General features: G+C 43.3%; 118 protein-coding genes, 2 other RNA genes, 3 pseudogenes and 1 riboswitch (2 of these 124 running past the window's edge). Of the genes and pseudogenes, 56 read left to right on the top strand and 67 right to left on the bottom strand.

Translation table 11 applies throughout. The features are described from left to right. A protein-coding gene (locus tag J5X96_RS06355; RefSeq protein WP_209362396.1) for a PHP domain-containing protein crosses the window boundary here: on the top strand, positions 1 to 568 show its 3' portion. It extends 260 nt beyond the left edge of the window; only the last 568 of its 828 coding nucleotides appear in the window; its start codon lies beyond the left edge, outside the window; the stop codon is at positions 566 to 568. A 57-nt stretch (positions 569 to 625) separates the two neighbouring features. Here J5X96_RS06355 and J5X96_RS06350 read toward each other — a convergent pair whose 3' ends face one another. Then, positions 626 to 1522 carry a LysR family transcriptional regulator gene (locus J5X96_RS06350; RefSeq protein WP_209362394.1) on the bottom strand — a complete coding sequence of 299 codons (897 nt, stop codon included), beginning with the start codon at positions 1520 to 1522 and terminating at the stop codon, positions 626 to 628. A 98-nt stretch (positions 1523 to 1620) separates the two neighbouring features. Here J5X96_RS06350 and topA point away from each other — a divergent pair, with 98 nt between their 5' ends. Continuing rightward, on the top strand, positions 1621 to 4227 hold the full coding sequence (topA, locus tag J5X96_RS06345; RefSeq protein ID WP_209362392.1) for a type I DNA topoisomerase: 2607 nt from the start codon (positions 1621 to 1623) through the stop codon (positions 4225 to 4227). Positions 4228 to 4326: 99 nt separating this feature from the next. Here topA and ftnA (J5X96_RS06340) read toward each other — a convergent pair whose 3' ends face one another. The 4 genes from ftnA (J5X96_RS06340) to J5X96_RS06325 form a co-directional block, all read right to left on the bottom strand. Then, a complete protein-coding gene (gene ftnA, locus J5X96_RS06340; RefSeq protein WP_021616226.1) occupies positions 4327 to 4827 on the bottom strand; it encodes a non-heme ferritin in 501 nt (166 codons plus the stop codon). Positions 4828 to 4845: 18 nt separating this feature from the next. Next, the gene (gene ftnA / locus J5X96_RS06335; RefSeq protein ID WP_209362391.1) at positions 4846 to 5331 is read right to left on the bottom strand and encodes a non-heme ferritin; all 486 of its coding nucleotides are present in this window, start codon (positions 5329 to 5331) and stop codon (positions 4846 to 4848) included. Between the two features lie 800 nt (positions 5332 to 6131). Continuing rightward, positions 6132 to 7559 carry an exodeoxyribonuclease I gene (gene sbcB, locus J5X96_RS06330; protein WP_245193451.1) on the bottom strand — a complete coding sequence of 476 codons (1428 nt, stop codon included), beginning with the start codon at positions 7557 to 7559 and terminating at the stop codon, positions 6132 to 6134. 11 nt (positions 7560 to 7570) lie between these two features. Continuing rightward, the gene (locus tag J5X96_RS06325; RefSeq protein WP_209362389.1) at positions 7571 to 8524 is read right to left on the bottom strand and encodes an EamA family transporter; all 954 of its coding nucleotides are present in this window, start codon (positions 8522 to 8524) and stop codon (positions 7571 to 7573) included. Positions 8525 to 8750: 226 nt separating this feature from the next. On the opposite strand from J5X96_RS06325, the gene J5X96_RS06320 reads away from it, so the two are divergent. The 6 genes from J5X96_RS06320 (at position 8751) to J5X96_RS06295 (ending at position 13589) form a co-directional block, all read left to right on the top strand. Further along, complete coding sequence (locus tag J5X96_RS06320; protein WP_209362387.1) at positions 8751 to 9161, top strand: CidA/LrgA family protein; 411 nt, start codon at positions 8751 to 8753, stop codon at positions 9159 to 9161. Then, positions 9158 to 9853 carry a CidB/LrgB family autolysis modulator gene (locus J5X96_RS06315; RefSeq protein ID WP_209362385.1) on the top strand — a complete coding sequence of 232 codons (696 nt, stop codon included), beginning with the start codon at positions 9158 to 9160 and terminating at the stop codon, positions 9851 to 9853. The genes J5X96_RS06320 and J5X96_RS06315 overlap by 4 nt, the downstream gene beginning before the upstream one ends. A gap of 1 nt (position 9854) precedes the next feature. After that, complete coding sequence (locus tag J5X96_RS06310; protein ID WP_209362383.1) at positions 9855 to 11207, top strand: anti-phage deoxyguanosine triphosphatase; 1353 nt, start codon at positions 9855 to 9857, stop codon at positions 11205 to 11207. A gap of 174 nt (positions 11208 to 11381) precedes the next feature. After that, positions 11382 to 12452: a peptide-methionine (R)-S-oxide reductase MsrB gene (gene msrB, locus J5X96_RS06305; RefSeq protein WP_209362382.1), complete on the top strand. Its 1071-nt coding sequence runs from the start codon at positions 11382 to 11384 to the stop codon at positions 12450 to 12452. 3 nt (positions 12453 to 12455) lie between these two features. After that, positions 12456 to 13097: a cytochrome c biogenesis protein CcdA gene (locus tag J5X96_RS06300; protein ID WP_209362380.1), complete on the top strand. Its 642-nt coding sequence runs from the start codon at positions 12456 to 12458 to the stop codon at positions 13095 to 13097. A 15-nt stretch (positions 13098 to 13112) separates the two neighbouring features. Beyond that, positions 13113 to 13589 carry a redoxin family protein gene (locus tag J5X96_RS06295; RefSeq protein ID WP_021616235.1) on the top strand — a complete coding sequence of 159 codons (477 nt, stop codon included), beginning with the start codon at positions 13113 to 13115 and terminating at the stop codon, positions 13587 to 13589. A gap of 64 nt (positions 13590 to 13653) precedes the next feature. Here J5X96_RS06295 and J5X96_RS06290 read toward each other — a convergent pair whose 3' ends face one another. Further along, positions 13654 to 15954: a TonB-dependent hemoglobin/transferrin/lactoferrin family receptor gene (locus J5X96_RS06290; RefSeq protein ID WP_209362378.1), complete on the bottom strand. Its 2301-nt coding sequence runs from the start codon at positions 15952 to 15954 to the stop codon at positions 13654 to 13656. Positions 15955 to 16101: 147 nt separating this feature from the next. Between J5X96_RS06290 and J5X96_RS06280 the strand changes: the two genes are divergently transcribed. After that, positions 16102 to 17421: a transferrin-binding protein-like solute binding protein gene (locus tag J5X96_RS06280; RefSeq protein ID WP_245193450.1), complete on the top strand. Its 1320-nt coding sequence runs from the start codon at positions 16102 to 16104 to the stop codon at positions 17419 to 17421. Positions 17422 to 18081: 660 nt separating this feature from the next. Here the strand turns inward: J5X96_RS06280 and mukB are convergent. The 10 genes from mukB to htpX all read right to left on the bottom strand — a co-directional run bounded on the left by mukB (position 18082) and on the right by htpX (position 32741). Further along, on the bottom strand, positions 18082 to 22575 hold the full coding sequence (mukB, locus tag J5X96_RS06275; protein WP_209362377.1) for a chromosome partition protein MukB: 4494 nt from the start codon (positions 22573 to 22575) through the stop codon (positions 18082 to 18084). Beyond that, a complete protein-coding gene (gene mukE, locus J5X96_RS06270; RefSeq protein WP_209362367.1) occupies positions 22575 to 23315 on the bottom strand; it encodes a chromosome partition protein MukE in 741 nt (246 codons plus the stop codon). Before mukE ends, mukB begins: the two co-directional genes overlap by 1 nt. 93 nt (positions 23316 to 23408) lie before the next feature. Then, entirely contained in the window at positions 23409 to 24731 is a 1323-nt protein-coding gene (gene mukF, locus J5X96_RS06265) for a chromosome partition protein MukF (protein WP_209362364.1), read from the bottom strand. A 135-nt stretch (positions 24732 to 24866) separates the two neighbouring features. Continuing rightward, positions 24867 to 25745 (bottom strand): D-alanyl-D-alanine carboxypeptidase family protein, encoded by an 879-nt coding sequence (locus J5X96_RS06260; protein WP_209364784.1) that lies wholly within the window; start codon positions 25743 to 25745, stop codon positions 24867 to 24869. Positions 25746 to 25833: 88 nt separating this feature from the next. Beyond that, on the bottom strand, positions 25834 to 27288 hold the full coding sequence (gene thiI / locus J5X96_RS06255) for a tRNA uracil 4-sulfurtransferase ThiI (protein WP_209362363.1): 1455 nt from the start codon (positions 27286 to 27288) through the stop codon (positions 25834 to 25836). A 93-nt stretch (positions 27289 to 27381) separates the two neighbouring features. Further along, a complete protein-coding gene (locus tag J5X96_RS06250; protein WP_209362361.1) occupies positions 27382 to 27867 on the bottom strand; it encodes a C40 family peptidase in 486 nt (161 codons plus the stop codon). 60 nt (positions 27868 to 27927) lie between these two features. Beyond that, positions 27928 to 28224: an integration host factor subunit alpha gene (locus J5X96_RS06245; RefSeq protein WP_021616246.1), complete on the bottom strand. Its 297-nt coding sequence runs from the start codon at positions 28222 to 28224 to the stop codon at positions 27928 to 27930. A gap of 3 nt (positions 28225 to 28227) precedes the next feature. After that, positions 28228 to 30618: a phenylalanine--tRNA ligase subunit beta gene (pheT, locus tag J5X96_RS06240; protein WP_209362359.1), complete on the bottom strand. Its 2391-nt coding sequence runs from the start codon at positions 30616 to 30618 to the stop codon at positions 28228 to 28230. A 19-nt stretch (positions 30619 to 30637) separates the two neighbouring features. Beyond that, on the bottom strand, positions 30638 to 31627 hold the full coding sequence (pheS, locus tag J5X96_RS06235; RefSeq protein WP_209362357.1) for a phenylalanine--tRNA ligase subunit alpha: 990 nt from the start codon (positions 31625 to 31627) through the stop codon (positions 30638 to 30640). Between the two features lie 244 nt (positions 31628 to 31871). Then, entirely contained in the window at positions 31872 to 32741 is an 870-nt protein-coding gene (gene htpX, locus J5X96_RS06230; protein ID WP_209362355.1) for a protease HtpX, read from the bottom strand. On the opposite strand from htpX, the gene J5X96_RS06225 reads away from it, so the two are divergent. Then, positions 32731 to 32886 (top strand): hypothetical protein, encoded by a 156-nt coding sequence (locus J5X96_RS06225; RefSeq protein WP_209362354.1) that lies wholly within the window; start codon positions 32731 to 32733, stop codon positions 32884 to 32886. The genes htpX and J5X96_RS06225 overlap by 11 nt on opposite strands. Positions 32887 to 32906: 20 nt before the next feature. Here J5X96_RS06225 and rnpB read toward each other — a convergent pair. Continuing rightward, positions 32907 to 33295, bottom strand: an RNA gene (gene rnpB, locus J5X96_RS06220) — RNase P RNA component class A. A 123-nt stretch (positions 33296 to 33418) separates the two neighbouring features. On the opposite strand from rnpB, the gene J5X96_RS06215 reads away from it, so the two are divergent. Together J5X96_RS06215 and J5X96_RS06210 are read left to right on the top strand one after the other, a co-directional pair. Beyond that, positions 33419 to 34354 (top strand): KpsF/GutQ family sugar isomerase, encoded by a 936-nt coding sequence (locus tag J5X96_RS06215; RefSeq protein ID WP_209362352.1) that lies wholly within the window; start codon positions 33419 to 33421, stop codon positions 34352 to 34354. Beyond that, a complete protein-coding gene (locus J5X96_RS06210) occupies positions 34354 to 34908 on the top strand; it encodes an HAD family hydrolase (RefSeq protein ID WP_209362350.1) in 555 nt (184 codons plus the stop codon). Before J5X96_RS06215 ends, J5X96_RS06210 begins: the two co-directional genes overlap by 1 nt. 102 nt (positions 34909 to 35010) lie before the next feature. Here the strand turns inward: J5X96_RS06210 and dapB are convergent, their stop codons facing one another. From dapB to ribE, 6 genes are read right to left on the bottom strand one after another with little or no spacing between them, the layout of a single operon-like run. After that, complete coding sequence (dapB, locus tag J5X96_RS06205; protein WP_209362348.1) at positions 35011 to 35823, bottom strand: 4-hydroxy-tetrahydrodipicolinate reductase; 813 nt, start codon at positions 35821 to 35823, stop codon at positions 35011 to 35013. An 18-nt stretch (positions 35824 to 35841) separates the two neighbouring features. Then, positions 35842 to 36453, bottom strand: coding sequence for a LysE family transporter (locus J5X96_RS06200; RefSeq protein WP_209362346.1), 612 nt, complete (start codon positions 36451 to 36453; stop codon positions 35842 to 35844). A gap of 7 nt (positions 36454 to 36460) precedes the next feature. Beyond that, the gene (locus J5X96_RS06195) at positions 36461 to 36952 is read right to left on the bottom strand and encodes a phosphatidylglycerophosphatase A (protein ID WP_209362344.1); all 492 of its coding nucleotides are present in this window, start codon (positions 36950 to 36952) and stop codon (positions 36461 to 36463) included. A 10-nt stretch (positions 36953 to 36962) separates the two neighbouring features. Then, on the bottom strand, positions 36963 to 37955 hold the full coding sequence (gene thiL / locus J5X96_RS06190; RefSeq protein WP_209362342.1) for a thiamine-phosphate kinase: 993 nt from the start codon (positions 37953 to 37955) through the stop codon (positions 36963 to 36965). 24 nt (positions 37956 to 37979) lie between these two features. Beyond that, positions 37980 to 38405 (bottom strand): transcription antitermination factor NusB, encoded by a 426-nt coding sequence (gene nusB / locus J5X96_RS06185; protein WP_209362341.1) that lies wholly within the window; start codon positions 38403 to 38405, stop codon positions 37980 to 37982. Positions 38406 to 38411: 6 nt separating this feature from the next. Beyond that, positions 38412 to 38885, bottom strand: a complete 474-nt coding sequence (ribE, locus tag J5X96_RS06180) for a 6,7-dimethyl-8-ribityllumazine synthase (RefSeq protein ID WP_209362331.1) — start codon at positions 38883 to 38885, stop codon at positions 38412 to 38414. Between the two features lie 171 nt (positions 38886 to 39056). On the opposite strand from ribE, the gene J5X96_RS06175 reads away from it, so the two are divergent. Next, positions 39057 to 39254, top strand: coding sequence for a YqaE/Pmp3 family membrane protein (locus J5X96_RS06175; RefSeq protein ID WP_209362329.1), 198 nt, complete (start codon positions 39057 to 39059; stop codon positions 39252 to 39254). 526 nt (positions 39255 to 39780) lie between these two features. Here J5X96_RS06175 and hflC read toward each other — a convergent pair. The 3 genes from hflC to bcp all read right to left on the bottom strand — a co-directional run bounded on the left by hflC (position 39781) and on the right by bcp (position 42486). After that, the gene (gene hflC, locus J5X96_RS06170; RefSeq protein WP_209362327.1) at positions 39781 to 40668 is read right to left on the bottom strand and encodes a protease modulator HflC; all 888 of its coding nucleotides are present in this window, start codon (positions 40666 to 40668) and stop codon (positions 39781 to 39783) included. After that, positions 40668 to 41933, bottom strand: a complete 1266-nt coding sequence (gene hflK / locus J5X96_RS06165; RefSeq protein ID WP_209362318.1) for an FtsH protease activity modulator HflK — start codon at positions 41931 to 41933, stop codon at positions 40668 to 40670. The genes hflC and hflK overlap by 1 nt, the downstream gene beginning before the upstream one ends. A 79-nt stretch (positions 41934 to 42012) precedes the next feature. Next, a complete protein-coding gene (gene bcp / locus J5X96_RS06160; RefSeq protein ID WP_209362316.1) occupies positions 42013 to 42486 on the bottom strand; it encodes a thioredoxin-dependent thiol peroxidase in 474 nt (157 codons plus the stop codon). A gap of 138 nt (positions 42487 to 42624) precedes the next feature. Here bcp and dapA point away from each other — a divergent pair, with 138 nt between their 5' ends. Continuing rightward, positions 42625 to 43518, top strand: a complete 894-nt coding sequence (dapA, locus tag J5X96_RS06155) for a 4-hydroxy-tetrahydrodipicolinate synthase (RefSeq protein WP_021616264.1) — start codon at positions 42625 to 42627, stop codon at positions 43516 to 43518. Between the two features lie 100 nt (positions 43519 to 43618). After that, positions 43619 to 44629, top strand: a complete 1011-nt coding sequence (gene bamC, locus J5X96_RS06150) for an outer membrane protein assembly factor BamC (RefSeq protein ID WP_021616265.1) — start codon at positions 43619 to 43621, stop codon at positions 44627 to 44629. Between the two features lie 770 nt (positions 44630 to 45399). Here bamC and J5X96_RS06145 read toward each other — a convergent pair. Next, a complete protein-coding gene (locus J5X96_RS06145) occupies positions 45400 to 46926 on the bottom strand; it encodes a catalase (RefSeq protein ID WP_209362314.1) in 1527 nt (508 codons plus the stop codon). Positions 46927 to 47164: 238 nt separating this feature from the next. Here J5X96_RS06145 and J5X96_RS06140 point away from each other — a divergent pair, with 238 nt between their 5' ends. Further along, positions 47165 to 47494, top strand: a complete 330-nt coding sequence (locus J5X96_RS06140; protein WP_209362313.1) for a multidrug efflux SMR transporter — start codon at positions 47165 to 47167, stop codon at positions 47492 to 47494. A gap of 166 nt (positions 47495 to 47660) precedes the next feature. Here J5X96_RS06140 and ygiD read toward each other — a convergent pair whose 3' ends face one another. The 6 genes from ygiD to J5X96_RS06110 all read right to left on the bottom strand — a co-directional run bounded on the left by ygiD (position 47661) and on the right by J5X96_RS06110 (position 54509). Beyond that, a complete protein-coding gene (gene ygiD, locus J5X96_RS06135; RefSeq protein ID WP_209362311.1) occupies positions 47661 to 48437 on the bottom strand; it encodes a 4,5-DOPA dioxygenase extradiol in 777 nt (258 codons plus the stop codon). 555 nt (positions 48438 to 48992) lie between these two features. Then, a complete protein-coding gene (locus tag J5X96_RS06130; RefSeq protein ID WP_209362309.1) occupies positions 48993 to 49946 on the bottom strand; it encodes a zinc-binding alcohol dehydrogenase family protein in 954 nt (317 codons plus the stop codon). Between the two features lie 47 nt (positions 49947 to 49993). Next, the gene (locus J5X96_RS06125) at positions 49994 to 51511 is read right to left on the bottom strand and encodes an ABC transporter permease/substrate-binding protein (RefSeq protein WP_209362307.1); all 1518 of its coding nucleotides are present in this window, start codon (positions 51509 to 51511) and stop codon (positions 49994 to 49996) included. Positions 51512 to 51612: 101 nt separating this feature from the next. Next, positions 51613 to 52437 carry an ABC transporter ATP-binding protein gene (locus tag J5X96_RS06120; RefSeq protein ID WP_209362305.1) on the bottom strand — a complete coding sequence of 275 codons (825 nt, stop codon included), beginning with the start codon at positions 52435 to 52437 and terminating at the stop codon, positions 51613 to 51615. Continuing rightward, a complete protein-coding gene (locus J5X96_RS06115) occupies positions 52427 to 53284 on the bottom strand; it encodes an SDR family oxidoreductase (protein WP_209362303.1) in 858 nt (285 codons plus the stop codon). The genes J5X96_RS06120 and J5X96_RS06115 overlap by 11 nt, the downstream gene beginning before the upstream one ends. A 361-nt stretch (positions 53285 to 53645) precedes the next feature. After that, entirely contained in the window at positions 53646 to 54509 is an 864-nt protein-coding gene (locus J5X96_RS06110; protein ID WP_209362301.1) for an AraC family transcriptional regulator, read from the bottom strand. 130 nt (positions 54510 to 54639) lie between these two features. On the opposite strand from J5X96_RS06110, the gene J5X96_RS06105 reads away from it, so the two are divergent. Continuing rightward, positions 54640 to 54858 carry a hypothetical protein gene (locus tag J5X96_RS06105; protein WP_070582287.1) on the top strand — a complete coding sequence of 73 codons (219 nt, stop codon included), beginning with the start codon at positions 54640 to 54642 and terminating at the stop codon, positions 54856 to 54858. Positions 54859 to 54966: 108 nt separating this feature from the next. On the opposite strand, the gene J5X96_RS06100 is transcribed toward J5X96_RS06105, so the two are convergent. The 4 genes and pseudogenes from J5X96_RS06100 to J5X96_RS06090 all read right to left on the bottom strand — a co-directional run. Continuing rightward, positions 54967 to 55581, bottom strand: a complete 615-nt coding sequence (locus J5X96_RS06100; RefSeq protein ID WP_049371213.1) for a CadD family cadmium resistance transporter — start codon at positions 55579 to 55581, stop codon at positions 54967 to 54969. After that, positions 55496 to 55795 (bottom strand): hypothetical protein, encoded by a 300-nt coding sequence (locus tag J5X96_RS09760; RefSeq protein ID WP_245193449.1) that lies wholly within the window; start codon positions 55793 to 55795, stop codon positions 55496 to 55498. The genes J5X96_RS06100 and J5X96_RS09760 overlap by 86 nt, the downstream gene beginning before the upstream one ends. Continuing rightward, a complete protein-coding gene (locus J5X96_RS09755) occupies positions 55795 to 56271 on the bottom strand; it encodes an ATP-binding cassette domain-containing protein (protein WP_245193448.1) in 477 nt (158 codons plus the stop codon). Before J5X96_RS09755 ends, J5X96_RS09760 begins: the two co-directional genes overlap by 1 nt. Continuing rightward, positions 56271 to 56869: pseudogene (locus J5X96_RS06090) on the bottom strand (ABC transporter permease); the annotation flags it as partial. The gene J5X96_RS09755 and the pseudogene J5X96_RS06090, both read right to left, overlap by 1 nt. Here J5X96_RS06090 and J5X96_RS06085 point away from each other — a divergent pair. Beyond that, entirely contained in the window at positions 56869 to 56976 is a 108-nt protein-coding gene (locus tag J5X96_RS06085) for a DUF1330 domain-containing protein (protein ID WP_209362293.1), read from the top strand. The pseudogene J5X96_RS06090 and the gene J5X96_RS06085 sit on opposite strands and share 1 nt — an antisense overlap. A 148-nt stretch (positions 56977 to 57124) precedes the next feature. Here J5X96_RS06085 and J5X96_RS06080 read toward each other — a convergent pair whose 3' ends face one another. From J5X96_RS06080 to J5X96_RS06050, 7 genes are all read right to left on the bottom strand, one after another. Next, positions 57125 to 58336, bottom strand: coding sequence for an NADH:flavin oxidoreductase/NADH oxidase family protein (locus J5X96_RS06080; protein ID WP_209362291.1), 1212 nt, complete (start codon positions 58334 to 58336; stop codon positions 57125 to 57127). Between the two features lie 73 nt (positions 58337 to 58409). Beyond that, entirely contained in the window at positions 58410 to 58721 is a 312-nt protein-coding gene (locus J5X96_RS06075; RefSeq protein ID WP_209362289.1) for a helix-turn-helix transcriptional regulator, read from the bottom strand. Positions 58722 to 58997: 276 nt separating this feature from the next. Next, the gene (locus J5X96_RS06070; protein ID WP_209362287.1) at positions 58998 to 59333 is read right to left on the bottom strand and encodes a thioredoxin family protein; all 336 of its coding nucleotides are present in this window, start codon (positions 59331 to 59333) and stop codon (positions 58998 to 59000) included. Between the two features lie 92 nt (positions 59334 to 59425). Continuing rightward, entirely contained in the window at positions 59426 to 59926 is a 501-nt protein-coding gene (locus J5X96_RS06065) for an OsmC family protein (protein ID WP_209362285.1), read from the bottom strand. A 46-nt stretch (positions 59927 to 59972) separates the two neighbouring features. Beyond that, positions 59973 to 60254: an aldo/keto reductase gene (locus tag J5X96_RS06060; RefSeq protein ID WP_209362284.1), complete on the bottom strand. Its 282-nt coding sequence runs from the start codon at positions 60252 to 60254 to the stop codon at positions 59973 to 59975. Positions 60255 to 60277: 23 nt separating this feature from the next. Next, positions 60278 to 60856, bottom strand: a complete 579-nt coding sequence (locus J5X96_RS06055; RefSeq protein WP_209362281.1) for an NAD(P)H-dependent oxidoreductase — start codon at positions 60854 to 60856, stop codon at positions 60278 to 60280. 246 nt (positions 60857 to 61102) lie between these two features. Beyond that, complete coding sequence (locus tag J5X96_RS06050; protein ID WP_245193447.1) at positions 61103 to 61333, bottom strand: hypothetical protein; 231 nt, start codon at positions 61331 to 61333, stop codon at positions 61103 to 61105. A 248-nt stretch (positions 61334 to 61581) separates the two neighbouring features. On the opposite strand from J5X96_RS06050, the gene J5X96_RS06045 reads away from it, so the two are divergent. The 3 genes from J5X96_RS06045 to J5X96_RS09750 all read left to right on the top strand — a co-directional run bounded on the left by J5X96_RS06045 (position 61582) and on the right by J5X96_RS09750 (position 63668). Then, a complete protein-coding gene (locus J5X96_RS06045) occupies positions 61582 to 62586 on the top strand; it encodes an NADP-dependent oxidoreductase (RefSeq protein ID WP_209362279.1) in 1005 nt (334 codons plus the stop codon). A gap of 16 nt (positions 62587 to 62602) precedes the next feature. Next, positions 62603 to 63247 (top strand): TetR/AcrR family transcriptional regulator, encoded by a 645-nt coding sequence (locus J5X96_RS06040; RefSeq protein ID WP_209362277.1) that lies wholly within the window; start codon positions 62603 to 62605, stop codon positions 63245 to 63247. Positions 63248 to 63431: 184 nt separating this feature from the next. Further along, on the top strand, positions 63432 to 63668 hold the full coding sequence (locus J5X96_RS09750; protein ID WP_245193446.1) for a cadmium resistance transporter: 237 nt from the start codon (positions 63432 to 63434) through the stop codon (positions 63666 to 63668). Between the two features lie 235 nt (positions 63669 to 63903). Here J5X96_RS09750 and J5X96_RS09850 read toward each other — a convergent pair whose 3' ends face one another. The 5 genes and pseudogenes from J5X96_RS09850 to J5X96_RS06015 form a co-directional block, all read right to left on the bottom strand. Continuing rightward, complete coding sequence (locus J5X96_RS09850) at positions 63904 to 64098, bottom strand: helix-turn-helix domain-containing protein (protein WP_209362275.1); 195 nt, start codon at positions 64096 to 64098, stop codon at positions 63904 to 63906. A gap of 100 nt (positions 64099 to 64198) precedes the next feature. Continuing rightward, complete coding sequence (locus tag J5X96_RS06025; protein ID WP_245193445.1) at positions 64199 to 64729, bottom strand: DUF302 domain-containing protein; 531 nt, start codon at positions 64727 to 64729, stop codon at positions 64199 to 64201. 125 nt (positions 64730 to 64854) lie between these two features. Further along, a complete protein-coding gene (locus J5X96_RS09845) occupies positions 64855 to 65079 on the bottom strand; it encodes a carboxymuconolactone decarboxylase family protein (protein ID WP_371812561.1) in 225 nt (74 codons plus the stop codon). Next, a pseudogene (locus J5X96_RS09840) lies at positions 65053 to 65202 on the bottom strand (RNA methyltransferase substrate-binding domain-containing protein); the annotation flags it as partial. The gene J5X96_RS09845 and the pseudogene J5X96_RS09840, both read right to left, overlap by 27 nt. Positions 65203 to 65329: 127 nt before the next feature. After that, entirely contained in the window at positions 65330 to 65587 is a 258-nt protein-coding gene (locus J5X96_RS06015) for an AzlD family protein (RefSeq protein WP_256436934.1), read from the bottom strand. Positions 65588 to 66137: 550 nt separating this feature from the next. On the opposite strand from J5X96_RS06015, the gene aphA reads away from it, so the two are divergent. Beyond that, on the top strand, positions 66138 to 66845 hold the full coding sequence (aphA, locus tag J5X96_RS06010; RefSeq protein ID WP_209362272.1) for an acid phosphatase AphA: 708 nt from the start codon (positions 66138 to 66140) through the stop codon (positions 66843 to 66845). Between the two features lie 65 nt (positions 66846 to 66910). On the opposite strand, the gene J5X96_RS06005 is transcribed toward aphA, so the two are convergent. After that, positions 66911 to 67237, bottom strand: coding sequence for an IS3 family transposase (locus tag J5X96_RS06005; RefSeq protein ID WP_209362270.1), 327 nt, complete (start codon positions 67235 to 67237; stop codon positions 66911 to 66913). 330 nt (positions 67238 to 67567) lie between these two features. Further along, the gene (locus J5X96_RS06000) at positions 67568 to 68440 is read right to left on the bottom strand and encodes an MBL fold metallo-hydrolase (protein WP_209362269.1); all 873 of its coding nucleotides are present in this window, start codon (positions 68438 to 68440) and stop codon (positions 67568 to 67570) included. Positions 68441 to 68581: 141 nt separating this feature from the next. Between J5X96_RS06000 and J5X96_RS05995 the strand changes: the two genes are divergently transcribed. From J5X96_RS05995 to cydC, 5 genes are all read left to right on the top strand, one after another. Next, a complete protein-coding gene (locus J5X96_RS05995) occupies positions 68582 to 69535 on the top strand; it encodes a GlxA family transcriptional regulator (protein ID WP_134080112.1) in 954 nt (317 codons plus the stop codon). 187 nt (positions 69536 to 69722) lie between these two features. Beyond that, on the top strand, positions 69723 to 70580 hold the full coding sequence (locus J5X96_RS05990) for a co-chaperone YbbN (protein ID WP_209362268.1): 858 nt from the start codon (positions 69723 to 69725) through the stop codon (positions 70578 to 70580). 53 nt (positions 70581 to 70633) lie between these two features. Next, entirely contained in the window at positions 70634 to 71590 is a 957-nt protein-coding gene (trxB, locus tag J5X96_RS05985; protein WP_209362267.1) for a thioredoxin-disulfide reductase, read from the top strand. A gap of 95 nt (positions 71591 to 71685) precedes the next feature. Then, positions 71686 to 73449: a cysteine/glutathione ABC transporter permease/ATP-binding protein CydD gene (gene cydD, locus J5X96_RS05980; RefSeq protein ID WP_209362265.1), complete on the top strand. Its 1764-nt coding sequence runs from the start codon at positions 71686 to 71688 to the stop codon at positions 73447 to 73449. Then, complete coding sequence (gene cydC / locus J5X96_RS05975) at positions 73449 to 75182, top strand: cysteine/glutathione ABC transporter ATP-binding protein/permease CydC (protein WP_209362263.1); 1734 nt, start codon at positions 73449 to 73451, stop codon at positions 75180 to 75182. The genes cydD and cydC overlap by 1 nt, the downstream gene beginning before the upstream one ends. Positions 75183 to 75206: 24 nt before the next feature. Here cydC and ffs read toward each other — a convergent pair. Further along, positions 75207 to 75305, bottom strand: an RNA gene (gene ffs, locus J5X96_RS05970) — signal recognition particle sRNA small type. Between the two features lie 135 nt (positions 75306 to 75440). On the opposite strand from ffs, the gene tesB reads away from it, so the two are divergent. Together tesB and J5X96_RS05960 are read left to right on the top strand one after the other, a co-directional pair. Continuing rightward, entirely contained in the window at positions 75441 to 76307 is an 867-nt protein-coding gene (tesB, locus tag J5X96_RS05965; protein ID WP_032997833.1) for an acyl-CoA thioesterase II, read from the top strand. A gap of 16 nt (positions 76308 to 76323) precedes the next feature. Continuing rightward, the gene (locus tag J5X96_RS05960; protein WP_209362261.1) at positions 76324 to 77196 is read left to right on the top strand and encodes a ferritin-like domain-containing protein; all 873 of its coding nucleotides are present in this window, start codon (positions 76324 to 76326) and stop codon (positions 77194 to 77196) included. 170 nt (positions 77197 to 77366) lie between these two features. Here the strand turns inward: J5X96_RS05960 and J5X96_RS05955 are convergent, their stop codons facing one another. From J5X96_RS05955 to pntA, 3 genes are all read right to left on the bottom strand, one after another. Further along, a complete protein-coding gene (locus tag J5X96_RS05955) occupies positions 77367 to 78104 on the bottom strand; it encodes a lipopolysaccharide kinase InaA family protein (protein ID WP_245193444.1) in 738 nt (245 codons plus the stop codon). A 77-nt stretch (positions 78105 to 78181) separates the two neighbouring features. Then, positions 78182 to 79606, bottom strand: a complete 1425-nt coding sequence (gene pntB, locus J5X96_RS05950; RefSeq protein ID WP_209362257.1) for a Re/Si-specific NAD(P)(+) transhydrogenase subunit beta — start codon at positions 79604 to 79606, stop codon at positions 78182 to 78184. A gap of 10 nt (positions 79607 to 79616) precedes the next feature. Further along, a complete protein-coding gene (gene pntA / locus J5X96_RS05945) occupies positions 79617 to 81152 on the bottom strand; it encodes a Re/Si-specific NAD(P)(+) transhydrogenase subunit alpha (protein ID WP_209362256.1) in 1536 nt (511 codons plus the stop codon). 297 nt (positions 81153 to 81449) lie between these two features. Between pntA and sfsA the strand changes: the two genes are divergently transcribed. The 6 genes from sfsA (at position 81450) to J5X96_RS05915 (ending at position 86691) form a co-directional block, all read left to right on the top strand. Next, the gene (sfsA, locus tag J5X96_RS05940) at positions 81450 to 82181 is read left to right on the top strand and encodes a DNA/RNA nuclease SfsA (protein ID WP_209362254.1); all 732 of its coding nucleotides are present in this window, start codon (positions 81450 to 81452) and stop codon (positions 82179 to 82181) included. Positions 82182 to 82414: 233 nt separating this feature from the next. Then, entirely contained in the window at positions 82415 to 83602 is a 1188-nt protein-coding gene (gene tyrS / locus J5X96_RS05935; RefSeq protein ID WP_209362252.1) for a tyrosine--tRNA ligase, read from the top strand. A gap of 89 nt (positions 83603 to 83691) precedes the next feature. Next, a complete protein-coding gene (locus tag J5X96_RS05930) occupies positions 83692 to 84627 on the top strand; it encodes an aminoimidazole riboside kinase (RefSeq protein WP_209362250.1) in 936 nt (311 codons plus the stop codon). A gap of 14 nt (positions 84628 to 84641) precedes the next feature. After that, complete coding sequence (locus J5X96_RS05925) at positions 84642 to 85112, top strand: thermonuclease family protein (protein WP_209362249.1); 471 nt, start codon at positions 84642 to 84644, stop codon at positions 85110 to 85112. A 2-nt stretch (positions 85113 to 85114) separates the two neighbouring features. Beyond that, a complete protein-coding gene (locus tag J5X96_RS05920; protein ID WP_209364781.1) occupies positions 85115 to 86314 on the top strand; it encodes an aminotransferase class V-fold PLP-dependent enzyme in 1200 nt (399 codons plus the stop codon). Beyond that, a complete protein-coding gene (locus J5X96_RS05915; protein ID WP_209362247.1) occupies positions 86311 to 86691 on the top strand; it encodes a SufE family protein in 381 nt (126 codons plus the stop codon). The genes J5X96_RS05920 and J5X96_RS05915 overlap by 4 nt, the downstream gene beginning before the upstream one ends. A gap of 61 nt (positions 86692 to 86752) precedes the next feature. On the opposite strand, the gene pgsA is transcribed toward J5X96_RS05915, so the two are convergent. After that, positions 86753 to 87310, bottom strand: coding sequence for a CDP-diacylglycerol--glycerol-3-phosphate 3-phosphatidyltransferase (gene pgsA, locus J5X96_RS05910; RefSeq protein ID WP_209362245.1), 558 nt, complete (start codon positions 87308 to 87310; stop codon positions 86753 to 86755). A gap of 185 nt (positions 87311 to 87495) precedes the next feature. Between pgsA and metC the strand changes: the two genes are divergently transcribed. From metC to J5X96_RS05885, 5 genes are all read left to right on the top strand, one after another. Then, on the top strand, positions 87496 to 88704 hold the full coding sequence (metC, locus tag J5X96_RS05905) for a cystathionine beta-lyase (RefSeq protein ID WP_209362243.1): 1209 nt from the start codon (positions 87496 to 87498) through the stop codon (positions 88702 to 88704). A 198-nt stretch (positions 88705 to 88902) separates the two neighbouring features. Beyond that, complete coding sequence (locus tag J5X96_RS05900) at positions 88903 to 89955, top strand: porin (protein ID WP_209362242.1); 1053 nt, start codon at positions 88903 to 88905, stop codon at positions 89953 to 89955. Positions 89956 to 90099: 144 nt separating this feature from the next. Further along, positions 90100 to 91128: an ABC transporter substrate-binding protein gene (locus J5X96_RS05895; protein WP_209362240.1), complete on the top strand. Its 1029-nt coding sequence runs from the start codon at positions 90100 to 90102 to the stop codon at positions 91126 to 91128. A gap of 57 nt (positions 91129 to 91185) precedes the next feature. Beyond that, positions 91186 to 93204 carry an iron ABC transporter permease gene (locus J5X96_RS05890; protein ID WP_209362238.1) on the top strand — a complete coding sequence of 673 codons (2019 nt, stop codon included), beginning with the start codon at positions 91186 to 91188 and terminating at the stop codon, positions 93202 to 93204. Between the two features lies 1 nt (position 93205). Further along, entirely contained in the window at positions 93206 to 94249 is a 1044-nt protein-coding gene (locus J5X96_RS05885) for an ATP-binding cassette domain-containing protein (RefSeq protein WP_209362236.1), read from the top strand. 111 nt (positions 94250 to 94360) lie between these two features. Here the strand turns inward: J5X96_RS05885 and J5X96_RS05880 are convergent, their stop codons facing one another. The 6 genes from J5X96_RS05880 to moaA all read right to left on the bottom strand — a co-directional run bounded on the left by J5X96_RS05880 (position 94361) and on the right by moaA (position 97904). After that, positions 94361 to 94801, bottom strand: a complete 441-nt coding sequence (locus J5X96_RS05880) for a ClpXP protease specificity-enhancing factor (RefSeq protein ID WP_209362234.1) — start codon at positions 94799 to 94801, stop codon at positions 94361 to 94363. Between the two features lie 11 nt (positions 94802 to 94812). Continuing rightward, positions 94813 to 95454: a stringent starvation protein SspA gene (gene sspA, locus J5X96_RS05875; protein ID WP_033002374.1), complete on the bottom strand. Its 642-nt coding sequence runs from the start codon at positions 95452 to 95454 to the stop codon at positions 94813 to 94815. 200 nt (positions 95455 to 95654) lie between these two features. Beyond that, positions 95655 to 96110: a molybdopterin synthase catalytic subunit MoaE gene (moaE, locus tag J5X96_RS05870; protein ID WP_209362232.1), complete on the bottom strand. Its 456-nt coding sequence runs from the start codon at positions 96108 to 96110 to the stop codon at positions 95655 to 95657. Next, complete coding sequence (gene moaD, locus J5X96_RS05865) at positions 96111 to 96356, bottom strand: molybdopterin synthase sulfur carrier subunit (protein WP_209362230.1); 246 nt, start codon at positions 96354 to 96356, stop codon at positions 96111 to 96113. Further along, a complete protein-coding gene (moaC, locus tag J5X96_RS05860) occupies positions 96356 to 96838 on the bottom strand; it encodes a cyclic pyranopterin monophosphate synthase MoaC (protein ID WP_209362228.1) in 483 nt (160 codons plus the stop codon). The genes moaD and moaC overlap by 1 nt, the downstream gene beginning before the upstream one ends. Before the next feature lie 52 nt (positions 96839 to 96890). Beyond that, positions 96891 to 97904, bottom strand: coding sequence for a GTP 3',8-cyclase MoaA (moaA, locus tag J5X96_RS05855; protein WP_209362226.1), 1014 nt, complete (start codon positions 97902 to 97904; stop codon positions 96891 to 96893). Further along, a riboswitch (molybdenum cofactor riboswitch) is annotated at positions 97893 to 98052 on the bottom strand. Its footprint overlaps the gene before it by 12 nt. 223 nt (positions 98053 to 98275) lie before the next feature. Between moaA and yvcK the strand changes: the two genes are divergently transcribed. From yvcK to J5X96_RS05775, 16 genes and pseudogenes are all read left to right on the top strand, one after another. Then, positions 98276 to 99244 carry a uridine diphosphate-N-acetylglucosamine-binding protein YvcK gene (gene yvcK / locus J5X96_RS05850; RefSeq protein ID WP_209362224.1) on the top strand — a complete coding sequence of 323 codons (969 nt, stop codon included), beginning with the start codon at positions 98276 to 98278 and terminating at the stop codon, positions 99242 to 99244. Positions 99245 to 99259: 15 nt separating this feature from the next. After that, entirely contained in the window at positions 99260 to 99508 is a 249-nt protein-coding gene (yfaE, locus tag J5X96_RS05845) for a class I ribonucleotide reductase maintenance protein YfaE (protein ID WP_021615332.1), read from the top strand. A 171-nt stretch (positions 99509 to 99679) separates the two neighbouring features. Continuing rightward, positions 99680 to 101227: an anthranilate synthase component I gene (gene trpE, locus J5X96_RS05840; protein ID WP_209362222.1), complete on the top strand. Its 1548-nt coding sequence runs from the start codon at positions 99680 to 99682 to the stop codon at positions 101225 to 101227. A gap of 10 nt (positions 101228 to 101237) precedes the next feature. Continuing rightward, entirely contained in the window at positions 101238 to 101822 is a 585-nt protein-coding gene (locus J5X96_RS05835) for an aminodeoxychorismate/anthranilate synthase component II (RefSeq protein ID WP_209362221.1), read from the top strand. Between the two features lie 170 nt (positions 101823 to 101992). Beyond that, positions 101993 to 102385, top strand: a complete 393-nt coding sequence (locus J5X96_RS05830; RefSeq protein WP_209362219.1) for a tautomerase family protein — start codon at positions 101993 to 101995, stop codon at positions 102383 to 102385. Positions 102386 to 102396: 11 nt separating this feature from the next. After that, entirely contained in the window at positions 102397 to 103398 is a 1002-nt protein-coding gene (gene trpD, locus J5X96_RS05825) for an anthranilate phosphoribosyltransferase (protein WP_209362217.1), read from the top strand. 34 nt (positions 103399 to 103432) lie between these two features. Then, entirely contained in the window at positions 103433 to 104863 is a 1431-nt protein-coding gene (gene trpCF / locus J5X96_RS05820) for a bifunctional indole-3-glycerol-phosphate synthase TrpC/phosphoribosylanthranilate isomerase TrpF (protein WP_209362215.1), read from the top strand. Between the two features lie 116 nt (positions 104864 to 104979). Continuing rightward, positions 104980 to 105660 carry a hypothetical protein gene (locus J5X96_RS05815; RefSeq protein ID WP_209362213.1) on the top strand — a complete coding sequence of 227 codons (681 nt, stop codon included), beginning with the start codon at positions 104980 to 104982 and terminating at the stop codon, positions 105658 to 105660. A 287-nt stretch (positions 105661 to 105947) separates the two neighbouring features. Beyond that, entirely contained in the window at positions 105948 to 107096 is a 1149-nt protein-coding gene (gene hybO, locus J5X96_RS05810; protein ID WP_209362211.1) for a hydrogenase 2 small subunit, read from the top strand. 1 nt (position 107097) lies between these two features. After that, the gene (hybA, locus tag J5X96_RS05805) at positions 107098 to 108138 is read left to right on the top strand and encodes a hydrogenase 2 operon protein HybA (RefSeq protein WP_209362209.1); all 1041 of its coding nucleotides are present in this window, start codon (positions 107098 to 107100) and stop codon (positions 108136 to 108138) included. After that, the gene (gene hybB, locus J5X96_RS05800) at positions 108131 to 109357 is read left to right on the top strand and encodes a Ni/Fe-hydrogenase cytochrome b subunit (protein ID WP_049372990.1); all 1227 of its coding nucleotides are present in this window, start codon (positions 108131 to 108133) and stop codon (positions 109355 to 109357) included. The genes hybA and hybB overlap by 8 nt, the downstream gene beginning before the upstream one ends. Beyond that, the gene (gene hybC / locus J5X96_RS05795) at positions 109357 to 111066 is read left to right on the top strand and encodes a hydrogenase 2 large subunit (protein ID WP_209362207.1); all 1710 of its coding nucleotides are present in this window, start codon (positions 109357 to 109359) and stop codon (positions 111064 to 111066) included. Before hybB ends, hybC begins: the two co-directional genes overlap by 1 nt. Beyond that, positions 111066 to 111545, top strand: coding sequence for a HyaD/HybD family hydrogenase maturation endopeptidase (locus tag J5X96_RS05790; protein WP_209362205.1), 480 nt, complete (start codon positions 111066 to 111068; stop codon positions 111543 to 111545). Before hybC ends, J5X96_RS05790 begins: the two co-directional genes overlap by 1 nt. A gap of 143 nt (positions 111546 to 111688) precedes the next feature. Then, on the top strand, positions 111689 to 112198 hold the full coding sequence (gene hybE / locus J5X96_RS05785; RefSeq protein WP_209362203.1) for a hydrogenase-2 assembly chaperone: 510 nt from the start codon (positions 111689 to 111691) through the stop codon (positions 112196 to 112198). 30 nt (positions 112199 to 112228) lie between these two features. Next, a complete protein-coding gene (hybG, locus tag J5X96_RS05780) occupies positions 112229 to 112504 on the top strand; it encodes a hydrogenase maturation factor HybG (RefSeq protein ID WP_209362202.1) in 276 nt (91 codons plus the stop codon). A 182-nt stretch (positions 112505 to 112686) separates the two neighbouring features. Continuing rightward, positions 112687 to 112773 (top strand): annotated as a pseudogene (locus J5X96_RS05775) (hydrogenase); the annotation flags it as partial. A 272-nt stretch (positions 112774 to 113045) separates the two neighbouring features. Here the strand turns inward: J5X96_RS05775 and J5X96_RS05770 are convergent. The 5 genes from J5X96_RS05770 to J5X96_RS05750 form a co-directional block, all read right to left on the bottom strand. Next, positions 113046 to 113390 carry a type II toxin-antitoxin system PemK/MazF family toxin gene (locus J5X96_RS05770; protein ID WP_209364780.1) on the bottom strand — a complete coding sequence of 115 codons (345 nt, stop codon included), beginning with the start codon at positions 113388 to 113390 and terminating at the stop codon, positions 113046 to 113048. A 2-nt stretch (positions 113391 to 113392) separates the two neighbouring features. Beyond that, entirely contained in the window at positions 113393 to 113647 is a 255-nt protein-coding gene (locus J5X96_RS05765) for a transcriptional regulator (protein WP_209362200.1), read from the bottom strand. Between the two features lie 301 nt (positions 113648 to 113948). After that, positions 113949 to 114542 carry an FMN-dependent NADH-azoreductase gene (locus J5X96_RS05760; protein WP_209362198.1) on the bottom strand — a complete coding sequence of 198 codons (594 nt, stop codon included), beginning with the start codon at positions 114540 to 114542 and terminating at the stop codon, positions 113949 to 113951. A gap of 226 nt (positions 114543 to 114768) precedes the next feature. Beyond that, on the bottom strand, positions 114769 to 115092 hold the full coding sequence (locus J5X96_RS05755) for a zinc ribbon domain-containing protein YjdM (RefSeq protein WP_209362196.1): 324 nt from the start codon (positions 115090 to 115092) through the stop codon (positions 114769 to 114771). 93 nt (positions 115093 to 115185) lie between these two features. Further along, positions 115186 to 115343: the end of a DMT family transporter gene (locus tag J5X96_RS05750; RefSeq protein WP_209362194.1), read on the bottom strand. 706 nt of this gene lie beyond the right edge of the window; the window shows 158 of its 864 coding nt (coding positions 707–864); its start codon lies off the right edge, out of view; it ends in the stop codon at positions 115186 to 115188.

The raw sequence follows: 115343 nt of genomic DNA, 5'->3' as shown, positions 1-115343 counted from the left end.
AATGACCGCACTTTTGGCTGAACAAGCAAATTTGCGGGATAGTCGAGCGCAGGAAATCGGGGCAAAATTAGCCAAAGCCGGTGTGGCGAATGCCTATGAGGAAGCGAAAAAATTAGCCGGTGAGGGGGAGGTAACGCGAGCCCATTATGCCCGTCATTTAGTACAAATCGGTAAAGTTTCTAATGATGGTCAAGCCTTTAAACGTTATTTGGGGCAGGGGAAGTCGGCGTATGTCAAACCGCAGTGGGTTGATATTCCAACAACCATCGACGTCATTCATCAAGCCGGTGGGGTTGCCGTGTTTGCCCACCCGTTGCGTTATACGATGACTATGAAGTGGGTACGAAAACTGACGGAAAGTTTTAAAGCATGGGGCGGTGATGCCATTGAAATTTCCGGTTGTGGACAAAGTCGCGACCAGTATCAATTATTGGTAAAACTCGCGGAAGAACATCAACTTGCCGGCTCTATGGGGTCTGATTTCCATTTTCCTTGTGCGTGGGTGGAGTTAGGCAAACTTGCACCGTTGCCAGAGCATATTCCTTTTGTGTTAGACATAAAAAAATGACCTTGCTTAATTGTAAGGTCACGTAAAACGAAAATCCACTTAAAAACGACCGCTCTTTTACGGTTTTGTCTTACATAAATCCAGCCGAGTAATAAAATCAATGAAGGCTTTGACTTTCGCTGACAAATGACGGCGGTGTGGATAAACAATATGTAAATCCAACTCTTGTTGTCGGTAATCCGCTAAAATTTCCACCAATTTTCCTGAAGCCAATTCTTCCTCCACAAAGAAGCGCGGTGTGTTAATAATGCCAACACCATCAACACACAATGAAGCAAGGGTTAAGCCATTATTACACACCAGTTTGGAACGCATTTTAATACGCTGAATTTTATTGTGTTTGTTAAATTCCCAATAAATTTGGTTGCCTGTGGCTTTGTATAAAAGACAGTCGTGATGTTCTAATTCTTCCGGCGTTTGTGGTGTGCCATGTGTGGCTAAATATTCCGGCGAAGCGACAAAGTGCATTGAGGAGGTCGCAATTTTCTTTGCCACCAAGGAACTGTCTTGCAGATAACCAATACGCAAAGCTAAATCAAATCCTTCGCTGACCAAATCAATCATGCGATCGTTAAACTCAATTTCCATGTGTAAATTCGGATGGGTTTTAACAAAACTCGCTAAATTCGGCGTAATAAATCGCAAACCAAAATCCCGTGGGATAGAAACGGTTAAATTGCCTTGCAGAGAGGTGGAAAGATTACTGATGCTGGATTCAGCCTCCTCCAATTCCAATAGAATGGGTTGACAATGTTGATAATAGAGGCTGCCGGCCTCCGTTGGCACAATCTTACGGGTGGTTCGTTGTAACAAACGTGTTTTTAACTGTTCTTCTAATTGAGAAACCAATTTGCTTGCCATAGCAACGGAGATATTTTGCAATGCGGCCGCTTTGGTAAAACTTTGAGTTTCAATCACTTTGCAAAAAATTGAAATTGCGTTGAGTTTATCCATTTCTGATGCCTTTTGGAAAAAAGTAGTTGACCTACTTGAAGATAGTTAGCAATATAGCGGGCAATTTTATACAAGTTAATCGAAATTAGGTAATAATAATGACAAAATCCTTGGTTATTGTGGAGTCGCCGGCGAAGGCGAAAACCATTAATAAATATTTAGGAAACAATTATGTAGTGAAATCCAGCGTGGGCCATATTCGTGATTTGCCGACGGTGGGTTCCGCGACCGGAGAGAAAGCCAAACCTATTTCCACCAAAGGTCTTAGTGCGGAAGAAAAGCAAGCGATAAAACAACAAAAAGAACAAGATGCTTTAGTCAAACGCATGGGGATCGACCCATATCACAGTTGGAAAGCCAACTATCAGATTTTACCCGGTAAAGAAAAAGTCGTTGCTGAATTGAAATCCCTCGCCAAAAAAGCCGATCATATTTATCTCGCCACCGACTTGGATAGAGAAGGAGAGGCCATTGCTTGGCATTTACGCGAGGTGATTGGTGGCGATGATGAACGCTATAGCCGTGTCGTCTTTAACGAAATTACCAAAAACGCCATTAAACAAGCCTTTGAACATCCTGAAAATTTAAACATGGATAGGGTGAATGCGCAGCAAACGCGCCGTTTCTTAGATCGTGTTGTCGGTTTTATGGTGTCGCCGTTGCTGTGGAAAAAAGTGGCGCGTGGGTTATCTGCCGGCCGTGTGCAATCGGTGGCGGTGAAATTAATTGTAGAACGTGAGCGTGAGATTAAGGCGTTTGTGCCACAAGAATATTGGGAAGTTTCCGTTCTTACTAACACACCGAAAGGTGATGAAATTCAGTTAGATGTTGCGCAATTTAAAGGTAAAAAATTTGAGCCGAAAAATGCGGAACAGGCACAAAGTGCGGTGGATTTTTTAGCTAAATCTAATTATGTCATTTCTGATTTAGAAACGAAACCGACCAGTTCTAAAGCGCGCGCACCGTTTATTACCTCAACATTACAACAAACAGCCAGCACCCGTTTGGGTTTTAGTGTGAAGAAAACCATGATGTTGGCACAGCGTTTATATGAAGCCGGTTATATTACTTATATGCGTACGGACTCGACTAATTTGAGTCAAGATGCGTTAAATATGGTGCGCAGTTATATTGAAAAACACTATGGCGCACCTTATTTGCCGACCAAGCCGAATTTCTATTCCAGCAAAGAAAATGCACAAGAAGCCCACGAAGCGATTCGTCCATCAGATATTCAAATTGGTTCGAGTGATTTAGTGGGGATGGAAAAAGATGCTGTGCGTTTATATGATTTAATTTGGCGCCAGTTTGTAGCCTGCCAAATGCCGCCGGCTCAATATGACAGTACTACTTTAACGGTCAGAGCAGGGGATTACACCTTAACGGCCAAAGGGCGTATTTTACGCTTTGATGGTTGGACAAAAGTATTGCCACAATCCGGAAAATCAGCGGAAGATCAGGCCTTGCCTGATGTGGCCGTAAATACCACACTGAATTTGTTAAGTGTGGAACCTCAACAGTATTTCACAAAACCACCGGCTCGTTTTTCTGAAGCAGCATTAGTAAAAGAGCTGGAAAAACGGGGGATTGGCCGACCTTCAACTTATGCGGCCATTATTTCTACGATTCAAGAACGCGGTTACGTGCGTACAGAAAATCGCCGTTTTTATGCAGAAAAAATGGGGGAAATTGTGACCGATCGCTTAAATCAGTCGTTTGCTGATTTAATGAGTTACGATTTCACTGCCAATATGGAAGATGTGTTAGACCAAATTGCTTCCGGTACAAAAGACTGGAAAACGGAATTAAACCAATTCTTCAAAGATTTTTCTACGCAGTTAACAAAGGCAGAATTAGATGAATTAGAAGGCGGAATGCGCCCGAATAATTTGGTCGAAACAGATATTGTTTGCCCGACTTGTGGCCGTAATATGGCAATTCGAACCGCTAGTACCGGTGTGTTTTTAGGTTGTACCGGATATGCCTTACCGCCAAAGGAACGTTGCAAAACCACCATTAACTTGATTCCGGAAGCCGAATTATTAAACGTGTTAGATGAAGCGTCTGAAACCAAAGCATTAATGGAGCGTAAGCGTTGCCCGAAATGTGGTACAGCAATGGATAGCTATATTCTTGATCCACATCGTAAATTGCATATTTGTGGTAACAATCCGAATTGTGACGGTTATTTAATTGAAGAAGGTAAATTCAAAATCAAAGGTTATGACGGCCCAGTTGTTGAATGTGATAAATGCGGCAGCGATATGCATCTAAAACTTGGTCGTTTTGGTAAATATATGGCTTGTACGCAATGTGATAACACCCGTAAAATTTTAAAAAATGGTGAAGTTGCACCACCAAAAGAAGACCCGATTCATTTCCCCGAATTGAAATGCGAAAAATCCGATGCGTATTTTGTACTCCGTGATGGTGCCAGCGGTGTATTTATGTCTGCGCATAATTTTCCGAAATCTCGCGAAACTCGTGCCCCGAAAGTGGCAGAATTGGCGTTGTATCGTGAGCGTTTACCGGAGAAATTGCGCTACTTAGCCGATGCACCACAAGTCGATCCGGAAGGCAACGTGGCCATTATTCGTTTTAGTCGCAAAGAAAAACGCCAATATGTTACCTCCGAAAAAAATGGCAAAGCCACCAAATGGATTGTTGATTTTGTGGATGGCAAGTGGGTAGAGCGGAAGAAATAATTGCGTGGAGTAAATTTCATCTGAAATTTAGCATTTATCGGATGAGATATGATAAAAAAGGCTAAGTTGTAAAACCTAGCCTTTTTTGTTTTAGAAAGATTAGTTGCTTGCTGTTGCTAATGCCGCTAAATCTTTATCAACAAGGAACAAGCCTTTACCATCTTCACCAAGAAGATTTAATTTATCCAAAATACGACTGAATAATTTTTCTTCTTCGTGTTGTTCTGCAACATACCATTGTAAGAAGTTGAATGCAGAGTAGTCTTTCTCTTCAAAAGTTCTACCAACCAACTCATTGATCTTACTGGTAATTAATTTTTCATGTTGATACGTTAATTCAAGAACTTCTTTTAATGATTTAAATTGATGTGGTGGCTCATCAATTTGAGTAATCACTGCCAACGCACCTGTTTCATTTAAATAGGTAAATAATTTACGCATATGTTGCATTTCTTCGGCTGCATGCGCAGATAAAAATTTAGCCGCGCCTTCAAAACCTTGTTGTTCACACCATGCACTCATTTGTAAATATAAATTTGAAGAATAAAATTCCAAATTCATTTGGTCGTTTAATAGCTTAATTACATTATTTGATAACATTTTATTTCTCCTAAATTCTTATAACGTTTTTAATTCACGATCAATGTAGTAAAGTGCGGTACCGCTTTCACCAAGAAGTTTGAATTTATCAACAATAGTGCTAAATAATTTTTCTTCTTCATGCTGTTCAGCCACATACCATTGTAAGAAGTTAAAAGTAGAGTAATCCTTTTCTGCAAAAGTAATCTCAACTAACTCATTAATTTTTGAGGTCACAAGTTTTTCGTGCTCAAGCGTTGTCTCAAAAACTTCTTTTAATGAAGTATAATCGTGTTTAGGTGCATCAATTTTACCTAATAAAGGCATTCCGCTGGTTTCACTGACATAAGTAAATAGCTTTTGCATATGTTCTAATTCTTCATCAGCATGACGAAGTAAGAACGCTGCCGCACCTTCATAACCATGGTTATCGCACCATGCACTCATTTGTAAATAAACATTTGATGAATAAAACTCAAGGTTAATTTGTTCATTTAATTTGGTCGTAATTGCTTTGCTAAGCATAACTAACTCCTTTCCTTAATGATTTATAAGACAATCACAATACAACTTAATTTGCTGGGCGCATTCTATACACCTAATTGATAATCGTCAAACTATTTTTTCATTTATACGTGATAACTTATTAATTTTAAATGTATTTATAACAACAACTATTCTCATTTAGATATTTTTCTTGAAATGAATTCTCAATTGCAATCAGGTTGACTGATTATGTGTTTCGATAAAAAGAAGACGATAGCAATCTATATGATTGTATGCATATTCCATTCAATTCTTCCTTCCTGAAAATAGATTTTAACGTCTAACGATGTTTAACGATTCAAAATCTCAAAAATCTCAAAAATCTCGACGTGATAATGTTACACGGTAATAAGAGTAGTGAAGTTAAATTGTGACTTTGATAATATATTATTTAACATAATATACATTATGCGAAATTAGTTATCGGGTAAGCAAAAGCTACGGATTAAGAAGATCACAGACTTATGCACAAGTCACACGTGCTAGTTAAACTAGACAGAATCTTGTTTTAATAAGGTATGTCACAAATAAAAAATGAAGTTATAGACTTTCATTTTGAAATGTCAATTTTCTTTCAAGAGAAAATGAATTTGAAAATAACATGAGATAGAGATTGCGCTACGTAAAATCTGAGTCGGTTGGTAGATTGATTATGTGAGATTTTTAAAATACATAAAAAACACGCTGAATGTTATCCAGCGTGTTTTCTGATTACGGGCTGTTTAGTGACGTTGTCTCTTTTATACTGTTAAAAACATTAAAAAATTTAACCGCACTTTCTAACTAATGAGTTTACTGCCATATTCATAAACTTTTTGTAATAAAATCAGCTTCTCTTCATTGTTTGCATGTTGTGCGGCTAACGCTTGAAGACTTTGCTCAAATTGTAAAATTTCAGAGTCTAGTTTTTTCCGACAATATTTTTGCCATTTAATTTGTTCAGAACGGTTTAAGGTGCGGTAAAAATGTCTGGCACGATAATGAAATAACAATTGAGGGATTCTTGGGTCTTGAAAACTCAGATTATGTTCAGCAAGCTTTTCGGGCTCCAAAGTGCGTAAAATCGCCATATTGTTTTTATCTGCATCACTAAAAAAGCCACTATAAAGTTCAGTTTCAACATTATCAGATGCCTCAAATTCACGTTCTTGTTGAAAAATATCCATGACTTTTTGACGAATATCCTGAGATGCCAACAAACGTTGCTGATTTTGCATACATAATGCTCTATCAATCCCTAAACGTTCGGCATTTTGAGGCAATAAGGTTTTCTCCGGTGCCACAATAGGACATTTATTAATATGAATGAGCTTTAATGGAACAGGAAGCACGCCAGTCTCTAACAACGTTTCTTTCTTCGTATAAAGATTTTCACGCAATTTCTCTACCGATTTTGTCAGTAGGTCATCAATATTTGCCGTTAAATCACACACAATCACCGCATTTTTATTCGTTGGGTGCCAAGCTAAAGGGGCAATTAATGTCGTATTTCCGCGGTAATTTCCTAACATTCCCGATACATGCACTAACTGCGTCATTTCTGCGGTATTAATGAGCTTTTCAATCTCTTTTTTTCCACGATTTTCAAAGAAATAGTGAAATAACTTTGGCTGTTTTTGCTTAATTAATTTTGCCATTTCGATAGTAGCATATACATCAGACATGGCATCATGCGCATTGGTATGCTCTACTCCATTGGCTTTTGTCAATTTTTCTAAACGAAAACTCGGCATGCCTTCATCATCTAAAGGCCATTCAATGCCATCGGGACGCAAGGCATAACACGCACGCACTAAATCCAATAGATCCCAACGGGAATTACCGTTTTTCCAGCTATATTCATAAGGATCAATAAAATTACGATAAAAGGTATAGCGTGTCATTTCATCGTCATAACGAATGTTATTAAAGCCCATGACACAGGTATTTGGTTGGCTGAATTCCTGTAAAATTCGAGCGGCAAAATCAGGTTCCGGCAGGCCTTTTTCATTACACTCCTGTGGGGTAATGCCTGTCACTAACACCGCTTCCGGAGCGGGTAAATAATCGTTGGTTTGCTTGCAATACAACACAACGGGCTCGCCGATAATATTAAAATCCGCATCTGTACGAATGCCGCCAAATTGCGCCGGGCGATCGGTTGCCGGATTGACACCAAAACTTTCATAGTCGTAAATGAAAAAGCTGAAATCGTTTTTTGCCATCATTTTTCTCAAATTTAAGCCAAGATTTTATCGAGATAATACAAACAGAAAATTGCACACAAGCTGAATACAATGCCTAACCAGTTAACTTTACTGATTTTTTCTTTAAAAATTAATGCGCCGGTAATCGTACCTAAACAAATCACCCCAATGTTCATGCCGGCAAAAACTAATGTTGGATTCGAACCAAAACTCTGGTGAGCTTTAATATAAAATAGAATATTGAAGAAATTCAGCACACCTAAAATAATGCCGCCCACAAAACTGGCGACATTCCATTGAGTTCGTTTGAATAACAAGTAAATAAACATAATGCAGGCAGCCAAGGAAAACGCAATGAATAGCGTCGTTGGGAATGCTCCCCCGCTTTTCGCTACTTGTTTAAACAAAATATCGATGATGCCATAACCAAACCACACACCGACTAAGCCTAAAACACCTCGAAAATTATTCGTAAGCTCACTTGTTCGCTTACTCACCCCTTCGGGGCCGTTGGTATAACCAACGTTCAAAAAACGTTGTTTTTTGTCGACCGCACTTTGTTGATTCGGTTTGCTTAAAAGGCAAAACAACCCGACAAATGCCAACACAATACCAACGACTTTTGATTGACTTAGGGTTTCGTGAAAAATTAAAAACGCAGCGAGAATAGGTAAAAATAAGGATAAGCGTTGTGCCGCATCAGAACGTACAATACCGGCGAATTCCACGGCTTTGGACATAATAATAAATACGCTTGGTAACAAAATACCTAATGCTAAGAAAATCGGCGTATTTTCGCTTTGTGCGATAAAGTCAGTAAATTCAAGCCCTTTGAAATCCGGTTTCAATAAAAACCAACTCAGTGACAACGCCACAATATAGTTAAAGGCAATGGCTTGTTGAATCTCGATATGACGTTTGCGCGCGACTTTTAGTAAGACAGACACCGCAACGCTGCAAAGAACAGCAATAATAAGGTTAAACATTTTTTATCCTAAATTTTACGATATAAAACAGGTGGGTAAAGTTTGCCAATTATCGTTATAGTGAGACAATTTATCAACGATAAAATGAGGCTTTTAGGATCCTATCTAACAAATGCAGAAAATTTGTCATAAAAAATTCCCCCCGAAGTACTAACCTAAGTACTAAAATAGGCGTAGAATGACCTTACATCTTTATTTTAAAGTTTAAAAAAAGTTGAGTTTGTTTATGTATCGGAAAGCGTTTGAATTAGCAAGATCGTTGCTCATTCTTTATCTTATGCTCTATCTTGGCGGTTTAGTCGCCCATTACGTACCTATTGGTATTCCATCGAGTATTTGGGGGTTATTACTGCTGTTTACCTGCTTAATTTTGCGTATCGTCAAAGTGGAGTGGGTGATGTTTTCTTCCCGTCTTTTAATTCGTTATATGGCGTTATTATTTGTGCCGGTCAGTGTGGGAATCGTCAAATATTCCGGCTTGCTCATGGATCAAATGAAAGAATTGTTGTTGCCGAATATTATCAGTACTTGCGTCACCTTGGTTGTAATCGGTTTACTTTCTGATTATTTGTTTTCCCTCAAATCCTTTACGCACCTCAAACATAAAATCATGAAAAAACGGGCGAAGGAGGAATGATGTCTTATCTTATTTATGCATATACGTTATTGACAATTTTAGCTTTCACGTTGGCAGTGAAAATCAATCAACGCTGGAAATCGGTGGTATTAAACAGTTTTGTGTTAACCGTGCTAATGTTAGTGGCTGTCTTGCTGGTCTTTCATTTGCCTTATGATAGTTATATGGCTGGTAATGCGCCGCTCAATAATTTGTTAGGCGTCAGTATTGTGGCATTGGCAGTGCCGTTATATGAGCAACTTCGACAAATTAGTCGTCACTGGCAGATTATTTTAATTACCACTGTGTCCGCATCTCTCTTGGCCATGTTTAGTGGAGCGGCATTGGCGTTACTTCTTGGCGCAAAACCGGATATTGTAGCGACCATTTTACCGAAATCTATTACTACACCGATTGCTATGGCAGTATCTGAAAATTTGGGCGGGATTCCTTCTGTCGCTGCGGTGGGTGTCGTTGTTGCCGGTCTGCAAGGATCGATTTTCGGCTATTTACTCTTAAAAAAAATTGGCTTAAAAAATCAAGAAGCGATCGGCTTATCCGTTGGGGCGATTTCTCATGCGCTAGGCACGGTAAGTTGTATGGAAAATAATGCAAAAGCAGGGAGTTACAGTTCCATTTCTTTAGTATTGTGCGGTATCATTAGCTCAATTTTGGCACCTCTTGTCTTCAAATTGATCTACGCATTGGTATAGCATGAAAAATCAAATTAATCCCCGTTGGCAGCAACGTTTTATTGACGATAAACCACGGGAAAAAGACCATCGTCCGCCGTTTCGTCGGGATCGCGGACGTATTCTCCATTCCGCCGCTTTTCGTTGTTTACAGGCAAAAACGCAAATTCATGCTGTGGGCGAAAATGATTTTTACCGCACGCGATTAACCCACTCTTTGGAAGTGGCACAAATCGGCAGCAGCCTTGTGGCGCAACTCAAATTTGCTGAAGCCTTTGCCACCTTGGCACAACAACTGTCTCAGGATAAAAGCGAGTTGCAAAAGCAACTTAGCCCTTTGTTGCCCACCAATGATTTAATCGAAAGTTTGTGTTTTGCTCACGACATCGGCCATCCGCCTTTTGGACATGGTGGCGAGGTCGCACTCAATTATATGATGAGAAACAACGGTGGTTTTGAGGGAAATGCACAGACTTTTCGGTTGCTCACCAAGCTTGAACCTTACACGCCCAATGCGGGGATGAATTTAACCCGCCGTACCATTCTTGGCATTGTGAAATACCCGACTATTTTGGATGTATCTTCTGCACAATATGATCAATTCGCTGAAAGCCAACACAGTGATCCTCGCTATGTCAAAATCGCTGACTGGCGACCGGGGAAAGGATTATTCCGTGATGATCTTGATATGTTTAGCTGGTTGCTCGAACCGCTTTCTGAAAGTGATCGAGCGTTATTCGGTTCACTCCAAAAAGTGCGGTCAAATCCGCAAGAGATTTTAAAGACCCGTTTCAAATCCCTTGACTGTAGTATTATGGAGTTGGCGGATGACATCGCTTATGGTGTGCATGATTTGGAAGATGCCATCGTCGTTGGTGTGGTCAATGTGCAGCAATGGCAAGAGGCCTTGAATGCATTGAAAGACTGTCAATCAGATTGGATGCAACAACATATTGACGACATCAGTGCAAAACTATTTTCCGATCAACATTACTTACGCAAAAATGCTATCGGTGCGTTAGTGAATTATTTTATCACCAATGTGCGTTGGAAAACTCAATCTGAATTTTGCGATCCGCTGTTGCGTTATAACGCCGAATTACCAGCGGAAGTGGTGGGTGTATTGAAAGTGTTCAAAAATTTTGTCCAGAAATACGTGATTAATAACGTGGAAACGCAACGTGTAGAATATAAAGGTCAGCGTATTTTGACAGAGCTATTCCAAATTTTTGATTCGGATCCGCAACGATTACTCCCAACCAACACCGCCAACCGCTGGCGGAATGCAGAAGAAAACGGTAAAAAACGCGTGATTTGCGATTACATTGCCGGCATGTCAGATGCATATGCATTGAAGGTGTATCACCAGCTTTAAGCTCTTTTTCGGGCGTGTATGACATGAGATCATCCTCGCCCTCCTCCCCTCCCCTCGCCTCATTCCTCTTTCTGTCTTTTTTGAAAAAAATATGTAAGTAATTTGTAGTCACACCGTCTAACATAAATGAAAGGGTACCATTTTCATTATTTCATCTGTAATAAAGGAATTATTATGAAAAAATCAAAATTAGTCCTGATATTGACCGCACTTTTATCCTGTGCAGCAATCCCGACAAGTGTTATGGCAGAAAATCACGTTCAATCAACTATGGAGAAAAGCAATATGTCTGAAGCAACAAAAGATCTTCACGAGATTTATTTAGCCGGTGGCTGTTTTTGGGGCATTGAAGCTTATATGGAGCGAATTTATGGCGTGGAAGATGCCGTGTCCGGCTATGCTAACGGCAAAGGCGATAAAACCAGTTATCAAATGATCGGTATTACGGATCACGCAGAAACGGTAAAAGTAACCTATGATCGCAATAAAATTTCGTTAGATAAATTACTGAAATATTATTTTCAAGTGATTGATCCGACCAGTGTCAACAAACAAGGCAACGACCGCGGCAGACAATATCGCACCGGTATTTATTATCAAGATGTCGCGGATAAAGCTGTGATTGAAAAAGAACTTGCCACACTGCAAGAAAAATACAAAAACAAAATTCAAATTGAAGTGGAACCGTTACGCAATTACGTATTAGCGGAAGACTACCATCAGGATTATTTAAAGAAAAATCCGAATGGCTATTGCCACATCGATTTGGAACAAGCCAATAACGTCATCATTGACGAAAAAGATTACCCAAAACCAAGCGATGCGGAACTCAAAGCAAAATTAACTCCGCTACAATATAGCGTGACACAAAACAAAAATACCGAACATTCTTTCAGTAATGAATATTGGGATAACTTCAAACCGGGCATCTATGTAGATGTCACTACCGGCGAACCGTTGTTCTCCTCGAAAGATAAATTTGAGTCCGGTTGCGGTTGGCCGAGTTTCACCAAACCGATTGCCAAAGAGGTGGTGACTTATCAAGACGATCACAGCTTTAATATGCTCAGAACGGAAGTCATCAGCCGTAGCGGAAAAGCCCATTTAGGTCATGTGTTTGACGATGGTCCGAAAGATAAAGGTGGTTTGCGCTATTGCATTAACAGCGCTTCCATCAAATTTATTCCATTGGAAGATATGGCAAAAGAAAACTATGGCTACCTGATTAATGCGGTGAAGGAGTAAAAAATGTTTGATCAGCAATTATTAATCGGCACGGTTTTCCTTGCCGGTTTAGCCTCCTTTTTGTCGCCTTGTATCTTCCCCATTATTCCCATTTATTTTGGGGTTTTGGCAAAAGGCGGCAGAAAGATTCTGAACACCTTTTTGTTCATTGCAGGCTTATCCTTAACCTTTGTGAGCCTTGGATTTAGCTTCGGTTTTCTAGGCAATTTGTTCTTTAATGATAACGTCAGAATCATTGCCGGTATTATCGTCATTATTTTAGGGATTCACCAATTAGGTATTATCAAGTTGAATTTCTTAGAAAGAACCAAAGTGGTGGAAGTAAAAACCGAAGGGAAAAGTGCCTCCTTTGAAGCCTTCTTCTTAGGGCTAACATTTAGTCTTGGTTGGACACCTTGTATCGGTCCGATTTTGGCTTCCGTGTTGGCACTTTCCGGTGACGAAGGATCTGCATTATATGGCGCAGGAATGATGTTGGTTTATGTACTCGGCTTGGCTACCCCGTTTGTTCTGTTCTCTTTGTTTTCCCAAGAACTGCTCAAACGCAGCAAAGCACTGAATAAACACTTAGGTAAATTCAAAATTGTCGGCGGATTATTAATTATCGTCATGGGCGTTTTACTTATTACCAATAACTTACAATAAAAGGAAATATTAACTATGAAAAAAATTATTGCATTATTATTCATGGCATTCAGCGTAAATAGCTTTGCCGAAGGAGAAAACACATTGAAAGACGTTCAATTTAAGGACTTAAATAATAACGTGGTCACACTCGATCAAGTGACCACCAAAGGCAAACCGGTTTATGTCAAAACATGGGCGTCTTGGTGCCCGATTTGTCTTGCCGGCTTAGCGGAAATTAACGAACTGAGTGCCGATCAAAGCAAAAACTTTGACGTTATCACCATCGTTTCTCCGGGAGCCAAAGGCGAAAAGGAAACCCAAGATTTCATTGAGTGGTACAAAGGCTTGGATTACAAAAACATCATTGTATTATTAGATGAAAAGGGAGAAACCATTAAACGAGGAAAAGTGCGCGGTTATCCGTCCAGTTTAGTATTGGATGCCAATTTCACACTGCAAAAAACATTGCCGGGACATTTAGGCACCGCACAAATTAAACAATTATTTTAAGAAAAAAAGCCCTGAGATATCAGGGCTTTCTTGTTTAGAATGAATTAAAGCAATTCAAGGCAAATTAGAAACGAATTTCAATAGAACCGGCAACATTGCGTCCCGGTGCATAAAAACGCTCTAGCCCTTTTCTGTCTTTATCCACAGAGTCGGTTGTACTCACCTTGTTAATCCCGCGTAAAGTATCCCATGTGTGATATTTACGATTCAATATGTTATACACCCCGGCTCGTAAGGTGACATGACGATTGACTTTATAAAAGCCATATAAATCGAATAACACGGCGGAACCATTAAGATAAGGATAGGTTTTAACCTCTCTCACAAAATTTGAGGTATATTGGACAACTTGCGCATCTTTGGCTTTTTTCGCCCCGAGATAGCTCGCTTTGGCATTAATGCCCCAACGTGCATTCGGATCTTCATAACCAACGCCTAAAATGACTTTAATCGGCTGAATAGACAGCAAACTCGCTTCCGTGCCACTCAATTTTCCTTTGGCATAACCAAGATTAGCAAGGAATTTCCAGCCTTGTGGAATTGTCGAAATCACCTGATCTAAGTTAACTTTACTATTGAACTCCAAACCGGAAATCCGTGCGCGATCAATATTGACCGCTTGTTGTGCGATAGTGGTGTAATAAGGCTGCTGACCATAGCTGGCACTATGCGAATTATAAAATTTATTCCATTTTTTATAGGTTGATTCCTGTTCAGTGAGGAAGTTTTTATAGCGGGTATGATAAACATTTAGCCCAAAGAGACCTAATTGATGCGCCGCTTGAATGTGAATAGACTGATTTAATGCCTGTTCAGCTTTTAAATCCGGATTCGGAATCCAGTTACCGGCAGGATGTTCATAAGAAAAATACATTTCAGATGCTGTTGGAATACGGAAACCGCTGGAAATGTTATAACCGACTTTCCAAATATCATTAAGTTGTGCGTCTAGCCCTAATGATCCACTTAGACTTTGAAAGGTATTTGAAGCCGGTTTACGACTACAAGCACGGCAAGTGGCTTTTAAATCCTGTGGTACTAATTCGTCCCAGTCATAACGAACGCCTAATTGACTAGAGAACATATCATTCCATGTAACGCTATCTTGTAATTGAGCAAAAAACGAACGTGTTCTTACCGGATGCTGAATAGATTCGCTATCTTTTGCACTACTGCCCTTATCGTTGGGATATTCATGGTTGTTACGGTTATCAAAATCTTTTTGCGAAATCCCACTTCTTAATGTGAATTGATGACTTCCCCAAGGGCTTTCCCATGGCATAAGCTCAGCACGTAATGAGGCACGCATAAAACGTGTATTCATATGCGTATCTTGAATTTCATATAAATGCTTTTGCGGTAAAAGTTTTGTAAAATCAGAATTATAGCGTCGTCCGCCTTTATAGTTTTTTGAGCCAATATCTGTTTTTTGCCAATCTAAATCGGTTCTTAAATAACTTAACCAACGATTATTTTCCGGAAAATATTCATAGGCTAAATTGGCGTTATAGCGTTTTCCAATATCTTTAGACTCACGCCAAGAACTGAGATTGAGCGTATAAGATTTTTCATCAATAAAATTATCCGCACTTTGACCGTTAAATGACGCACTCACACGATGTGACGGCGTAATAAAATACCCCATCTTTGCTAAATAACTGTGATTTTTATGATGTGACGGATCAGGAATTCCTCGCGCATTGCCGGAGATGTCCTCGCCATTGCCACGACTTTTCATCTCATGGCCATTGCGATAAGAATAAAGTAATGTTGCATCAAATTTATCATCTTTATAGGCAACACCTAATGTGTTGGTCCATTCGCGATTTTTACTGGCATAACCATTTTTAAGCAAGACACCCCACTTTTGTTCCGGCAGAATAATATCATCTGCCCCTAAAGTGCGGTAATTTACCGAACCGCCTAATGAACCACTTCCGGCATTGAAAGAATCCGCACCACGCATAATATCAATGCCTTGCACCAATTCAGGATCAATACTCAAACGTGAACTATTAAAATTACCATAACGCGCGTAAAGTGAATTTTCTTCTGAATCAGGTAAATTCACCCCATCAATACTAATACCAACGCGATTGCCTTCAACGCCACGCATCGCAAAGCCTTTATTGCGCCGACCATTATCACTAATGCCGACATCGGTGGCATAACGCACCAAGTCATAATTATCCGCGATCAGCTCTTCTTGAATCACTTTACGTGTCTTTTTGATTTGATTCGCTTTGACTTCAGTCGCATTTCCATCAACGGTAATAGTATCTAATGCGGTTTGTTCTTCTGCATATGCTTGCAAACCTACTAGCACGCATAATGCACCTAAGGAAAGAGGATATTTAAGAGGCATATATTCACCTGAGAGTTAATTAAGTAATACTGCGAGAAAGTTTACAAAAATTAGATAAATTTTACAATGCTATTGCAAATTATTCTCATTTTTTATAGATTATATAGCTGTCTATTTAATCTATAAACTCATTTAAAGGACTTTCCTATGAATAAACTTCAACCCTCAATCATTGCACTCTCTTGTATTATGGCATTAAGTGCGTGTTCTTCCAGTTCAAAAGGCGGTACAGACAATTCTGAACAAATTCGCCAAACCGAAATTGAACTCAACCAAAAAATTGCAGAAGCCAATAAAAAAGCGGAAGAGGCCGTGAAAAAGGCGGAAGAAGCAGCAAAAGTTGCACAAGCCAGCAGTCAAAAGACTGACGCAGAGAAAAATGCTGCACAAGAGGCATTAAAAAAAGCCGAAGAGGCCGCTAAAGCTGCACTAGCCAATAATCAAAAGACTGAAGCAGAGAAAAATGCCGCTCAAGAAGCACTGAAAAAAGCGGAAGAGGCCGCTAAAGCTGCACAAGCAAGCAGCCAAAAAACTGAAGCTGAGAAAAAAGCCGCTCAAGAGGCATTGAAAAAAGCGGAAGAGGCCGCTCAAGCTGCACTAGCCAATAATCAAAAGACTGAAGCTGAGAAAAATGCTGCTCAAGAAGCACTGAAAAAAGCCGAAGAGGCAGCCAAAGCGGCACAAGCTAACAGCCAAAAAACTGAATCAGAGAAAAATGCTGCTCAAGAACGTTTAAAACAATTAGAAACGTTACAAGCTAATGAAAAATCACGTATTCCGCTCAGTGATAAAATTTTTGGTGGTATTAGTGGAGAAATGAAAAAAGATATTATTTCTGGCGGGACAATAGATCTTACAAAGAATGAGTTAAATTATCCATTGACTCATTCAATTAATATGCTAGCGATTTATGATGAAAAAGAGGGTAAGGTAAAAGAGATAAATATTTTCCAAGATGCTAATGCTGTTGATCCATGGTCTGGAGAGAAGGTAGATGATGATCCATATAATCTTCGTAAAGACAGACAGAGTATTTTAAGTAATAGTAATTTTCAGGCTATCGCATTTGGAACCTATGTTGACAATCTAACCGGCAATCAATACTTCTTTGCCCAAGGCCTGCCGACCGCTGTTGCGCAAATTCCGACTGCAGGTAGCGCTGAATATAAAGGAGGGGCTGTTTATAAGAAAGATGGCGATAGAAATTTCAGTGAGAGAACTGAAATGAAAGCGACCGCTGATTTTGCCAAAAAAGTCATTGACATTAACATTAATACCATGAAGAAAACCAATGCCGTGCCGGAAATGCATTTTGGTGGTAAAATTACCGCGAATAGCTTTGCCGGTGAAGTAAATGGTATCAAAACCCAAGGTGGATTCTTCGGTGAAAATGCTCAAGAAATGGGGGGATTATTCACCAATGAGGCGGATCAATCTCGCGGTGCGTTTGGTGGTATAAAACAATAATATTGCCATAACGCGATCAAAAAAACCTGTGACTGAGAAACACTCAGCACAGGTTTTTTATTATACCTATTACACGAATGATTAACCTCGAATGCATAATTCACGATTTCATTCGTAGCGTGCATCTTGATGCACGACCAAATCACGCACGGAACGTTATTTAACCCTTTCGGACATTCCCGATTTCGTGCGTAGCGTGCATCTGATGCACGACCAAATCACTCACTAGGCGTTATTTAACCCTTCCGGACATTCCCGATTTCGCGCGTAGCGTGCATCTTGATGCACGACCAAACCACGCACGGAACGTTATTTAACCCTTTCGGGCATTCATGATTTCGTGCGTAGCGTGCATCTTGATGCACGACCAAATCACGCACGGCACGTTATTTAACCCTTTCGGATATTCACGATTTCGTACGTAACGTGCATCTTGATGTACGACAAAATCATGCACTGGGTGTTATTTAACCCTTCCGGACATTCCCGATTTCGCGCGTAGCGTGCATCTTGATGCACGACCAAATCACGCACGGAACGTTATTTAACCCTTTCGGACATTCACGATTTCGTGCAACAAGTTGCACGCTACGATTCTAGATTTTTGGAGGCAGATCAAAAAACACTTCATTTTTTAACCGCACTTTTTTATTTATTAAACTACTCTGTTGCGCCGAATCCGCGTAATCCGACCACATGGACGTGTTCGTGATTACCGGAGATTTTACGCACCAGTTTATAGGTGGTACCTTTTTCCGGGCTGATGTTTTCCGGTGCAGCAATCAATAGTTGCATATCCAGGCGTTCGCATAGCTCAAATAAAGTAGAAATGGATTTCGCATCAAGACGAGCCGCTTCATCTAGGAATAATAAACGGCACGGCACGATGTCTTTGCCGCGAATACGACGGCTTTCTTCTTCCCAGCTTTGTACCACCATTAAGAGGATGGACATACCGGTACCGATAGCTTCCCCGGTGGATAATGCGCCGCTTTCTGCGCGTAACCAACCATCTGCGCCACGGTAAACTTCCACTTCTAAGTCAAGGTAATTACGGTAATCCAATAATTCTTCACCGATAGTTTGCGCAGTGCGTTGCCCTACATCAATATGCGGGTTAAGGCGTTGATACAGCTTCGCAATGGCCTCAGAGAAAGTCATGCGGTTGTCACTGAACAGATCTTGATAATCTGACTGATTGCCGGATAACGCATCTAACAACATAGCATGCGTATCCCGAATGTTCACCACTAAACGTACCGATTTCACCTGACCAAAGGCGATATTTTGTAGGCCTTGGTTTAGCATACGAATGCGATTTTGTTCGCGTTGAATGGTTTTACGCATGATATTCGCCACACTTTCAGAACTGATCGCCAATTTTTGTTCACGACCGGTCAATTCTTCCGTTAAGCGGGAAAGCTCGATTTCCATTTGTTCAATTGCATCAATCGGGTCATCGGTTTTCAGAATATCCTGACGAATACGTTCGCGCAGATGTTGATATACGGCGATAAAGAACCGCACTTTATTTTCCGGTTTACGGCTATCTTCCGACAAACGTAAGGCATCACGCAGATATTCGTTATCAGCAACTGCCGTACGCAATGCACCTAGCGCTTTATCCGACATGGAACGTAATTCATCTGCGGATAAATAGGCTAATTCACGACGATTTAAACGTTTTTCTACATCAGAATTACGGGATAAACGAAGCACCACACACCAACTCATTTTCGCCGCCGTCACCAACTCACGCTGGGTTTTATAATCACGTTCTGCTTTACGAATACGGCGAGTCAGATTTTCCGCTTCACTTTCGATAAGGGTGAGTTGTTTTTCAATGTAAGAACGACGTTGACGATTGGTGGAAAGTTGTTGATATAACTCGTCGCGACGAATTTTGGCACGTTCTTCTGCGCCTTCATCAGCACGCACACCCAATTCACCAATTTCTTGCATCAATTCCTGCAACATTTGATTTTTACTGTTGAAAGAACTTTGCAATTGAATCAACACTTGATTGTACTGCGCATATTGCGCTTGAACCTGACGTAATTGTTCGCGCTGAATTTCACGTTGTTGCTGCATTTGTTCTAAACGCGCGCGTAACTGTTCGTTTAATTCAGAGGTTTCCGTTTGTACGCTTTCCGCATAATTGAAATGCGCTTTGCGTTGCACCACATCCGCCAAGGCAAAGACTTTTTGTTGCACTTGTTTTTGTAGCTGAATGGCTTGTTCATAATCAGCTTTTAAGTGCTCGTAATTTTCCGGGTCGCTTTGCAACGTGTTAGCAATCGGCTCTAATTGTGACAACGTGACGCCGTGCTGACGGATAAATAATTCATCCTGCTCTGCCAAATCTAATTGCTCACGGCATTCTTCAATGCGATCAGTTAAGCTATCATCAGCCAATAATGGCAATTGCGGAATTAATTTATTCAACAACTGCATTCTTTCTTTCGCCTCATCTAAACGAAGACGAATTTGCTGCTCGCCGATCACCAATTGATTAAGCTCGCGTTCAATTTCATTACGTTGTTGATTGGTTTGCGCCATCAGTTTTTCCGGATTGGCTTGGAATGCCAAGGCTAAATGCAGACCAACAAACTGGCTAAAATGTTCATGCAAACGCTGACATTTTTGCACGTCAAAAGCACGCTGTGCATACTGCTCCGCCACTTCCTCACGTTTAGCCTGTAATTCTTCCAAATGTTTTTCACGGGCAGCACGACCGAACAACGGAATTTCAGGGAATTTGGAATAACGTAATTCACGATCGGACACCTGAACAACTACACCAAGCTCTAACTCTTGCGCGGAAAGTACGCTGTCGTCAAATGCCGCCGGATCGCCCTCGATTAAATACAAATCTTCCGGGCAATCTTCTAAATTAGCGAGTTGCTCTTTCACCGCATTCAAATCACGCACCACAATGGCGTGGCGTGCCGGGCCGTATAAGGCAGAGAAATAAGGCGCGTCTTCGATCGGCACATCATCGTATAATTCAGACAGCAACACGCCACCAAAACGTTCTGCCAGCACATTCAAACGGGCATCTTCCGAACCATCCGGCTGACTTAAACGGCTAATTTGTTCGTCTAATTGCTGACGTTGAAGTTCTAGCTGGTCGCGTGCCATGGTCAATTCGCGCTCTTTGGTCAGCTGTGATTGCATGAAATTCATCACATCCTGACTGTCTGCGAATTGTTTTCCACTTTGCTCCTGCAAGCGTTCCAATGCGGCTTGCGCGGTTAACCAAGCCGGCGCTTTACGCGCATTTTCTTCATAACGTGCGGTCAAATTTTCACGTTTTTGACGTAGCGTTGAACGTTCTTCAACTAAATCGGAAAGTTCGGCGGATAAATCTTCAATTAAGGCCTCTTGTTCGCCGTAGAAATCTTCTAATTCATCCGCGGTTTCTAAGCGTTGATTCGCACGTTGATTAAAATCGTTTAATAATCTGACCGCACTTTGTTGTTGATTTAAGCGTTGCTCTAACTCATGTAACTTAGCACGCAATTGCGGTGTTTGTTGCGCTTGAAGCTTTTGTGTCGGATATTCGCGTAACAATTCTTTGGCACTTTCCCACGCGGCAGAACGTGGCACCTCACCTGCAATTTTGCAAACCAATTGATAAGCTTTATCAAATTGCGTTTTTGCTGCTTCGGAAATAGACATCTTTTGCTCTAGTTCAAGCACGTTATCCGTCAATGCTTCCGCTTGCGCTTCAAATTCTTCGTGATATGCCTCCACGTTTTTTACCGATAAATCGGCTAATCCGCACAACGTCTTGGCTTTTTCTAAGGCTTGAATGGCTTGTTGATATTGCAATGCACGGGTTTGTTGTGCATCAAGCGCTTGCTGATAATCTGCTAATTGGGAACGCAAGTTGTCAACTTCTTGTTCTGTTTGTTCAAATTGCGCCTGGCTTTCTTCCAGTTGCTTGTTAGCGGTTTCAACCACCATTTTTTGCTCTTCCAAGCGCTCGGTCAGTTCGTTGACATCTTCTTGATAACGAGAAATTTTTTCCTGATGACGTAACGCATTTAACACCAAATTCAGGTGATCAAGCGCACTTTGGTGATCCACTTCGAGGACTCTTTCACTTTCGGCTAACTCGGCGGCTTCACGACTTAATTCAACCAAACGATGTTGTGATAAATTCTGTTCAGACTTGGCTTTATACCACTCCTGACGGAAATTTAATGCGGTTTCAATATTGCCACGGCGCTCATTGGCATTTCGCATATAATCCGCTGCCACATAATTAGTCGATTCGGTAATTAAATGTTTAAACAAATCGCGGTCCGCTTGGGTAACTTTAATGGCTTCTAACGTCATACGGTTTTCACGTAAAGCACTTTCCATGTCTTGGAAGGCTTTTTTCACGCCTAAGTTTTCCGGCAATAAATAATCCCGCAAGGAACGGGTAATGGCACTAGAGATACCACCGTATAAAGAGGCTTCGATGAGTTTATAGAATTTGCTACGGTCTGAAGAAGAACGTAAGCGTTTTGGAATAATCCCCAAATCAAACATCATGCCGTGGTAATCGGTGATGGAATGATATTGTTTAAATTGGGCGCCACCCTGCTCAACCTTGTCTTTTAGTTCATTTAACGTCAGTACGCGCGCTTGACGTTCGTTAATGGTTTCGGTGAAAAGTGCGGTCGGATTGACAGATAATTCTACGCCTTGAATAGAAAAGGTTTTTAAATCCACTTTTTTATCACGCCCTGCCACTTGTTGCAGACGGACACCCACAATAATCCGTTGATGACGAGAGTTGATGGTATCCAACGCCGCGTAACACACGCCCGGACGCAATTTACCGTGCAAACCTTTATCACGAGAACCGCTTGTGGCACCGGCTTCCGTGGTGTTACGGAAGTGCAATAAGGTTAAATCCGGAATCAATGCTGTCACAAATCCAGCCATGGTCGTAGATTTACCGGCACCGTTACCACCGGAAAGTGTGGTCACCAATTCGTCTAAATCGAAGGTACGGGCAAAGAAACCGTTCCAGTTGATGAGCGTTAGAGAACGGAACTTACCGCGTTCTACCCCATTATTCTGGTTAAAGATAACCGGCGCTACGTCAGGAATCGCCGTATCCATTACTTCATTTTCCAGGGATAATTCTTCAGTCATTATTCTTGTTCCTCTTCTACGAATTCGTCTTCAACGTCAGTCTCGTTTTCACTACTTTCTGTATCACGTTGTAATGCTGCTTTTTCAGCTTGTAAAGATTGTGGCGTTGCCGCTTCACCATCACGAATTAAGCGTAATTGTGCTTCAAGCGGATCATCTCCTGCACGCACTTCTGCGCCAAAACGGAATACCGATTCAGAAATGGTAAACTTGCCGCTGTTCGGTTCACCGACGGTATAAATCATACCTAAACGGCGCAATCGACCGATTGCCGCACGCACTTTTTCAGCCAGTTTTTGTTTATCTAAATCAGAACCGCTGGAACGTTGATTCACGGCTTTCAGCAATTTACCCTCATCCGCTAAATTTAGTAGCTCATCATACACTTCCTGCGTGTTAAAAATCCCCTGTTGCGCTAAGCGCTCCGGGCTTAAATACAAATAACACAACACCTTGCCCACTAACATTTCCAATTCCGTTAACACAGAACGGGCAATGAGTGTTGTCGCTTTCGGACGTAAATAGAAAAAACCTTCCGGCGCACGAATCAATTCCACGTTATAACGACGGTAGAACAGATCCAGTTCCGTTTGAAAATCAAGTAAAAAGGCATGGTTGTCTAACTGTTCTGTACTGATATGTTTACCGGAACGCAACTGGCTGTCCACAGCCGGAAATAACGGATTGGCAATCGCGGCTGCCAATTTTGGGGAAATTATATCTTGAAGGTTGTCTGTCATTATTTTTTTCTCTAACTGAATTGCTCTGTTATTGTCTTATTTATGCGGTAGCGAAATACGACTCAAAAAACGCGTGGATTTTCGACCGCACTTTTAGTATTTATCAATAATATGCGCCTGAACTTCGGCACCATCCTCATTAATACCTGCCCAATGCGGATAGATTCCGGCTAGGTCATCGCTTGCCATACCTAAACGCACCGCCTGATCCACAATAATACGCGCCACATCAAAATGTTGTGACAACGGATAATGTTCGAGCTGTTGTTTTAAGACAATGCTTAAATTAATAGGACGATTTTGCTCACGGTAATTAACAAGCAACGTTTGCATATGTTCTACAATTTGCTCGCGAATATCGGCTAAAGATTCGTATTGCAATTCTTCCGGCAATTCACCTAGCGCGTCTTCTTCACGTAAGGCTAATTCTTCATCGCGCAAGTCCACCAAACGTTCTGCTTGCGCTGTCCATAAGAACCAAGGGTTGTCGAAATAATGATGAATAGAATGGCGTAAACGTTGGGAAAAGACACGGTTCTTGTCCATATCAATGGCAGTACGGATAAATTTATGCACATGGCGGTCGTAGCCGATCCACAAGTCGATAGCTTGCTGTCCCCAGCTGATGATGCGGTCTAATTTCGTTTGTAAATTGGTGATTAATTCATCAACAAAATACAATTCTTGGCGACCGATCACACAATCTTGAATGCGTAATAACTGCGCCTGTAATTTGTCGCCTGCCGCATTTAGTGTGTCTTGGAGTTCCCGTAAATTCCCGGAAGTTTCATCTAATAATTGTTCACAGCTGGAAATGGCTGCCTGCCAATTTTTTGTTAACAACGCGGCAATTTCCTCTTTAATGCTTTGTTGATTTTCATCCATAATGCGCTGTGACAAGTCAATGCTGTCAAAAATTTCAGCAACAGAATATTTTAATGGAGCAAACACATGACGACGCCAATAATGCTCATCGCCATCTTCTTCGGCAGCCTCAGACGCACGCTGGATTTCATCGGCCACAATGGAGAGCTGAACCGAAAGGCGTAAAGCAGAAAATTCGCGTTGACGAATGTAATAATCAGAGACCCCTACTCCCAACGGCGTTAAGCGATAAATCGCCAATCCTTCAGTAAACTCACTACTAAAGCGATTAAGAAAACGCTGTTTTACTAATTCGTTAATGGCATTATTGGCACGTGTGGCGACCATGTCTTTCGATAAATCAAATGCGGTGGAAATATGGCGAAAAATATCAATTAAATCGCTTTCCAAGATTTCACCGTCAAAACGTTCATCGTTATAAATTGCAATCGCCAATAGAAATGCCAATCGTTCTGTCGGTAAATTTAAAGAAAATTCACGTTCTTTCGCCCAAGAGACCAGTTCAGGAATGGTTTGTGATGTGTCAAGCATTAGGGATCTCACAGCAGTGTTATATCAACAAAAAATTGCGGGAATTATACAGGAATTTGTGCTTTCTAACAGCTTGAAAGTAGGAAGTGCGGTCAAAAAAAGCCACGTTTCCACCACTCAGCAGATCAATGCCGATTATTCTGTCACCTTTTTGATCAAGGCGTCCATCCCTTCTTCATCATAGCCTTCTTCGTATTGCACATCCTCAACAAAATCACTGAGCACTTTATTATTTAATGCGGTGCAGCCGTATTTTTCCAGTTTATTCTTGGTGAAATTAGAACGCGAAGCGGAAGAGGCGTTATTCAGGCTTATCACGCCGATGATGGCTTGATTGCAAGGCACTTTATTGACGAATACCAAATTGTATCCTGATTCGCGGATGTAACCGGTTTTATTCACTGCCGCACTGAATATTTCATCCCGCACCAATTTGTTGGTATTTTTCACAAAAACACGGCGCTTTCCCGTGTTGATGTGGGTTGAGGAAAGGTTGGAAAGGGAGTTAATTTCGGCTTTATTCAGCGAATATTTAGCCAATTTGACTAAATCCAACGCGCTGGACACATTGCCGGTAGATAACCCGGAACTGTCGCTAAAATGAGTGGATGTCATGCCCAATGTTCGTGCCTTTTCATTCATCTTTTGAATAAATTGCGCACGGCTCATACCTGCCGAACGGGACAATGCATGGGCGGCGTAATTATCGGAATGCACCAACATAGCTTTTAATAATTCATGGCAGGCAATGGGTGTGCCTTTGGGTAAGGTCGTGTGCGTGCCTTTGATATGGTCGATATCCTCACCGGTAATGGACGTTGTGCAACGCGCATTTCGATTATGTTCTAGAAAGACAATCGCCGTCATCAACTTTGTCACAGAGGCGATAGGTTGCACGCTGTTTGGTTGGTGGGTTTCCAGCATTCGGTTATTGGTAAAATCATAGACAATATAAGACTGCGCCATGACCAAAGTCGGAAAGAAAAGCGCAGTGAAGAAAAGCGGTTTTAACATAATTCTCAAGCATTTTTTGTATTTATCGACGGGATAGGCATGATAATCTCTCATCACTATCCCGCCATCCTTTAAAGTGCGGTCGATTTTAACGTGATTTTTTAAACACACTCACGTTATTAAATCCACTTTCTTTCAAATACAGCGCCTGCAATTTGCTCATCACGCCACGTTCGCAATACAGCACATAATGCTTACTTTGATCCAACTCGGCGAATTGACCGGAAAGTTTATAGAACGGCAGCTGAATCATCGCTTGATTTTCAATGTGCAACGGGGTTTCGTCGATTTCTTCCGGGCTACGAATATCAATAATCACATCATTTGCCCCCAACACAGACACGGCATCCACGGAAACGACGTCTTTCTCCGTTTGCTCGGCAATTTGGCGAATATCTAAATATTGCGCATTTTCCACCGCACTTTCTAGCACGGCAAAATTGAAATTGCCTTCTTCCTGTTCAATTTTCGCTTTGATCGCTTTCACTGTCGGATTTTTGGAAATCACGCCGCAAAATTCCGGCATAGATTTGGCGATATCATCGGTGCCGATGTGTTTTGCCATGGCGATGATTTTTTCTTTGTCGTGTGTAATTAATGGGCGTAACACCAACACCTCAGCGGCTTCATCAATTAAACGCAAATTGGTTAAGGTTTGACTGGAAACCTGTCCTAGCGCCTCTCCTGTCACAATCGCCTGAATGTCGAAACGTTGCGCGATTTTAGACGCTGCGCGCACCATCATACGTTTAAGCACCACGCCCATTTGCCCGTTATCCACGTTCTCCAGGATCTCGCCTACCACGCCTTCAAAATTGATCGCCACGAAACGCACTTTGTGGGAGCTACCGTAACGTTGCCAAATGTGATATGCCATTTGTTTTACGCCAATTTCGTGTGCCGCACCGCCTAAATTAAAGAAGCAATAATGCACGCGTGAACCGCGACGTAACAACATATAACTAGACACGCCGGAGTCAAACCCGCCGGAAATCAGCGACAATACATCTTCCTGTGTGCCGATCGGATAACCGCCGATACCTTCATAACGGGCACGCACCAGCATCATTTTGTCGTCTTCAATTTCAATACGCACCGTCACATCCGGATTTTTCAGTTGTACTTTGGCGCTGGCAATATGTTGATTCAATCCGCCACCGATGTAACGCTCAGCTTCCAGTGAATTAAATTCATGTTTGCCTTTACGTTTCACACGCACGCAAAAAGTCTTATTTTCTAATTGGGATGCCACATCTGACAGTGTTTGCTCAAAAATCTCATGCAAGTTCGCGAAGGGCTTCTCTTCCACTTGCAGAAAATGGTGAATGCCTGGAATGCGTTGTAACTGCTCGATAAGCATCGGTAAATTTGCGTCGATTTTCGACCGCACTTCGATGTAATCCCAATGCTTTATTACCGCGACTGTATCATCATATTTTGTTAATACATTACGAATATTGCTGGTCAGAATTTTCACGAACCGTTTCCGCACGGATTCGCTTTTAATCATAATTTCAGGAAATAATTTGATAATAAATTTCATGTTGTACTACTTTCTTGTGATATAAACATGGCGAGTCTTACGACGAAGATCTGTTCGCCCTGATCTGTTTGCAGTGGTGAGAAAAGCGGTATTTTAGATTCGTCTCGCTTGCCAATAGGTTTTTCGCCAGTAATCACTGTTTAAGGAAGAATAAACCACTCCGCCTTTTGTTGAGGCGTGCAAGAATTTGTCTTCTTTGACATAAATGCCGACATGATAGCCATTTGGCCCACGCCCAGTTTTAAAGAAAACCAAATCCCCGGTTTGAATATCTTCTTTTTCGATATATTGCCCATAATTGGCTTGATCTTTAGTTTGACGAGGCAATTTTATGCCAAAGCGATCAAAAAACGTGGTCTGTACAAAACCGGAACAATCCACGCCCTTACGCCCCCGTCCACCAAGCACATAAGGCGTTCCCGCCCATTCATGTTGTTGTTCGCTTAATAAAGCAATCGCCATGATGGGATCATTAATTTGCCCTTTGTAATTAAGCTTTGAAGACTGATACCCGCTGCCGGAACAGGCACTTAACGCCAGTACGCAACCGCAAAACACTAAAGATTTTAAAATACGCATTGATGAGTGATCTCAAACTAAAAAGCTATCAACAAGAGGATTATTGATAGCTTATATTGATTAGGCTTTCGGTTTAACTTTTTCGACCCGATTGCGCAATTTTTGTCCCGGTTTAAATACCACAACACGGCGGGCAGAAACCGGCACGCTTTCACCGGTTTTTGGATTCCGTCCCGGGCGAGAGGCTTTATCGCGCAACTCAAAATTACCAAATCCGGATAATTTTACGTCATTCCCTGTTTCTAACGCAACGCGAATTTCTTCAAAGAAACTTTCAACCAAATCCTTGGCTTCGCGCTTGCTGAAATGAAATTTCTCAATCAGATTCTCGGCGAGTTCTACTTTAGTTAATGTCATAGTTTAATCTCTCAAGTAAGCATTAAAACGTTGTTTTAACTCAGATAATACCGCTGAAATTACTGCGTTAATTTCATCTTCTTCAAGGGTTTTTTCATTGTCTTGAATCACGAGGCTTATCGCTAAGCTCTTATGACCTTCTGCGACGCCACTACCTTGGTAAACGTCAAATAAATTCACTTGCGTTAATTTATCACCGCCGGCAACACGACAAGCGTCTAATACATCGTCTGCCGCCACACTCTCCGCAACCACAAGGGCTAAATCACGACGGTTAGCCGGGAAACGAGAAATTTCTTTGGCTTTCACAATATCACGACGAGAAATATGAGCAATAGAAATTTCACATACAAACGCCTTGCCGTTGATACCGATTTTTTGTGCAATCGTCGGATGAAGTTGACCGATAAAACCAATTTCTTCACCGTCTAGCATAATCGCAGCAGATTGGCCCGGATGTAACGCTGTGTATGATTTTGCTACAAATTTTGCGCGATTTCCAGCAGAACTTAATGAAAGTAAGTTTTCAATATAACCTTTTAAATCATAGAAATCGGCAGGTGCTGATTTTTCGCTCCATTGTTCATTCGCTTTAGAACCGGTCATCACTGCCGCAAAAACTTGCTCTTGGCGTACGCCAAATTCGGCTTTTTCATCCGGCATAAAACGTAAACCAAATTCAAATAAACGCACGCGATTTTGTTGACGATTTTGGTTATAAATCACTGCGCCAAGTAAACCGGTTAACAAAGAAACCCGCATTGCGGACATTTCAACAGAAATCGGGTTCGGTAGAATAAACGGTTTAATTTCCGGATGTAACAAACTTTGAATTTTCGGATCAACAAAGCTATAAGTAATAGCTTCATAAAAATCGCAACTCACTAATGCCGCTTTGATTCGCGATAATTCAATATCCGCTTCGCTATGTTCACGCATACGCAAATGCGCTAACGGTGCATTATTTGGAATACTGTTATAACCATAAATACGCGCCACTTCTTCAATTAAATCTTCTTCAATTTCAATATCAAAACGCCAAGATGGCGCAACCGCAGTCCAACTGTTGTTAGCGTAAGAAACCTGTAAACCAAGGCGTTGTAAAATATCCGTTACCGTTTCTGTTTCAATATGATGCCCAAGTAACGCATCCAATTTGTGACGTTGTAATGTGACTTGTTGACGTTTTGGTAAATGCGCTTCATTTGTTACTTCACAAATTTCACCGGCTTCACCTCCACAAATATCCAATAAAAGTGCGGTCGCTCTTTCCATTGCTTTGCGTGGCAGCTCAAAATCCACACCACGTTCAAAACGATGAGATGAATCTGTATGCAAGCCATATTGACGAGCACGTCCGGTAATCGCTAATGGCGCAAAAAATGCCGCTTCTAAAATCACATCTTTTGTGTTTTCTACATTCACACCACTGGCTTCACCACCAAAAATCCCGGCCATTGCCAATGCACCATTTTGGTCGGCAATCACTAAAGTATTCGGTTGAAGTTTCGCTGTGGTGCCATCTAACAATACAAGCTCTTCATTTTCTTTCGCCATACGAACTTGTACCGGCTGCGCCACTTTTGCCATATCAAAAGCATGCATTGGTTGACCGAGTTCAAGCAAAATGTAGTTCGTAACATCCACAATGGGATCGATAGAACGAATACCACAGCGACGCAATTTTTCTTGCATCCACATTGGCGACTGCGCTTTAACATTGACATTCTTAATCACACGCAATAAATAACGCGGGCACGCTTCGGCTGCTTGAACATCAATTTGAACTTTATCGCTAATGGTCGGTTTAACCACCTCAAAGTGCGGTGGATTTTCGTGAAGTTTATTCACCACGGCCAATTCACGTGCCACGCCGGCAATGCTTAAGCAATCCGCACGGTTTGGCGTTAAGCTAATTTCAATAGCGCTGTCGTCTAATGTTAAATAATCGCGTAGATTGGTACCGATTGGCGCATCTTGTGGCAATTCGATAATCCCATTGGCATCAGATTCAATACCCAGTTCGCTGAATGAGCAAAGCATGCCTTCGGAAGGTTGGCCGCGTAATTTGGTTTTCTTGATTTTGAAATCGCCCGGTAATTTAGCACCCTCTACCGCACAAGCGACTTTCAAGCCTTGACGGCAATTCGGTGCACCACACACGATGTCTAACAAACGCTCACCGCCCACATTCACTTTGGTTACGCGTAATTTATCAGCGTCAGGATGTTGTGCACATTCCACAACTTCGCCTACGACAACACCGGTGAAATCGCCGGCAACTTTTTCTACTCCGTCAACTTCCAAGCCTAACATGGTAATTTGTTCGCAAAGTTGTTCCGTAGAAATCGCCGGATTAACCCATTCGCGTACCCATTGTTCACTAAATTTCATACTTATCTCTCACTCAAAATTATTTAAACTGTTTCAAAAAGCGTAAATCATTCTCGAAGAATGAACGCAAATCTGTGACGTTGTAGCGTAACATGGTTAAACGCTCTACCCCCATACCCACTGCGAAACCGGAGTATTCGTTCGGGTCAATACCGACATTGCGTAAAACATTTGGGTGTACCATACCGCAGCCCAACACTTCTAACCATTTACCGTTTTTCCCCATGACATCCACTTCGGCAGAAGGCTCTGTGAATGGGAAGTAAGACGGACGGAAACGCACTTGCAAGTCTTCTTCGAAAAAAGCGCGTAAAAAATCATGCAATAGGCCTTTTAATTCAGTGAAATTGGCGTGTTTGTCCACATACAACAATTCGATTTGATGGAACATCGGTGTGTGGGTTTGGTCGTAATCGTTACGATACACGCGTCCCGGCGCCATAATGCGAATTGGCGGCTGTTGTTTTTGCATGGTACGAATTTGTACCCCGGAAGTTTGCGTTCTTAACAATAATTCAGGATTAAACCAGAATGTGTCGTGATCGGCACGTGCCGGGTGATGTTTAGGAATATTTAAGGCATCAAAATTGTAATAATCGCTTTCGATTTCAGGACCGGACTCCACAGAAAAACCCAGTTCAGAGAAGAATTTGGTCACGCGCTCAATGGTAATCGAAACCGGATGTAAACAGCCTATTTCCACTTTACGTCCCGGTAAACTCACATCAATACGTTCATTTTCTAATTGTGCATTTAACAGGGCTTGTTCCCATTCTGCTTTTTTTGCGTTTAAGAAATCTAATGCGGCTTGTTTGGCTTCATTAATTTTCGCGCCCATTGCCGGACGTTCTTCCGCCGCCACATTGCGCAACTCTTGCATTAATTGGGTAAAATGCCCTTTCTTACCAAAATACTCCACGCGAATTTCATCAAGCGCGGCAAGGCTTTTATCTTCAATGTTGTCTATGGCATTTCTTGCTTTATCCACAAGATCTTTAAGATGCTGCATAAATATCCTCTGTGATGATTAATTTATCTAAAATTTTGTCAATAATAATACTAACTGTTTAGAAAATCACGCAATTTATCCATACCTGCAGAAATTATTCTGTCATAAAACGAAGATTTATTGGGAAAAATGACCACACTTTATTCTTCCGTTTACACTTCGACTGAAACTTTTCAGCCATTTTCTTTGGATAAAAAAATAGAGGCTTAAAAAAGCCTCTATTGATTAAAAATACATTTTATTATTAAGGTAACTGCTGCAACGCTTCAATCCGTTTTTCCAACGGTGGGTGGCTTAAGAATAATTCTTTTAAGCCGCCACCACGTTTACCGTTAATGGCAAATGCCGCCAAGGTGGAACCTTCAAGCTCTTCCGGCTCATGCAAGTTTTGTAAGCGTTTTAGCGCATCAATCATTTTTTGCTTACCCACTAAATTCGCCGAACCTGCATCGGCTCTGAATTCGCGTTGGCGAGAGAACCACATGGCGATCATGCTTGCCAAGAAACCAAATACGACTTCAAGCACCATCGAAACTAAGAAATAGATCCCGGAATTGCTTGAGCTTTCATTGCCTTGATTGCGGGAGTTCGCCACCACGTTGGCAATGATGCGTGATAAGAAAATCACGAAGGTATTGAGAACACCTTGTAGTAACGCCATAGTCACCATATCACCATTTTTAATGTGGCTAACTTCGTGCGCTAAAACTGCCTCTGCTTCGCCACGGGTCATTTTATTTAACAATCCGGTACTCACCGCCACTAACGAATTGTTTTTGCTTGCGCCGGTGGCAAACGCGTTCACATCAGCAGAATGATAAATAGCGACTTCCGGGCGCGGCAAACCGGCACGATCTGCTTGTGAATACAGGGTATCCAACAACCAACGTTCTGTTTCATTGCGTGGTTGTTGAATCACTTCAGCACCCACAGAACGAATTGCCATGGTTTTGGACATAAATAACGAAATAATCGAACCCGCAAAACCAAATAATGCGGCAAACAGCATTAAACCGCTCGCATCACGAGATTGAATGCCGGTTAACGATAAAATGATGTTAAAAACCAACAATACTGCCATGTTGGTCGCAAGGAAAAGTAAAATGCGCATCATCGATGAAAAACTCCTCAATAAAACAGTAATAAAAACACGCTTGGCTATAATGGCGGCAAAAAGAGAAAAATCAAGTATGCCAATGAATTCAATGAGAAAAAATGTTTGTTTTCTTGGAAAAAGAGAAAAGTGCGGTGGATTTTGACGATGTTTTTTTGAAAAGAAAAAGAGAGTTGGTCGATAAGCCGGGTTCTGTCGTGGACAATCATTCATCTAGGCGCATATTTACACATACGCTCAAGCAACCTACCCGAATCCTGAACGGGCCATTCATTGGATTCCTATTTGGTCTTGCTACGAGTGGAGTTTACCCTGCTGCCAACCGTTACCGGCGGCACGGTGCGCTCTTACCGCACCCTTTCACCCTTACCTGATCCCTTGCGGGCCATCGGCGGTTTGCTCTCTGCTGCACTTGTCGTAGGCTCTCGCCTCCCGGACGTTATCCGGCACTCTGCCCTGTGTAGCCCGGACTTTCCTCCCGCCTACTTGTCCCCTAGGTTACACTTGCGCGAATTTGAGGGCTTCAATAGACCGGCGATTGCCTGACCAACTCAGGCGCGAAGTATAGCGTAAATTCAAAGTGAAATATAGTGTTACATAAAAAGTTGGGCTAGAATGAACGCCACAAAAACAGGCCTAAAAAACACCGCACTTTTGTGCCACATAAGGAAACTTCCATGGATTATTTACAGATCGCTCGGGAAACGCTGGGCGTTGAAGAAAAAGCCCTCGGGCAACTCAGAGAAAAATTAGACGGTACCTTCACTGAGGTTGTTGATTTAATTCTAAATTGCAAAGGACGTTTGGTGATCGGTGGTATCGGCAAATCCGGCTTGGTAGGGAAAAAAATGGTCGCTACCTTTGCTTCCACCGGCACACCGAGTTTTTTCCTACATCCTACGGAAGCCTTTCACGGCGATTTAGGCATGCTGAAACCCATTGATGTGGTGATGCTCATTTCCTACAGCGGCGAAACCGATGATGTCAACAAACTCATTCCAAGCCTAAAAAACTTCGGCAACAAAATCATTGCGCTCACGTCCAACAAAAACTCGACGTTAGCGCGTCATGCGGATTATGTGTTGGACATTCGCGTAGAACGGGAAGTCTGCCCGAACAATCTTGCCCCGACCACCTCCGTGGTTGTGACCATGGCATTGGGCGATGCGTTAGCGGTTTGTTTAATGCGCGCCCGCGATTTCCAACCGGAAGATTTTGCGAAATTCCATCCGGGCGGCAGCTTAGGCCGCCGTTTGTTATGCCGCGTGAAAGATCAAATGCAAACCCGTTTACCGATTGCCGCCTTAACGACCTCCTTCACCGATTGCTTAACCATTATGAACGAAGGGCGTATGGGCGTGGCGTTGGTCATGGAGCAACAGCAATTACGCGGCATCATCACCGATGGCGATATTCGTCGTGCATTAACGGCCAACGGTGCCAATACGCTTAGCAAAACCGCACAAGAATTGATGACCTCTCATCCGAAAACCATTCATCAGGATACCTATTTATCCGAAGCGGAAAATTATATGAAAGCACATAAAATTCACTCTTTGGTTGTGGTGGATGATGCGCAAAATGTCGTGGGTTTAGTGGAGTTCTCAAGCTAATGACAACAGAATTACAAGAAAAATTAAAACAGGTGAAATTTGTTATCACCGATGTGGACGGCGTATTAACAGACGGTTTACTGCACTACGATGCTAACGGCGAAGCGCTCAAAAGTTTTCATGTGCGCGATGGTTTAGGCATTCGGATGTTGATGGAAGCCGGCATTCAAGTCGCCGTGTTATCCGGGCGTGATTCGGCCATTTTGCGCAAACGCATTGCCGATTTAGGCATTAAACTCGCTTTTTTAGGCAAGCTGGAAAAAGAAAGCGCCTGTTTTGAATTATGCAGCCAAGCCGGTGTTGAGCCGGAGCAAACAGCTTACATTGGCGATGACAGCGTTGATCTCCCCGCTTTCGCTGTTTGTGGACTTTCCTTCGCGGTTGCCGATGCGCCGGAATATGTCAAAAACTGCGCCGATTACACCTTAGGGTTAGGCGGTGGCAAAGGCGCCTTCCGTGAAATGTCCGATATGATTCTAAACGCCCAAGGCAAAGCGGAAATTTACAATTCAGCGCAAGGATTTTTGAAGACGGCGAAAAAGATGGCGCAGTAAAAACGCCTTTGAAAACGACCGCACTTTAAGCCCTTCTTTCAAGTGAAGCCATTCTCTCAAAATTCTCAAAGTGCGGTTCAATTATGCGTTTTTTTTCTTAGCTTATAAATTATTTAAGTCCAACACATCCGTCATATCAAACAAGCCTTGGTCTTTTCCTTCAAGCCATTTCGCCGCACGCACGGCGCCGTTAGCAAAGGTCATACGGCTGGAAGCTTTGTGGGTAATTTCAACGCGTTCGCCGATGTCGGCAAACCAAACGCTATGTTCGCCAACCACATCAGAAGCGCGAATGGTAGAAAAACCGATTTCATCTCGTTTGCGTTCACCGATAATGCCATCACGGCAAAATACGCCGTGGGTTTTCAAATCACGCCCCAAGGTTTTCGCGATGTGTTCGCCCATGGAAAGTGCGGTGCCGGACGGCGCATCCACTTTGTGGCGATGATGCGCTTCAATGATTTCAATGTCGCAATAATCGCCCATGACTTTGGCGGTTTTTTCCAATAATTTAAACACCAGATTCACGCCTACGCTGAAGTTAGAGGCAAACACAACACCAATCTGTTCTGCTGCGGCTTTAATTGCCGCTTTGCCTGCATCATCAAAGCCAGTCGTGCCAATAATGATCTTTTTTTGATTCGCCACACAAAACGCCAAATGTTCTAAGGTGCCTTCCGGACGGGTGAAATCAATCAGCACATCAAATTGTTCTTTGGCGGCGTTTAAATCATCGCCCACTTGAATGCCTAAGTGACCAATGCCCGCCAACTCACCGGCATCCGCGCCGACCAAGGAAGAGCCTTTACGCTCAAATGCCGCGCCTAATGCCACGCCTTCTGCGTTCTGTACTGCTTGAATTAACTGACGCCCCATGCGTCCGCCGGTGCCTACGATGGCAATTCTTAACGCCATAATCTTCTCCGATTTAAACTAATCTATGATTTTCAACGCACCACTGTAAATGAGGTACGCGCCAAATAAAATAAAAATCACGCCTGACGCGTTATCCATATAGCGACTATATCGGCTATAAAAACGTTTTGCAAAGGGACGTGAAAATAAGAGGGAAATCACATAGAAATAAACAAAGGTTTCTATCGTGATAAGAAAAAGTGCGGTCAATATTTGCCGCGTTTCAGTAATGTTGACGAGGACAAAAGACATCACGCTGCTGAAATAAATCACCACTTTGGCATTGGATAAATTCACCAACAAACCTTTGAGGATTTCATTTTTAGACGCTGTGTTTTGTACCAAATTGCTTTCATCAAATACCGCATTGGTTGTGATACGAGCCACGAGATAAAACAAATAGCTACCGCCCAATGCCATGACAATGCCTTGCAACGCCGGCATCGTTTTAAACACAATCGCCAAACCTAACACCGCAGCCGTCGCCCAAATGGTGACACCAATCGTGATGCCAATCACACCATAAATTGCGGTTCGCCGAGAATGCATTGCCGCAGCACGGCTGACATAAAAGAAATCGGGCCCTGGCGAAAGCAATCCCATCAAATGAACGAACATTAAATGTAACATGATGTCGCTAGATAAAATGCGCTAAGGCAAGAATGACGAGAATGCTATAACCTGCCGCCAAAATATCATCCACCATAATGCCGAAGCCATTGGTGAGTTTCTCATCAAAATAGCGAATCGGATAAGGCTTTAAGATATCAAACAAACGGAAGGTCACAAACGCAATGGTGCACCAAAATAAGGACACGTGCGGCACGGCTAACAACACCAAGAAAACGGCGACAATTTCATCCCAGACAATGCTACCGTGATCATGTACGCCCATGTCGTGGCTGGTGCGTTCGCATAACCAAATGCCAAGAAAGAAACAAAGTGCGGTCAATATAAAAAATGTTTTTGCACCCAGCCAAGGCAATAATAATGCGCCAACGATAACGCCCACCAAACTTCCCCAAGTACCGGGCGCTGGGTGCAATAAACCGGAACCGAAACCCAATGCGAGAAAATGAATAGGATTGCGCAACGTCACCCGTTCAATGGGATTTTGTGGTGCAGTCATAATAAAAGACCTATTTAAAATGATCGAAACCGCCAACGAATTCGACTTCTACCCGTTGACCATGGCGTTGGAATTGAATGCGATTTTTATTTTTAGGGTGAATCGCACGAATTTGTCCAATGCAAGTATAGTTCACACCAATATGCGCCAATGCCTTAGCTAATTTGGCTTTGTTGCTATCCGACACAGTAAAACAAAGTTCGTAATCTTCGCCGCCACTCAAAGCATATTGCTCCGCCTGTGCCAAACCAAATTCACTGACTAATTCAGCCGATAGCGGCAATTTATCTAACTCAATTACCGCACCACATTGGCTACGTTCTAAAATGTGCGTCAAATCCGCCACACAACCATCAGAAATATCAATCGCTGAACTGGCTAAGCGTGTTAAAGAAAGCGCCATGCCCAGCAACACTCTCGGCGTTGGACGCAGATGACGATGAATCAGAAATTCTTGTGCCGAATTCACCGCACTTTTACCTTGCAATAAATAAGACAATCCGCCTGCACTATCGCCCAAGGTGCCGGATACATAGATCCAATCGCCAACATTGGCATTGTGGCGACACAGTGCTTTATCTTTCGCAATAATGCCTTGCGCGGTAATGGTAATGCTTAACGGGCCTTTGGTCGTATCTCCGCCAATGAGATCCACGTTATAGTGATCGAGAATCGAAAAAAAACTCTCACTAAATTCCGTCAACCACACATGATCAATGTTGGGTATCGTCAAGGCTAAGGACATCCAAGCCGGTTCTGCACCCATCGCCGCAAGATCACTCAAATTACTCGCCACAGCTTTATAAGCCAAATCCGCAGGTCGAATACCCGGTAAAAAATGCACGCCTTCAACCATCGTGTCTGTTGTAATGGCAAGGTGTTGATTGCGATTCAGTTCGGTAACGGCACAATCATCACCGACCGAAAGGAGGACATCTTTGCGAGGCGCACGCTTAGAGGCAGTAAAATAACGTTGAATAATATCAAACTCCCCTTCTCTCATTGCGCCTCCCTGTCTCAATGAAAATTAACGTCGTACGAGTGGTGCAATTTTATCCAATACACCATTAATGTATTTATGACTTTCGTCTGCGCCGAACACTTTGGCAACTTCAATCGCCTCGTTGATTACCACTTTATACGGCACATCTACCTCAAATTGCAGCTCATACACCGCTAAACGCAAAACGGCTTTCTCAACCGGATCTAATTCCGCTAAACTGCGATCCAAATAGCCTTGCATGGTACGTTCCACCGCCTCTACGTTCTCTACGGTCTGGCGAAATAATTTACGGAAATACGGGGTATCTACGCCCTTCATGTCTTGTTCGGTCATGAAGTTAAGTTCGATGATTTCCGGTGAGTTCTGCGAAATTGCCCAAGAATATAGGGCTTGTACGGCACATTCACGGGCACGGCGACGAGGAGAAATTTTTTTCACTTGTTCGGTCATCGTAAGTTACACCGCCTGAATTTGATTTAAAAGATTCACCATTTCTAACGCAACCAGTGCGGCCTCTGCGCCTTTATTACCGGCTTTTGTACCGGCACGTTCAATGGCTTGCTCAATGTTTTCAGTGGTTAATACGCCGAATGCCACAGGAATGTCAGATTCCATCGCCACTTTGCCTAAACCGCTGCTAGCCTCACCTGCCACATATTCAAAATGCGCTGTACCACCACGAATCACCGTGCCTAATGCAACGATTGCATCAAATTTTTTGCTTTCCGCTAATCGACGGGCAACTAATGGCAATTCATACGCACCCGGCACACGAACCAATGTAATATTTTCATCTTTTACTTGACCGATGCGTTTCAACGCATCCAATGCACCTTCCAAAAGGCTTTCATTAATAAAGCTGTTAAAACGCCCGATAACCACGGCGATTTTTGCATTTGGTGCAGCAATCTGCCCCTCTAAAATGTTCATATACTTTCCTACATTGTCGTAATAAAAAATTGCGTGCGGATTCTAGCATAGAATTCCGCTATCAGCAGTAAGAAAAGTCAACGTGCGGTTAAAAACACTGCAAATCTAGAATCAAATTACAGCTTCCTTCCGATAATTTTCAAACCCACATGGAATAAATAGGAGAACACCATGAGACTCATTATTGCCTTACTTTTACCTTGGCTAACCTTTTTCACTATCGGACGTCCCTTTGCCGGTATTATCTGCCTTATCCTACAAATTACGCTTATCGGCTGGATTCCAGCAACACTTTGGGCGGTTTATGCGTTATCTCAATACAAAACAGATAAAAAAATTGAAAAAGCGCTAAATCAACAAGCGAAGTAATTTCAGCGCAAAATAACAATCTGCACGTAAAACGTGCGGTTTTTTAAGCTCCCCTATAAGGGCTCTTATACTTCATAAGTCTCTCAAAGGGCTTGTGAAAGCTGGTAACCGTGTTTATTTTTTAGTGAATCGTAGCGTGCAACTTATTGCACGAAATCGGGAATGTCCGAAAGGGTTAAATAACGTTCCGTGCATAATTTAGTCGTGCAACAAGTTGCACGCTACGCACAAAATCGTGAATTACGCATCGAGGTTAATTATTCGTGCAACAAGTTGCACGTTACGCATGAAATCGTGAATTACGCATTGAGGTTAATCATTCGTGCAACAAGTTACACGTTACGAGGGAGGACTCCATACGCATCGCGTATGGTTTTTATAGTCAGACTTTGGGTGGCTATAATAAAAGTGCGGTGAGATTCTGAAAAATTTTCAAAAATCTCACCGCACTTTTTTATTATTTACGTAAGCCGCCCTTTATTTTTGGAGGTATCTGCACAATGTTGAGCGGCGATTTTATGTTTGATTATTTACTTGGCGATTGCATAAAACGGAAGAAATCACTGTCCGGTTTTAGAATAAGCAAGTTATCGGAATTGGCAAAGCTGCTTTCATAGGCTTTAAGGCTACGAATAAATCCATAAAATTCCGGTTCTTTACCAAATGCTTCTGCAAAAATCTTCGCCGCTGTAGCGTCCCCTTCCCCGCGTAATTCTTGGGCAGTTTTTTCTGCATTGGCGATAATCAATGTCACTTTACGATCCACGTCTGCTTGAATAAATGCAGCTTTTTCTTTACCTTGCGAACGGTGTTCACGAGCAACGGCATCACGTTCTGCACGCATCCGCTGATAAATGGAAGAAGACACCTCATCCGGCAAGTTAATTTGCTTAATTCGCACATCAAGCACTTCAATGCCTAGCTCGGCTGTGCTGTCTTGTCCGCTATTTAACGCCTTTTTCGCCCCTTCCATGAGTTCGCCTCGTGTACCGGAGACAATGTCTTTGATCGTGCGTGAACCAATTTCGGAACGCAACCGGTCATTGACTTTACGACGCAGTAAATTCGCGGCTTGTGCATAGTCGCCACCACCGGTAGAGGTGAAAAAACGACCGAAGTCATTAATACGCCATTTTACATAGGAATCCACCAACAGGTCTTTTTTCTCTACGGTCACAAAGCGATCCGCTTGACCGTCTAGGGTTTGTAGGCGCGCATCAAGCACTTTGATGTTATCAATGAATGGGATTTTAAAATGCAATCCCGGCGCATAAATAGCCACTTTATTATCGGCATCGCGTTGTACTTTGCCAAAGCGTAACATGATGCCTCGCGTGCCTTCGGTGACAACCACAATGCTGGAATACACCACAGCAATCATAATAAAAATGATCGGTAATACAAATTTACGCATTAGTAAGTTCTCCCTTGACGGCCATTATCTCCTCTTGATTCCACCGGTCTGAGCGTTGTTGCTTGTTCGTGTGGACGAGAAACATTGCCGGAATTGACCGCACTTTGTTGTGTCTCATGTGTTTCATTCACACTCTGACTATTTGAAGGAACGTTAGAGACTTTTCCTTTCAATAATTGCTCCAACGGTAGTACGGTTAAATTATTGCCGCTACCGCTATCTAGCATCACTTTCGGCGTATTCGCCATCACTTTTTCCATGGATTGAATATACAAGCGCTCGCGGAAAACTTCCGGTGCCGCTTTAAATTCCGCTAAAAGCGGTTGGAAGCGCTCAACTTCCCCTTTAGCATCCAACACGACGCGATCTTTATACGCAGTCGCCTCTTCCAAAATACGCTGAGCATTACCACGCGCAATCGGCTCTTTCTCACGAGCATAGGCTTCTGCTTCACGAATGTAACGCTGTTCGTCTTCTTGGGCTTTAATCGCATCGTCAAAGGCATCTTTCACCTCTTCCGGTGGACGGGCAGACTGGAAGTTCACATCAATCACTTCTAATCCCATGTTATATGGCTCAATGATCTGATTTAATGCCTTCCAAGTATTTTCACGCACCACTGAACGACCGGTCGTTAAAATATCGTTCATCGTCATGTGCCCAATTACGTAACGCAATGCGCTGTCTGTCGCTTGATTCAAGCTGTCATTGGCGTTGACGGCACTAAATAAATATTTCGCCGGATCCTGAATGCGATACTGCACGGTCATTTCGACTTTGACCATATTTTCGTCTTGCGTCAGCATCGCGCCTTGAGTTTTTAACTCCAATACGCGTTCTACGTTCACCGGAATGACGCGATCGATAAAGGTCGGTTTCCAGTTTAAGCCGGGTTGTTCAATGGAATGAAAATGCCCTAAACGCAAGACAACTCCACGTTCGGCTTCTTTGACCGTATAAAAACCGCTAGCGCCCCATAAAATGACACCTGCTGCAATGGCAATCGGCAACAGCTTACCAACGCCCCCGGAAAAGGCGTTTGACGAATTCGTATTATTTGCACCGCTCTTGCCGCTTAATTTTTTCAATAAATTATTGAAAATATCCTCTAAATCCGGTGGGGATTGTTGATTGTCTTTTTGTGAATTGGAAGAACGATCCCAATTCGAGCGGCCTTCATTTTGGTCGGACGTGTTATTCTCCGATGATTGCCCGTTTTGCTTTGGTTTGCTCCAAGGATCTTGATCCGAACCATTTAACGACATTGTTTTCTCCGTTTGTCAAAAAAATGTTACAAGTCTAAACAAAATCTCATATTAAGTCTAATGATGTCATTTGATTTTATTATGAATTTGAGCTCAGGTAGTTCAATATGACTTCATGATGCTGGGTTGTTTTGAATTTATCAAAAACCTGTTCAATTTTTCCCTGCTCATTAATTAAAAAACTGACGCGATGAATGCCATCAAATGTGCGCCCCATAAATTTCTTTTCTCCCCACACACCGAATTGTTCGGCGACTTCGTGGGTTTCATCCGATAATAGCATGAAATTTAACGCTTTTTTATCGGCAAATTGTGCTAATTTCTGTGGCTTATCCGGACTGATGCCTAAAATAATAAGATTAAATTTATCCAATTCGGCTTTGCTATCACGTAAGCCGCAAGCTTGTGTTGTACATCCGGGCGTTAAGGCTTTCGGATAAAAATAAACTAGCACTTTCTTTCCACGAAATTGCGCCAAAGAAACAGGCTCACCATTTTGATTTAATAATGTAAATAATGGTGCATCATCACCTCTATTTAATTGCTTTAACACCTAGGTTAACTCCTCTAAAAAATAAAAAAATTGCTTGCAAATTATGGCTATTTTAGCGATCTTAAGCGAACCTTAGCAAGCAACCCTCATCTTTCATACTTAATTAGCATAATAGAATAACAATAATCGGAGGCTTTTATGTCAAATGCGCCTTTACTGCAAGGCAGTATCGTTGCCTTGGTCACACCAATGAATAATCATGGCGAAGTGGATTTTGAAAACTTAAAACAACTGGTTGAATATCACGTTCAAGCCGGTACGGATGCTATCGTTTCTGTGGGAACCACCGGTGAATCAGCGACATTAAGCATTGAAGAAAATGTTAAAGTGATCTTAAAAACAGTTGAATTTGCTGCCGGCCGAATTCCGGTTATTGCAGGCACCGGTGCCAACGCCACCAGCGAAGCTGTGACCATGACGAAATTATTAAATAACAGTGGCATCGTAGGGTGTTTATCCGTCGTGCCTTACTACAACAAACCGACGCAAGAAGGAATGTATCAACACTTCAAAGCCATTGCGGAATGCACAGATATTCCTCAAATTCTTTATAACGTTCCCGGCAGAACCGGCAGCGACTTGCTCCCTGAAACCGTGGGGCGATTGTCCGCCATTCCGAATATCATTGGCATCAAAGAAGCAACCGGCGACATTAGCCGCGTGCAAAAGATTAAACAACTTGCCGGAAAAGATTTCTTCGTCTTTAGTGGCGATGACGCTTCCTGTTTAGAAGCCATGAAATTAGGGGCAGAAGGGGTGATTTCCGTTACCTCTAACGTTGCGCCAAAAGCCATGGCTGAAATGTGTCGCTTAGCCCGCCAAGGTCAATTTAGCGAAGCAGAAACCATTAACCAACGTTTAATGCCGTTACACAAAAACTTATTTATTGAATCCAACCCAATTCCGGTGAAATGGGCATGCTATAAACTGGGTCTGATTGCCGATCCAACATTGCGTTTGCCACTTACCCTACTCAGTGAATCCGCCCAACCTGTTGTGTTAGATGCATTAAACTTTGCCGGATTACGCTAAAATATACGCTCAAGGCCGTCATCAGGCCTTGAACGCCTTTATGATTTATCTGTCCAAAACAGACGTTTAACTTTTCAGTTGTCATAATCAAGGATAATTTATGAAAAAATGGCTATTAACGGTTGCCGTGATTTCTACGCTAACCGCCTGCTCTGCAAGCAATGAAAGCAAACAACAAGCTGGAGATACCTACCAAAAATCCAATGTGGACTTGCCTCGCCTTAATCCGCTTGCCAGCGGCGGTGTCAAGTTACCGACTGCCAGCACAGAATATCAATTGCCACAGATTAAAGTGAACAAAGATGATAAGGTCGATATTCGCCCACCTTCTATTCCTTTAGCCATCATTCATGACTCCATTACACGATTTGATGGCGAACGCGCGCTTATTGCCTATACGTCAGATCAGCAAAAAATTTACAATTTAAAACAAATTGAACGCCTACTCAAAGAGCAAAATATCCAATACACACGAGAGAATGGAAAACTGCTCACTGATTGGGCTGCCACCGGGCGAAGCGATGATTTGAAAAACACGCAAATTCGCTATCAAATTGAAGAAGTCGATACGGAACAAGCCGCAGCATTGATGGTTTCTGTTTTGCAAATGAAACGCAATGAGACCATTTACACGCCTTCCATTACGGATAAACAACGGTATGCCTCTGATCGCCTAAATCAACTTATCGGCGAATTAAATGCCGCCTACCAAAAACAACAACAGGATCTGAGTGCATCCACCACTGCGCCTATCGCCTCGCATATCGCAACGGATACCAATGGCAGAACCGCACTCATTCTGTCTGCACCGTTTGATGCTGCGTGGGAAAAATTAGGCGAAACACTCCCAAAACTTGGGTTTGAAATCAAAAAAGACATGAGCGCCCGCGGGATTCGAGAGCTTTATTACAAACCATTATCGCAAAAAGCCTGGCAGCAAATTAGTTCGCAAGCATTACCGAATCTAGGCAAAGGCAGCTATCAAATGCAACTTGCCGCGTTGAATAAACAACAAAGTGCGGTCGTGATTTCAGAAGAAAAAAAATCAGCACTGGCAAATGAGCAAGCGCAAATTATTTATCAATCACTCCAACGTTTACTCAATCAATAACAATCCGCACGTAAAACGTGCGGTTTTTAAATTCCCCTATTAAGCTAAGCCCCTCTACTTCACAAGCTCCTCAAGGGGCTTGTGAAAACTGGCAACTGTGTCTATTTTTTAGTGAATCGTAACGTGCAACTTGTTGCACGAAATCATGAATGCACAAAAGAGTTAAATAACGTTCCCTGCGTGATTTGGTCGTGCATCAAGATGCACGCTACGACATCATAAATTACTCATTTAGGTTAATCATTCGTGCTAAAGGAGCTTGTGAAAACTGACAACCGTGTCTATTTTTTAGTGAATCGTAGCGTGCAACTTGTTGCACGAAATCGTGAATGCCCAAAAGAGTTAAATAACGTTTCCTGCGTGATTTGGTCGTGCATCAAGATGCACGCTACGACATCGTGAATTACGCATTGAGGTTAATCATTCGTGCTAAAGGAGCTTGTGAAAACTGGCAGTCTTGTCTATTTTTTATTGAATTGTAGCGTGCAACTTGTTGCACGAAATCGTGAAGACCTAAAAGGGTTTAAATAACGTTCCCTGCGTGATTTAGTCGTGCATCAAGATGCACGCTACGACATCATAAATTTACGCATTGAGGTTAATTCATTCGTGCAACAAGTTGCACGCTACGAAATCGTGAATTACGCATTGAGGTTAATAAACGTCCGCGAAAAGCTGACGATCATATAACAATGACCGCACTTTTTTGCATTACAGTCAAAAGTGCGGTCAGATTTTCAGATGTTTTTTATTGTGTACGGTATCGCAGATTACAATAGCCCCGGTTGACCTAATGCCGGATCCACTTCACGCGCGTTTAACGCATCTTCCACGGTTAAGCCCAAGGCTTTCGCAACTCCTTCACCATAGGCCGGATCACACCAATGACAGTTACGAATATGACGATATTTGATGAAATCAGGTGCATCCCCCATCGCGGCAGCCGTATTGTTGAATAACGCTTGCTTTTGCGCCGAATTCATGAGGTTAAATAATGCACGCGGTTGGCTAAAGTAGTCGTCATCATCATGACGGAAATCCCAGTGCGCCGCATCGCCATTAATACGAAGTGGTGGTTCGGCGAAATCCGGTTGTTGTTGCCACTGTTGAAAACTATTCGGTTCATAGTGCGGTAAACTACCGTAGTTACCGTCCACACGACCGAAACCATCACGTTGGTTGCTATGCACCGGACAACGTGGACGATTGACCGGAATTTGACGGTAGTTCACCCCTAAACGATAACGTTGTGCATCCGCATAGTTGAATAGACGCGCTTGCAACATTTTATCCGGGCTTGCACCGATCCCCGGCACTAAGTTACTCGGTGCAAAGGCAGATTGTTCCACATCAGCAAAGAAGTTTTCCGGATTGCGGTTAAGTTCAAACTCCCCTACTTCAATTAATGGATAGTCTTTTTTCGGCCATACTTTGGTTAAATCGAATGGGTGGTAAGGCACTTTTTCCGCATCGGCTTCCGGCATGATTTGTACGTATAACGTCCATTTCGGGAAATCACCCCGTTCAATCGCTTCATACAGATCGCGTTGATGACTTTCACGGTCATTTGCGATAACGGCAGCCGCTTCTGCATCGGTTAAGTTTTTAATGCCTTGTTGCGTACGGAAGTGGAATTTCACCCAAAAACGTTCGCCTGCTTCGTTCCAGAAACTGTAAGTATGTGAACCGAAACCGTGCATATGGCGATAGCTTGCCGGAATCCCGCGATCACTCATAACAATGGTGACTTGGTGCAATGCCTCAGGCAATAATGTCCAAAAGTCCCAGTTGTTGGTGGCAGAACGCATATTCGTGCGAGGATCGCGTTTTACCGCTTTATTTAAATCAGGAAATTTACGCGGATCGCGCAAGAAAAATACTGGCGTATTATTCCCCACTAAATCCCAGTTCCCTTCTTCGGTATAGAATTTTAAAGCAAAACCACGAATATCACGTTCTGCATCCGCAGCACCACGTTCACCGGCAACGGTCGTAAAGCGTGCAAACATTTCCGTTTTTTTGCCGACTTCGCTGAAAATTTTTGCGCGGGTGTATTGAGTAATATCGTGCGTCACAGTAAACGTCCCGAATGCACCGGAACCTTTCGCATGCATACGACGCTCCGGAATCACTTCACGCACAAAATCCGCTAATTTTTCATTTAGCCATAAATCCTGCGCAAGTAACGGACCACGTGGGCCGGCAGTTAAACTGTTTTGGTTATCGGCAACAGGCGCGCCGTTACCCATTGTTAAAGGCGTGCTGGTTAGATGAGAAAAAGGGCATTTAGCACTCATAGAAAACTCCTTAATAAATAGTATTAGCTTGAAGTAAATATCGCCAAGCATAATACAGAAAGGTTTTACCGATTAAAAACTATCAAATCAATTTAAAAACCCTATCTAAAAAAGAATTGCGACGGCGTAATGCAAATTTGCTATATTCCGCTCAAAATTGTCGTTTTTTCATGAATGGTTCAATCGCATTCTAAAGTGCGGTCATTTTTTAGAAAGATTTTACAAACGGAGAGAAAATATGAATCCTTGGCTTTTACTGGGTGGATCGATCGGCTTAGAAGTCATCGCCACCAATTTGCTGAAATTAAGCGATGGTTTTACCAAACCACTTCCTACCATAAGTGCGTTATTGATTTATGCCTTATCGTTTTATTTGGTCTCCATCGTCTTCCGCAGCCTGCCTGTCGGCTTGGTCTATGCCGTTTGGTGCGGCGTGGGGATCATTTTGACAGCGATGGTTGCCTATTTTGCCTTTGGACAAAAACTCGATATGCCCGCTATGTTAGGAATTGCCCTAATTATTTCCGGCGTGCTGGTGATTAATCTATTTTCAACAACGAATCACTAATTTTCAGAACATAACGTAATTGTTGTCACCTTTCTTATTATTTTACCGGGCGGATCCATGCGTGAACGGTGCCTCAAACTCGGCAACTGAAAGCGAAATGCTCGCCACCACCCCGCCCCATTACAACACCAATTTATAGATTTCAACATAAAGTGTTGCGTTCATTTTAACCCACCAACACAGAGGTCATACTCAATGAACCGGCAATCAAATTGTCATTGAAGAATGCCACTTTTTCATCCGGCTCTCGTAGTGCCGCCACATACAAGAGGGGCAAATAGTGATCAGGTGTGGGTACGGAAAGTGCCGGACCTTCGCCAAATTGCTCATAATGCACCAATTCATCGTTATTTTGCGTGGTCATGGCGTGATTAATGCGATCACGGAACGCATACGCCCAGTCGTATCCCGCACCGATTTGATCTATATGTTCCCAGCTTATGGCTCTCAGATTATGCACAATGTTGCCGCTGCCGATAATCAACACGCCTTGTTCGCGTAAAACAGACAACTTTTTCGCTAAATTGAAATGCCACTGTGCCGGTTGTAAGCGGTTAAGACTGAGTTGTACCACAGGGATATCAGCATCGGGATAGAGAAACTTCAACACCGCCCATGCGCCATGATCAAAACCGCGCGTCGGGTTCAGCTCCACATTTTCCGGCTGCAATAACGACCGCACTTGTTCCGCCAACTCAGGCGAACCGGGCGCGGGATATTGCACCTGGCTGAGTTCTTCAGGAAAGCCGTAAAAATCATAAATCATTTCAGGGCGTTCACCCGATGTCACTTGCAAACTACTGCTGTACCAATGCGCCGAAATCATCAAAATAGCTTTTGGTTTGGCAAACTTTTGCGTAATCAGGCTGAAATTTTGATTGAAGGGATTTTCCTTATCCAACACATTCATCGGACTGCCATGCCCGACAAACAATACAGGCATTTTTTCATCGTTGCCTCCTTAATATCTGATGAGGCAGATTGTACGGATAAATGATTAAGCAATAAACCGCACTTTATGAACAACATTTTTTACTGATAGAAAATAATGAATATTTTTTGGCTTTACGACAAAATAACAATCCGCACGTAAAACGTGCAGTTTTTAGGCTCTCCTATAAGGACTTATACTTCACAAGCTCCTCAAGGGGATTATGAAAACTGGTAACCCTGTTTATTTTCATATCACCATTTTAGTAAATCGTAGCGTGCAACTTGTTGCACGAAATCGTGAATACCCGAAAGGGTGAAATAACGTTCCGTGTGTAATTTGGTCGTGCATCAAGATGCACGCTACGCATGAAATCATGAATTACACATCGAGGTTAATTATTCGTGCAACAAGTTGCACGCTACGCACGAAATCGTGAAAGAGTGATCAAATTTCAAAGAATTTTTGTAAATCTTCTTCAAAACTTTACCGCTTGGCTATCCCTAATAGCAAACAGCTGTATAAATCTATGCCTAAAAATTTGATTTGATGGAATTTTAGATAGGCCTATTCATTGACCACCACTACTTTCCCAAATCCGGCCGCGCTTTGCAAAAAGCTGTGGGCTTCGGGAACTTGTTCCAATGAAAACACGCGTTCAATTAAGATTTTCACATCAAACCGCCGGATATAGTCAAACATCGCATCCAGCTTGGCTTGCGACACATTGCCCGAATAAAAGGCGGTGAGATAGCTGTTGTTTTTGAGTTCGATAATCGGATCGAAATCATTCACGTACCACAAATTGCCGAGTTGCCCCGTATTGCAGACGATGCCATGCTCGTTGATGTGGGAGAAGGAATCGCGCAGGGTTGCCGGCCCTACCAATTCCAGAATTTTGTCGTAGCTTTGGTCAGTTTTCAGTTTGCCGCCCGCTTCGGTAATCACTTCGTCAAATCCGACCGCCTGCAAACGGGCCGCTTTGGCAGGATTACGCGTTGAACCATTCAGCACAATGTGCGGAAACTGCGCTTTAAGCAACTGGGCAAACGCCACGCCCACGCCGCTGCCTGCACCACGCACCAGCACACGATCTTGCGGCGCGATACGAAGCTGCTGCAATGAGCCGAATGCGGTGTAGTAGGTTTCGGGAATTGCGGCAAGGGTTGTCCAATCCAAGTCGGTATGAACGGGGTAAATTTGCTCGTTGGGCAGCAACACATATTCGGCGTAGCTGCCGTCAAAGGCGCGCCCCATTTCGCCCATAATAGAGACGACCTTTTGTCCGACCGCCAGCGCGGGCGTGGAACTTTGCGCCACTTCGCCTACACATTCAATGCCCAAAATGCGCGGAAATTGGACAGACGGCGATTTACCTTCGCGCGTGAAAATCTCGGAATGGTTGATGCCGAAGCCTTTGATTTTTACCAGTGACCAACCCTCTTTGATATCAGGTGTTGGCACGTCTTGATAAATCAGTTGCTCCGGACCGCCGGCTTGGTAAATTTTTACAGCTTTCATAATATCTCCCTAAGAATCTGATGCTTTCAGGTAACCTGCTGCCAATTTTACTTTCCTAACAACCCATTTTTCTCCAAATAATCCCGCGCTACATTTTCCGCACTTTCGCCTTGCACTTTCACGCGGTAGTTCATCTCGCTCATTTCCTCTTCGCTGATTTTTCCCGCCAGTCGGTTAAGTGCGGTCACAATTTGAGGATTTTTCTCGGCAAATTCTGCTTTCATCAATGGTGCACCCTGATAAGCAGGAAACAGGGAAATATCATCTTTCAGCAGGCGCAATTGATATTGTTTCAATTCTGCATCGGTGGAAAAGGCTTCCACTAGGTCGATTTTGTCATTCAACAATGCCGTATAGCGTAAGGCTGGTTCCAAGCTAACAATATGTTTTAGCGTGATACCGGCTGCCTGCATGCCTTTGTAGCCGTCTGCTCGGTCGATAAATTCCAGTGAGAAACCTGCTCGGATATCGGGCGCTACCTGCTTCAAGTCGCTGATTGTTTTCAGTTGGTGCGATGCACCGTAGCTTTCTTTGACTGCCAACGCGTAAGTGTTCTGATAAGACATCGGTGGTAGAAACTCTAGCTGATATTGTTCCGCCAATAATTGTTTGCCCCGTTGATAGGTTTCATCTGGCGACAGATGGCGGTTCTTCTGTTCAGTTGGCACTTGTACTAAGGCTTCCAACACTGTACCGGTGAATTCAGGATAAATGTCGATTTCGCCACTATTCAGTGCGTTAAACAGGAAAGTGGTTTTGCCAAAATTAGGTTTGACTGTGACTTTCACGTTCGAATTCTCACGTTCAATCAATAATTTATACATGTTAATCAGAATATCCGGCTCACTCCCCATTTTGCCGGCAACCACCACGTTTTTTGTAGCAGGTGTAAATGAAATCTGCGACATACCGAGTGCGCCGAAGCCCACCGCCAATGCAAGAATAATCGCCAACTTGCGTCGCGATTTCTGCAACAGCCCGATAATGCCGCTTACGCCGACAGCCAGTAATGCGGAGAGCAATGCGCCGGTAAACGTCATTGTCATGTTGTTGCGGTCAATGCCGAGCAGAATCAGGTTACCCAAGCCGCCTGCGCCAATTAGCGCCGCCAGAGTTGCCGTGCCGACAATCAGCACCGCCGCCGTGCGAATGCCTGAAATCATGGCAGGCAAAGCCATCGGCAGCTCAATCCGCCACAATGATTGCCAGCGCGACAGGCCGAATGCGGTGTACGCATCTTGAATCGATTGGTCGATTTGGGTCAGCCCCAAATAGGTATTTTGAAAAATCGGCAACAGTGCGTATAGCGTGAGTGCAATCAAGACGGGCGGCGAACCGATACCGACAAACGGAATCAGCAAACCCAGCAGTGCCAAAGACGGGATGGTTTGCAATATATTGGTGAACTGCAATACCGCTTCCGCTGCCCGCTGTCTGCGCGCAAACAATACGGCGGCGGGCACGGCAATCGCCACGGCCGCAAGCAAAGCCAGTCCGGAAAGCCATAAATGCGTAAGCAGCATTTGCCAGAGTTCTGCTGGGGTAACGTTTAGGGATGAGAACATAGTTTTAAATTTTATAGTTAGTATGTTGAATAATAGATGTTTATGTTCGCTTTACAGCAAGGTGTTAGCGCCTTGAAAGAGGTTTCAGACGGCCTTCACCATCATAACACCGCCCTTCTCACCGCTTCCTGTCCTTGTTTATCCAACCGTAAGAATTGGTGGATGATGCGTTCGGCATCGGGTGTGTCGGCGGTGGAAAACAGCGATTGCACATAATCATTTGCCGGCTGCTTTTTGATTTCTTCAGGTGTGCCGATTTGTACCAGTTTGCCATTATGCATTACACCGATACGGCAAGCGAGTTTGGCGGCTTCCTGCATATCATGGGTAACGAAAACGATAGTGGTGCCAAATTTTTGGTGAATCATAGCAATTTGGTCTTGCAGCACGGTGCGTACCAGCGGGTCAAGTGCTGAAAACGGTTCGTCCATCAGCAGCACTTGGGGCTTGGCGGCAATGGCGCGCAAAATGCCGATGCGCTGCTGTTCACCGCCGGAAAGTTCGTGCGGATAGCGGTCGCGGTAGTGCGCAGGGTCAAGTTCCACCAGCTCCAATAATTCATTCACACGCGTTTTGCGTTCGGCTTTCGGCCAGCCCAGTACGTCAGGCATGAGTTCGATATTTTCCGCTACGGTCATCGTGGGAAAAAGCGCGATTTGCTGCAATACGTAACCAATTTGGTGGCGAAGTTGGCGGATGTCGTAGTCTTTAATCCGTTTGCCGTGCAGATAAACGTTGCCATCGGTAGGTTCAATTAGCGCGTTAATCATGCGTAAAGTAGTGGATTTTCCGCTGCCCGAACCGCCCACTAACACGAAAAATTCCCCCTGATAAATGGTTAAATCCAAATCGCGCACGGCATATTTGCCGTCATACTGCTTGCCTGCGCCACGAAATTCGATAAACGAGACAAGATTATTTTGCATATTGTGCCCTTACTACGTCTTCAAAATTAAGCGGTGCGCGTCCCAACAACTGTGGCAGGTCGTCTGAAACGGCGGCAAGTTCGCCTTTGGCAATGGCGGTATAGGTAGAAACCCACGCTTCAATCTGCCAATCGGGCGTGTCAGAATACTCAGCTTTACGGCTGGCGAAGGCTTCTTCTAGGGTTTCATTGTGATAGCGGTGCAGTTTGCCGGTGATTTCGGTTAGGACGGCGGCTATTTCAGTGAAGCTTAATGATTGGGAACCTGTCAACGTGTAGGTCTGATTATCGTGGCGGTGGTTGCCGCATGCGATGTCGGCGATGACGTTTGCCGCCGCTTTGGCGACATCACGCTGTGAAACGCAGGCAACGCGCCCATCGTCGGGAGGGCCTGCGATGATGGGCGCGTTGGCAATCGTTGCCATCATCTCACTGTAAAAATTGTCGCGCAGAAAGGTGTAGCGCATATTTGTTTGTCGGATCGCATTTTCGGCCACCGCATGGGTACGCACCAACGTGAAGGTGCTGTCCAACGCCGCCTGCGCAAAAGAGAGATAGACCATGTGTTGCACGCCCGCTTCCGAAGCAGCCTGCACAAAAGTCAAATGCTCCTGCTCGCGTGTTGGGCTTTCGGCAGTAGACACCATAAACAGCACGTCCACCCCGTTTAACGCCTGCTTGGCAAGCTCCAAATCACCATAGGCAAACCGCCGCGCCTCGCAGTTCGACAGGTCGGGCGCTTTGGCGGGGTTGCGCAGCGGCAGAATTAGCGACAGGCCGCATGTGTTCAGATGACGGGCGACCATGCCGCCAATGTTGCCGATGGAACCGGTGATGGCGATGTTCATGAGGAACTCCTTGGAGAACTGTGTAGATATAGGATAAGGGTAGCTGAAAAAGTAGCTTTAGGGTAGTAGGAAGTTTGCATTCAGGCAAAACAACACGCAATTGGTCATATTTTCTATCAATGGTGTAGCATCACCGGAAAGTAACACCTCCAATCCCGTGTCGGTACAGGTCTATTCTCGTGCCTCCAAAGAGGAATCATGACCACATTGAGCATTTCCTGCCATTGATTAAAATAAAAAAATATTCGGTATTTATCTGAATTTCATCCCTAGATAGATCGTGGTAGAACGATTTTTGAATAACAAATACAAAAGTGCGGTCAAATTTTTAGGTGTTTTTAAACCTATCTTTAAGCCCCATCTATTTAATATCCCCCTTGGGCGCATGCCCGAAATACCGTTTGTATTCACGGCTGAATTGGCTAGGTGACTCGTAGCCAACTTGGTAAGCAGTTTCGGTAATGCCTCGCCCTTCTTGTGCGATCAGTCGTCTGGCTTCCATCAAACGTAAGGATTTTTGATATTGCAGCGGTGAAAGGCTGGTTATCTTCTTAAAATGACTATGAAAGCCAGATATCGACATACCACATAGATTTGCCAAGGTTTCCACGGTGATGGTTACACTAAAATGTTGTTGCAGATAGTAGGTGGCTTGGGCGATTTTTTTGGTATTCGATCCATTGCTTACCATGGCTTTAAATTTGCCACCTTGTTCGCCTGTAAGGAGTCGATAATATATTTCTTGTTGGATAAGCGGTGCAAGAAACTCAATATCTTTTGGATTTTCGTGCAAGAGCAATAGACGTTCAACAGCATTTTTGAGAGATTCATCTAGATGCCATTGTGCAAAACCTTCGTCGCCCTGTTGGACATCATCTACAAGGTTTGGATTTGCTAATAAAATCTTGCTAACGATTTCAATATCAATTTTCATCGACATCACTAAAAACGGCTTTTGCGGCTCTGCATATTTAATCTCGCCACGCATCGGTATGTTTACTGGGCAAAACATAAAATGTTGATTATCAAATCGGTAGCATTGTTCGCCTAGCTGCACTTCACGTTCTCCGCTTAACACGATGCAAATGCTCGGCTCTTGAATAATACCTTCGTAACAAAATGGTTGATCTGAATGGCGAAGAAATAAGCCTTTAATCGATGATGAATAGAGTTCGTTATGTGGAATAACCTTTAATAATCGTTCTATCATTTCAGTTGAGAACATAATTTTGTAGGAATAGGCAAGTAATTTGGATAAATCATATAACACTTAATATTGCCGTTCAATATAATGAACTCACTTTTAACGGCGGTACGCCAAACCATATTAACCAACATTAAATGAGGAAAACATTATGAAAATTTTCTACAAAACATCAGCAACAGCAACCGGCGGACGTGATGGTCGTACCCAAGTGGACGATGGTTCAATCGGCTTTGATTTGGTTTCATTTCAAAATGACGGCACCGGAGCTGATGAAAAACACCAACGCGCCGAGTATGGCAAGCACCGCCGCACCGACGAAAAACGGCCGCATGGGATGGGTGAAAAACTTATTCATGGTTTGGCTTAATTCTGCATGAAGATGCTTTCGGATATGGATTTATTGGGCGGACAGGGTTGTATCTTGTATTGAAGAAGCAAGCCGAAGGTTTGTCAGATACTCACATGCCCGTATCATTCATATTATTGATATTATTGTTTGAATTGTATTATTTTCAATAATAATAAATAACCCTAAACCAATATAAATAACAGCCATTATCCAACGACTAAACTTCTCTACAATTTCACCAATACCTGAAATATTAGCCAATCTTTGTGCTGTATATACTAAAACAAAAATCAATATTAAAAATACAAGAAGAGTAACTAATAAGTCGACAAGATCTAAAGTCACAAAGTAAGGAACAAAAAGTCCAATATTATCTGCACCACAACTAGCAACTGTAACCAAAGCAACAATACCGACTAATTTTGACAACCCTTTTTCATCCAATTCTTTTTTAGCTCTTTTTTCGCCCTCACAATCGTCGTAAATAGCAACTTTAATACCTAAGTAAATCGGTATTAAACCTAATAAACCCAACACCCATTTTTCCGGAACATAATTCAAAACAAAAGCTAGAAATAAACTAACTAATATTAAAATTACAGAACCTAAATATTGTCCGATATAAATATCTCGATATTCTTTTCTAGTATTTGCTCTAGCAAAAAATATTAATAGTATTACCAACAAATCTACTGCTGTAGCAATATATAAAACAGCAGCAGTAATCACAGTCGAAAACATAAAGTACCTCATAATGAATCCCCTGCCCCCTTGGCACCACGGCTTTTTCAAAAGCCGAATCGCGTTCGGACAGCGGCGTAGGCAGGGTAATCACGTTTTGCACGTTCATGCCCTTAGTGGAAAGCAGCATGATTTCATGGCTCAGGCGTGCGGCTTCGAAGCGGTCGTGCGTTACCAGCATACACGCCATGCCCTGCCGCTCGATTTTTTCCATCAGCAGGCGACCAAAATATCGCGCAAATCGCGGTCCAAACCGACGAACGGCTCGTCCAGCAAGGCAAGGTCGCAGCCGCACAGCAGCAGGCGCAAAAATGCTACCCGTTTCGCCATGCCGCCGGACAATTCGGTCGGATATTTGTTCAAATCGCCCGCAGTCAGCCCGACTTTCGCCGCCAGCGCGATGATTTCGCCTTCATCGGGTTTGTCCATAAAAATAGCGATATTCTGCATCGCGGTCAAGTTTCCCGGCAGGCGGTTTTCCTGAAACAGAAAACCCGTTTTGCGGAAAGTATTGCGTATCGTGCCCGATTTCGGCGTTTCCAAGCCCGCAATCAAACGCAAAACCGTCGTCTTGCCACAGCCGCTCGGCCCGAACAAAGCTTTCACTTCGCCATGTTGCAGGTTCAAACTGAAATCGCGCACGATGGGGTCGCGGAGAATTTCAAAACGCATGTTTTCAAGACAGAGCATCACCTTCTCCACGGCATAAACAAAATTTCCAAAGGCTTGGTAATCAGGTATTCAAACAGTGACACAAACACGATAACCAACACAACATAAGCCATCACCATCGAAGTCTCCAGCATCGCCCTCGCGTCCGCAATCCGCGCGCCCACGCCTTCGCTCGCGCCCAAGAGTTCCGCCATAATCACCACTTTCACCCCCATCGCCACCGCCACGCCGATGCTGGAAATCACATAGCCCGTCAGATGCGGGATATACAGATAACGGATTTTTTCAGACGGCCTAACTTATAAGCGTCAAACAATTCCTCATGCTGCCTGTTCACGCTCGCCATCCCAACCGCCGCACTCGCAAACGTCAGCGGCGCAACCAACACAATGATGGTAAACAACACGCTCGGATTGCCGAAACCAAACCAAAACAACGCCATCACCACCCAAATAATCGGCGACATCGCCAACAAAATCGTAATCACAGGCTTGAGCAACGCCATCGCCGTCTTAAAACTGCCCACCACCAGCCCCGCAGCCAATCCCGCTACCAGCGCAACCGAAATCCCCACCACCGACCTCCACAGCGAAATCCCGATTTCGTTTTCCTGATATGGCATCCGCACGATCATGGTACCACAGCCCGGAATATAAACAATTCAAATCTATCCGCTTGGGCGCAACAACCGGCCGTGCCGTTTTGGTGCAAGGGATTGATTAAAACAGTTTCTTAGTACAAGAGGTCGTCTGAAAATGGTTTCAGACGACCTCTTGGTTCTAAACGGCAAGGGCGCATTGGATACACAAAAGAGCGGTCAGATTTTCAAGAGTTTTTGCAAATCCTCTTTCAAACCCAACCACTTTCATCATCAAGCCCTGCCCGTACTCAAACTTGCCTTGCCGTTTTCCCACAAGGTTTTCAGCAATACTTTCCACGCCGACAATTTGGGATTGGGCTGCTTGCCTTGTCCGATCAGGTCCATTTGCGTCATATACCAGTTCATTTCCAACATTGCGCCCGCTTTTTTATCAACAAATGCTACGCCAGTTTTGATGCGGTCGGTTTGCACGGTTTGGTAGGTGCCGTTTTGCATTTTGTTTGCTAAATCAGGCACTAAGGCAAACGGACGGGCGACGCCGACCAAATCCAAATGGCCGCTGGATAAGGCGTCTTCCATTGCTCTTTGTGAACGAAAACCGCCGGTGATAATCAGCGGAACTTGGCTGACTGCACGGGCTTTTTCGGCGTAATCGATGAAGAAGGCTTCGCGTTTGCGGGTGCTGTCTTTGGCGGCTAGCATTTGCGGGCTTTCGTAGTTGCCACCGAAAACTTCAATAAAATCAATGCCCATTTCTGACAGTTTTTGCACCACCTGCACCGATTCGCTTTCGTCAAAACCGCCTTTTTGGAAATCCGCCGAATTGAGTTTTACGCCTACCAAGAAATCTTTGCTCACGGCGGCGCGGATGGCGGTGTAGGTTTCCAAAAGGAAGCGCATACGGTTTTCCAAGCTGCCGCCCCATTGGTCTTGGCGGCGGTTGTGGTGTGGCGAGAGGAATTGGCTGATGAGATAGCCGTGCGCGGCGTGAATTTGTACGCCTGAAAAGCCTGCTTGTTCGGCAATTTTCGCGGTTTGTACGAATTGCTGAATCAGCCCATTGATTTCATCGGCAGTCAATTCGCGCGGCGGATTGATGAAGCCGTCCATGCCCACCAACGGCACGGCGCTTGGCGCAAGCGGTGTTTTATTGACCACCGCAGGCGACTGTTTGCCCGCATGGTTGATTTGCATGATGAGCAGCGTGTCGTTTTGCGTGCCGGCTTTCGCCCATTTTTTCAGCATCTCAAGCCCGCGGTCGTCTGAAATCACCACATCATTTATCGAACCTTTGCCGCTTTCGGCAACCATCACATTGCCCGTAACCAACACGCCTGCGCCGCCTTGCGCCCAAGTGCCGTACAGGCGGACGAGTTTTTCAGACGGCTGGTCATTTTGGGCAAGTTGCTCTTCCATGGCGGATTTGAAGATACGGTTTTTGGCGGTTTTGCCGTTTTGAAAAGTGAATGGCGTGAATAACATAATCGTTCCTTTAAGTTGATAAGTTTAAAAATGTAAACGTATTTAGGTAAAAATAAAGAGTTAATGGATAACCCTATTTTGAAAGCGGGCAATTTTGAGCCATCAAATCGGCAAGCTGTTTCAACCTCGCCACCGCATCCGCCATGGCAATACTGTAAAACCGCTCTTTGCCGACCTGCTCTACCGCCACCGCACCAGCTTGCAGCATGATTTTCAAATGATGCGACACAGCAGGGCGCGACAGATGCAGATGCTCGGCCAGCTCATTCACATTCATCCTGCCATGTTCCCACAGCACGCGCAGGATTTGATGGCGATTTTCATCGCTCAACACGGTAAAGATGGGAATGCACTCGCGCATTAGATTCATCGTTTGTTGCGGCATATTCGGATTCTTGAGTTTATATGTTTAAAAACTTGAACGCATTTTAGGGGGAATGAGGGGGAATGAGGGGGAATGTCAAAGGGAATTTTCAGAAGATGGTTTTAGCGTACAAATCACAGCGTTTCATCAATAATCATCTCAGTCTGCAAGCCGTTTCAGACGACCTTTTCGTAATAAAGAGCGGTCAAATTTTTAAGTGTTTTGCAAATCATCTTAAAAACTTGACCACTTGCATCATTATCAAGACCGCAGCCGTCTGAAACATTGATAGACCGGTTACTGATGCCCGCTTTCTGCTACTTTTGTCCATTTTGCTAATGTCTGCTTCATCTGTGTCTGAGGGATGAAGCGGGCCATTCGTTCTACTTCCTTGCCTTGATAAAACAGCAGCCATGCAGGTGCGGTCAGCACGTGGAAACGTCCAGCCATTTCGGGTATTTCAGCAATATCGGCTTTTACGGCATACACATTTCCTTCCACCGCCAAAGCTGAGTCAAGCTGGGCGGCCACGACCGTACAAACACCGCAGATTGGGGCTTTGATGTACAGTGATACTAAAGGGTGTGTGGCGATGGCCTGTTCGATGTCTTTCAGAGTGTGTAGTTGTTGCATGTCATGTACTCCTTTGAGCGATTAAGCCCTTTTCTAGTTGTCCAGAAAAGGGGCTTTTAACGAAATGAAAACAAGAAAACGGTTTGAGTCGTCTAGATTTTTTCCACAACCACTTTTGCCCGCGCTTTCAGGCTATTCAACACTGGCGAGTTGGCGGCGGAGCGGTCGGCGAAATTTTGCAGAGTAGGAAGGTCGGCGTCGGCTTTTACTTTTACGGTTAGCACCAGATTATCCAGTCCGCCGTAGCCATCTTCCATGCCGAACAGTTTGGCCATGTCGATACCGCCCCTTGCGGATATTTCAAACTGTTCCAGTTTCACGCCTGCCTGTGCTGCTTGCAACTCGAAACCTATGGAGCAGCAGCCTGCAGCAGCGCCGATCAGGTATTCCATCGGACTTGGGGCGGCGTTTTCACCGCCCATGTTTTTCGGTTCGTCTGTGGTAAAGGCAGGGAAGCGGCGCACGGAGATTTCGTTCTTCGTGCCGGATACCCAGCGCGAATCGGCGCGTAATGCTGCCTTGCCTTTTGTATGGTCGTTTTCAACCGCTGCCATGGTAGTTCGAAAACGTTCGATATCTAACCCGTTAATCATGTTTTGTCCTTTCATATGATGAATTGCAGATGGTTTTTCGCTACACTTACACGCCCATTTTCCACGCAGAGATGCGCTTCAAATTATCCACCGTGTCGTGATTGACGATGGTGGCAAACGTGCCGTCCAGTTTGGTAATTTCTGCTTTGTCTTCATCGCTAAGTGCAAAGTCAAAGATGTTCAAGTTTTCCGCCATGCGTTCGGGTTTGGTGGATTTTGCCACCACGATGATGTCGCGTTCCACCAGCCAGCGGGTAATCACTTGCGCCACGGATTTGCCATATTTCGTACCAATTAGCGACTGACAAAATGGTGGGCAAAAGCCCACCGCTTAAAGTTGATGTTTTATCATTAACCGAACACTTTTTCCAAATGTGCTTGGTAGTCTGCGAAGTATTGTTCTACTTGTGGATTTTTAACTACATCGTTACATGTAAATGTCGGTAGACGGGTCAAACCGATGAACTCGTTGAGTTTGTGGAAAGGCATGTACACAGCATCCACATCTTTGCCTTCAAAGAAGTCGCCTTCACGGGTGAACGCTTCAATCGGCGCATTCCAAGTAAGCGAAAGCATGTGTTTTTTGCCTTGCAACAAACCACCTGTACCGAAGCCTTCAGTTGGACTAACACGATGACGGCCATCACTGTGGTAAAGCTTGCCGTGTCCAGCGATAAATACTTCATCTATGTATTTCTTCACTGTCCAAGGCTCGTGCATCCACCAAACAGGCATCTGCCAAATCACGGCATCCATCCACAAGAATTTTTCGATTTCTGCCTCAACATCATAGCCAGCATCAATCACAGTTTCTTTTACATTGTGTCCAAGTGCGGTCAAAACTTCTTTTGCTTTTTTGTGAAGCGTGTTGTTTAACTCACCATGCGAATGGCCGAATTCTTTTCCACCGTTTAATAATAAAATGTTCATTTTTACTCCTAGAATAAATAATTCTGAAAAATGAGGGCTTCAATTATGCCTTTTTACTTTAATTTTTAAAAGTGCGTTTTAGGTAGCGGTAATTTATGATTACTAACAAGACTAATGCATTATCTTTCAGATGACGGTTTTACCAGTCAAATTGAATACGAATTGAAAGTAGAAGATGAAGAAATAGACGTGAAGAAGGTTAAGAAATAAATAAAAATGCCTGTTGTAAAACAGGCATTAAAAGGATTATGCTTTTGGGCGAGTTAATAAAACGAATAAACCAAGAATCACATCACCAATTACCCAAAGTGTAAGGATTATACTTGCGCCTAATCCTGTGCCAAGCAGCGTACCTGCTCTTTCAGTATTACTTATAGTATTATTAATCACATAAGCACTTGAAGCAACACCGCCAATCAGCCAAATTGCCATTAATACATTAAATAAAATAAATAAGCATTTAAAAACCTTGCCCATAAATGTACGTTTTGGTTTGCGGAGTTGTTTACCGCATGACGGACATTTTAAAGCCTGGTTGGAAACATTTTTATTTTCCTCGTTGTTTTTAAAGATATTTCTCTATATTTGAATTCATATTTTCTTTATGAATATCAGCTGCCACAGAGAGTGGGAGCAGTATAGTTGACATCTTTGAAGAATAAGCGTACAATCAAGGAAATGATTGAGCGCTCACCCAATACGTGAGGGGCAAAGGAGTTCATAAAATGGTTATTCAAGCAATACAATATAGTCGTTTCGGTAATGAAGAAGTGTTAGATTTAGTGAATATTAAATCTGATTCTTTAAAAGTGAATCAAGTCAGGGTAGAAGTTCATGCCGTTGGTTTAAATCCTATTGATTACAAGACTTTTGAGGGTGCAAAACCACTTAGATTTTTATCTTTTATGACGAAATTAAGGAATCCAAGTAGTTGGTTTGAGTCGAAATCATCTCTTTTCCCAAGAGGTGTTGGTAGGGATTTTGCTGGAGTCATCACAGAAATTGGTGAAGGAGTAAATACGTTTGCAGTAGGGGATAAGGTTTTTGGAACAATAATCAGTGACCCTGGATTGGGGACCAAAAGGGGTGCTTTGGCAACAGAAATTTGTGTCAATGAATCGGAAATTGTATTGAAACCAAAGACGATTGATATGAACCACGCAGCTACTATGGGAGTAGCCTCTCTAACTGTGGGTGGTGCTTTTAGAAAAATTGAGTTAAGTTCTAACGATGTTGTAGTTATTTCAGCAGCGACAGGTGGTATTGGAAGTATTGCAGTACAGTATGCGGTTGCTAAAGGTGCAACGGTTATCGGAATTGCAAGTAAGAAGAATTCAGAATATCTGAAGTCCTTAGGTGCCATACCAGTAGCTTACGAAGAGAACATCCATAATGCTCTTCTATCAGCAACTCCAAAGCCGATTACAAAATTCTTGGATTGCTATGGAAGTGATTACGTTAAGTTAGCTTTTAGTCTAGGTTTGAAGGGGAGTGAGATCGGAACTCTAGTACCTTCTCCATATGTTATAATAAGAGGAGCTCAGTTCACGGGTCCGAGACACTCTACATATGATGATTTTAAGGCTCTAGCGGAGATGGTCTCGGATGGGAAGGTTCAGCTAAATATTGATCAAGTGTATGACTTCTCTCTAAAGTCAGTTAGAGAAGCATATCGTAGTCTGAAACTGGGACACACTCGAGGTAAGAAAGTTGTAAAAGTAAGAGAGTAGCAAGGAGTTGCTAGTGATGGAAAGTTTAGAACAAAAATATGCCCAGATACTAGAAAACAACAATTTGAGTTTAAAACAACGTCAAGTACTGTTATCAAGTCTAAAATTATTTTCAGAAATTGGTTTTGAAAACACAACAGCCAGTCTTATTGCCAAGGAAGCTGGGGTTTCAGAAGGGACGGTTTTTAGTTACTTTAAGACCAAGGAAGGCATCTTAGAAGCAATTTTATCGACTTTTCTTGAGCAAGTTATTCCAGATGTGATTGCTGATTTTTCTAAGAAGAAATTTACAGAAAACCAAGAGACCTTTTCAGTGTTTTTGAGAAGTATTGTTCGTGATAGACTAGTTTTTATTCGAGAGAATCAAATGCAAGTTAAAATTCTCTTGAGTCGTTCTTTTATTGATAATACTATTTCTAACCAGTTAGGTAATGTTATTGTTGACTCTATCATTAAGCCAATTAGTCCAATCCTGAATCAGTTTAAAGAAATGGGCCTCATTAGAAATTGGTCAAATGAAAGAATAGTTCGCTATATTTTAGCCTTGAGTCTTTCTTATGTTCTTCCAATGATGTTGAATGATAACGAGGATCTAGATATAGATGAGGCAGTAAAAGAAATAGTTGAATGCCTGTCTTTTGCATTAGTAGAAGTCAAGTAAGCATTCAATACGAATCAATACATAAGAAAAACGCTGATTTCAAGCGTTTTTTCTTTTTTCAATTTCAATACATTTCACTATATTTCAGTCCAAACTCTACCTTTTTCTCTACCTTTTTTAGATAAATATATCATCTGGATATTGAAGTTAAGCCCTGCTATCATTTCGATGGCAGGGCTTTTTAATGTTTGGTACACTACCTTCTTATCTATATTTTGATGGAGAAGCTATTGCAAAAGATGGTTTGCGAAAAGACAATAAAAACCTGATTTTTCTAGTCGCTATGATTACTTTTGCAAGTTGTGGTGCTGACAATATTGGTGTTTTTGTCCCCCCTGATAGCGCAAGCGTCCTCGCTTGTGCCATTACAATCTATTGTGGTTTCGGAGTTAGCAAAATCCCGAGGCAAGCTCACGAATAAAGTTTACCGGAAAAGTGATATTTGGCGATAAAGTGATTACCTGTTTAAGTTCTTCAATTTTCTTCTAATGACAAAAAAGTGCGGTTATAAAATCAAAAGGATTCTAAACGTTGGCTTTGCCAACGGCTCCCCAGATAGCCCCTCCTTCTGACGCGTAGTTTTATCTATCTAAAAAATAAGCAAATTGAAGTTATTCATCAAAATAGTAAAAATCTGAATCAAACGAAATTGATTTTCAGGCACGCGTTAGGAAACGCGCGCTATCGTGGGGATGTTCGAGTGCGCCGATGCCGCCTTCTTGATAGGCGCGTATCCATCGTCGCAGGTGGGTTCGGGAGATGCTGTAATGATCTGCGGTACGCTGTTGGCTGCGTATATGCAGGTAGTGTAGTACGGCTTGGTATTTGAAGTGTAATGTATATTTGCTCATAAAAAAACTGCACCTTGTGAGTTGGAGGGGATGTCCAACTTTTGGGGTGCAGTTCAGGGTTTGCTCAGGTTTTCAGACGACCTTCGGATTTTGGCTAACTTTATTCCGTTACCGTTTTACGGATGAGCTTTTCCGCATTGGCGAGTGTGTTTTCCACTTCGGCGAACTCTATTTTGCTGCCCGACACCAGCGCGCGCGTATCGTTGAATACGACTTGGACTGCGCCGTCGACTTCGGTAACGAGGACGCGCAACGGCAGTTGCAGGGCGAAGGCGGGGTCTTTTTGCATCAGCGGCGTGCCGGCTTTGGGCGTGCCGAAAACGATGACTTTCGCGGGCTGCATGTCCAAACCACTTTGTCGCGCTGCGGCTTGGTGGTCGATGACGGCGAACACGGTCATGCCTTTTTCTTTAACGGCGGTTTCCAAACGGCGGACGGTATCGTCGAAGCTGTATTTGCTGACGGCGGTATGGGTTTGATTCATGTCTGAACTTTGTCGGGAATCGGTTTGTCGGGCGGCATCGCCGCTATGTGAAGCGCTGGCGGCTTTAGCAGCGGGCGCGGCATAGGATACGGCTGCAGGAAGGACGAGTGCGGCGGCAGTCAGCGCAGCAGTCAGTAATTTTTTCATGGTTGTTTCTCCAAACGGTTGAATAAAGACATAAATCTAAACGGTTCGGCGGCAAAAAGCAATGCCCGTCAGCAAAAGGGTCGTCTGAAACGGGAGTGGTTTTCAGACGACCCTTTGAGACAAAATCAACGCTGCGCGTCAACCGCTTCCAAAGCGCGCAGGGAGTAAGTGTAGGCTGCGCCTGCGTTCAGGGCGATAGCGGTTACCAGCGCGCCGGCGATTTCGCTTTCAGTCGCGCCCGCTTTGGCGGCTGCGGCGGCATGTACGCTGATGCAGCTTTCGCAACAGGTAGTGATGGCGACGGCGATGGCAAAGTGTACGCGCACGTTTTCGTTTGCCGCTTTCTCCAACACATCGCGCGTGCGGGCATCGTTTTTGCCTTCTTGGACGTAGAGTTCGGTAATCGATTTCGGGTTTTGCCACAGGCGGGCGTTGACGGCGTGGAAGCCGTAGATGAGTCTTTGGTTTGCCATGATTTTGCTTTATAAAAAATTTCAGACGACATTATAACAAGATAAGGTCGTCTGAAAGGGAAAGGTCGTCTGAAAACAAGTGTAACCGGTATCACGAAAACGCAGCCGCCTACCGCATCAAATACCCCTACAGCCCAGAACTGCCGACGCCGATCAACACGGTAACCAACATGGAAAACCTGCTTCCGGCAAGCTCGGTCAGTGCAATGGCAATCAATTCGTGCGGTTTGTTGGACACGAAATAAGGCGCGATGACGTAAATCAACATGCAACCCGGCGCAGCTTCCATCACGATTTGTGCGCGGCGGCTTAAGGTACGGTTGCGCAAGGCGAAAAAACCAATAAGGCGGGTGGAATACGTTACCGCCAGCATGCCGGCAAACAGCAGGAACGACTACCAAGAGAGCAAATCCTTCATTCTTTCCCCCCTGATAGCGCAAGCGTCCTCGCTTGTGCCATTACAATCTATTGTGGTTTCAGAGTTAGCAAAATCCCGAGGCAAGCTCACGAATAAAGTTTACCGGAAAAGTGATATTTGGCGATAAAGTGATTACCTGTTTAAGTTCTTCATTTTCTTCTAATGACAAAAAAGTGCGGTCATAAAATCAAAAGGATTCTGAACGTTGGCTTTGCCAACGGCTCCCCAGATAGCCCCCCTTCTGACGCGTAGTTTTATCTATCTAAAAAATAAGCAAATTGAAGTTATTCATGAAAATAGTAAAAATCTGAATCAAACGAAATTGATTTTCAGGCACGCGTTAGGAAACGCGCGCTATCGTGGAGAAAAACAATATTGGTTATTTATTCACCAATTACATAATAAAAATGTGATCACGATCATAATTTTGTATAGCAAACGATTGCTTGAAATTGCGTAATAGAACAAAAAAGGTAGGATTGCCGCCGATATATTCACAATCTCATCGGGAGTCACTATGAAAAATCTTGTTAAACTTTCTCTTGTCGCCCTTTTAACCGTGGCAGCAATTCCCGCCATGGCGGCCAAAACCGAACCTTATACCAATCAAGGTACCAATGCCCGTGAAATGCTCGTGGAACAACCAATCCACTGGATTTCCGTTGAGCAACTGAAAAAAGAGTTGGAAGGCAAAGCACCGATTAATGTAAGTTTTGATATTGACGATACCGTTCTATTCAGTAGCCCTTGTTTTTACCATGGGCAACAAAAATATTCTCCGGGTAAGCATGATTACTTAAAAAATCAGGATTTCTGGAATGAAGTGAATGCCGGTTGTGACCAATATTCCATTCCAAAACAAATTGCCATAGATTTAATTAATATGCACCAAGCCCGTGGCGACCAAATTTATTTCATCACCGGACGCACTGCCGGCGATAAAGATGGCGTTACCCCAGTATTACAAAAAGCCTTCAATATTAAAGACATGCACCCGGTTGAATTCATGGGCGGACGTGAGCTTAGCACCAAATACAACAAAACCCCTGGCATTATTGAACACAAAGTTACTATTCACTACGGCGACAGTGACGACGATATTCTTGCCGCCAAAGAAGCCGGCGTTCGCGGCATCCGCCTCATGCGCGCTGCTAACTCCACTTACCAACCAATGCCAACCCTTGGCGGATATGGTGAAGAAGTGTTAATTAACTCAAGCTATTAATTTTTAAAAAACACATAAAAAATTGACCGCACTTTGATCTGCCCCCCAAAAGTTGGACAGGTTAGTTAACTTAAATATTGAGCTCGGTATTGCACCGGGCTCAATCCTTTTAAATCGAGTTTAATTCGTTTTTGGTTGTAATACACTAAATATTCTTCAATTTCAGCCTGTAATTCAGTGATTGAATGATAGCTCCGTGAGTAAAAACACTCTGATTTTAGTATCGCAAAAAAACTTTCAATCACCGCATTATCGTAGCAATTTCCTCGGCGGCTCATACTTTGAACCGCTTTACCCTCCAACATTTTCACCCATTCCGCCGAACCATGCAATACGCCTTGGTCGCTATGAATAATCGGGCATTCTGTCGGTTTAAGAATTGTAGCGTGCAACTTGTTGCACGAAATCGTGAATGCCCGAAAGGGTTAAATAACGTTCCGTGCGTGATTCGGTCGTGCATCAAGATGCACGCTACGAGGGGTAAATAATCCTCCTATATGTTGAATTTTGGTTGTCAGCCTTGTTCATTATATAGCGAGGATTTTTTTCTGTTCATCGCTTAAGCTATTTGTCTCCATACGCATAGCGTATGGTTTTTATAGCCTGACTTTGCCTGGCTATAATCAAAGGCCATCTGAAATTTCAGACGGCTTTTTTATAACAAAGTGCGGTCAAATTTTTAGGTGTTTTGCAAATCTCCATCAAAACTTGACCGCTTGTTTTTAAAACTTCACTGTTTCACCATCTTCTGGAATTGCTACATTTTCAAGCTTATTTGCTTGGACAAATTGGCGTAAATCCTTACGGTACACAGACATATGGTTTACCGCATCCATGTGCACCGTGATAAGTTTTGTATTCGGTAGCATTTGGCGAGCATGAGCAACATCTTGTAACCCCATAATAATGCCGTCATTCGGAAAAGCTAAGGTACGCGCATCACCTGTGTTCATAATCATTACATCTGGTTTATAACGATTAATGGCTTTGTTTACTTCGGCAGTCCAAATTGTGTCACCAACCAAGTACACCGTTGGATGACCTTTCGCTTGGAATGTTACTCCCATCGCCTCATCTAAAATCTCAGCTAATTGTGGTACAGCGTACATTTCCGTTGTGCCGTGAGAACCGCCGGTTTTATTTAAAATAATACCTTCGAACTCCACCGGTTTTTCTAGCGATAAACTGGTTATGTTAGTAAAACCTTGCGCTTTGAGTAGGTCGCCATCCCGTTCATGCTGCACAAAAATTTTGATGGATTTAGGTAAAATTTTTTGTGCAACCTCATCCCAATGATCTTCATGTGTATGAGTCAAAATAATGGCATCAACATCTTTGAAAGTATCTTCTGCTTTCATCGGTAATTCCACAAGTGGATTACGCAAATGGCTATTTAATGTCCCTTCAAAGCCTGCATAACGTCCTTTTTCAGCAAGCATCGGATCAATTAAAAAAGTTTTCCCTGCGTAGTTCAGGCGACCCGTGGCATTGCGGATATGTTGGTAGCTATCAGTGTTTTTAGAGGCAAGATCTACGGCGAAAGTATTTGCGCTAATAGCCAATGCTGTAGTGCTAATCAAGGTTTTTAAGTTCATTGTTTTTCCTTTTCTATACGTTATTGAATGAATAAACATATTATAGTGAGAACAAAATTGCGCAAAAATAGATAAAAAATCAATAAACGTAATAATCGGGTCATTTCTGTGTTATGCTCATATCAAAGTAGGAGAAATAAAATGAATAAACCCACTGTTGCTTTGATTGTGTATGAACAAATGATGCCCATTCATTTTGCGATGGCATATTCCGTTTTTTCTATGTCGGATTTAAACGGCAAGCCGTTATTTGACTGTAAAATCGTTAGCGATTCGGACAACCTGACAAACTCGCTATTTCACATACATTTAGATGGTGGTTTAGAATGGTTAGAGAATGCCGATATTGTTGTGATGACTGGATGGCATGATACTCAAGTGATGCCTAGTGAGGCTTTATTAACGGCGTTACGGCAAGCATATCAACGTGGTGCGACAGTGGTGGGTTTATGTTATGGTGCCTATGTGTTAGCGTGCAGTGGTTTACTTAACGGCAAAAAAGCAACCACACATTGGCTAGGAGATAGTGATTTTACTAGTCGCTTTCCGCAGGTGAAATGGGATTTAAATCCTATTTATTTGGAACAAGATCGACTGATTACCTCCGCAGGAACGGCAGCTTCCATGGATTGTTGCCTTTCTATTGTCCGTAAATTATATGGTGTGAAAATTGCCAATCATATTGCCCGAATACTGGTTATCCCCCCTCATCGTGAAGGCGGACAAGCACAATTTATCGAACGCCCTATTTCTCGTTCCACACCTAATCATAATATCAATGCGTTGCTTGCTTATTTAAATGAAAATCTGACCGCACTTCATTCGACTGATAGTCTTGCAGAACGTTTGTCAATGAGCCGTAGCACTTTCACCCGACATTTTCGCAAAGCAACCGGAATGTCATTAAATCAATGGTTAATTGAAGCAAGGCTACAGCGAGCAAGAGAGCTTTTGGAAAGCACAGATTTATCTATTACTGATATTGCAGAACAAAGTGGATTTCATAGTGATACCGCCTTGCGTCAGCACTTCTTGAAAAAACATAAGATTTCACCGAATCGCTGGCGTAAGCAGTTTCAAATTGAGGATGTTTAGATCTTTTTATTTTAAAGTCCGGTCAATTTTTCGGATGTTTTGCGTATTTAAACCCTATCCGGATCGACTTTATGCGAGTCGCCAATCTTGCAAGCCTTTAAGACGCTATTCCCGAAAAACACTAAAAAATCCCACCGCACTTTGCTATAATGCGCAGCATTCATTTCATTAAAAATAAGAGAAGAATATGACGGATTTTCCTGCCATTCGTGACCTCAACGAACAAAATCTCAACGAAATTTTACAGCTTTCACAACATCATCCTTTGGTGATCACGTTTTATGCGCCAAGCCATGCAGATTCTGTAGCGTTTGTGAAAACCTTGGAAAATTATGCCAACCAATACCAAGGGCAATTTGTGTTAGCCAAAGTGAATTGTGAGAAAGAACAAATGGTGGCGGCGCAGTTTCGTATTCAAGCGTTGCCGACCACTTATTTATTTAGAGACGGGCAAGCGTTGGATGCCTTTCAAGGTGCGTTGGATAACACCACCTTGCAACAGCGTTTGAGTGCGATTTTGCCGAAAGAGGAAGAAATCAAATTTAATCAGGCGTTGGATCTGCTTGCGGTGGAAAATTATGAGCAGGCATTGCCGTTGCTGAAAGAAGCATGGGAGTTGTCTGATCAGAAAAACAGCGACATCGCGCTACTCTATGCGGAAACCTATATCGCCATGAAAAAAACCGAGCCGGCACAGCAGATTTTGAACAAAATCCCCTTGCAAGATCGCGACAGTCGCTGGCAAGGTTTACAGGCACAAATTGATTTGTTGATTAAAGCTGCAGATACGCCGGAAATTCAACAATTACAGGAAGAATTTGCAAAACAGCCAACCCATGATCTTGCGTTGAAATTAGCGTTGCAATTACACCAAGCCAATCGCAATGAAGAAGCGTTGAATTTATTGTTTACTATTTTACGTCAAGATTTAGGCGCCGAAGACGGCAAAATCAAGCAGGAATTTTTATCCATTTTAGCCGCCATCGGCAACAACGATCCGGTAACCAATAAATACCGCCGATTGCTCTATTCGTTGTTGTACTGATGGGAAATCTTCTATAATAGCGGTCGCAAATATTAAGTTGATAAGGATTGATTATGTCAGATATTAAACACGCGCAATTACTCATTTTAGGCTCAGGCCCTGCCGGTTACACTGCGGCTATTTATGCGGCACGCGCTAATTTAAAACCGGTACTCGTCACCGGTTTACAACAAGGTGGACAACTCACTACCACCAGTGAAATTGAAAATTGGCCGGGTGATTTCGGTGAAACGACCGGTCCGGAATTAATGCAAAGAATGTTGCAACACGCAGAAAAATTTGAGACCGAGATCGTTTTCGATCACATTAACCGTGTAGATTTATCTTCTCGCCCATTCAAATTATACGGTGATGCACAAACCTTTAGCTGCGATGCGTTAATCATCGCCACCGGTGCTTCCGCCCGTTATTTAGGCTTGCCTTCCGAAGAAAACTTCAAAGGGCGTGGCGTTTCTGCCTGTGCCACTTGCGACGGTTTCTTCTATCGCAACAAACCGGTTGCCGTCATCGGTGGTGGTAATACAGCCGTGGAAGAAGCACTCTATTTAGCCAACATTGCTTCTGAGGTGCATTTGATCCACCGTCGCGATAGCTTCCGCGCAGAAAAAATTCTCATCGACCGCTTATACAAAAAAGTGGAAGAAGGCAAAATCGTGCTGCATACCAACCGCACTTTAGATGAAGTGTTGGGCGACAACATGGGCGTAACCGGCGTACGTTTGAAAGACGTGCAATCCCAAGCCACGGAAGAGGTTGCATTAGACGGCGTCTTCGTGGCCATCGGCCATGCACCGAATACGGAAATTTTCCAAGGTCAATTGGAATTAAATAACGGCTATATCGTGGTGAAATCCGGTTTAAACGGCAATGCAACTGCAACTTCCGTGGAAGGCGTTTTTGCCGCAGGCGATGTGATGGATCACAACTATCGTCAAGCCATTACCTCTGCCGGCACTGGCTGCATGGCGGCATTAGATGCTGAGCGTTATTTGGATGCGCAAAAAGCATAACTGTTCGGTAGGTGTACCAAGACAACACATTATGCAATATAAGGTGGGCAATAACGTCCACCTTCCGTTTTTCTGTTTCTGATAAAACATAACTTATGGATAAATCTCGTCAAAAATATTTGCAACAATGGCTTCGCACACAGCAAAAGCCGATTAAAAAATATTTGAATCTCAATATTCTGCTCGCCACGTTCTCCTCAGTGATTTTAGTGGGGCAGACTTATCTTTTGGCCTCTTTGCTGCATAAGCTCATTATTCTGGGCAAACCGGTCACCGGCTTGGCGCCTTACTTTATCGGCTTAGTCGTCGGCTTTGCACTACGTGCGCTAATTTTGTGGTTCCGAGAAAAAATCGGCTTCAAGTGCGGTCAATTATTACGGAATATTATTCGTCAGCAAATTTTGGATAAAATCCATCAAGTTGGCCCGGCAACGATTAACAATAAACCTGCCGGCAGCTGGGCAACCATCATGTTGGAACAAGTAGAGAACTTGCATAATTTCTACGCCCGCTATTTGCCACAACAAGCGCTTTCCGCCATTGTGCCGATGATTATCCTGATTGCCGTGTTCCCGTTAAACTGGGCAGCCGGTTTGATTTTAATGGGCACTGCACCGCTGATTCCTATTTTCATGATTTTAGTCGGCAAAGCGGCAGCAGACAGCAGCCAAAAGAACATGGATACCCTTGCGCGGTTAAGCGGTCAATTCCTCGATCGTCTGCGCGGTTTGGAAACCTTACGTTTATTCGACCGCACTTCCGAGCAAACCCGCCATATTGAAAACAGCACGGAAGATTTCCGCGAAACCACCATGGATGTGCTAAAAATGGCGTTCCTCTCCTCTGCCGTCCTTGAGTTTTTCACTTCGATTTCTATTGCATTAATGGCGGTGTATTTCGGTTTCAGTTATTTAGGGCAAGTAGAATTCGGCAGTTACGGCACGCCGATTACGCTCTTTATCGGTTTCTTCTGCCTCATTCTTGCACCGGAGTTTTATCAACCCTTACGCGACCTTGGCACTTATTATCATGACCGTGCAGCAGGTATTGGTGCGGCAGATGCCATCGTGGATTTCTTGGAAGAAGATTATTTAATCGCTCAAGGCAACAGCAAAGCGGCATTTGAAAGCCAAAGTGCGGTGGAAATTTCAGGTGAAAATGTAGTGGTCTTGTCGCCACAAGGCAAACCGCTGACAGAAGCGCTGAATTTCCATATTCCGGCGCAGAGCCACATCGCTATCGTAGGACAAAGCGGTGCCGGAAAAACCTCGCTGATCAATGCCATTTTGGGCTTTTTACCTTATGAAGGCAGCCTGAAAATCAACGGGCAAGAATTGCGCGATGTCGATTTAGCCCAATGGCGCAAACACATTGCGTGGGTTGGACAAAACCCGTTATTGCTACAAGGCACGATCAAAGAGAATTTATTATTAGGTGACATTCAAGCTTCAGCGCAAGAAATTGATCAGGCGTTGGCATTAGCGCAAGCGAAAGAATTTACCGACCGTCTCGGCTTAGAGGCGGAAATTAAAGAAGGTGGCATTGGCGTGTCCGTCGGGCAAGCACAACGTTTGGCCGTTGCACGTGCGCTACTGCGTAAAGGCAATTTGTTGTTATTAGATGAACCGACTGCCAGCCTTGATGCGCAATCGGAAAATCAAGTATTACAAGCCTTGCAACACATCAGTCGCCAACAAACAACCGTGATGATCACTCACCGCATTGAAGATCTGAAACAATGCGATACTATTTTGGTGATGCGCCACGGACAAATTATTCAGCAGGGGCATTTTGACCAACTGCAACATCAAGGTTTCTTCGCCGAATTATTGGCACAACGACAACAGGATATTAACTAATGCGTGCTTTATTGCCTTTTATTCGTTTATTTAAATTTGCCAAACTGCCGTTAATTTTCGGTGGTTTGTTAATGATTTTAGGACTTGCCTCCAGCATCGGGTTACTTACCCTTTCCGGTTGGTTCCTCGCGGCGACCGCCATTGCCGGCTTGGGTTCGCTGTTTAACTTTTTCTATCCGTCCGCTAGCGTACGGGGTTTAGCTATCGGGCGTACCGTGGCGCGTTATTTTGAAAAAGTTGTTACCCATGACGCCACCTTCCGCGTGTTAGCCAAATTACGCGTGCAAGTGTTTAGCAAAATTATTCCATTAAGCCCGGGCGTGCTCAATCGCTATCGTAACAGTGATTTATTAAACCGCTTGGTTGCTGACGTCGATACCTTGGACGGACTTTATCTTCGCCTGATTGCGCCGTTTATCAGTGCCATTGTGGTGATTACATTCATTACCATTGGATTAAGTTTTGTTCATGTGCCACTTGCGCTGTTCCTTGGTCTCACGTTACTGACATTATTATTGGTGATTCCAACCATTTTTTACCATTTAGGCAATAAATTCGGCGCAAAATTAACCCAATCCCGCGCCCTTTACCGCACGCAATTTGTGGAATTTATTCAGGCTCAAGCAGAATTATTGTTATTTAACGGGGAAGAAAAACTAAAAGGGAAATTAAGCCAAACCGAACAGCAATGGCAAGCCTATCAACAACAGGAAGCGAATTTATCGGGATTTTCCACCGCACTTTTGTTGTTCGCCAACGGCTTGGTGTTATGTATTGTGATGTGGTTTGCTGCGCAAGTAGATTTAGGTAGCGATGAATACCGTGCTGCATTAATTGGCTTGTTTGCTTTTGCCGCCCTCGCCTCCTTTGAAATTCTGATGCCTATCGGCGCTGCATTTTTGCACATCGGGCAAATGGTCGCGTCGGCTGAACGGGTAACGGATATTATCGAACAGCAACCACTGGTAGATTTTTCCGGCACGCAAGTTGTTGAAAACCAAACTCAAGCGCCGTTATTGCAAATTCATCAAGTTCATTTCACTTATCCGCAACGTGATAACCCGGCATTAGTGGACTTAAATCTCCATATTCAAGCCGGTGAAAAATTGGCCATTTTAGGAAAAACCGGCAGCGGCAAATCGACGCTACTTCAATTATTGGTACGCAATTATGATGCCAACCAAGGGGAAATCTTATTCGCCGGCAATCGCATTCAAGCCTATAGCGAAAGCAGTTTACGCCAACAATTTTGTTTCTTAACGCAACGCGTGCATGTGTTTAGCGATACGTTGCGTAACAACTTGCAACTGGCTACCCATGCGCCATTAAGCGATGAAAAAATGGCTGCTGTGCTACAACAAGTGGGCTTGGAAAAATTAGTGAATCAAGACAAAGGATTAGATTTATGGCTGGGAGACGGCGGCCGTCCGTTATCGGGCGGTGAACAACGTCGTTTAGGCTTAGCGCGTGTGTTATTAAATGATGCGCCTATTTTACTCTTAGATGAACCGACAGAAGGTTTGGATCGCGAAACCGAACGCAATATTCTGCAAGCGATTTTGGCTCACAGTGTCGGTAAAACCTTGATTATGGTGACGCACCGTCTAACCGCCATTGAGCAGTTTGATCAACTTGTGGTGATCGATAACAGTCGCTTAATTGAACAAGGTTCGTACAGCGAATTGATCAATAAAGAAAATGGCTTTTTCAAGCAACTGACACAACGTATTTAAAAGGAAGAGGCTGGAAAGGTGGAAACCTTTCCGGCTTAGTCTCGGCACACGAAAATTCTGACTTTGGCTGCTTTCTTCCGAACCTGACCTGGTAAACCAGACTTCATTGCGAGGGACCGAAAAGGTTTCCATTGAATTAACCGCAAAATTTGATAGCGCGATTAAGGTTTCGCATTATGCAATAAGCCCTATTGAATTGCAAATGTTATCTCCGGATCACATCAGAACAGCCTGAACTTTAAACAAACGAGGAAAATCATGACCGCACTTAACCAACTTATCGAACTGTTAAAACTGGAAAAAATCGACGATTTACTTTTTCGCGGCGCAAGCCAAGATCTCGGGTTTCGCCAAGTGTTCGGTGGTCAAGTCGTGGCGCAGGCACTTTCTGCTGCGATTCAAGTTGCCCCTCAAGATCGCTTTTTACATTCTTGCCACGCCTATTTTCTCTCGCCGGGCGACAGCCAATATCCGATTATTTATGATGTCGAAATTTTACGCGAGGGCAGAAATTTCACGGCAATGCGGGTAAAAGCCATTCAACATAAATCACCGATTTGCCACATTACTGCCTCTTTCCAAACCTTGGAACAAGGCTTTGAACACCAAAGCGAAATGCCAAAGGTAGAAGCACCTGATGCTTTAATGTCAGAAAGCTCAGTCATTCAGCAAATGGCACAAACCATTCCGGAAGCCGTGCGCGATAAATTTACGGCAGAGCGTCCATTTGATATTCGCACCAAATATTTAAATAATCCGTTCCGCGGACATAAACTGCCTCCACAACAATACTCTTGGGTACGCACTAATGGCGAAGCACCTACAGACTATCGCATTCAACAATGCCTGCTTGCCTACTTCTCCGATTTTCATTGCATTTTGACCGCACTTCATCCCCATGAAAAAGGCTTTTTACAAAAAGGCATGAAAGTTGCCACCATCGACCATTCTATTTGGTTCCATCGCCCGTTTGATATGAATGATTGGTTGCTCTATGCCATCGAAAGCAACAACGCCTATGCCGCCCGCGGCCTTGCACGTGGTCAATTTTTTGCGGCAGATGGCAGACTCATTGCCACCACACAACAAGAAGGGTTAATTCGTTACGTTCCGGAAGAACAATAAAAAAATGAGGGAAAAAATGACCGCACTTTATGCTGCTCAAGATTTTTGGCATGCCGTCACCACGGCACTACAAACCACGGATCCGTTAGAAAAATGCCGCTTAGTGAATCATCTTTATGATGAGCTATTACCGCAGATTAAATTGACGGAATTATCCGATTTTCCGGAAGTCACGCCACAAATGGATCTTGCCGGTATTCCGGAGAAGCCACGGCTCGTTGCACCGAAAGATGTGCCGAAACGTTCTTTCGCCACAGAAGAAGGTTATGCCGCAACGTTGCATGCTATTGCCCATATTGAGTTTAATGCCATTAATTTAGGCTTAGATGCCGCTTGGCGTTTTGGCCGAAATGCGCAACAAGAATTAGGCGAAGGCATGGCATTTGTAAAGGATTGGCTACGTGTCGCACGTGAAGAAAGCACCCATTTTTCCTTAGTCAACGCGCATTTGCAGACCCTTGGATATCAATACGGCGATTTTGAAGCCCATGCCGGTTTATGGGAAATGGCACAGGCAACCGCGCATGATATTTGGGAACGTATGGCATTAGTGCCGCGTGTACTGGAAGCGCGAGGGCTGGATGCCACGCCTGTATTACAAGAAAAAATTGCGCAACGGAAAGACATGGCTGCCGTCAAGATTTTAGATGTGATTTTAACGGATGAAATCGGACACGTTTATATCGGCAATCATTGGTATCACGCACTTTCCGCCAAACGAGGATTGGATGCCATGAAATGCTTTACCGAATTGCTACATAAATATCGTATTGTGATTTTTAAAGGGGTAATCAACACAGATGCCCGTTTACAAGCCGGGTTCACGCAACATGAATTAGATTGGATTTATGAAGTGGAACAGACATTAAAGTCGTACATTAAGCAGTAAAAAATAAAATGCCCGATAAGAAATATTATCGGGCATTTTTTTAGAATCGAACGCCAGTGCCAACACCCACGCCAACACCGACTTCATTAGAACCGCCACCAACACCGACACCGACGGAACAGGCGCTGAGAGTCCAAACAATAAATAATGTCATGATAATTTTTTTTCATTTAGTCCTCTTTTTTCACTTGTTCAATATTCTGGTATAGCCGATAAATCCCGATAAGATCGCGCTTGGCGATAGATTTAAAGGGCAACAATAAATAGTAAATACAACGATAATGTTCTACGGATGCCAACATATCCAGCCACTCCTGTGGCTCGCAACATTCACGGTATTTTCGCATAACATCGCAAATGATCTCATCGGACAATTCATCTTCACGACATAAATTATAGATAAACAGCAACAAATCACGCGCTTTTTGCTTACTTAAAGCCCGCTTGGTCGCATTCACTTCAAAATCAATAAACAACACTTGACCATCACGCCATAGAATATCGCGAATTGCCGGACGTCCGTGCACCACCCCTTGTTGATGCAAAGTCGCCAATGCCACCGCCGCATCTAATAAAATCGCGCGTTTTTGTTGTTTGGAAAGATGAAGCCCCATCCAATGGGCCACACTGTTTCCGCCGTCCTCCAACACTAAGAAATCCTCACCAAACATTTCAAGGTGCGGCACCGGCGCTTGATGTTCCTCAAGATATTGCAAACTTTGAATTTCGTTTTTAAAGGCTTGTTTCGGTTTTGGTTTCAAAAAATGCCACACACCGTGTAATTGTTCCGGTTGTTTCAACCAAAAATCTTTATCGTTATAAGTAAAATGATATACGCGCTCACCTTTATGCTCGGCAAGCACTTGCTGAACATATTCCTCAAAAGGCAATGCAGATAATTGCGACATATTTTCGTTCCTCACAAACATAAAGTGCGGTCAAAATTAACCGCACTTTTATTTTTTAGCTTGTCATCCAAAGCCAATTACAAGGCTTTTAAGATATCATCCACACGTTCTTTCGCATCACCAAACAACATTTGGGTATTTTCTTTAAAGAACAATGGATTTTGTACGCCGGCGTAACCGGTATTCATGGAACGTTTGAATACCACCACGTTAGCCGCTTTCCACACTTCCAATACCGGCATACCGGCGATTGGGCTGTGCGGATCGTCCATCGCCGCAGGGTTGACGGTGTCGTTCGCGCCGATAACCAATACGGTGTCGGTGTCAGCGAAATCATCGTTGATTTCATCCATTTCCAGCACGATGTCGTAAGGCACTTTGGCTTCTGCCAATAACACGTTCATGTGGCCAGGCAAACGTCCGGCAACCGGATGGATACCGAAACGCACGTTCACGCCACGCTCGCGTAATTTTTGGGTAATTTCTGCCACTGGATATTGCGCTTGTGCGACTGCCATGCCGTATCCTGGGGTGATGATCACAGAGCTGGAATTTTTCAACAATTCCGCCACTTCTTCTGCGGTTGTTTCACGGTGTTCGCCTTGTTCGGTATCGGAAGACACTTGAATGTCATTACCAAAACCACCTGCAATAACGCTGATGAAAGAGCGGTTCATGGCTTTACACATGATGTAAGACAAGATCGCACCGGAAGAACCCACCAACGCACCGGTCACGATTAACAAGTCATTGCTAAGCATGAAACCTGCCGCAGCTGCAGCCCAACCGGAATAGGAGTTCAACATGGACACCACCACCGGCATGTCTGCACCACCGATAGAGGCCACTAAATGCCAACCGAAAGCGAGTGCTATCACAGTCATGATTAATACCGGGAAGATATTTTCCGGTTCACTTAAGAACGCCACCATTAATAACGCGGAAACAATAAGCGCTGCCAAGTTTAATTTATGACGATGTGGCAACATTAAGGCTTTGGAATTAATTTTTCCGCTTAATTTACCGAATGCCACTACAGAGCCGGTGAAGGTCACCGCACCGATGAAGATCCCCAAGAACACTTCCACGTTATGTACGCTGGCAAGTGCGGCTTGTTCTGCAAGGAATTTCGCTTGTTCTACGTCATTTAAACCGCTCGGCATAGTTGGGATATCATGCAAACCGTAGCTGTTATAACCCACCAATACGGCAGCCAAACCGACGAAACTGTGCAAGATCGCCACCAATTCCGGCATTTCCGTCATTTCAACTTTTAATGCACGCTGAATACCAATCGCCCCACCAATCACCATCGCAATGATGATCCACAATGTGCCTTCGGATTTTGGCCCGAAGATGGTGGCGATGAGTGCAATCCCCATCCCGATAATGCCATACCAGCACCCTGCTTTTGCCGTTTCGTGTTTAGAAAGACCGGCTAAGCTCATAATGAAGAGCAACGCTGCAACAATATACGCAGCTTGTACAAAACCTTCTGACATGATTTTCTCCTTAGCCTTTTCTAAACATGGAAAGCATACGTTGAGTGACGCGGAAGCCACCAAAAATGTTGATGCTTGCCACTAAAATCGCAATAAACGCCAACACACTAATGAAGAAATTACCTTGTGAGATTTGCAATAACGCTCCCACGATAATAATCCCTGAAATCGCATTCGTTACCGCCATCAATGGGGTGTGTAGCGCATGGCTCACATTCCAAACCACATAGTAACCCACGACACAAGCCAAGACGAACACGGTTAAGTGAGAAAGGAAAGCCGCCGGCGCAATAGACGTAAGCCATAAGAAAAGCACACCCACTGCCGCCATAATGCCGTATTTTTTACGCGGATCCGTTGGTTTTTCTTCCTCTTTTTTGACCGTACTTGCAGCTTTCGCTTGTTGTTGCGGTTGAGCGGAAACTTGAATCGGCGGTGCCGGCCATGTCACTTCGCCATCACGAATAACCGTTACGCCACGCAATACCACGTCGTCGAAATTGATGTCGATTTGACCGTCTTTGTTTTTGCAAAGCAATTTCAATAAGTTAACAAGGTTGGTACCGTAAAGTTGGGAAGATTGCGTTGGTAAACGGCTTGGTAAATCGGTGTAACCAATGATTTTCACTTGATTATCGGTGACCACCACTTCGCCGGCTTTACTCAATTCACAGTTACCGCCGGTCGCTGCGGCTAAATCCACAATCACGCTACCCGGCTTCATGGATTCCACCATTTCTTTGGTGATTAAGCGTGGTGCAGGTCTGCCCGGAATTAATGCAGTGGTGATGATAATATCCACTTCTTTCGCTTGTTCTGCGTAAAGGGCAAGCGCGCGACGATTGAATTCCTCAGACATAACTTTGGCATAGCCATCGCCACTGCCGCCTTCTTCTTTGAAATCGATTTCAAGGAAGCTGGCGCCCATACTTTCTACTTGTTCTTTTACTTCCGGACGGGAGTCAAAAGCACGTACAATGGCACCTAGACTGTTTGCTGCTCCAATCGCGGCAAGGCCGGCAACACCCGCACCAATCACCAACACTTTTGCCGGTGGCACTTTACCTGCTGCGGTAATTTGTCCGGTGAAGAAACTGCCAAATTCATGTGCGGCTTCCACCACGGCACGATAACCGGCAATATTTGCCATGGAACTTAATGCATCCAAGGCTTGCGCACGAGAAATTCGCGGCACGGCATCCATCGCCAACACATTGATTTTTTTCGCTGACAGTTTTTCCATGAGCTGCGGATTTTGCGCAGGCCAGATAAAACTGACTAAGGTTGCCCCTTCTTTAATTAAAGCGATTTCATCATCAGTCGGCGCGTTGACTTTAAAAATAATGTCCGCTTGCCAAACTTGTGCGGCATCACCGACTTTCGCACCGGCAGCTGCAAATGCCTGATCTTCAAAACTGGCTTTGAAACCCGCATCATGTTCAACAATCACATCGAAGCCAAGCTTCAAAATTTGCTGAACCGTTTTCGGCGTTGCCGCCACACGACTTTCATTATCAAGCAGTTCTCTAGGTACACCAATTAACATAATGATTCCCTTTGATTGATTAAGATTTAGGTAACAAATTTACCCGCCCGAAATGACGCCTCTAGGCAGTCAAATTAGCCCTCACTCTATCATTGTTCCTCTAAAAACTAAAAAAAATTTTCGGCTTTTTATTCAATATGTGATCCCTATTACACTTTGTGGTAACACATAAAAAATTAGAAATTCATCCCTCGCTTTGCTATCTTAGCGCGCAAATATTTTTACTGCCGCTTCACACTCGGTCTGTAAAAAACACGGAAAAACTTAACCGCACTTTGATATACAAGGTCAAACACCATGCAATTACCCTCTCTACAATCTGCCACTTTAATCCGCCGTTACAAACGCTTTTTAGCGGATGTGCAACTGCCGAACAGTGATATCACCACGTTGCACTGTGCCAACACCGGTGCCATGATCGGCTGTGGTGCAGAAGGCGACACCGTCTGGTATTCCACCTCCGATAGTGCCACACGGAAATACCCAAGTTCATGGGAATTAACACAATTAGCCAATGGCAATATGGTTTGCATTAACACGCACCGTTCTAATCAGCTCACCTTTGATGCCTTACAGAAAAAGCAAATTATCGAACTGGCTATGTATGATGAAATTCATCCGGAAGTGAAATACGGCGAAGAAAACAGCCGCATTGATTTTCTGCTGAAAGGTAAAGATCTGCCTGATTGTTACGTGGAAGTGAAATCCATTACTTATGTGGATAACGACAAAAAACTCGGTATGTTTCCTGATGCTGTCACGACACGCGGACAAAAACACTTACGCGAATTGATCGCCATGAAAAAGCAAGGTCATCGCGCCGTGATTTTCTTCTGTGGCTTACACGACGGCTTCGATCATTTCCAAATTGCGAAACACATTGATGCCAAATATGACGCGCTTTTCCAGCAAGCCCTCAAAGAAGGCGTAGAAGCATATGCGTATGCCGCTGAATTTGAGAAAACGCAGGGAATTCCGACCGCACTTCATCTCACAAAGGTCGTACCACTTAAGCTAAATGGGATTTAAGTAAATTATTTGAGAATTATTTTCATTAAAGTGCTTGACATTAATTTTGAGAATAATTATCATTTAATCATTCAAACAACAATAGATAATCACTCCAACTTCAACGCCTCATCCCCCACAAGAGGCGTTTTTTTTCGCCTGAAATCAGCCCTTTCCCTTAAAAATAATTCAAATTTAGTGAATAATCTCTATAATGTAGCCTTTCGGTAAATTGAATAACATTAGGAAAAGACATGACTGATATGAATACCGTTCTCGCAGAACTAAAACGCGGCGTAGATGAAATTCTTTCTGAACAGGATTTAATTGAAAAACTTAAAGAAAATCGCCCATTGCGCATAAAACTCGGCGCAGACCCAACCGCACCGGATATTCATTTAGGTCACACTGTAGTATTAAACAAATTACGTCAATTCCAACAATTAGGCCACGAAGTTTATTTCTTAATCGGTGACTTCACCGGCATGGTGGGGGATCCATCCGGTAAAAATGCGACTCGTCCGCCACTTAGCCGCGAAGATGTATTACGCAATGCGGAAACCTATAAACAACAAATTTACAAAATCCTCGATCCACAAAAAACCCGTATCGTATTCAACTCCGAATGGTTGGGTAAATTAGGCACCGAAGGCATGATTCGTTTAGCAAGTAACTACACTGTTGCCCGTATGTTAGAACGTGATGATTTCAAAAAACGTTTCTCTAACAATCAACCGATTGCGATTCATGAATTTATTTACCCGCTCTTACAAGGTCATGATTCTGTTGCGTTGGAAGCCGATGTTGAGTTAGGCGGAACCGACCAAAAATTCAATTTATTAGTGGGTCGTGAATTACAAAAATCTGCCGGTCAAAAACCACAAGTGGCAATCACGCTGCCATTATTAGTGGGCTTGGATGGCGAGAAAAAAATGTCCAAATCCCTTGGCAACTATATCGGTGTCACCGAAGCACCAAGCGAAATGTTCGGCAAAATCATGTCCATTTCTGATGACTTAATGTGGGATTGGTACAACCTGCTTTCTTTCCGTCCATTAGCAGAAATTGCCCAACTGAAAGAAGATGTGGCAAACGGCAAAAATCCACGGGATGTAAAAATCTTATTAGCCAAAGAAATTATTGCCCGTTTCCATGATGACGCAGCGGCAGAGGCGGCTGAACAAGAATTTATCAACCGCTTCCAAAAAGGCGCGATGCCGGATGACATGCCTGAATTTACCTTTGAAGGCGAAATTGGGCTTGCCAACTTATTAAAAGAAGCCGGGTTAGTGGCTTCGACTTCAGAAGCCAACCGTATGGTACAACAAGGTGGCGTGAAAATTGACGGTGAAAAAGTAGAAGACGCCAAACTTGTTATTAGTACTTCGACTGCGGTTTACCAAGTGGGTAAACGCAAATTCGCCAAGGTCACGGTGAAATAAAAACATCATAAAAACGAACCGCACTTATGGCTTCATAAAGTGCGGTTATTTTTATCTGCGTTTTTTAGGGCTAACACAAGGAGCAGAATATGCATCAAAAGATCTGGGTATTAGGTGACGCCGTGGTTGATTTAATCCCCGACGGAGAAAATCATTACTTGCGTTGTGCAGGCGGCGCACCGGCAAACGTGGCGGTAGGCATAGCCCGTTTAGGCGGTGAAAGTGCATTTATCGGTCGCGTGGGCAAAGATCCCTTGGGCGAATTTATGCAACAAACCCTACAACAGGAAAACGTACAAACCAGCCACATGATTCTTGATCCGCAACAACGCACATCAACGGTTATCGTCGGGTTAGATAACGGCGAACGGAGCTTTACCTTTATGGTGAACCCAAGTGCCGACCAATTTTTACAAGTGGCGGATTTACCGAATTTTCAAGCAAACGAATGGCTCCATTGTTGCTCCATTGCCTTAATTAACAATCCTTCTCGTGAAACCACCTTTGAAGCGATTCGCCGAATTAAAGCCGCGGGCGGATTCTTCTCTTTCGATCCCAATTTGCGCGAATCCCTTTGGTCAAGTTTTGACGACATGAAGCAAACCGTTATGCAAGCGGTGGCATTGGCAGATGTATTGAAATTCTCAGAAGAAGAATTAACGCTGCTCACCGACACACAAACCCTAGACGACGCGTTTGAAAAAATCACTGCACTTTATCCGGAAAAATTGATCATTGTGACCTTGGGCAAAGACGGTGCACGCTATCATTTAGCCGGTAAACAAGACGTGGTTGCCGGCAAAGCCTTAAAACCGGTTGACACCACAGGTGCAGGCGATGCCTTTGTTGGCGGTCTTCTTGCCGGGCTTTCACAACATTCAGATTGGAAAGAAATTTCTGTGCTTGAGCAAATTCTCCGTCAAGCCAATGCCTGTGGCGCCTTAGCGACCACTGCAAAAGGGGCGATGTCTGCCTTGCCAAATAAGGCGCAACTGTCAGCATTTTGTGACAACGTCGCATTGTAACAAATATCTTCACGATGCGATATTTTCTGTGTTTTTTCTGTTTTATTCTCCCCCTCGCCTTGCAAGCGCACATGGCAGATTGTTTTGTGGTGGGGATTAGCGATGGCGACACGTTCACCTGTTTAACGGCGAATCTCAACCCCATTAAAGTGCGATTAGCCGAAATCGATGCACCGGAAAAAGCACAGCCTTTCGGGAAAAAATCCCGCCAAATGCTGGGTTCACTAATTCACAAACGCCATGTCACCTTGGCAATTCAAGGCTACGACCGCTATCAGCGCACCTTAGCAACGGTGTATGATAGACAAGGGCAAAATATTAATTTAATCATGGTACAACAAGGCATGGCGTGGGCTTATCGGCAATATTTACAGGATGTTGCCTATTTACAGGCAGAACAAACCGCAAGAGAACATCGGCGCGGTTTATGGCGTGATCTCTCGCCTATTGAACCCCATTTATGGCGTCAACAACAAAGAAGGTAAAAATGCATTTTGATCCTCTGATATTTCGTCAAGACTTTCCCTACTTCACTCATGAAGAGGCGGTGATTTATCTTGATAATGCCGCAACCACCCTCAAACCGCAGTGCTTAATCGAGGCAACGGTAGATTTTTACCAATCCGCCGGTTCGGTGCATCGCAGTCAATATGACGAAAAACAGACCGCACTCTATGAACAGGCTCGTCGCCGAGTTAAACAGCTTATTCATGCCGAAAGCGAACAGGCAGTGATCTGGACATCCGGCACAACGCAGGCCATTAACACGGTGGCAAACGGTTTATTGCCGCATCTCAATGCCGGCGATGAAATCATAATCAGTGAAGCGGATCATCATGCCAATTTCGTCACATGGCACCAAGTGGCAAAGAAAACCGGCGCAATCATTCATGTCTTGCCGATATTGGATAATTGGCTAATCGACACCAATGCCTTATTACAAAAACTCAGCCCTCGCACCAAATTGGTGGCGTTAAATTTTGCCTCTAATGTCACAGGCACGCTGCAACCTGTTAAACGATTGATTGAATTGATTCGTGCGCACAGTGCTGCACTGATTTTAGTGGATGCAGCACAAGCCATTAGCCATATCAAAATAGACTTGGCTGAATTAGATGCTGATTTTATTGCCTTTTCCGCCCATAAAATTTACGGGCCGACCGGACTTGGCGTGTTAAGCGGAAAATTGGAGGCGTTAAATTTATTACAGCCCTTGCAGTACGGCGGCAAGATGATTAGCAAAGTGAGCCAACAACACATCACCTTTGCCGAACTGCCTTATCGCTTGGAAGCCGGTACACCAAATATTACCGCCGTGATTGGCTTTAACGCCGTGCTAGAATGGTTAAGCCAATGGGATATTGGCGAAATGGAAGAACACGCCGTACACTTGGCAGAAATGACCCGTCAACGTTTATCCTCTTATCAACAATGCAAATTATTTAATTCACCGCAACCCAGTTCGGTCGTCAGCTTTGTCTTTGAGGATGTCAACGCGTTTGATTTAGCCACGCTATTAGCCGAACAAAATATCGCGTTACGCGTTGGTGAACATTGCGCTCAGCCTTATTTGGCAAGATTAGGACAAGCGGCGACCCTGCGCTTATCTTTCGCCCCTTATAATATCGATTCGGATGTTGAGGCATTTTTTAAGGCTTTAGAGAAAAGTTTAGAATTATTACGATGAACATTGAACAACAATTAATGAACGCCAAAACATGGGAAGAACGCTACCGTTTGATTATTCAAGCCGGTAAAAATCTCCCCATACCAAATGAAAATGAATTAGCCCAGATGGACAGCATTCCGGGTTGCGAAGTACAGGTATGGTTTAAATTTACCGAAAAAAACGACCGCACTTTTCACTTTCAGGCCTATAGTGAAGCGCGGATTATGAATGGTTTACTCTGGATTTTATTGCAGTACATTGAAAACAAAAGCGCAGAACAATTACGCCATTTTGATTTAACCGCCTATTTCACGCAACTTGGCATTGCTCAACGTTTAAGCACGACCCGCCTGAACGGTTTAAAACACATTGAACAGATTTTGCATCATTTGTAAAAGCGATTTGAGGACAAGATTCTAGGCTAACTTGCGAGGTTAGCCTAACGTCATGAATACATTATTTGGGTAAGTCGTCTAAGAGGCTCTCTTTTGCCGCAGTGAGGTATTGCAGCATAGACCAAATCGTCAAAATCGCCGCAATATAAAGTAGGATAATGGCAGCGACTTCCATGTAAACGTTATAACGCCACAATAAGCCACCCAAGGCTAACATTTGTGACGTGGTTTTCACTTTGCCTAACCAAGACACCGCCACTTTGCTGCGACTGCCTAATTCCGCCATCCATTCGCGCAAAGCGGAAATAATAATTTCTCGGGAAATCACCACAATCGCCGGCAGCGTAATCCAAAAGGTATGATTGTACTCCACCACTAAAACAAGCCCGGCAACTACCATCACTTTGTCCGCCACCGGATCTAAAAATGCACCAAAACGCGTGGTTTGTTTCCATTTGCGGGCGAGATAGCCGTCCAGCCAGTCGGTGACACCGGCGATAAAGAAAATAAAGGTGGTTAAAAAAGGCGCCCAATCAAAAGGAAGATAGAAAGCAATAATAAAGAAAGGAATTAAAATAACTCGAAATATCGTTAAAAAAATGGGGACGTTTAATTTCATGATTTGCGTTCTACCAAGGGTGAATTATGAAGTTATTCTAAATCAGATTTGGTGATTTTTAAATGCCTTATGCGTAAATTTGCGTAAAAAGGAACTAGTTCCAAAACAAATTTAGCGTTAATATTTTTACCCGAAAAAACAACCGCACTTTTCATCCATTTTCCCCTTTTTTGTAGGATATTATCATGTCAAAAAAATCATTAGCCACCGCCTTAGTCCACGCCGGAAGAAAAAAACGCTACACCCAAGGCTCAGTTAACCCGGTTGTGCAACGGGCATCCTCTCTTGTCTTTGATTGCTTAGAAGATAAAAAGCACGCCACCCTTCATCGCGCAAAAGGTGAGCTTTTTTATGGCCGTCGCGGCACCTTAACCCATTTTGCCTTGCAAGATGCGATGACCGAATTAGAGGGCGGCGCAGGTTGCTATTTATACCCTTGTGGTGCGGCAGCAGTCACGAATAGCATTCTTTCTTTTGTGAAAAACGGGGATCATGTGTTAATGACCGGTGCAGCTTATGAACCGACACAGGATTTTTGTAATGTCGTATTAAAAAAATTAGGTGTAAACACAACATTTTATGATCCGATGCTAGGCGACAAAATTGCCGACCTCGTCCAACCGAATACGAAAGTATTATTTCTCGAAGCGCCAAGCTCTCTCACCATGGAAGTCGCGGATATTCCGGCAATCGTTTCTGCCGTGCGTAGTATCAACCCAGAGATTGTTATTATGATCGATAACACGTGGGCGGCCGGTGTGTTGTTCAAGGCTTTGGAACATGATATTGATATTTCGATTCAGGCGGGCACGAAATATTTAGTGGGTCATTCCGATGTCATGATTGGCACGGCAGTCGCCAACGCCCGTTGTTGGGATCAATTACGCGAACATTCTTATTTAATGGGGCAAATGGTGGATGCCGACAGCGCCTATACCACAGCACGCGGACTGCGTACACTCAATATTCGCTTAAAACAACACGAAGAAAGTAGCATAAAAGTGGCACAATGGTTAGCACAACAACCGGAAGTGAAAGCAGTGTATCATCCTGCCTTGCCAAGTTGCCCCGGCAATGCCTTTTTTAAACGGGATTTTACCGGTTCAAGCGGATTATTCTCTTTTGAGTTAAAACAAAAATTAACACAACAACAGCTTGAAGCCTTTATGAATCATTTTGAGTTATTCACCATGGCGTATTCCTGGGGTGGTTTTGAGTCTTTGATTCTCTATAATCAACCGGAAGACATTGCTAAAATCCGTCCGAATATTCTGCGAAAATTAGAAGGCACCTTAATTCGTATCCATATTGGCTTAGAAGATGTGGATGATTTAATTGAAGATTTACGCGCAGGATTTAAACGATTAGCACAAAATAAGGTGGCGATTTATTAGACAGCCTTACCTTAAAACTGTGATCTGTGTCAGAAAATGGAGAGAAAAAAGCAAGGTTACTGTTGACACGCTTATTTTTCTTTGCCAAGATCGTGACACTTCAAAAGAAGTAGTCTGAATGATTCATTGATACTAATTTAATGAAAAAGTTCAAAACTGACCTTAATAACAAATAATTTCTGAAAAGGAATGAAGATTATGAAAAAGACAGTAATCGCATTAGCAATCGCTGCTTTCGCAGCAACCGGCGCAGCAAACGCTGCAACAGTTTATAACCAAGATGGTACTAAAGTTGAACTTGGTGGTTCTGCTCGTATCTTCTTAGGAAAATTAGGCAAAGATCAACGTGGCGACCTCGTGAACGATGGTTCCCGTATTAAAATCAATGCAACTCACACATTAGACAATGGTTTGTCTGCATTCGTGGGCTATGAAACTCGTTTTAAAGATAAACAAAAAGAAAATCAAGAAGGTTCTGGAACAACCTTTGGTAACATTGTCACAAATAAATTATTTGTGGGTTTTGGTTTTGAAAACGTAGGTAAATTAAGCTTCGGTCGTCAAGCGACTACCGCTGATGATGTGTTAGGCGATGGCTTATACTATCGTTCTGGTGCTAACAACATCCTAACAACAAGTGCAGATAAATCCATTAAATTCCGTTCTGCTGACTTCGAAGGCTTTAGCTTCGGTGCTGACTACCTATTCGGTAATCCAGAAAAATATACTACAAATGATAGCTATAAAAATGGTGTGGGTGTAACTGCGTTCTATAACTATGACTTTGAAAAAAATCATAACATTGAATTTGCAGCCGGCTATACTTTCGATCGATATGATTTGAATTCCTCTTTAGCATCACGTAAAGAGCATAACTGGTTATTATCTTCTCACTATAGATTAGATGCGTTTAAATTTGCAGTGGCTTACGGTCAACATACTAAGAAAGAGACCGGTGTAGCACATGACACTAAAGGCAAATACATCTTCTTAGAAAGCAAATATGACTTAGCAGATGTAGCAGGTATCCCATCTACCCTTGGTTTACAATGGGAACGTTACAGTGAAAAAGACTATAATGGTCAAGATCAAGGTAAAAGCATTAAAAACCAATACATCGCAATGGCTGACTATAAGTTAAGCAAAAATGTTGTTCCTTACGTACAATATACACGCGCGACTGAAAAAGATAACGTTGGTCAACGCACCAGTGAAAACATCTACGGTGCAGGTTTACGTGTACACTTCTAATTTGAGTTAACACTCATTAAAAAGGCCGACATGATGTCGGCTTTTTTTTTTGAATAAACTTCGTCTTTTCTCTGTTAAACAGAATCCAAAAATAGCATATAATCGTTTAACATCATGACTTTTTCAGTTTTGGAGGATGACAAAATGCAAAAATGGTTTAAACAGAGTTTAGGTTTGGTGTGTCTTTCGTCTTTATTTTTTATCCAACAGGCGGCGGCGGAAGGACGTTTGACCGTGTATTGCACGGTGCAAAATGCGTTGTGTGAAAAAGTGACGACGCAGTTCGGTGAAAAATATGACGTGAAAACCGAATTTGTTCACGGAGGTACGGAAACCATTTTTGGCAAGATCAACGCGGAGAAAGACAATCCGCAGGCAGATTTTTGGTATGGCGGTACGATTGAGCCGCATTTCCAGGCGGGAGAGTTGGGTTTGCTAGAAGCCTACCGTTCGCCAAAACAAGCGGAAATTTTACCGCAGTTTAAACCACTCATGGCGCAAAAGGGTGATTTTACTTCCGTGGCATACATGTTGGTGTTGGGCTTTGGTGTGAATACACAAAAATTGGCGCAACTGGGATTGCCTGCGCCGCAAACCTGGGAAGATTTGCTTAAACCAGAATATAAAGGTGAAATTCAACTGCCGGATCCACGCGCTTCCGGTACGACTTATACGATCATGGCAACCTTGATTCAACTTTGGGGCGAAGAGAAGGCCTTTGATTATTTGAAAAAGCTTAATGAAAACGTCTCGCAATATGTGAAAAGTAATTTGGTGACAGCGAATTTATCCCGTGGTGAAAGTGCGGTGAGTGTTGGTTTTGTGCATGCGTATGCCACCGAAAAGGAAAAGGGCGCGCCGGTGGAAACGGTGATTCCACAAGGCAAAACCGGTTATGCGTTGGGTGGTGCAAGTATTATTAAAGGCGCGCGCAACCTCGATAATGCCAAACTGTTTATGGATTTTGTGCTGTCGAAAGAGGTGCAGGAAATGCCATGGCGTGAATTCGGTTTATATCAAATCCCAACCAATGCCAATGCGGAATCTTCACCGAAATCTGTTGACCCGAAAAAATTAGATTTTGTTGAATTTGATTTTGTGAAATTCGGTTCTAAAGACGAAGGCAAGCGATTAATTAATAAATGGCTGGCTGACATCAAATTATCGAAATAATCCTACCGATGCTCGGCGCAATAGCTGTGCCGAGCAAAATCTTATGCTGACGTATCCATGCTAAAACACCGATTCCATCAACCTATCACTTGGATTTTACTCGCTTTTCTGGCATTTGCCTGTCTGCCGGTGCGTGCCTTGGATTATGGTCTTTTCGGGGCAACCGCGAAAGAATATTTCGCTGCGATGGGATGGGCGCAAGTCAATATCAGTTGGCTGTGGTTTGGCGCATTATGGGTTTTCCCGTTGCTTCAGCGACTGTCTGAGTCTCGTCGTTCCGCAAAAATAACCGTTATTTTGACCGCACTTTTGGTCGCGTTTATTTGGTTTTCCGCGGAGGCCTATGATTTCCGTTTCGGCTATGCGGTGATTTTCCTGTTTATCGCCATCGGCGCCATATTTGTGGATGTCTTAGCACGTTTAGGTTTTTTACGGGGAGATCGTTTTTTATTGGCGGTCGCCACTGGGCTTGCTGTGTTGGTGATCGGCTTTATTTTTTATCCGATCACTGCATTATTTACGATCTTTTTTACCGGCGAATCCGGTGAGTTTGGCAATGTTTTTACGTTATTAAATCACCTCGGCTTGTGGAAAGTCATTGGCAATTCCTTGGCAGTATCCTCTGCGGTCGGCGTATGTTCTGTTGCCTTTGCCCTTGTTTTGGCGTTATACACCACAAGAATTGCCAAATGCAGTTTATTCATCAGTAAGGTTTTTTCTTTGTTGCCAATGGTGACGCCGCCATTTGTGGTGAGTTTAGGCGTGATGTTGATGTTTGGGCGCTCAGGCTATGTCACTCAATTTCTCGGGCAACATTTTGGTGTGAGTCCGAATTGGCTTTATGGTTTTAACGGTATTCTGATTTCCCACACCTTGGCGCTAACACCCATGGCATTTATGTTGTTGGAAGGCGCATTAAAAAACCTTTCCCCCAAATTAGAAGAGGCCGCCGTCATGCTCGGCGCAAATCGTTGGCAGAGTTTCCGTTTTATCGTCTTGCCTTTATTAAAACCGGCACTCGCCAATGCTTTTTTAATTGTCATGGTGCAATCCTTGGCAGATTTCAGCTCGCCTTTTGTGTTAGGTGGCAATTTTGATGTGTTGGCAACGCAAATTTATTTTTACATTGTGGGTGCGCAAAACGATTATTTCTCGGCAAGTGCCTTGGGGATTATTTTATTAAGCATTTCCCTCGGGATTTTCTGGCTGCAATATCATTTTATCGGGCGTAAAAATTACGTTACGCTCTCGGGCAAAGGGTTTGAAGGTCGAAATACACCTTTATCTTTCGGTTTAAAAATTACCGTTGTGAGCATTTTTGCTGCCTGGGTTGGTTTCAATGCGTTATTGTATGGCAGTATTTTTTATGGCAGCGTGATGCAGAACTGGGGTGTTAATCACACCTTTACTTTACAACACTACATCACGTTATTCGGGCAAGGCTGGAAGAACGGTGCGATTCCGTCTTTATTGCAAACCGTCTTGTTCGCCGTGATTGCCGCCCCTTTTACGGCAGTAAGTGGCTTTTTGTTGGCTTATTTCTTTTCTCGTCATCGTTTCTTCGGACAAAAACACATTGAATTTCTAACGTTGCTCAGTTTTGCAGTTCCGGGAACGGTTGCCGGGGTGTCTTACATCCTTGCGTTCAATAATGTCCCGCTCTATTTAACCGGCACTGGGGCGATCATTATGCTTTCGATGGTTACGCGCAATATGCCCATTAGTTTGCGTGCCGCATTAGTGAATTTTAAACAACTAGATCCGGCATTGGATGAAGCCGCATATTCTTTAAAAGCCAGTGCGTTTCAGACGTTACGTTTTATTACCTTACCTTTATTGAAGCCCGCTTTATTGTCTGCCTTGGTGACCAGTTTTGTGCGTGCCATGACGACTATTAGCGCGATTATTTTCTTAGTTACACCAAGCACTCGCGTGGCAACCTCGTTTATTTTAAATCGGGTGGAAGACGGCGATTACGGTTTGGCAGTGGCGTACGGCGCCAGTTTAATTGTGATTATGATGCTGGTTATCGGCTTATTTGGTCGATGGGTTGGTGAGACAAAGTTAGGACGATAACATGACACAACATATTGAATTAAAACAGGTTTATAAAGCTTTTGGTTCAACCAAGGTATTGCAAGATTTCAATCTCACCTTTGAAAAAGGTAAATTTACGACTTTATTGGGCGCCTCAGGTTGTGGCAAAACCACCATTCTACGTCTTATTGCTGGGTTGGAAGATCTCGATCAAGGGCAAATTTTATGTGACGGAAAGGACATCAGCCGTCTGCCGCCACAACAACGAGGCGTGGGGATTGTTTTTCAATCCTACGCACTTTTCCCTCATTTAACGGTGGGGGAAAATGTGGCATTTGGTTTAAAAATGCAGGAAACCCATTCCTCCGACATCGCTAAAAAAGTCAGTCAAGCATTAAAAATGGTGGAACTTGAAGGGTTTGAACATCGCCGTATCGAACAACTTTCCGGTGGACAACAACAACGTGTCGCCTTGGCTCGGGCGTTGGTGATTGCGCCACAAATTTTATTATTTGATGAGCCGCTAAGTAATTTGGATACCAATTTGCGTCGTACGATGCGTGAGATGATTCGCCATTTACAACAAAAACTCGGTATTACGGTGCTTTATGTGACTCACGATCAAACGGAAGCCTTTGCCGTTTCCGATGCCGTGGTTGTCATTAATCAAGGCAACGTTGAGCAAATCGGCTCGCCGAATGCGCTATATCATCACCCGACATCCCGTTTTACGGCAAGCTTCATGGGCGAGGCGTCTTTCTTTCCGGTAAGCGTAAAAAACGGAAACTATGTTTTAGCAGAAAATGCGTTGTCGATTAAATCAGATGTGCCACCGCTGGAGGGTAACTATGTGCTTGGTATTCGTCCGGAAGGCGTGTTATTGGCACTCAGCGGCGAACCTGCGGAACGTTGTGAAGTACAATCGGCGATTTCTATGGGGAGTTATTGGGAGATCCAGGTGCGATGGCATGGATTGCCATTATTGGTGCATTTAAATCCCAATGATTACACGCCAAATCAGTCCGAGTATTTTGTTAAGTTGCGGCCTATTGGCTGGTTTGTGTTAGCGGAAGATCAATTTTAATGCCATAAAAAAAGGCATCAAAACCCACCGCACTTTAAATGTTCCAGCCATAAAAAAAGATACCTAAGTGCGGTATCTTTTTTCAATGTTTTTAATCTGATGATTGAGCCACTATTTCACAATGCGTAAGTGAGAGGTGGATTTCATTGCCTTTTTCGGTTTATCCGTTTTATCGACGGCTTTCTCAAAGCCAATCGGCTGATCTTCGGCTTGCTCCGGATGAGCATAATCCTCTTCAGGCTCAAACATCACACCATCGCCATTTTCTCGTGCATAAATTGCCAAGGCTGCCCCCATTGGAATATAAATATCCTGCGGCACACCCCGAAAACGGGCGTTAAATTGAATGAAATCATTGGTTAGCTGTAAATTTCCGGTGGCATTGGCAGACAAGTTCAATACAATTTGCCCATCTTTGACATATTCCACCGGCACTTTCACGCCCCAGTAAGTGGCATCAACCACCAAATAGGGCGTAAAATCATTATCGATCAACCAGTCATAATAAGCCCTTAAAAGGTAAGGCCGTTTTGGAGAGGATTGATATTCCATGAGATCGCCTATTATTTTTCATCCATTAAGTTTTTCGGCGCTAATTCCCCTACGGATTGCAAGAAGGAATCACGCGTAAATACACGGGACATATAGCTTTTCACAGCCTTGCTACCGGCACCGCTAAATTCCACACCCAATTCTTGCATACGCCACAATAACGGTGCGACATAACAATCGATAAGACTAAATTCATCGTTCATAAAATAGGTATTTTGACTAAAGATCGGTGCAATCGCCAGAATTTCTTCTTTGAGTTGTTTTAATGCTTGTGCTCGTTCAGCTTCGGATGCGGCATTTTGTGCAGTTTCTAACGTTGGATACCAGTCCTGTTCAATACGCAACATTAACAAACGGCTTTTCCCACGTGCTACCGGATAAACCGGCATTAACGGCGGATGCGGAAAACGTTCATCCAAATATTCCATAATAATTCGTGAATTAAATAAGACTAAATCACGATCCAGTAAGGTTGGCACCGTGCCGTATGGATTAAGCTCCATTAAATCTTCCGGCAAGGCTTGCGGATCTACAATTTCCGTTTCATAAGCGACGCCTTTCTCAGCCAACACAATACGCACTTGGTGACAATAAATATCGGTTTTATTTGAAAATAGCGTCATTACAGAACGTTTATTTGCAGAACTTGTCATCTATTCCTCCGACGACTCAAAAATAAGAAAAATATTCGGTTGGTCTCTTGCCATACCAAGAAAAGCGGTCGTTTATTCTATCACAAAGCAAGTGGCTTTTTCCAAGAAAAAGCCGGATTTTAGCTTTATCGCCATAAAAAATATCCGCTTCAGTAACGAAACGGATATTTTTAATCTTCTTTCTAAACGGTAAGAAAGGATTATTTCCACTTATCGGCAGCCGCATAATCACTGTCGCGACCTTCAATCCAACGCTCCCCTTTTTCGGTTTGTTCTTTTTTCCAAAAAGGGGCTTTGGTTTTCAAATAATCCATAATAAATTCATTCGCGTGATAAGCATCGCCACGATGCGCAGACGCGGTTCCCACTAACACAATTTCATCACCGGTGTTCAATTCACCTACACGATGAATGATGGAAATCTTTTGTAAATCCCACCGCGCTTTTGCCTGTTGGGCAATGTCCATCAAGGCTTTATGCGTCATCGCCGGGTAATGTTCCAAATACAAACTACTGACTTCATCCCCTAAGTTCATATCACGCACTTTGCCCACAAACATTACCGTAGCACCAACCGAATTTTCTTCGCTCAACCAACGATAAACGGCATTTTGATCGAACATCTGTTCTTGCACGGAAATTTGAATATCGTTCATTTAGCCCCCGGTCACCGGTGGGAAAAACGCAATTTCATCACCATTTTTGACCGCACTTTCTAACGGCATTAAGGTTTGATTAATGGCCACCAAAAGTTTATCCGATTGCAACGCCAACGCCCATTTATCCCCTTTCGCCGCAAGATGTTGACGTAATTCTTCTACCGTGGCGAAATGTTCGTTTACTTCAACGGCATCCAAACCGATTAATTCTCGCGTTTGGGCAAAAAATAAAACGCGTAACATTATTTTTCCTCCGCAATAAAATGCCCGGATTTTCCACCGCTCTTTTCCAACAAACGCACCGTTTCAATCACCATGTCTTTTTGTACCGCTTTACACATATCGTAAATGGTTAATGCGGCAACGCTTGCAGCCGTTAACGCTTCCATTTCTACACCGGTTTTACCGCTTAATTTGCACAGGCTTTCAATGCGTACTTGATGGGTTTCAGGAAGTGCAATCAAACTCACTTCGACTTTAGAAAGTAAAAGCGGATGACACAGTGGAATCAGTTCCCAAGTGCGTTTTGCGGCTTGAATACCGGCAATTCGGGCGGTAGCAAACACATCGCCCTTGTGGTGTTGTCCGGAGATGATCATTTGTAAGGTTTCCGGCGCCATGCGAATATAGGCTTCAGCACGCGCCTCGCGAACCGTGTCGGCTTTGGCGGAAACATCCACCATATTCGCCTCGCCATTCGCATTAATGTGAGTCAATGTGGTCATGATAATTTAAAAGTGCGGTTGGTTTTCTTGATGTTTTCAGTCTCGGCGTAAATTAACCGCCGATACTGGCTAAATGATTACGCACACCGCTATCGCCAACATGCAGATAATGGTGTTCACGCTTACCTTGTAACGCAGAGAAAATTCTTGATTGCAAAAGCATTTGTTGCTCATCAGATTGTAACAAATCACGTAAATCAATCCCTTCTTCACCAAATAAGCAAAGGTGCAATTTTCCTTTGGCAGAAACTCTCAAACGGTTACAGCTGGCGCAGAAATTTTTCTCATAAGGCATGATTAAGCCGATTTCGCCCAGATAATCCGGGTGACGAAAAACTTTTGCCGGACCGTCAGAACGATTTTTTATCTGTAATTGCCAGCCGTCTTGCAAGAGTTTTTGTTCTAAAACCTGTCCCGATAAATGATGTTTTTGGAAGAAAGAATTCATTTCACCGGTTTGCATCAACTCGATGAAACGCATCTGAATCGGTTTATTTTTAATCCATGCCAAGAAACCGGAAAAGTCTTTATCATTCAAATCTTTCATTAAGACTGAATTGACTTTGACTTTTTGATAGCCACATTCAAAAGCGCGATCAATACCACGCATAATGTCATCAAACTTATCGACACCGGTAATGCGCTGGAACATTCTGGCATCTAGGCTATCCACACTGACGTTAATAGACGTCACGCCGGCTTGTTTCCAAGCGGCAACATCCTTAAGCAATCGAAAACCGTTTGTGGTCAGTGCGATTTGTTTGATACCGTCAATGCCACGAATGCTTTCGACAATTGGCAGGAAGTCTTTACGTAAGGTCGGTTCGCCACCGGTAATACGGACTTTTTCCGTTCCCATCACCGCAAAGCTACTGACCAAGCGACGAATTTCGTCCAAGGTTAAAAAACTCGGCTTATTAGGTTCAGGCTGATAACCGTCAGGTAGGCAATAATTGCAACGAAAATTACACATATCGGTAATCGACAGTCGCAAATAGTAGTATTCACGCTGGAACGAATCAACAAGTTGAGCCGCTCCAACATTTTTGATTGGAATGGTTTGCATTTGACACCTTTCTAAAAACGGAGAGGATAAATCGTTTCCAACGTATCCCTGAATAATACCGACTTCGTATTATTGGCATTACCACCCTATTTTGTGTTCAATACTGTGCGCAAAACGTAGGTAAGTAAGCTCGGAGTTATATGCGATAAATAAATTTCGTTGCATTGTAAAAGATTCACGAAAACAAATGCAATCAATTAATTTAATTTAAGGGGAAAATTAATAAATTTCTTTAAAATCAATTATATATGTTATTATATAGCGAAGATTTTATAGTAAAAAAGAGGTATCTCATTGCAAAGTTATGCCATTCAACTTCTCTATTTAAAATAGATCATTATAATGGGGCCAACAAAAAATAAGGAACTCTCATGGCGGATTTTAAAAGCTATCAACAACATGAAAATCTTAATCGACTGACAAACATCGTGGCTATCGGTGGCGGGCATGGATTAGGTCGTGTCATGTCAGCATTGAGTTTTATGAAAGAACGCCTTACCGCAATTGTGACCACCACTGATAACGGCGGATCTACCGGACGAATTCGCATGGAACACGGCGGCATTGCCTGGGGTGACTTGCGTAACTGCTTAAATCAAATCATCACGGAACCAAGCACCGCCTCCGCCTTATTTGAATATCGTTTTCGCGGCAATGGTGAATTAGCGGGGCACAACCTCGGCAATCTCATGTTAAAAGCGCTGGAAGATATGCAAATTCGCCCAACAGAAGCCGTCAATCTCATTCGCGAATTATTGCATGTAAAATCCTTTATCTTCCCGATGTCGGAGCAACCTATTCACCTCGCTGCCGTATTAAACAGCGGCAATAGTGTTGTCGGTGAAGTCAGCGTCGATAGCTTAACCGAACTCCCTAAATCCCTCTTTTTAGTGCCTTATGCCACAGCCACACCGGAAGCCATTCACGCCTTACAGAATGCAGAAGTGATTTTATTCGGCCCCGGCAGCTTCCTCACCAGTATTATGCCGCCACTGCTTCTTCCGGAAATCGCTGAGCAACTCAGACAAAGCGAAGCCAAAAAGATCTTTATTGATAATTTAGGTACGGAACTTGGCCCTGCCGCAACCCTTTCTCTCACCGAACGCATTCAGTGGCTCCACGAGATTGTCGGTCAACCGATGATTGATGGCGCAGTCACTTCAACGGATGTCACTATGGAGCCCGCACTGAACTTCACCATTCTCACTGGTCGCTTAAACGCTGACGATATTGCCTATCGGCACGACCGTACACTTCTTTGCGCGGCGATTGATGAATTAGTAGGGATGTTATATACACCTCAAGAAGAGGAAATTATGTCCCCCTTTGCGGAAATGTAATGCGTTTTATCCATAATGAAAATTCACTTATTACGACGCCAACAAATTATTGAACACGATAATGCCCTTCCCCTATTAACACGTTTAGAACAGCTCGGCATTCAACATGAATATCAATGCCGCAGCGGTTATTGTGGCGCGTGTCGGGTTAAATTAAAAAAAGGTCGGGTTTCCTACAAAGAGCCGCCCCTTGCGTTTTTATTGGAAGATGAAATCTTGCTTTGTTGCTGCCACGTAGAAGAAGATTTAGAAATCGATTTATAAAATACCGCCAAAATCCACCGCACTTTTCAATTCTATCTTTGGAAGGATGTTCCCTCGCCTTTTTAAACGCACCGCTCCCGATTCCTCAACAAAAAATCGATTTCTCCTTGACTTTTAATTCTTGTACTAGTTTAATAGTGCAACATGATTTTATGTTTTAAGGAAATGAGAATGTCATCTGCTTTTATTCAAACATTCACACAAAACGTCGCTTATCACAGCGACCCTACCGCCATTTTCGCCACCTTATGTGAAAACAAACCGAATACGCTACTGTTAGAATCTGCCGAAATTTCCAGCAAAAACAGTCTGAAAAGTTTATTACTCGTTAACGCGGCCATGAAAATTTCCTGTTTGGGACAACGCGTCACTTTTCATACGTTGAGCGACAACGGTGCCGCCGTGTTGCCGTTAATTGCACAAAAACTTTCAGCACAGGTAAACGTAACATCCCAAACAAGCACCGAACTGCAAGTGGAATTCAAACCTGCCGACAATAATGCAGACGAAGACAGTAAATTATTGGCACACGGCATTTTCGACGGGTTGCGTTGTTTCACCGAACTTTATCAGGCAAGCACCTTGCCGGTTTTTTTAGGCGGGTTATTCGCCTATGACTTGGTGGCAAATTTTATTCCGATGGAAAACATCACTTTGCAAGATGATGGCATTACCTGCCCGGATTATTGCTTTTATTTAGCAGAACAATTACTGGTGATCGACCATCAATTGCAACAAGCGGAATTACAAACCTTTTGTTTTGCACAAAATGCGTTGGCGACACTGCAGCAGAACGCCCAACACATTGCCAAAAAACTCTTGGAAATTCGACCGCACTTGAGCCTCAAACCGGCTTCTACCGAGGTTGCCATTAATTTAGATGATGATAAATTCAAAAAAATTATTGAACGCCTGAAGCAACATATTTATTGCGGCGACGTGTTCCAAATCGTGCCGTCCCGTCGTTTCTCCCTTGAATGCCCGAATACGCTGGCGACTTATCGTCAGTTAAAACAAAACAATCCAAGCCCGTATATGTTCTTTATTCAAGACGAGGAGTTCACTCTATTCGGTGCTTCACCGGAAAGTGCCTTGAAATATTCGCAAACTACCCGTCAGTTGGAAATCTACCCGATTGCCGGCTCCCGTCCGCGCGGCTTTGATGCTGACGGCAATATCGATCCCGAATTAGATTCTCGCTTGGAACTGGAATTGCGTTTGGATCATAAAGAACAAGCGGAACATTTGATGTTAGTAGATTTAGCCCGTAACGACATCGCCCGTGTGTGTGAAAGTAAAACCCGCCATGTGAAAGATTTAATGCAGGTGGATCGTTATTCGCACATTATGCACCTTGTTTCTCGCGTTGTAGGTAAACTTCGCCCTGAACTGGATGCGCTACACGCCTACCAGGCTTGTATGAACATGGGCACGCTAACCGGTGCACCGAAAATCAAAGCCATGCAGTTAATTTATCAATTTGAACAACAAAAACGCCACAGTTACGGCGGTGCCGTAGGCTATCTGCAATCTGACGGTAATTTTGATACCTGTATCGTGATTCGCTCTGCCTTCGTGCAAAACGGTATTGCCCATGTGCAAGCCGGTTGCGGTACGGTGTTGGATTCCGACCTGCAAATGGAAGCCGATGAAACCCGTCACAAAGCCCGCGCGGTCATCAACGCCATCGTACAAACCAATAAGAAAGCGAATCAATAGGAGTGAGATCATGGCAACCATTTTATTTTTAGATAACTTTGATTCATTTACTTACAATTTGGTGGATCAATTTCGTGGATTGGGACATCAGGTTCACATTTACCGCAACGATTGCGATTTAACGATTTTAGAAAAAAACGCCTTGGCGCAACCGGATACGATTCTTGCCCTCTCCCCCGGGCCGGGCACACCGGATGAAGCGGGAAATATGATTCCGTTAATTAAGCGATTAATCGGCAAAGTACCGATGTTGGGCATTTGTTTGGGGCATCAAGCGTTAATTGAAGCCTTCGGTGGAAAAGTCGTTCACGCAGGTGAAATTTTGCACGGCAAAGTGTCCAGAATTGAACACGACAATGAAGCCATGTTCAAAGGTTTGACCAACCCGATGCCGGTCGCGCGCTATCATTCCCTCATGGGAATTAATTTACCCGATGAATTGATTCCGAACGCCTCTTATAATGGTATAAACATGGCAATTCGCCACCGCACTTTGCCCATTTGTAGCTTCCAATTTCACCCTGAATCCATTTTAACGGTGCAAGGAGCGCAGTTATTGGCGCAATCGGTGGAATGGTTATTGAAACGGAATTAATATCCCACTTCCCCTCTTTAGCAAAGAGGGGTTAGGGGAGATTTGGCAGTCGTCATAAAACAGAGTAAGTTAATAAATTTCATTTGATTTTTATTCAATAACAATATTTTTCCAATCTCCCCAGTTCCTCTTTTCTAAAGAGGGAGATTTTAAATAAAAAAGGACAAAACATGATCACAGTATATGGCTTAAAACGTACCCTCTCCCCGCGCAAATCCTCTGTCGCGGAGGTGATTTATAACTGCCTGGAGCTCGGTCTAGATGTTGCCAAAGGCAAGCATGCGTTACGTTTTATTTGCCTTGAAGATGACGATTTCTATTATCCGCACACAGCGAACCGTAGCGACAATTACATGGTGATTGAAATCAATTTAATGCAAGGTCGTTTAGAACAAACCAAAAAACGTTTAATTAAAATGTTGTTCAGTGAATTTGAATACAAATTAGGCATTAGCCCGTTTGACGTGGAAATCACCATCAAAGAGCAACCGGCGCATTGTTGGGGCTTCCGTGGTATGACCGGTGATGAAGCGCGCGATTTGGATTACGATATTCATAAATAAGGACAAGGATGATGGAAAACCAAGCTCTATTAGAAAAACTTTATGGTGCACAAACCTTAACCGCCGCGGAAAGCGAAGCCTTATTTAACGCCATCATGTTGGGGGAATTAAGCAACGAACAAATCGCGGCCATGTTAGTGGCTCTCAAAGTGCGTGGTGAAACCATTGATGAAGTCAATGGTGCCGTATTAGCCGCCATTAAAAATGCCAAACCGTTTCCAACACCCGATTACCCTTTCGCCGATATCGTCGGCACGGGCGGTGACGGCGCCAATACCATCAATATTTCTACGGCATCCGCTATCGTCGCAGCCACTTGTGGTGCCAAAGTAGCAAAACACGGCAACCGTAGTGTTTCCAGTAAAACCGGTTCAAGCGATTTATTGACCGCACTTGGCGTCAATATTGCCATGTCTCCAGAACAAGCCCGCAAGGCATTGGACAACATCGGCATCTGCTTCTTGTTTGCACAGCAATATCACCCCGGTTTTAAATATGTCGTGCCGGTACGCCAAGCCTTAAAAACCCGTACGCTCTTTAATATTCTAGGTCCGCTTATTAATCCTGCACGTCCGAAACGTCAATTGCTCGGCGTTTATTCTCCCGAACTCATTGATATTTATGCCAAAACCGTTGCCCAATTAGGGCACGAACACACCATTATCGTACACGGCAGTGGCTTAGACGAAGTGGCAATTCATGGTGCGACAGAAGTCGCGGAAGTGCGTAACGGCAAGATTGAACGTTACACCTTAACGCCACAGGATTTTGGTTTCCAAGTCAAACCGTTGGAAAGTTTACGCGGTGGCGAACCGACAGAAAATGCGCAAATGATTACCGCACTTTTACAAGGCAAAGGCAAAGCGGAACACCATCAAGCCGTCGCCATGAACACAGCCCTCTTACTGAAATTGTTCGGACAAGAAGACATTAAAGATAATGCACAACGGGTATTGGATGTGATTACACAAGGCAAACCATTTGAAACCTTACAGAAATTAACAACCTATTAATTTAAAGACCTGTTTTCAACAATAAGACATAAACATGATCACACAAGACTTTTCCAAACCCCTTGAAACCGCCACAGTGTTACAAAAAATCGTGCTCGACAAAGCCGAATGGGTAAAAAACAAAGAAGCGGAATTTCCATTAAGTGAATTTGAAAAAAACATTCAAAAATCCGACCGCGCTTTTTATGATGCGTTAGCAAAAGGCACTCACCAAAAACCGGCGTACATTTTAGAATGTAAAAAAGCCTCACCGTCCAAAGGGTTGATTCGCAGTGAATTTAAACCGACAGAGATTGCACAGGTCTATAAACACTATGCCAACGCGATTTCTGTGCTGACGGATGAAAAATACTTCCAAGGCGATTTTTCCTACATCAAACAAGTTCGCAACGTTATCACACAACCGGTATTATGCAAAGACTTTATGATCAGCGAATATCAGGTGTATTTGGCGCGTTACCACCAAGCAGATGCGATTTTACTCATGCTTTCAGTAGTGAGCGACGAAACTTATCGCATCTTAGCCGATTTGGCGCATTCTCTCGGCATGGGCGTGTTGACTGAAACCAGTAACGAAGAAGAATTTGAACGCGCCTTGGCGTTAGGCGCGAAAATTATCGGTGTGAATAATCGTAATTTGCATGATTTAAGCGTGGATTTAAACCGCGTGGTGGCATTAACCAACCGATATACCGACCGCATTCCTTCCGACGTACGAATCATCAGCGAATCAGGTATTTACCATCATCAGCAAGTACACGAATTACAACAGGTTGCTCACGGTTTTTTAATTGGCAGCAGTTTAATGAGCAGTCCTGACTTAAACAACGCCGTACGTGAAGTCATTTTCGGTGAAAACAAAGTGTGCGGTTTAACCCGTGCGCAAGACGTAAAAACCGTTTACGAAAGCGGTGCATTATACGGCGGGTTAATTTTTGTCGAAAATTCCAAACGTTGTGTCAGTTTACGCCAAGCCCAAGAATTGGTGACGGCCGCCCCACTTCGTTTTGTGGGCGTGTTTCAAAATCAAGAGATTGATTTTATCGTGAAAATCGCGCAGCAGTTACAACTCTATGCCGTTCAGTTGCACGGCGATGAAACAGCGGAATTTATCACCGCACTTCGCGCCGAATTGCCTAAAAGCATTCGCATTTGGAAAGCCATTTCCGTGGATGTAACCCATAAAAGTGCGGTGGTTTTTGACGACGTTTCTGCGATTGATCGTTTTGTTTTCGATAGCAAGTCAGGCTCGCAACAAGGTGGTACCGGTGAGACTTTCAATTGGTCATTGATTCCGACACAACTAAAACATAAAATCCTGTTGGCAGGCGGTATTAATCCAAATAATATTGACACTGCGTTAGCACAACATTGTGTCGGTGTGGATCTGAATTCCGGTGTGGAAAGCGCTCCCGGTGTGAAAGACGCTGAAAAAGTGCGGTCGGTTTTTAAGGCAATTTTGTAAGATTGCTAAACATCAATACGAAAGATAGCCTGCATCAGGAAATACGTGCTATCAATTAACCTCAACCCAACCTACCCTAGATGGATTTTGAATTCTAAATAAATTAGGAAATAAATATGGATAAACAACCAATATACTGGGAAAAAACTGTTGAGTACCTATTCGTAATAAAGAATTACAAAAAATTCCAAATGATAGCCCCACTTGATGGGAATCATGAAAAACAAACAGCTGACACTGTAGCACAAACAGGAGAGAAATTTGTTCTAATAGAATTTAAACGAGATGATTGCTCACAAGATGCTGAATTTGAAAAGTTTAAGAAGATGAAAAATTCCAACATAACTAATAAAGAAATTACCAATCAAATCAAAGAAATTAAGGGAAATAAATGTCATTTTATTATTTACGCAAAGCTAAATACAAACAATGAGTTGGAGCTAGTTTATAAGTCATATGTGAGTTATCTGGAGAATCTGGAGAATAATAAAGACCAAATTAACACAGATGATTATGAAAAAATGATCGAGGAAGGTATCGAAAAGGAAAAGTTTATTAAATACCTAAAAGATTTTGGAGCACTTCGAATAGGTAATGATGATAGTTCTGGAAATTCAAGTGATGGAAATCAGAAATCTAAAAAAATAAGTGCTGATTTTTCTAACGTTGTTATTTTAGACAATCAAGGTGGTTGCTATACTTTTGATGATTTTCACCATTGTCTGCTGAAGAATACCCCAGATATTGCATCAATCCATATTACTAGCCAAGCTACTAATTATAGAAGGAAACCATGATAGTATGTTTTATTAATTTTGATAGCGCGCGTCTCCAGACGCGTGCTTTTCTTTTCCACTCATTATTCTTATAAATACGTTTACGCCAACCCGCCTACACACCCATTTATAGTTACAAACTATTAACAAATGAGAATGAGTCTCAATTAATAATTAAAACAATAAGTTAAATCGCATTTTATTACGAAAAGTAAGGTTATCTTTGATGACGATCAAATAAATTCCCATCATCAAGGCATATCATATTCCAATAACCATACGAACAACGTGCCAATTGGAGTGATGATATGCAACGAAGTGATGGATTATTTTCTGCCTTAGCCGATGTTTCTCGTCGGGATTTTATGAAATTATGTACCGCTCTTGCGGCAACGATGGGACTAAGCAGTAAAGCCGGTGCGGAGATGACCAACGCCTTAACGGCACCGGCACGCCCACCGGTGTTATGGATCGGGGCACAAGAATGTACGGGATGTACGGAATCGCTACTACGCGCTACCCATCCGACAGTGGAAAACTTGGTATTGGAAATGATTTCCTTAGAATACCACGAAACCCTTTCTGCAGCCTTTGGGGAACAAGCTGAAGATAACAAACACAATGCAATTAAACAATATTATGGAAAATATGTTTTAGTCGTCGATGGTTCCATTCCGGTGAAAGACGGCGGTGTCTATTGTATGGTCGCCGGTAAACCGATTGTAGAACACATCCAAGAGGCCGCTAAAGGGGCTGCAGCCATTATTGCGATTGGTTCTTGTGCGGCATGGGGCGGCGTACCTTCTAGCGGCGGCAACCCAACTGGTGCAAGCAGCTTATCTGAAGTCTTACCAAAAGGCACACCGGTGATTAATATTCCAGGTTGTCCACCAAATCCACATAACTTCCTTGCAACCGTTGCTTATATTCTGACTTATAAGAAACTACCCGCAATGGACAAATTAAATCGTCCATTATTCGCTTACGATCGCTTAATTCACGAAAACTGCTATCGTCGTCCGCACTTTGATGCTGGTCGCTTCGCTAAAGAATACGGTGATTATGGTCACCGCAACGGTTGGTGTTTGTATCATCTCGGTTGTAAAGGCCCGGAAACTTACGGTAACTGCTCTACCTTAGAATTCTGTGATGTTGGTGGTAATAACTGGCCGGTAGGTATTGGGCACCCTTGCTATGGTTGTAACGAAAAAGGTGTGGGCTTTACTAAAGGCATTTTCCAATTAGCCGGTGTAGAAAACCCAACACCACGCGTTGAAAAACCGGATGTCAACAACACTGAAGGTTCAGGGGCGACCATGACAGCCATCGGTTTATTAGGCGGTGCTGCGGCAATACTCGCCGGCGTGAGTGTGGTGACTTTACGCGAATTAAGCATTCAACATAAAGCCCGTGTCGAGGCCAAAGCGGCAGAAAAAGAACAACATACAGGTAAATAACATGGATAGACGAAAATTTCTAAAAGCCGGTGTGCTTGGCGGAATTGCTTCCACCTTGCCTGTGTCGAGTGCGCAGGCATCAGACGCGGTTGAGCCCATTCCCGGTGCGCTTGGAATGCTTTACGACTCTACCCTTTGTGTAGGTTGTCAGGCTTGCGTGGCAGAATGTCAAAACGTGAACCACACACCGGTAAACCCGAAAGGCAATCAGACTTGGTCGAATAATGACAAACTTACGCCGTTCACACGTAATATTATTCAAGTGTGGAGCGATGGCGACGGTAAAAATAAAGACCAAACAGAAAACGGCTATGCTTACATAAAAAAACAATGTATGCATTGTGTTGACCCAAACTGTGTTGCGGTTTGCCCAGTTCAGGCCCTTACCAAAGATCCCAAAACCGGTATCGTGAAATACGATCCTGACATTTGTACCGGTTGCCGTTATTGCATGGTGGGTTGTCCTTTTGATGTACCAAAATACGACTATGACAATCCGTTCGGTGAAATCAGCAAATGTGAACTCTGTAACCAAAAAGGTGTTGAACGCCTAGATAAAGGCGAATTGCCGGGTTGTTGCCATGTTTGCCCAACGGGCGCCATCATTTTCGGTACAAGAGAAGAATTATTGGCGGAAGCCAAACGCCGTTTGAGCTTGTTACGTGGTACTGAATACGATTATCCACGCCAACACGTCAATAGCACAGATAAATACCGTGCCACTGTGCCGGCATATCAATATCACATCTACGGTGAAAAAGAAGGCGGTGGCACACAAGTTCTTGCTTTAAGTGGTGTACCTTTTGCTAACCTTGGTTTACCAGACTTAGATGAAGTCGCAACAGGTTCTCGTGCGGCGCATTTACAACACTTCTTATATCGCGGTTTAGCATTGCCATTAGTCGCACTGGCTGGTTTAACCTTTATGACTTACAAAAATATGCATGGCGATAAAATCGCTGAGCGTATTGCAGCACAAAAAGAAGCCATGCGTCAGGCACGCAAGGAAATCGAAGAAGCGGAGGATGAGCATCATGAGTAATCCACGTCCGGTAGGCGGTCGCCTTGTTTCTGCCGCCATTCTCTTTTTTGCTCCCCTTGCCGTGCTTTGCGTTTTATTAATTTTAAAACGTTTGGTTTTTGGTATCGGTTCTGTAACCGCACTTAATGGCGGTTATCCTTGGGGGTTATGGATTGCCTTTGACTTACTTGTTGGTACAGGATTTGCCTGTGGCGGTTGGGCTCTTGCTTGGACCGTGTATATTTTCAACAAAGGGAAATATCACGCTCTTGTTCGCCCGGCATTGCTTGCTAGTTTATTCGGTTATTCCCTCGGCGGTTTATCTATCACCATTGATATGGGACGTTATTGGCACTTGCCGTATTTCTACGTTCCGGGGCAGTTCAACACCAATTCCGTGCTGTTTGAAACGGCATTTTGTATGACAGTGTATATCATTGTCGTCACCTTAGAATTTGCCCCAGTATGGCTTGGTTTCCTCGGTTTGAAAAAATGGTTTAATAAACTCAATAAAATCATGTTTTTTATCATTGCCTTGGGTGCCTTGTTACCAATGATGCACCAATCTTCAATGGGTTCCTTGATGATTGTAGCTGGTCACAAAGTCCATCCGGTATGGCAAAGCTATGAAGCACTACCAATTCTCTCCTTACTGACGGCTTTTATTATGGGCTTCTCTATTGTGATTTTTGAGGGTTCTTTAGTTAAAGCGGGTCTTGCAGGAAAAACACCAGATGAACGTCATTTATTTACTCAATTGGCACGCGTTACCGCAGGATTAATTTTCTGTTTCTTAGCGGTGCGTTTTGGTGAGTTGATTTATCACGACAAACTGCAAATGGTTGTGGGTTTCGATAAATTAACAAAATTTGAAGCATGGATGTTCTGGATGGAAGTCTGGTTGATGGTATTACCATTACTGACCCTCTTCCTCGGGGAGAAAAAATCCGATTCCCGTTGGTTATTTATTTCGGCATTAAGCATGTTACTCGGTGCGGCATTATGGCGGATGAACTACTCGCTTATCATGTATAATCCGGGCAACGGCTATCAATATTTCCCATCTGCGGAAGAATTGCTTATTTCAATCGGTTTCGTTTCTATTGAAGTATGTGCCTATATTTTAATCATTCGTTTATTCCCTGTATTACCGGTATTTAAAGAAAAACATACCGAAGACTCAGAAAAAATTATTGCCGAAAAAGCGGCATTCAGCAAAAAAGTTAGCGGAGCAGAATAATGTCAGAAAAAAAACGTATCTCAATTGACCCAATTACCCGTATTGAGGGTCATTTACGTATTGATTGCGAAATTGAAAACGGTGTTGTCACCAATGCTTGGTCATCAGGTACCATGTGGCGCGGTATGGAAAATATCGTAAAAGGTGCAGACCCTCGTGATGCATGGATGATTATGCAACGTATCTGTGGCGTATGTACCACTGTACACGCGATTATCAGCGTACGTGCCGTAGAAGATGCTATTGGTGCTAAAGTTCCCGTCAATGCACAGTACATTCGTAACATGATTCTTGCGGCACACAGCATTCACGACCATATCGTGCATTTCTATCAACTCTCCGCGATGGACTGGGTGGATATCACCGCTGCGCTAAAAGCTGATCCTGAAAAAGCAGCAGATATGCTAAAAGGCGTTTCTACATGGTCATTAAACAGTGCTAACGAATTCCGCAATGTACAGAAAAAAATTCAAGCATTAGTGGATAGTGGACAACTTGGTATTTTCGCTAACGGTTACTTCGGTCATGCTGCAATGAAACTTCCACCAGAAGTCAACCTCATTGCCGTCGCGCACTATTTGCAAGCCCTTGAATGTCAACGTGATGCTAACCGTGTAGTTGCATTACTTGGTAGTAAAACACCACATATTCAAAACTTAGCTATCGGTGGTGTAGCAAACCCAATTAACTTAGATTCCCAAGCGGTACTAAACCAAGAACGTCTCATGTTCGTGAAAGCTTGTATCGACCGCTTAACTGACTTCATTAACCAAGTGTATAAAGTAGATGCGGCGGTATTTGCGGCTTACTATCCTGAATGGTTAAGCTTGGGTAAAACATCGGGTAACTACTTATCTGTACCAGAATACCCAATTGATGCAGATAACTCTAAATTCATGTTAAAAGGTGGTTATATCGAAAATGGCGATTTATCCACTTTCCGTCCAATTGATCAACAAAAAGATGAGTTCGTTGTAAAAGGAATTAAAGAAAGTGGTAAACACGCTTGGTACGAAGATGATGAACCATTAGAACCTTGGGCAGGCTTAACTCGTCCGAAATATACCGGCTGGCAAGATGACGGTAAATACTCTTGGGTAAAAGCGCCGACATTCTACGGTAAAGTCGTTGAAGTGGGGCCTCTTGCCTACTTAATGTGTGGTTTGGTTGCGAATGACACCCCAACTGTCAACCACTTCAATGAATTAAAAGGCATTTATGAAAAATTGACCGGTAATACTTTAACCACCGATCAATTACATTCTACCCTTGGACGTATTATCGGCCGTACCGTGCATTGCTGTGCGATCAACGACATTTTAAGTGCTCAATGGCAAATGCTCATTGATAACATCGCTAAAGGCGATATGACGGCTTACATTAAAACAGATATTCCGGCAAGCGGTGAATTCCGTGGTGTTGGTTTCGGTGAAGTGCCGCGCGGTATGCTTTCTCACTGGGTGGTGATCAAAGACGGTCGCATTGAAAACTATCAAGCCGTTGTACCATCCACATGGAATGCCGGCCCGCGTAACGAACAAGACCAAATGGGCCCTTATGAGCTTTCCATTATTGGTACACCGGTGGCAGATCCAACTAAACCATTGGAAGTGGTCAGAACCATTCACTCTTTCGACCCTTGTATGTCCTGCGCTGTGCACGTAGTTAATACCGAAAACGGTGAAGTGACTGAAGTGAAGGTGTTGTAATGAAGCCGTTAATTCTTGGCGTCGGCAATATTTTGTTAAGTGATGAAGGTGTCGGCGTGCGCGTTGTGCAGGAGCTTGAAAAACGCCCTGAAATTCAACCGCACTTTGACATCATCGATGGTGGTACTTGTGGCATGGAATTACTGGATGCGATGGCAAATCGCGAGCATTTGATTATTGTCGATGCCGTGCTTGCTAACAAACAGCCAGGTGAGATTATTGTGTTGCATGACGAGCAAGTGCCCACCTTTTTCTCTCGCAAAATTTCGCCACATCAACTGGGTATTTGTGATGTTCTTTCCGCTCTCAAACTGACGGATGAATTTCCACAAAATCTTTGTCTCATCGGTATCCAACCGGAATCATTAGAAGCCGGCATTGGATTAACGGAAACGATACAAAAAGCATTACCGAATGTTTTTATAACCTTGAATCAAGTAGTAAAAGAATACGGTTTGAACTTAAACACCCCTCTTTAGAAAAGAGGGGCTGGGGGAGATTTGACCTAATTAATAATAGAGACAAGTGCTAAATCTCCCCTAACCCCTCTTTACAAAAGAGGGGTATTTTCTTTAAGGTTTCACCTACTATTCTTTAATCTTATTAATATTGATAAATAACCATGTACCGACACGAAAAAACTCCTGAAAATAGCACCGCACTTTTAACCTCCGTTACCGGCTTTGATGAAAATCCAACAGTTCTCTTTCTTGCTGAAATGCAAAAAATTGTTCCTGAAATGCAAGATCTCCCCTTCTTTCATCACAATATTGAATGTTTCTGCCCAAAATTCGTTTTATTTGAAGGACAATGGGTCGGCTCGGTGTTAACCCCATGGATGATTAGCGTTGTTATTCTGCCTGGCCCACAACAAACCTGGGAACCGCGAGAGTTAGGGGATAAAATCACTGTTCAACTGCCTTACAAAGCCCTTACTTTCACGGTCAGTGGCGTTGAAACCGTACCGCAATACTTAAGCTGCTCCTTGCATTCCCCGCTTGATCCGAATCTTACCAACGAACAAGCCATCCAACTGACACAGGATTGCCTACGCATGATTTTATCCATGCCAACCAAACAAGCGACGTTTGATCCAGATCGCCGCAATTTATTTAAAGCAATGGTAAAATAAGCGCAAATTTTTAATCGGAGTAAATGAATTATGTGTTTAGGTGTGCCCGGTCAAATTGTCAAAATCGGCGACAACGCATTACAACTTGCCACCGTAGATGTTTGCGGCGTGCAACGTGAGGTGAATATTTCTCTTATCTGCAGCGATGATCCCAAACCTCTGCTGGGCAAATGGGTTCTCGTCCATGTTGGTTTCGCGATGAGCATCATTGATGAAGAAGAAGCCAAACAAACTCAAGAAGCCCTGCTTGCCATGAGCCAGCTAGAACATGAAGTAGGTGATTTCGGGGGATTGAATCAGCAGTAATGTGAGATATTGAATGGTAATAATTTGAAGAAAAGCAGGCTTTCAGCTTGCTTTTCGTTTTCATCTTTGTGTGTTTTGTTTGCAAGATCCTCCTGCTGGCGCAGGCGTCCTTCGCTTGTGCCTTTTTGATTTACACAAATATATATTTTCAGCACAAGCGTGGACGCTTGCGCTATCTTACGGAAGCCAAACAAACCCAAGAAGCCCTACTTGCCATGAGCCAGTTAGAACATGAAGTGGGGGATTTTGGGGGATTGAATCAGAGGTGATTTAAGGGAAAGTGCGGTTGGAATGAGAAAATATTTTATGTAATTATTGAATATCCAAAGAAAATTAATGTCCATCTTTCTCTTTATCTCTCTTTTCCCCTGCTGGCGCAAGTGTTCTTTGCTTGTACCTTTTTGTTTTACACAAATATATATTTTCGGCACAAGCGTGGACGCTTCGCTATCGTATTGTTTGCCATTGTTTAAATTTAAGATATAACTTCCCTACTTTATATCCAAATTGCTGTTTGTTTACCACAATTACCCTACTTTTCTTACTTTAATAAATGCTCGCCACCCAATAAAAGTATCACTCGTTTGAGTACTTCATCATAAATCTGTGACTCGGCTTGTTTAATAAATTTGATATGTCTCTCACGCCAATCTAATGTCTGAACTAATGTTGTTGCAACGACACTTGGGCTTTCCAAGCCTTCAATCGGAACCTCGGTTGCTTTACCACGAATGCTTGTACTAATAGGACAACAAATAATTAGCCCTGTCGATTTATTATAAATTTCATGGCTTAGAATGAGTGCTGGACGATATTTCCCAATTTCTTTTCCTTTCGTCGGTTCAAAATCTAACCAAACAATATCATTCCTCTTTGGTACATACATCATTAATATTCCAGTTCCTGCGGTAAAGTCGCCACAACTAACTCGTCTGCATGGGCATCATAAGCTGTTATATCTTTTAATAAATCGGCTTCAGTCAATTTTTTTTGACATTTTGAAATGTATAACCCATTTGGGGATATCTCTATATCCACCGTATCTCCAGCAGAAAATTGAGGAACCGTACGAAGGTTTCCCGTCAATCTTAAGCCGATACATTTTCCCCAAACACCTAATGTAGCTTGTTGTCTTAATTGCATAAATACCTCCTTCATCGTTAAGGATGATGATATTACTTTAATATCACACTTTCAATCTTCTTTATTGAGATTTCCCCTGCTGGTGCAAGCGTCTTTCGCTTGTGCCTTTTTGATTTCCTCAAATCTATATTTTCAGCACAAGCGTGGACGCTTGCGCTATCGCATGGTCACGTACTAAGAAGCGAACGCCATTGATAAGTTAATCCATATTAAAAATCCACCGCACTTTTCTTAGCGCGATGGATTTTTTCTCTCTTTTTTAGATTTCGTGCAACAAGTTGCACGCTACGTTTTTTACTGATTAAAGTGCGGTCACAATTTTATCAATTTCGGCTTTGGCGTGTGCCTGTGCTTTGGCAATCGAATCTGCACCTAAACCAATGCCTTCTGAATAAACGAATTGCACGTCAGTAATGCCCACAAAGCCTAAGATGGTTTTTATGTATGCCGTAACATGATCCGTTGGTTGATTTTGATGGAAGCCACCAAATGCAGATAACACGATGGCTTTTTTACCTTTTAATAAGCCTTGTGGGCCGTTTTCGGTGTATTGGAATGTTACACGTGGACGGGCAATAAAATCAAAATAACTTTTTAATTGTGTCGGAATGTTGAAATTATACATCGGCGCATTGATCACCACGAGATCCGCTTTTTGAATTTCCGCGACCAATTCATCAGATAACGCTAATAAGGCATTTTCAGCTTCTGTGCTTGGTTGACCACGAACGGCGGTGGCTGCTGTTGCATCGAAATGCGGTAATGGCTTTTTAGCCAAATCACGCACAACAATATTATTGTTATCCCCAAGCTTGCTAACCAAATAATCGGATAATTGGTTGGTTTGTGAATTGTCTGCCAAAATACTGGATTTTAATACAAGAATATTGCGCATATTTTTTCCTCTTGAAATCGTGAATAAAAAGTGTGGTCATTTTAATGGGTATTTTCGAAAGATAAATAGGACTTTTAGAAAAGCATTATTCATGATCAGTTAATAATCCGCATGAGACAATTTAAGCGCTATCATTCTTTCATTTATCACGAAAACTCACCGCACTTTCAAAGGATAGCGAACCTAAAAGATGACATCACACTGTCGTGCTTAGCTCACCATTGACTTATGCCTTCTTCAAAAACTCTGATTTCAGCATAATTTTGCCGCAATCCACGTTGTGATCGCCACGGGCGAGGCGGATGCTTTTAAATTTCGTGCCTTTCTTTAATACTTCGGAAGAGCCTTTGAGTTTGAGGTCTTTGATGAGCAGCACATCATCGCCGTCGGCGAGGAGATTGCCATTGCTGTCTTTGACGATAAGCTGATCATCGTCATGCTCCTCGGCTTCATTGCCGGTCCATTCGTGGCCGCAGTCCGGGCAGACAAATTGGATGGAATCGTGATACGTATTTTCGCCTTTGCAAGATGGGCAAATTGGATAGTCCATGTGTTTCCTCATTATTTAACAGTGGAATAAAAATTGAAATGCGCGCTATTGTAACGGAACAACACGCATTTTGGGGAATTATTTAGCCCGGCTTTATCTGCGTATTTTTGCCAATAGGCTAACGGAAACAATAATGACCAATGAGCCGATCCAGAAATTAAGCGTCGGCACGTTGTGCCAGAACAACCAGTCGCAAATACTGGAGAAAATCACGCCGGTGAAAGCAAATGGTGTGATGACATTGGCCGGAG

Origin of the sequence: Aggregatibacter sp. 2125159857 (assembly GCF_017798005.1) — a bacterium.
GTDB lineage: Bacteria > Pseudomonadota > Gammaproteobacteria > Enterobacterales > Pasteurellaceae > Aggregatibacter.
Note: the sequence above shows the minus strand (reverse complement) of the source record. Positions and strands in the feature narration are given on the sequence as shown.

Excerpts from the sequence above, each read along its gene's own strand:
- J5X96_RS06350 (WP_209362394.1), bottom strand. The coding sequence starts at position 1,522 with ATGGATAAACTCAACGCAATTTCAATTTTTTGCAAAGTGATTGAAACT.
- topA (WP_209362392.1), top strand. The coding sequence starts at position 1,621 with ATGACAAAATCCTTGGTTATTGTGGAGTCGCCGGCGAAGGCGAAAACC.
- ftnA (WP_021616226.1), bottom strand. The coding sequence starts at position 4,827 with ATGTTATCAAATAATGTAATTAAGCTATTAAACGACCAAATGAATTTG.
- ftnA (WP_209362391.1), bottom strand. The coding sequence starts at position 5,331 with ATGCTTAGCAAAGCAATTACGACCAAATTAAATGAACAAATTAACCTT.
- sbcB (WP_245193451.1), bottom strand. The coding sequence starts at position 7,559 with ATGATGGCAAAAAACGATTTCAGCTTTTTCATTTACGACTATGAAAGT.
- J5X96_RS06325 (WP_209362389.1), bottom strand. The coding sequence starts at position 8,524 with ATGTTTAACCTTATTATTGCTGTTCTTTGCAGCGTTGCGGTGTCTGTC.
- J5X96_RS06320 (WP_209362387.1), top strand. The coding sequence starts at position 8,751 with ATGTATCGGAAAGCGTTTGAATTAGCAAGATCGTTGCTCATTCTTTAT.
- J5X96_RS06315 (WP_209362385.1), top strand. The coding sequence starts at position 9,158 with ATGATGTCTTATCTTATTTATGCATATACGTTATTGACAATTTTAGCT.
- J5X96_RS06310 (WP_209362383.1), top strand. The coding sequence starts at position 9,855 with ATGAAAAATCAAATTAATCCCCGTTGGCAGCAACGTTTTATTGACGAT.
- msrB (WP_209362382.1), top strand. The coding sequence starts at position 11,382 with ATGAAAAAATCAAAATTAGTCCTGATATTGACCGCACTTTTATCCTGT.
- J5X96_RS06300 (WP_209362380.1), top strand. The coding sequence starts at position 12,456 with ATGTTTGATCAGCAATTATTAATCGGCACGGTTTTCCTTGCCGGTTTA.
- J5X96_RS06295 (WP_021616235.1), top strand. The coding sequence starts at position 13,113 with ATGAAAAAAATTATTGCATTATTATTCATGGCATTCAGCGTAAATAGC.
- J5X96_RS06290 (WP_209362378.1), bottom strand. The coding sequence starts at position 15,954 with ATGCCTCTTAAATATCCTCTTTCCTTAGGTGCATTATGCGTGCTAGTA.
- J5X96_RS06280 (WP_245193450.1), top strand. The coding sequence starts at position 16,102 with ATGAATAAACTTCAACCCTCAATCATTGCACTCTCTTGTATTATGGCA.
- mukB (WP_209362377.1), bottom strand. The coding sequence starts at position 22,575 with ATGACTGAAGAATTATCCCTGGAAAATGAAGTAATGGATACGGCGATT.
- mukE (WP_209362367.1), bottom strand. The coding sequence starts at position 23,315 with ATGACAGACAACCTTCAAGATATAATTTCCCCAAAATTGGCAGCCGCG.
- mukF (WP_209362364.1), bottom strand. The coding sequence starts at position 24,731 with ATGCTTGACACATCACAAACCATTCCTGAACTGGTCTCTTGGGCGAAA.
- J5X96_RS06260 (WP_209364784.1), bottom strand. The coding sequence starts at position 25,745 with ATGTTAAAACCGCTTTTCTTCACTGCGCTTTTCTTTCCGACTTTGGTC.
- thiI (WP_209362363.1), bottom strand. The coding sequence starts at position 27,288 with ATGAAATTTATTATCAAATTATTTCCTGAAATTATGATTAAAAGCGAA.
- J5X96_RS06250 (WP_209362361.1), bottom strand. The coding sequence starts at position 27,867 with ATGCGTATTTTAAAATCTTTAGTGTTTTGCGGTTGCGTACTGGCGTTA.
- J5X96_RS06245 (WP_021616246.1), bottom strand. The coding sequence starts at position 28,224 with ATGACATTAACTAAAGTAGAACTCGCCGAGAATCTGATTGAGAAATTT.
- pheT (WP_209362359.1), bottom strand. The coding sequence starts at position 30,618 with ATGAAATTTAGTGAACAATGGGTACGCGAATGGGTTAATCCGGCGATT.
- pheS (WP_209362357.1), bottom strand. The coding sequence starts at position 31,627 with ATGCAGCATCTTAAAGATCTTGTGGATAAAGCAAGAAATGCCATAGAC.
- J5X96_RS06225 (WP_209362354.1), top strand. The coding sequence starts at position 32,731 with ATGCGCATCATCGATGAAAAACTCCTCAATAAAACAGTAATAAAAACA.
- htpX (WP_209362355.1), bottom strand. The coding sequence starts at position 32,741 with ATGATGCGCATTTTACTTTTCCTTGCGACCAACATGGCAGTATTGTTG.
- J5X96_RS06215 (WP_209362352.1), top strand. The coding sequence starts at position 33,419 with ATGGATTATTTACAGATCGCTCGGGAAACGCTGGGCGTTGAAGAAAAA.
- J5X96_RS06210 (WP_209362350.1), top strand. The coding sequence starts at position 34,354 with ATGACAACAGAATTACAAGAAAAATTAAAACAGGTGAAATTTGTTATC.
- dapB (WP_209362348.1), bottom strand. The coding sequence starts at position 35,823 with ATGGCGTTAAGAATTGCCATCGTAGGCACCGGCGGACGCATGGGGCGT.
- J5X96_RS06200 (WP_209362346.1), bottom strand. The coding sequence starts at position 36,453 with ATGTTACATTTAATGTTCGTTCATTTGATGGGATTGCTTTCGCCAGGG.
- J5X96_RS06195 (WP_209362344.1), bottom strand. The coding sequence starts at position 36,952 with ATGACTGCACCACAAAATCCCATTGAACGGGTGACGTTGCGCAATCCT.
- thiL (WP_209362342.1), bottom strand. The coding sequence starts at position 37,955 with ATGAGAGAAGGGGAGTTTGATATTATTCAACGTTATTTTACTGCCTCT.
- nusB (WP_209362341.1), bottom strand. The coding sequence starts at position 38,405 with ATGACCGAACAAGTGAAAAAAATTTCTCCTCGTCGCCGTGCCCGTGAA.
- ribE (WP_209362331.1), bottom strand. The coding sequence starts at position 38,885 with ATGAACATTTTAGAGGGGCAGATTGCTGCACCAAATGCAAAAATCGCC.
- J5X96_RS06175 (WP_209362329.1), top strand. The coding sequence starts at position 39,057 with ATGAGACTCATTATTGCCTTACTTTTACCTTGGCTAACCTTTTTCACT.
- hflC (WP_209362327.1), bottom strand. The coding sequence starts at position 40,668 with ATGCGTAAATTTGTATTACCGATCATTTTTATTATGATTGCTGTGGTG.
- hflK (WP_209362318.1), bottom strand. The coding sequence starts at position 41,933 with ATGTCGTTAAATGGTTCGGATCAAGATCCTTGGAGCAAACCAAAGCAA.
- dapA (WP_021616264.1), top strand. The coding sequence starts at position 42,625 with ATGTCAAATGCGCCTTTACTGCAAGGCAGTATCGTTGCCTTGGTCACA.
- bamC (WP_021616265.1), top strand. The coding sequence starts at position 43,619 with ATGAAAAAATGGCTATTAACGGTTGCCGTGATTTCTACGCTAACCGCC.
- J5X96_RS06145 (WP_209362314.1), bottom strand. The coding sequence starts at position 46,926 with ATGAGTGCTAAATGCCCTTTTTCTCATCTAACCAGCACGCCTTTAACA.
- J5X96_RS06140 (WP_209362313.1), top strand. The coding sequence starts at position 47,165 with ATGAATCCTTGGCTTTTACTGGGTGGATCGATCGGCTTAGAAGTCATC.
- ygiD (WP_209362311.1), bottom strand. The coding sequence starts at position 48,437 with ATGCCTGTATTGTTTGTCGGGCATGGCAGTCCGATGAATGTGTTGGAT.
- J5X96_RS06130 (WP_209362309.1), bottom strand. The coding sequence starts at position 49,946 with ATGAAAGCTGTAAAAATTTACCAAGCCGGCGGTCCGGAGCAACTGATT.
- J5X96_RS06125 (WP_209362307.1), bottom strand. The coding sequence starts at position 51,511 with ATGTTCTCATCCCTAAACGTTACCCCAGCAGAACTCTGGCAAATGCTG.
- J5X96_RS06120 (WP_209362305.1), bottom strand. The coding sequence starts at position 52,437 with ATGCAAAATAATCTTGTCTCGTTTATCGAATTTCGTGGCGCAGGCAAG.
- J5X96_RS06115 (WP_209362303.1), bottom strand. The coding sequence starts at position 53,284 with ATGAACATCGCCATCACCGGTTCCATCGGCAACATTGGCGGCATGGTC.
- J5X96_RS06110 (WP_209362301.1), bottom strand. The coding sequence starts at position 54,509 with ATGTTCTCAACTGAAATGATAGAACGATTATTAAAGGTTATTCCACAT.
- J5X96_RS06105 (WP_070582287.1), top strand. The coding sequence starts at position 54,640 with ATGAAAATTTTCTACAAAACATCAGCAACAGCAACCGGCGGACGTGAT.
- J5X96_RS06100 (WP_049371213.1), bottom strand. The coding sequence starts at position 55,581 with ATGTTTTCGACTGTGATTACTGCTGCTGTTTTATATATTGCTACAGCA.
- J5X96_RS09760 (WP_245193449.1), bottom strand. The coding sequence starts at position 55,795 with ATGGAAAAAATCGAGCGGCAGGGCATGGCGTGTATGCTGGTAACGCAC.
- J5X96_RS09755 (WP_245193448.1), bottom strand. The coding sequence starts at position 56,271 with ATGCTCTGTCTTGAAAACATGCGTTTTGAAATTCTCCGCGACCCCATC.
- J5X96_RS06085 (WP_209362293.1), top strand. The coding sequence starts at position 56,869 with ATGGCATCCGCACGATCATGGTACCACAGCCCGGAATATAAACAATTC.
- J5X96_RS06080 (WP_209362291.1), bottom strand. The coding sequence starts at position 58,336 with ATGTTATTCACGCCATTCACTTTTCAAAACGGCAAAACCGCCAAAAAC.
- J5X96_RS06075 (WP_209362289.1), bottom strand. The coding sequence starts at position 58,721 with ATGCCGCAACAAACGATGAATCTAATGCGCGAGTGCATTCCCATCTTT.
- J5X96_RS06070 (WP_209362287.1), bottom strand. The coding sequence starts at position 59,333 with ATGCAACAACTACACACTCTGAAAGACATCGAACAGGCCATCGCCACA.
- J5X96_RS06065 (WP_209362285.1), bottom strand. The coding sequence starts at position 59,926 with ATGATTAACGGGTTAGATATCGAACGTTTTCGAACTACCATGGCAGCG.
- J5X96_RS06055 (WP_209362281.1), bottom strand. The coding sequence starts at position 60,856 with ATGAACATTTTATTATTAAACGGTGGAAAAGAATTCGGCCATTCGCAT.
- J5X96_RS06050 (WP_245193447.1), bottom strand. The coding sequence starts at position 61,333 with ATGGGCAAGGTTTTTAAATGCTTATTTATTTTATTTAATGTATTAATG.
- J5X96_RS06045 (WP_209362279.1), top strand. The coding sequence starts at position 61,582 with ATGGTTATTCAAGCAATACAATATAGTCGTTTCGGTAATGAAGAAGTG.
- J5X96_RS06040 (WP_209362277.1), top strand. The coding sequence starts at position 62,603 with ATGGAAAGTTTAGAACAAAAATATGCCCAGATACTAGAAAACAACAAT.
- J5X96_RS09750 (WP_245193446.1), top strand. The coding sequence starts at position 63,432 with ATGTTTGGTACACTACCTTCTTATCTATATTTTGATGGAGAAGCTATT.
- J5X96_RS09850 (WP_209362275.1), bottom strand. The coding sequence starts at position 64,098 with ATGAGCAAATATACATTACACTTCAAATACCAAGCCGTACTACACTAC.
- J5X96_RS06025 (WP_245193445.1), bottom strand. The coding sequence starts at position 64,729 with ATGAAAAAATTACTGACTGCTGCGCTGACTGCCGCCGCACTCGTCCTT.
- aphA (WP_209362272.1), top strand. The coding sequence starts at position 66,138 with ATGAAAAATCTTGTTAAACTTTCTCTTGTCGCCCTTTTAACCGTGGCA.
- J5X96_RS06000 (WP_209362269.1), bottom strand. The coding sequence starts at position 68,440 with ATGAACTTAAAAACCTTGATTAGCACTACAGCATTGGCTATTAGCGCA.
- J5X96_RS05995 (WP_134080112.1), top strand. The coding sequence starts at position 68,582 with ATGAATAAACCCACTGTTGCTTTGATTGTGTATGAACAAATGATGCCC.
- J5X96_RS05990 (WP_209362268.1), top strand. The coding sequence starts at position 69,723 with ATGACGGATTTTCCTGCCATTCGTGACCTCAACGAACAAAATCTCAAC.
- trxB (WP_209362267.1), top strand. The coding sequence starts at position 70,634 with ATGTCAGATATTAAACACGCGCAATTACTCATTTTAGGCTCAGGCCCT.
- cydD (WP_209362265.1), top strand. The coding sequence starts at position 71,686 with ATGGATAAATCTCGTCAAAAATATTTGCAACAATGGCTTCGCACACAG.
- cydC (WP_209362263.1), top strand. The coding sequence starts at position 73,449 with ATGCGTGCTTTATTGCCTTTTATTCGTTTATTTAAATTTGCCAAACTG.
- tesB (WP_032997833.1), top strand. The coding sequence starts at position 75,441 with ATGACCGCACTTAACCAACTTATCGAACTGTTAAAACTGGAAAAAATC.
- J5X96_RS05960 (WP_209362261.1), top strand. The coding sequence starts at position 76,324 with ATGACCGCACTTTATGCTGCTCAAGATTTTTGGCATGCCGTCACCACG.
- J5X96_RS05955 (WP_245193444.1), bottom strand. The coding sequence starts at position 78,104 with ATGTCGCAATTATCTGCATTGCCTTTTGAGGAATATGTTCAGCAAGTG.
- pntB (WP_209362257.1), bottom strand. The coding sequence starts at position 79,606 with ATGTCAGAAGGTTTTGTACAAGCTGCGTATATTGTTGCAGCGTTGCTC.
- pntA (WP_209362256.1), bottom strand. The coding sequence starts at position 81,152 with ATGTTAATTGGTGTACCTAGAGAACTGCTTGATAATGAAAGTCGTGTG.
- sfsA (WP_209362254.1), top strand. The coding sequence starts at position 81,450 with ATGCAATTACCCTCTCTACAATCTGCCACTTTAATCCGCCGTTACAAA.
- tyrS (WP_209362252.1), top strand. The coding sequence starts at position 82,415 with ATGACTGATATGAATACCGTTCTCGCAGAACTAAAACGCGGCGTAGAT.
- J5X96_RS05930 (WP_209362250.1), top strand. The coding sequence starts at position 83,692 with ATGCATCAAAAGATCTGGGTATTAGGTGACGCCGTGGTTGATTTAATC.
- J5X96_RS05925 (WP_209362249.1), top strand. The coding sequence starts at position 84,642 with ATGCGATATTTTCTGTGTTTTTTCTGTTTTATTCTCCCCCTCGCCTTG.
- J5X96_RS05920 (WP_209364781.1), top strand. The coding sequence starts at position 85,115 with ATGCATTTTGATCCTCTGATATTTCGTCAAGACTTTCCCTACTTCACT.
- J5X96_RS05915 (WP_209362247.1), top strand. The coding sequence starts at position 86,311 with ATGAACATTGAACAACAATTAATGAACGCCAAAACATGGGAAGAACGC.
- pgsA (WP_209362245.1), bottom strand. The coding sequence starts at position 87,310 with ATGAAATTAAACGTCCCCATTTTTTTAACGATATTTCGAGTTATTTTA.
- metC (WP_209362243.1), top strand. The coding sequence starts at position 87,496 with ATGTCAAAAAAATCATTAGCCACCGCCTTAGTCCACGCCGGAAGAAAA.
- J5X96_RS05900 (WP_209362242.1), top strand. The coding sequence starts at position 88,903 with ATGAAAAAGACAGTAATCGCATTAGCAATCGCTGCTTTCGCAGCAACC.
- J5X96_RS05895 (WP_209362240.1), top strand. The coding sequence starts at position 90,100 with ATGCAAAAATGGTTTAAACAGAGTTTAGGTTTGGTGTGTCTTTCGTCT.
- J5X96_RS05890 (WP_209362238.1), top strand. The coding sequence starts at position 91,186 with ATGCTAAAACACCGATTCCATCAACCTATCACTTGGATTTTACTCGCT.
- J5X96_RS05885 (WP_209362236.1), top strand. The coding sequence starts at position 93,206 with ATGACACAACATATTGAATTAAAACAGGTTTATAAAGCTTTTGGTTCA.
- J5X96_RS05880 (WP_209362234.1), bottom strand. The coding sequence starts at position 94,801 with ATGGAATATCAATCCTCTCCAAAACGGCCTTACCTTTTAAGGGCTTAT.
- sspA (WP_033002374.1), bottom strand. The coding sequence starts at position 95,454 with ATGACAAGTTCTGCAAATAAACGTTCTGTAATGACGCTATTTTCAAAT.
- moaE (WP_209362232.1), bottom strand. The coding sequence starts at position 96,110 with ATGAACGATATTCAAATTTCCGTGCAAGAACAGATGTTCGATCAAAAT.
- moaD (WP_209362230.1), bottom strand. The coding sequence starts at position 96,356 with ATGTTACGCGTTTTATTTTTTGCCCAAACGCGAGAATTAATCGGTTTG.
- moaC (WP_209362228.1), bottom strand. The coding sequence starts at position 96,838 with ATGACCACATTGACTCACATTAATGCGAATGGCGAGGCGAATATGGTG.
- moaA (WP_209362226.1), bottom strand. The coding sequence starts at position 97,904 with ATGCAAACCATTCCAATCAAAAATGTTGGAGCGGCTCAACTTGTTGAT.
- yvcK (WP_209362224.1), top strand. The coding sequence starts at position 98,276 with ATGGCGGATTTTAAAAGCTATCAACAACATGAAAATCTTAATCGACTG.
- yfaE (WP_021615332.1), top strand. The coding sequence starts at position 99,260 with ATGAAAATTCACTTATTACGACGCCAACAAATTATTGAACACGATAAT.
- trpE (WP_209362222.1), top strand. The coding sequence starts at position 99,680 with ATGTCATCTGCTTTTATTCAAACATTCACACAAAACGTCGCTTATCAC.
- J5X96_RS05835 (WP_209362221.1), top strand. The coding sequence starts at position 101,238 with ATGGCAACCATTTTATTTTTAGATAACTTTGATTCATTTACTTACAAT.
- J5X96_RS05830 (WP_209362219.1), top strand. The coding sequence starts at position 101,993 with ATGATCACAGTATATGGCTTAAAACGTACCCTCTCCCCGCGCAAATCC.
- trpD (WP_209362217.1), top strand. The coding sequence starts at position 102,397 with ATGGAAAACCAAGCTCTATTAGAAAAACTTTATGGTGCACAAACCTTA.
- trpCF (WP_209362215.1), top strand. The coding sequence starts at position 103,433 with ATGATCACACAAGACTTTTCCAAACCCCTTGAAACCGCCACAGTGTTA.
- J5X96_RS05815 (WP_209362213.1), top strand. The coding sequence starts at position 104,980 with ATGGATAAACAACCAATATACTGGGAAAAAACTGTTGAGTACCTATTC.
- hybO (WP_209362211.1), top strand. The coding sequence starts at position 105,948 with ATGCAACGAAGTGATGGATTATTTTCTGCCTTAGCCGATGTTTCTCGT.
- hybA (WP_209362209.1), top strand. The coding sequence starts at position 107,098 with ATGGATAGACGAAAATTTCTAAAAGCCGGTGTGCTTGGCGGAATTGCT.
- hybB (WP_049372990.1), top strand. The coding sequence starts at position 108,131 with ATGAGTAATCCACGTCCGGTAGGCGGTCGCCTTGTTTCTGCCGCCATT.
- hybC (WP_209362207.1), top strand. The coding sequence starts at position 109,357 with ATGTCAGAAAAAAAACGTATCTCAATTGACCCAATTACCCGTATTGAG.
- J5X96_RS05790 (WP_209362205.1), top strand. The coding sequence starts at position 111,066 with ATGAAGCCGTTAATTCTTGGCGTCGGCAATATTTTGTTAAGTGATGAA.
- hybE (WP_209362203.1), top strand. The coding sequence starts at position 111,689 with ATGTACCGACACGAAAAAACTCCTGAAAATAGCACCGCACTTTTAACC.
- hybG (WP_209362202.1), top strand. The coding sequence starts at position 112,229 with ATGTGTTTAGGTGTGCCCGGTCAAATTGTCAAAATCGGCGACAACGCA.
- J5X96_RS05770 (WP_209364780.1), bottom strand. The coding sequence starts at position 113,390 with ATGTATGTACCAAAGAGGAATGATATTGTTTGGTTAGATTTTGAACCG.
- J5X96_RS05765 (WP_209362200.1), bottom strand. The coding sequence starts at position 113,647 with ATGCAATTAAGACAACAAGCTACATTAGGTGTTTGGGGAAAATGTATC.
- J5X96_RS05760 (WP_209362198.1), bottom strand. The coding sequence starts at position 114,542 with ATGCGCAATATTCTTGTATTAAAATCCAGTATTTTGGCAGACAATTCA.
- J5X96_RS05755 (WP_209362196.1), bottom strand. The coding sequence starts at position 115,092 with ATGGACTATCCAATTTGCCCATCTTGCAAAGGCGAAAATACGTATCAC.